Below are 106,149 nucleotides of genomic sequence, written 5' to 3' on the forward strand. Positions count from 1 at the left end.
CTTAGCGAATCAAATTGTGGGGGTCTCTCAAAGCGGCTCTACCGTAAAAGTAAGCGATGTGGCAAGTCTCAAACGTGACTATGCCGAACCACAAAGTATTATTACGGTAAATGGCAATAAAGCAATTTTACTCTCTATCCAAATGCACGAAGGCAATAATATTGTACAGTTTGGAGATGAAGTCAACAAAAAGATAGATGCCGTAAAACAAGTATTACCTTCAGAGGTAAAAATTACGACTATTGTCAACCAGCCTCATTTGGTGGATGAAAACGTATCGCATTTTATTCATGAGTTTTTCCTTGCTATTATTTCAGTTATTGTGGTAGTCGTATTGCTATTGCCCTTGCGTATTGCAGCGGTAGCTGCTACGGCAATTCCGATGACGGTGGCAGTGACGTTTGCGATTATGCATGCCTTAGGAATTGAACTGCATCAGGTATCATTGGCAGCTTTGATTTTGGTACTTGGAATGGTCGTCGACGATGCCATTGTGATTGCAGACAACTACGTAGAATTATTGGATGAAGGCATTGAACGTTGGACAGCAGCATGGCGTAGTGCAAGCGATTTGGTGATTCCAGTTTTGGCAGCTACTATTACCATTATTGCCTCCTTTATGCCCATGATTTTACTAAATGGCTCGGTAGGTGAGTTTATCTTCGCTTTGCCAATTACCGTTGCCGTTGCCTTGGCGTCATCGTTCATCGTAGCTATGTTACTTACGCCAATGTTATGTTTTATGTTTATCAAAAAAGGTTTACATCAACATGGCGAAAATGAGAAGAAAAGCAGAAAAAGCTTGCTCGACTATATGCAAATCGGCTATAATAATCTGTTAGAATGGTGTGTAAAACATCCTATTGCCACGATTATCAGTAGTATTATTCCAATTCTTTTGGCAGGTTTATTATTCAAAGCAGGCGTAAGACAACTATTTTTCCCAGCCGCCGAACGTAACCAATTTGTCGTAGAATTGTGGATGCCAACGGGAACCAAGCTAGAAAAAACCAATCAGGCGATTCTCAAAGCAGAGGCATTAATTAAAGGCGATAAACGAGTGCTTTCTTTTGCCACCTTTACAGGAACAGCCGCACCGAGATTTTACTATAACTTCTCGCCTGAGTTCCCAACAACCAACTATGCGCAGATTTTGATTAATACCACTACCGACAAAACGGCAGAAGAGTTAGCCGAGGAGTTGAGCAATAAAGTGGAAATGGCTATACCTGAAGGAACAACTTTTGTAAAATTAATGCAACAAGGTTCACCTTTAAAAGCTCCCGTTGAAGTACGCATTATCGGTGACGATATTAATCACTTAAAAGAATTATCGAATCAAGTTTCGACAATTCTCAAAAAAGCCTCGGGAAGTAAATTTGTGAGAAGTGATTTCGGAGAGGACTATTATGGTTTTGGGATAAAGCTCAAAGAAGAAGCCAATCGACTAGGTTTTACTACTACCAGTATTTCCCAAACAGTCTATACAGGTTTTAGTGGCGCAGCCATCTCGACTATGTATGAAGGCAACAATGCCGTTGATATTGTACTGAGATTAGATGAAAATAGTCGTAGAAATACCGACGATTTGGCGAATACTTACATGAAATCGCCAGTAACAGGCGCCAATGTGCCTTTGCGTCAAATAGCAGATATTATTCCAGAATGGCAAGCGGGAAAAATCATGCACCGCAATGGCGTAAGAACCTTGACCGTGCAAAGTGAGTTGGCCGAAGGTGTTTTACCAGCAGAATTAGTCAAAACTATTCAACCCGAAATCAATAAGTTACAACTACCAAGTGGCTACCGAATCGAATATGGTGGCGAAGATGCCAACAAGAAAGAGACTTTTTCGCAATTGGTTACTGTATTAATGGTGAGTTTGGTATTAATTTTCTTTATCCTATTGTTCCAGTTCCGTAATTTGAAAGAATCGGCTATTGTGATGCTAACTATACCTCTGAGCTTGTTCGGAGCTATTTTAGGACTATATGTTACTGGCAATAACTTTAGTTTTACAGCTTTCATTGGTCTGATTTCATTGTCGGGTATTGTGGTAAGAAATGCCATCATCCTTGTTGATCATACCAATGAACTTATGAAACATGGTATGGATATTCGTACTGCCGCAATCGAAAGTGGTAAGCGCCGTTTACGTCCGATTTTCCTAACAGCTATGGCTGCTGCTATTGGTGTTGTTCCTATGATTATTTCACACTCGCCTATGTGGGCGCCATTGGCAAGTGTATTGGCCTTTGGGGTTGTGTGGAGTATGCTCATGGCCTTATTGTCTGTGCCAGTGCTATACATAGGTTGGATTAAACCTAGAGATAAAAAAGACATTTTAACACAACAAAACGCATAGAATCGGCATGAAGTCTTTCATTAAAAATATCACTCTTATGGTATTTGCCCTTTCGTTGGAAGGGCAATATGCCACGGCTCAAACACCGACCTATTCGTTGCAACAGCTGAAAGAAACCGCTCTTAAAAGCAATCATATTTTATCGGTAAAACAGTGGCAAATAGCTGAACGTGAAGCCAAAATTAAAGAGGACGAAACCAAGCGTTATCCTACGGCTACGGTCAATGGAAATTACCAATATAATTTCAATTTGGCCAATATCACGATTCCTGCGGGGTCTATTGGGGTTTTGCCAGTAAGCTCTACCGTACAAGTTCCACTGCCCAACGAAGATAAAAGTATTCAGATTGGGAATAAAAATCTGTACAATCTAGGTGTTACAGCCTATCAGCCTATTAGCCAGCAGATTAAAATCAAGACTGGTTTGGAGGTGAACCGTATGGATGTGGCTATTACGGAAAAAGAAAAGCAAAAAATTGCGCTACAAATCAGTCAAGGCGTTGAGCAATTGTATTATGGAACACTCATTGCCCAAAAGCAATTAGAAGAAGCTGAAGCAAAATTAGCAGTAGCAAAAGCCAAACTAGGCGATGTTGAAACGGCTATTGCGGCTGGAAAAACCATTGATGTAAACCAAGCAGGTTTATTAGCCAATATCGCCGATGAAGAACAAAACATGCTGAAATTGAGTATTCAGGCGCAAAATTATAAATCTGATTTAATCAAGCTGACAGGTATTGCTGATGAAGATTTCAACCTCCAAGAATCACCTTTTGTCATGGAACAAGTTGCTGGTATTGAGAATTTCAAAAATGCTAGTTCTTCAAACCCTGATATCCAAATTGCGAGTTTAACTAAGGAAAAAGCCAACCTTGGTATCAAGGCTGCCCAACAAAGTACCTTGCCTGATTTTGGGTTCGTTACTGGATATACGTATCAGTCGGGTAATCCTATTTTACCGAATCATAATCCTTTTGTAGGACTTAACTTAAAATGGAATGTTCAAGATTTGTTTTCAAACAAACACTTACTCAAACAGCGTGAAGCGCAAGTCAAGCAAGCTGAAGAAAACATTTTGAATCTCCAACAACAAGTAACTAGCGATATTGAAAAAGCGTATCGCAAAGTCAACCAAAGCAAGTCTTTGATTGCGGTGGCACAACGTGTTTTGGATTATCGTACCAAGGAATTGAAAATTCAGGAAGATAAACAAGCAGCTGGGTTAAACCTTAAAACGGACATACTCAGTACCAAAGCACAAGTAGCCAAAGCCAATGCGGATATGTACGCTGCCCAATTGGCCTACACACTTGCCGTATCAGAGCTAAAAAGCTTAATCGGAAACTAGCAAATTACTAACACACATCTAAATATCTGCTAGCCCATTGATAGGAGTGCTGAGTTTTGCATGAAGAGTTAGGTCTTTTTTAACAAAACCTAATTTTTCCAATATCTCATTTTACCTATTTTGGGCTAGCACTTTTATTTAACTCGTTTTACTCCAAACTTTCCAACTGTATTGAATCCAGCAATACCCCTGCATCTATCATACGCAATTGAATAATATGCTTTCCTTTGGTCAAAGAAATTTTTCCAACTTCTTTTATTGTTTTATTGGTCAATACATTTTCTTTCCATTCTTCACTGCGATCAAATGTCTCAAAATCAAGCACTTTATCTATCTCTTTATCTAGTTTTACTTCCACTTTTTGACCTACATTTCTATGCAAAGGATGTAAAGGAATCGCTTTGAGTTTTAGGACATAATCTCCTTCTTTTTCGATATTTATCTCATAGTTAACCCAAGCCTGCACCTCTGAATTTTGTGCAATACTTTTTTGTAAAGAAAATGGCTTACTCACCAAAGCATTACCTGTAAACGACGGCTCTGCTATTTTTTCCCAATAAGAGTCTGTCCCTTTACTTTGTTCAGAAAATGCTCCAGCAGGAATAATAATTTTGATTGAAGCTCCTACTTTATCGATCTTTTGAGGGACATTTTTCAACTCCTCAGGCTTTTTAAATACGGGCAAATTACGAGGATTCATGCTCATCATATTCTGCCATTTGCCAGAATTATATTGCTTAGTCAAAGATTGAATTCCTTGATAAGCCTCCAATGATTTTTGAAATTCTGGTTGTTGGTCAGTTCGTGCATTGGGTGTTGTTCTGTAATATAAATCCAAATACAAAAATTTCTGATTCAATTTGGACGCCCCCAAAATGGGATAAGCAACCAACTGAAAATAAGGGGATTTCAATAATTCTGATTGAGGCTCTAGTTGAGCAACTCCTCGCTCCAAACTCTCAAAATCAGCGATTCGCTTTTTGACATCCTCCAAAGAAAAATCAGTAGCTTTTGTTTGGGTAGTCGGTTCAGTGCGACTCCAGCCCATAAATTCTGGTTTACGAATAAAGGCTAATTGATAATTTTTCCATAAAAGGCTACCATATTCTTTTGAACCCAAATTTTTGAAAGTCCAATTTTCTAAATGCTCTTTTCCTGAAATATTTTTCAAAAATGGTTGCATATTGTATGCCATATCCAAAAATAACTGCGTCGGATATTCTTGTGGCTTGATGTCACCCACATTCAATACCCATATTTTTCGACTCCCTAATTCGTAGGCTTTTTGCATTTCAAAACGCATCAACGAAGGGTCGGTCGTACCAATCCATAGATAGTCATGCGGGCGCCCCCAATATGAGGCATGATAATACACCCCAGAACCACCAGCACGTTTTTGTTCGTTGGCATTACTTAGATTTTTGATATAGCCATAGTTATCATCTGGCCAAATCAGCGTAATATCATCAGGTACTTCCAAGCCTTCTTTATAAAGCTCCAACACTTCCTTATACAAAGTCAAAACTTGAGGAATATCTTGTGCTTTTTTCTTGAGATATTTACTCAACAACGCTCTCTGTTCATTGATAATCAGATTTGTAAGTGCTACCGCCTCTTTTTTGGTTTTGATTCCTTCCATCCCACTATCGTGTTTGCCACGCATACCAATAGTGTAAAGATTCTCAAAATTCTGGACTTCCTCTAGTCGTTTTATCCAATAATCAGTTACACGATTTTTGTTGGTTATGTAATTATACTCGCCCATAGTGCTATCTACCCATTCGTCTACATTGTTGCGCATCATGGGTTCAGCATGCGAAGTTCCCACAACGATTCCATATTGGTTTGCCACCTCTTTATTGGCAGGATAATGGTAAAAGGCTTTGGTACTTGGGTGCATAGCTGGCCAAATCATATTGGCTTTTAAACGAAGTAGCAATTCAAATACTTTTGCATAGGTTTTTGGCCCAATATCTTTGGTTTCGGGTTCAAAAGTTTTGGCTGCCCAAGGTTGTAATCCCCAATCTTCATCATTGATAAAAATACCGCGGTATTGAACAGAAGGTTCTGCACTGGTAGAATCCTGAATAACAGTGGCTTGCTCACGAGAAGCAACAGGAATATCTGCCCAAAAATACCAAGGGCTCACACCCAACTTTTCAGATAATGTGAATGTTCCATACGCTAAACCTCTTCTATCAGAGCCTGTTACAATAAGATATTGAAGTTTGTTTCTTTGTAAAGTTTTAAAGCTAAAAACCTCCCATTTACCCTGAAGCGATTGATCAATTGCTTGAATTTCTGAGCTTGGAATTTGTGGTATTGAAGTACCAGCAACTCTTAATATTATAATAGACGAAGCTTTTGAATCCGTATTTTTTCCATACACTTTCTGCACATCTTCTTCCAAAAATTGTTTCATTAAAGTTGCATATTGCTGTTTATCAGCAACCACTTGAATTTTTGTTTTTGAAGAAATGGCAAATTGAGAAAATACTTCTGAACATGGAACTACCATACATAGTACCCATAAAAGTCCTTGAATACACTTTAGCATAAGTTGAGGTATTGATTGTGATTGATAAAACCTATCCTTTCTGATTTTCCCAAAAAAGAAAGGCTGCTAAAGTGTAAAAGAGGATTGTTGGATTTTCTACTTTTCAATCAAGAAGTAATTATTTCTAGAAATCTATTTTTCCCAAATCAATCAATTGATAATGCGTACTTCGTCCGCCTGCGTTTTCTCTCACCAATACCTGCTGACTTTCCAGATTTTGAATATCCCTCAACGCCGTGTCATTCGAAACTTTGGTCATTTTTGCCCATTTTGACGTATTTAGTTTTCCTTCAAAACCATCCATCAATTTGTTTAACATAAAATGCTGGCGTTCATTGAGTATTTTGGTAGAAAAATAGCTCCAATAGCTGGCTTTTTTTAACACAGAATCTAAGGTTTGCTCAGCTTCGGTAAGAGCCCTTTCTAAACAAGACAAAAACCAAAATAACCAGTCTGTAATATCTAAATCGCCCTTTTGAGTTCTTTCTAGCATGGTATAATACGTCTTTCGCTCTTTTTGAATTTGAGCTGACATACTATAAAAACGCTGTGAACTTGCGTCGGAGCGAGCTAATAATAAATCTGTCAAGGCACGAGCGATTCGGCCGTTGCCATCATCAAAAGGGTGAATCGTAACAAACCAAAGATGGGCTATTCCTGCCTTTAAGATTAAATCATAAGATTGACTTTCATTGAACCATGCCAAGAATGCTTGCATTTCGTCAGTCACTTTTTCGGCAATGGGTGCTTCAAAATGTACGATTTCTCTTCCCATAGCGCCTGACACCACCTGCATAGGACCTTCTTGAGCGGTACGCCAATTGCCCACTGTGATTTTGAACATCCCACTTCTACCTGTTGGAAATAAAGCAGCATGCCAACCAAATAATCGTTCATCACTTAGGGATTGTGAAAAATGTTTAGTCGCATCCAAGAGCATTTCGACCACTCCGTCCACATGGCGATCGGAAGGTACTGAGCTTCCAATATCCATCCCTAATTTACGAGCTACCGAAGAGCGAACTTGTTCTGGATTCAAAAACTCCCCTTCAATTTCACTGGTCTTGAGTACGTCTTCGGTGAGCGTTTTAAGCTCGGCTTCTTCTTGCAAAGAAAAACCTAAGCCCATCATTCTACCTGTTAGTTTACCCTGTTTGTAGCGCACTGATGCCAATAAAGGCGTGATTACCTCAGTATCCCACGTAAAATTTGGCCATTTTAAGAGTTGATAGATATACATATTCACTGCATTTTATACTGTGAATATATCCATTATTTACTGCATTAGCAATATTCACTGCATATTTTGCAATGAATATGGGGAATATTTACCGCAAAAGTGGCTAGCTATTGGGTATTTTACAGATTTCAAGCCAAATCGTTTTAGGAAAATAATTTCTTGTCCTATATTTGCAACAATATTGCAAATACGATTTTGCATTTGAGTAAAACTTTCCATTTTCTCAACTTAAACTTTATACTTTTTTCCATGTACTTAAAAAAAATACTCTCGATGGCAGTTGCACTGCTATTGAGCCTGACTGCTTTTACCCAAAATTTGATAAAAGGAAAAGTAATCGACGAAAATCAACAAGCTATTCCACATGCGAGCATAAAGCTCAAATCAGCTAAACAAACTAAATCTACTATTACCAACAATGATGGCACTTTTACAATCGAACAACTTGATTTTAGTTCAGCACAAATCAGCATCAGCTCAATTGGTTACAAACCTTTAAGCCAAAAAATTGAACTTAACACCTCTTCAACACCACTAATATTTGTGTTACTCAATGATAATACAGAGCTTCAGGCGGTTGAAATTGTAGGTCGTACACAAAAAGATTACAACAGTGAGTATAGTTTTTCGGCGACCAAAATTGCGATTAAAAACAAAGAATTGCCACAAGCTATGAGTACGGTTACCAAAGAACTAATTGCTGACCGTCAGGCATTTCAGTTGGCAGATGCGGTCAAAATTGCCAGTGGCGTAATTCCTTCAAGTTTTTACAATCAATATAGCATTCGTGGAATTAGTCAAAACGAGGAAGGACAAATCATCAATGGGATGCGTACTCGTCAGTATTATTTTTTGCAACCTCTTACCACCAACATCGAGCGTGTAGAAGTACTGAAAGGACCTGCTTCGGTTACATTTTCGAGTGTTGACCCAGGAGGAAGTATCAATATGGTGACTAAAAAACCCTTGGCACAAGAACGCCATGAGGTCAGTTTGAGTGCAGGAAGTTTTAGTACCGTTCGCGGAACTTTCGATTTTACAGGACCACTCAATGAGTCAAAAACACTTCTATATCGACTAAATGGTGCTTATCAAGACGCCAAATCTTATCGTGATTTGGTCAACAACAACGCTGTTTTGATTTCTCCTTCTTTTACCTATTTGCCAAGTGACAAAACTGCTATTAATGCCGAATTGATTTACAGCAACCTCAATGGAACGCTCGACCGAGGTCAACCGATTTTTGGAGCAGTAGCAGGCGTAACCAATTTGAACAGTACTCCTATTAATACAAGTTTGAGTGCTTCGGGTGATTTCTTTTCGTCAAAGGATCTGATTTTGATGGGAAATCTTTCGCATAAATTCACGAAGAATTTGATTTTCAATGCGTCCTATATGAAGCAAAACTGGTTGGAAGATTTGCAAGAACACCGCACCACCAATGCCTTTGCGACAGATATTACTGGTGCACAAGTGAGTAGCTTAGTAGGAATGCAGTTTATCCAACGTAAACAATCATGGAGTACCGATAATATCAACTTGTATTTGAACGCCAATTTTGATGTAGGTAAAACCAGTCATAAACTGTTGGTGGGCTACGATGGGCAGTTTTGGCACAAAATTAAAGGTGGCGGACAAAATGCAGCAAGAGGATTTTTGTTGAAAGATGGCAGTGTTGCAGGTAGTTTTTCAGTAGCTAATGCAGCTAATTATCAAACAATTACCTACAATGGTAAAACGTTGCCACGTCCAAATGTAAGTTATTTTGACCTCAACAACCCAAGCTACACCGTCAGAAATCTTAATGATTACACACTCAATGTGCGCACGGCCATTCCTTCGGCGATGACGACAACAGAGGCGATTTATATTCAGGAACAAATCAAATTGGGAAAATGGTCAGCTTTGTTGAGCCTTAGAAATGAATGGTTTGAAGATATTACCAATTACAAAGCGCCTAATGAAGCTTCTTTCAAAAACACAGCACTTATTCCTCGTATTGGCTTGACTTACGAAGTAAACAAGGCTATTAATGTTTACGGAACTTATTTGAAAGGATACCAGCCACAATCCAATACCGTCACCCTGATGCCAAGTACAGGCAACTATTTTTGGACAGCCCAATCCGCGGCGATGTTTAAGCCATTGGAAAGTGATTTGAAAGAGATAGGAGCTAAAGCTACCATTTTAGGAGGAAGATTTACAGTAAATACAGCAATTTATGAAATCAATCAGAAAAATATTCTGATGAATGCCAATGATCCCAGCAATCCAGATTTGTTGGTACAACGTGGTGCCGACCGAAGTAGAGGTTTTGAAGTAGATATCGCAGGTTTCATTTTACCCAATTGGCAAGTAAATGCTTCTTACAGTTATATCGATGCCGTCATCGTTATGGACAGAGATGCTAATTTGATTGGTCAACGAAAGGAAAACACGCCCAAAAATAGTGCAAACTTATGGACTCGCTACAATTTTGATGCCCAATCGAGCCTAACTGATTTAGGAATTGGCTTTGGTGTACAGTATCAAGGAAGCAAAATTCCGTGGTTCACTCGTGGCTTTGAAGTGCCAGCATTTACCACTTTTGATGCAGCTTTGTATTATACACCAAGCAAAAGTAATGTTCAAGTTGCACTCAATATCAATAATCTTTTTGATTCCACTTATTGGTTGGGCGCTCAAAACTACACACGTTTGTTTCCAGGCGCTCCTCGCAATTTGATGCTAACGATGACGTATAAATTCTAATTTTCAGAGAGACGTTGCTGGCAACGTCTCTATTTTCTATAAACCACACAATGATATGAGATTTTGGATTTTAAAAATTCTAGCCAAACAGGTCTGGCAACATACCATCAAGTCTCGAAGTACAAAAGTTTTGATGGTATTATTTAATGCTCTGCTCCTATTTTCAGTTTTTACGGGATATTTTACCATGGAAAACCATCATGAAAACACGGAGCATTACCACACTAAAGTTCGTGAGGGTTGGGAAAAAAGCCCCGACAAACACCCACACCGAATGGCGCATTATGGGTATGTAGCTTTTCGAGAAAATTACCCTTTAAGTTTTTTTGACTTTGGGATGGACAGCTATTTGGGAAATGCTGTATTTCTAGAAGCACACCGACAAAATACCGTGAATTTTTCAGAAGCAAGTTTTTCGGGTGGATTATTACGTTTTGGAGAACTTTCCTGTGCCTTGATTCTCCAACTTTTAATTCCTCTCCTACTCATTTTCTGGGGATTTGATTTGATTACCAAAGAGCGAGAAAATGGAACACTCAAGATTCTTTTGACGCAAGCTATCAGTTGGCAAGAACTTATTTGGGGCAAAACTCTGGGATTATTTATCTTGTCACTCACCATTTTACTTCCCATCATTCTGATTAGCTCGATACTTCTAGTCATGAGTTTAGATAGCCACACAGGATTAGAACCAATCGTAAGATGGGGTTTAATGATACTCAGTTATCTGATTTTTATCGGAATCGTGTGCATATTAACCATTCTTATTTCAGCAAAAAGTCAATCTTCTAAGTCGGCACTTACGCAATTGATTGGCTGTTGGTTGGTTTTTACCTTGGTTTTACCCAAAATATCACAGGTAGCTGGACAAAACATGTATCATTCTCCCTCAAAAATAGAATTCGATACCGCCATCGAAGCCGAATTAATCAAGCTAGGCGATAGTCATAATCCCAACGACCCCCACTTTTCGGCTCTGAAAGACTCCTTGCTCAAAGCTTACGGTGTAGATTCTACCCACAAATTACCTTTCAATTATGGTGGTGTAGTTATGCAAGAAGGCGAACGCTTGAGTGCTGAAGTATTTAATCGCCATCAAAAGCAACTGGTTCAGTCCTACGAACAGCAGCAAGATATAGTCAGAAAAACAGCGATTATCAATCCTTTCATGGCTATCAAAAATATATCGATGGGACTTTCAGGTACAGATTATGCCAATTATCAAGATTTTCAGAAGCAAACAGAAGCCTATCGCTACCAGCTTGCACAACACATGAATCAGCTTCAAATCAAGCTAATCAGTAATCAAAAGCGCAAACCAACCGAAAAAAATTATAGCATCAGTCAAAAATACTGGGCTTCTTTTCCAGATTTTGAATACCGTTTTTTAAGTCTGGAAACAGTCTTGAAAAGCGAAGTTTATTCATTTCTGGCTATGGCAATATGGCTTTTTGGACTGTTTTTTTTGATAAAAAATCAAGAAAGAAAATTTAAAGTATAAAAGCACCACAAAAACTGCAAGCAATTTATGAAAACTCTATTAATCAAGAACTTTGTACGTTCGAAAGGCTTAATGTTGGGGCTTTTACTATTATTTATTTCAGGGCTAATAAGTCTTAATATCGGCAAACAATTTTTAGAAAAAAACGCCCAAATAATAGAAAAAACAGCGCATTATCAACAAGAAAATATTGATAGATATGTACAAAATGTCAATAAAGAAATGGGATTGCTATTGTACTATCTCCGTTTTGGATTGGTCAATCACACGCCTAATTTGGCTGGACTGTCTATTGGTCAAAGAGATATAAATCCCTCAATTATCAGCGTTACGATTCGAAATCTGGAGGAGCAAAAATACACAACAGACCTCATGAACCCCATGTATCAGTTGCTGGGGAACTTGGATTTTAGCTTTGTATTACTCTATTTCTTTCCACTGATTATTATCGCTTTCTGTTTCAATATTATCTCAGAGGAAAAAGAAGAAGGCACTTGGAGTTTGCTTTTAACACAAGCCCAAAACCCTAAAAATGTATTACTCTGGAAACTTGTTATTCGCTATTTCAGTATTTTGACAGTACTTTTTACCCTGTTAATCATTGCCAAATTTTATCTTTCAATTGCTTTCAACATCACTTTCATAGCCTTTTGTTTGGTAGCTATTCTGTATATAACTTTTTGGTTTAGCATAGCTTGGTTAGTAGTTTCTTGGCAAAAGGGTTCTAGTCAAAATGCTCTAATTTTGTTAATCACTTGGGTAATGTTGACCATAATTATTCCTGCCAGTGTAAATGCTACCGTAGCGGCCATTTATCCTGTACCCGAAGCATTCAAAACTACCTTGGATAGTCGTGAGGCCTATCATTCCAAATGGGATAAAGCCAAAGAGCCTACGATTGAAAAATTTTACCAGCATTATCCTCAGTTCCGAAAATACAAACATCCACAAGGGTATGACTACAGCTGGCTATGGTATTATGCAGCCCAGCAAATGGCTGATGATGAATCATTAGTATCATCTCAGCAACTCAAAGAAAAACTTCAGCGGAGAGAACGCCTTGTTCAGATCATTGGATGGGCAGTTCCGAGTATCAATACTCAACTGTCTTTCAATCAATTAAGCCTCACAGACATTCAAAACAATTTGAACTTTTGGGGAGCTTTAGAAAAATTCCATGAGCAGAAGCGCCTGTATTTTTATCCGAAAATATTTGCAGAAGAGCCCGTAAACCAAGAAAACTGGACGCAATTCAAACTAGCTTCATTTCATGACAAAGTGATTATTCAATGGTTTTCAACAATTCTTCCTATGGTATTGATTTCATTGCTTTGTTTCTGGAAAGCCATGAAGAATTTTATTTTCTAATATTCAACCCTTTTGACCATGCTTACAGCTCATAATTTAACCAAACAATACGGTGATTACACCGCTCTCAATAAGCTCAATTTAACGATTCAAGCAGGAGAAATTTTTGCCTTGTTGGGACAAAATGGCGCTGGAAAAACCACAACAATCAACTGTTTTCTAGGATTTATCGAACCTAGTGCTGGCGCTGCTGTCATTGATGGCATTGTGGTCGCACAAAACCCCACAGAAACAAAGAAGCACCTTGCTTATATTCCCGAAACAGTTATGCTGTATCCTAACCTTTCGGGTGTCGAAAACCTTGCTTTTTTCTCCTCACTAGCAGGATTTAACTATTCAGAAAAAGAATTAGAAAATTTGTTAGAAAAAGCTGGTTTACAAGCCATTGCACATCATAATCGTGTGGGAGGCTACTCAAAAGGAATGCGACAAAAAGTGGGCATAGCTATTGCTATTGCCAAAAAAGCGAAAGTACTTTTGCTCGACGAACCCACCAGCGGACTTGACCCAAAGGCGTCCAATGAATTTTCGGAAATACTCAAAGAACTCTCAAAAAACGGTACCGCTATTCTAATGGCAACACATGATATTTTTAGAGCGAAAGAAGTGGCACACCGCATTGGTATTATGAAAGAAGGGAACTTAGTATCTATCATTGACGCTTCTTCTATATCGGCCAACGAGCTCGAAAAGTTATATCTGCAAACGGTTTAGTTGCAATTAGGCTCTCTTGCTATTGGGCAAAATTGCGCTCTTTTCCTTACCATTATCATTAATTCTCATGAATACCATTTTTAAAGCTTTTAGTATTAGCACTTTAGTATTTTTATCTATTCTTCCAATCAAGGCTCAAAAGACCCAAAAGCTATTGGTTATTTATACCGAAGAAGCCTATCTCAAAACAGTAAAAGAAGATGGAGATAAGGCTTTAGTATTGATAAAAAAATATGTTCCAAGTATCAAACTGGACATCAAATATGCTACTTCACAGAATATTTTTTATCAAAAACTTTATCCTAAAGCCGTTGCTTATGTTCGACTGCCAGTTGCCAAAGCGCTAGCAAAAGTTCAGGAAGAACTAAAATCGAAAGGCTTATCCCTCAAAATCTATGATGCTTATCGTCCGTATTCGGTTACCGTTCAAATGTTTGAAATGCTCCCTGATACCTTATATATGGGTTTGCCTTGGACGGGTAGTAAGCACAATAAAGGTATTGCACTAGATTTGACTTTAGTAAGTTTAAAAACGGGAAAAGAACTCAAGATGCCAACCCCATTCGATGCCTTGGTATATGCCTCGCATCCTGAATTTCCTTTGGTTTCGGACGAAGTCAAACAAAATAGAGAGCTATTAAAAGATGTAATGAAAAGACATGGATTTGTGGTAGATCCTATGGAATGGTGGCATTTTAATTATAAAAGTAGTACAAATTTCGAAATCTTGGATTTACCCTTCAAAACCTTCGAATAATAACATTTGGCCTGATTTTAGTAGGAAGAGTATTTGATACTCTTCCTTTTTTATTACAAAATGTATTAGACAATGATTAAACTCAACTATCATTTATTTATCATACCCTTTCAGGTTGTTCATCGGGTATTTTAGCACAATAGTCAACAATATTGACCTTTTTATCGAAAACGATTTTAAAATCGGAACGAAAGCCAAACGATGGGCGTTGTTCAAATACGTTGTACCTCAGCAATACAAATAATCAATTACTAAAACTTAAATTCATGAGTACTAGGCTTCACAGAGGAAAAATGTTGCCGACGCTGTTTCTTACAGCACTGAGTTTACTCAGTTGGTCAGGCAAAACATTTTCCCAAACCACGCAGAATACCACTGCTATTCAGGGTACTAGTGCAGAGAATCTTGCGGCAGAATCTCCAACTTTGGACAAAGCCACACTCGATAATGTGATTCAATATGCACTAAAACATCAACCCTTAATTCAACAATCGGTCATAGACCAGCGCGTTGTTGAAAATACCATCAAGAGCAAATTGGCAGATTGGTATCCACAAATTAATTTCAACTACAATTTACAGCACAACTTTGCTGTTCAAACGAGCATTATTGGAGGCAATCCTGTAAAACTAGGCGTTGACAACACTTCGGCAGCCCAATTTAGTTTGACACAAAGTATTTTTAATCGTGATTTATTATTGGCAAATCGCTCCCAAAACGATGTTCGTCAACAAGCTTCACAAACTATTACCAACAACAAAATCGCCGTTGCGGCAAATGTTGCAAAAGCTTTTTATGCAGTACTTTCGACCAAACAACAAATCAGTGTAGCAGAAGGCGACATTATTCGTTTGAAAAAGAGCTTGAAAGATGCCAAAAGTAACTACGACGCAGGTACAGCCGACAAAATCGACTACAAACGTGTTACCATTACCTTGAATAACACCATGGCGACGAAGGCGAGCAACGAAGAATTATTGAAAGCAAGATTACAAGCGCTCAAATCTTTGATGGGTTACCCTGTCGATAAGCCTTTGGAAATTGCCTACGAACCCACTCAGATGGAGAATGAAATTGCACTAGATACAGCACAAAAAGTAGAGGTACAAAATAGAATTGAGTATCAGCAATTACAAACCCTCAAACGTTTGAGAGAAGCAGATTTGAATTATAGCAAATGGGCATATCTCCCAAGTGTATCTTTGAATGGCTCCTACAACCTCAACTTTTTAAATAATAGTTTTGGTGATTTGTATACCAGAAATTATCCCAACTCTTTTGCCAACTTGACTTTAGCTTTACCTATTTTTCAAGGTGGAAAACGTAAGATTAATACCAATACTGCTGAGTGGCAAATCAAGCGCTTAAATTTGGATATCGTGAACCTGAAAAATACGGTTAACAACGAATATCAGCAAGCATTGGCTACCTACAAAAGCAATTTAGGCGTTTTTCTTTCTCAGAAAGAAAATATGGAGCTAGCCAAAGAGGTATATGATTTGGTGCAAATGCAATACCGTTCGGGTATCAAAACGTATTTGGAGGTAATTACAGCTGAAACAGATTTACGCTCAGCACGAATCAACTACTACAATACTTTGTATTTGGTTCTTTCGAGCAAAATAGACGTGCAAAAGGCACTCGGTCAACTAAATTACTAGTATTTAAAATATTCGCATCGGCCCTGTCCGATTATCTAATAAACATTGAATCCTATGTTAATGCATAAAACAAACACTTTTGCCGCGATGATGGGTATCATTTTACTCAGTGCTTGTGGCGGAAAAAAAACTGATTCAGCTGCACTAACTCCCCCACCAGTTTCGGTGAGCATCGAGCCAGTTGAAACGACTGACGCAGCGTTTTTTGATGAATATCCTGCCACAGTAAATGCGCTGGATATGGTAGAACTTCGTCCTCAAGTAAGTGGCTATGTTTCTGGAGTTCATTTTGCTGATGGTGCTCGTGTTAGAAAAGGGCAATTGTTGTATACTATTGATACTCAATTATATGAAGCAAACTACGACCAAGCAGTTGCCAATCTGAAAGTACAGGAAGCTAATTTAGGAAAAGCTCAAAAAGACGCTAATCGTTATCATGAGTTAGCCAAAAACGATGCCGTAGCAAAACAACTAGTCGACAATGCTGACGCCGCTTTGGAAGCAGCACAAAGACAAGTGGACGCATCCAAAGCAAATATTCGTAGTGTTCAAACCAATGTAAGATATACCAAAATTTTTGCGCCATTCGATGGAACCATTGGTATTTCTTTAGTGAAAAAAGGTACAGCAGTAACAGCAGGTCAGACGATTATGAATACCGTTTCGACTGACCGCCAGTTGGCAGTTGATTTTAATGTAGACCAAAAAGAGATTTTTAAATTCTCAAAAATGCTTCAACAAAAAACTTCTGCTTCTGACTCAACTTTTACTTTAGCATTTAATGGCGAAAAATACCCATACAATGGTAAAATCGCGCTTTTAGACCGTGCAGTTGATGCTCAAACTGGAACGATTAAAACTCGTTTGATTTTTCCAAATCCACAAAATATCCTTCGTGCAGGCATGACAGGAACCGTACGAGTTTTGACTAAAAGTAATGCTGCAGTTGTGATTCCTTACAAAGCTATATCAGAGCAATTAGGCGAGTTTTTCGTGTATGTTCCCGGCGATAGTAGCAAAGTAACGCAACGTCGTGTAGAGCTCGGAACAGCAATTGGCAAAAAAGTTATTGTGAAAAAGGGCTTAACTTCTGGAGAAAAAATCATTGTAGAAGGTATTCAAAATCTTCGTGAAGGTTCTGTATACACTACTGAAGCTCCTGCTCCTGCCGCCCCTGCTAAGAAATAATTTTTGAGCAGGATATCAATTGGAGAGTGTGATTTCAAATCACTCATTCTAAACTATTCATAGATATTTTTTAAGTATCTCTGCTATTGGTGTTTTTGAATAAAAATATTTTTGTTCTGGCAATAAAATTAAGCAATCCATTACCAGCAAAATAGCTTTTTATTTATCTAAGTAATCGTGCAAAATTAAGCAGAAGAAATTAGTGAGATAAAATATTAGTAATCATATAATTATACTCACAATTCAGCACTACTACTTAAAATCACCCATAGCTATTCAACAAATCTGTTACTTATGATAGCTGATGTTTTTATAAAACGCCCCATAACTGCCATCGTTACATCCATTGTGATTGTAATTGTGGGAGCTATTGCCATGGCGACACTGCCTGTTTCCCAATATCCTGATATTACCCCTCCTACCGTTACTGTATCGGGTATATTCACGGGGGCAGATGCTCAAACGGTAGAACAAACCACCACTACTCCTATCGAAACCCAAATTAACGGTACGCCTGGCATGAGTTATATGTCATCAAATAGTACCAGTAGCGGTCAGAGTAGTATCAACGTAACTTTCGATATTGGTACCGACGTTAACATTGCTGCGCTAGACGTACAAAACCGTGTATCAGTAGCACAGCCAACCCTTCCAGATGCGGTAAAACGTTTGGGTTTGACGGTTCGTAAACGTAACCCAAGTATCATGATGGCATTGGCATTGTACTCGCCAAATGGTACTCACGATGCGAAATTTATTGGTAACTATGCCAATATCTATTTGAAGGATGCCCTTCAACGTATCAAAGGTGTAGGGGACATTGTGTCTCGTGCTGATGACTTTGGGATGCGTATTTGGTTGGATCCTGAAAAATTGGCGGCTCTACGCATGACACCATCGGATGTTTCTGCAGCTTTGGCAGAACAAAACCTACAAGTTGCGGCTGGGGTAATTGGTGGTAACCCACAACCACAGAATCAAGCATTTGAATATAGTGTATTGACAAACAGCCGTTTGAATACCAAAGAGCAATTTGAAGATATTGTTGTAAGAAGCTCTCCAACAATCGGAAGTATCGTATATCTCAAAGATGTTGCTCGTGTTGAACTAGGTCGTTTTGACTACGGTGTAAATGCCTTTGTAGGAAAACGTCCAGCGGCGTTTGTGATTATTTATTTGGCACCAGGAGGAAATACCTTGGAAACGTATGAAGGCGTAACGAAAGCTTTGGCAGAAATGAAAAAGACTTTCCCGAAAGACCTTGACTATGTAGTGCCATTAGAATCTGCTTCTGTCGTAAAAGTATCGATCGAAGAAGTAGTTCATACTTTGGTGGAAGCCTTGATTTTGGTAATTATCGTAGTATTCTTATTCTTACAAAGTTGGAGAGCTACTTTGATTCCTATTTTGGCCATTCCCGTATCCTTGATTGGGACATTTATCTTTTTCATTCCGTTTGGATTTACCATCAATACCCTAACATTGTTCGCCTTTGTATTGGCGATTGGTATCGTAGTGGATGACGCTATTGTGGTTGTGGAAGCCGTTCAGCATAATATGGACGAGCATGGTTTAACACCAAAAGAAGCGACACAAAAAGCCATGAAAGAAATTTCTGGGCCTGTAATCGCTATTGCTTTGATTTTGGCAGCGGTATTCGTTCCAGTAAGTTTTGTACCGGGTATTGTAGGTCGTTTGTATCAACAATTTGCCATTACTATTGCGGTTTCAGTGATTCTTTCGGCATTTGTAGCCTTGTCATTGACTCCAGCATTGTGTACCATTATGCTTAAACCAACTCCTAGTGATAGTGAGCGAACAGGTTTATTGGACAAATTTTTTAAATGGTTTAACAATCGTTTCGAAAAACTCTCTTTTGCATACACTCGTGGCGTTGCCAAGTGGATTAAAGCTACGCCTTTGGTATTGGTAATGATGGTTTGTTTGTTTGTAGGTCTTTTCTTCTTATTCAAAAATAAACCAACAGGTTTTATTCCTACCGAAGATGAAGGTCGTATGTACGTGACTTACGAAATGCCTGAAGCTACTTCAACGGCTCGTAACGTAGAGATGTTCCAAAATATCATGAGTCGTTTGGAGCGTATTCCTGAAGTTCGTGTTGTGGGTGGTATTGCTGGTTTGAACGTAGTAAGTTTCTCAAACAAATCAAACGTTGGTACTTTCTTCGTAAACTTAAAACCTTGGTCGGACCGTAAAGGAAAAGAACATCATGTACAAAGTGTGATTGATAATATCAAGAAAATCACTTCTGACATCAAAGAAGCTCGTGTTTTACCAATTGCCCCTCCTGCTATCCCAGGTTTGGGTCAAACGGCAGGTTTTACTTTTGAATTACAACAAACTACAAGTCCTGACAATATTCAGCAATTTGAAAAAGTAGCTCGTACTTTCTTGGCAGAACTGAACAAACGCCCAGAAATTGGTATGGCATACACTTTCTTTAGTGCCAGAACACCTGGTTATCAGATAGATGTAAACCGTGACCAAGCCAAAAAGCAAGGGGTCAATATTAATGATATATTTGGTACACTTTCTACGCTATTGGGTAGTTCGTATGTCAACGATTTTACCTTGTATGGTCGTAACTTCCGTGTAATGGTGCAAGCCGATAGTAGTTTCCGTTCTTCTTTGGACAAAATCCAACAGTATTATGTACGTAACTCTGCTGGTAACATGGTTCCTTTGAAGACGTTGGTAAACGCTAAAGTCATCGAAAATGCGGCATTGATTTCTCACTATAACGTGTATCGTGCTATCGAAATCAACGGGACACCAAAACCTGGTTTTAGTAGTGGACAAGCCATTAAAGCACTAGAAGAAGTTGCAGCTAGAACATTACCTGTGGGATATTCATATGAATTCTCTGGTATGAGCCGCGAGGAAATCAAAGCGGGAGATAGTACAGTACTCATCTTTGCCATTTCGATTGTATTTGTATTCTTGTTCTTGGCAGCCTTGTATGAAAGTTGGTCGATTCCATTCTCGGTACTATTTGCTGTACCAGTTGGTGCATTTGGTTCAATTTTGACATTGACTCTTTTGCCAAACCTTTCAAACAATATCTACGCACAAATTGGTTTGATTACCTTGATTGGTCTTGCGGCCAAAAACGCCATCTTGATTGTAGAGTTTGCCAAAGAACGTGTGGACCATGGTATGGAGCTTATTTCTGCTACTTTGGAGGCTGTTCAATTACGTTTGCGTCCAATTATTATGACTTCGCTAGCCTTTATATTAGGTGTATTACCATTAGCATTTGCAAGTGGTGCCGCAGCCGAATCTCGTAAAACCATTGGTTGGACCGTATTTGGAGGTATGTTGTCAGCAACGTCCTTAGCAATCTTCATTGTGCCTGTTTTATTCGTAGTTATCGAAAAAATCGCTAACCGCAAAAAACACACAAAAGCGTAATTTTTTCAATTTGGAGATTTGGTAATTTGAAGATTTGAAAATGTAGAATCTTCCGATATTTTAGGCTAATAAAAAAGGAATCCCGCGTACAGGATTCCTTTTTTATTAGCCTAATTATCAATAATTTATTGTAAGCTACATTTTTTAACTAACTTGCTATTTATCTCTTTTTTCAAATCTTCAAATCTTCAAATCTTCAAATCTTCAAATCTTCAAATCTTCAAATCTTCAAATCTTCAAATCTCCAAATTGACTAATTCTTCAACGAAGACTTTCTCACAACCAATTTTCCTTGAACAATAATATCCTCTGGTACAAAATTATCTCCGTCAATGATATTGCTAATGAGCGTATTAGCTGCGGTTTCTCCGACTTGAAGAGGAAATTGATGGAAAACGGTCAAAGCTGGCTCTATTAATTCAGCAATTTGATCATCACCAAAACCTGCTACAGCAATTTGCGCTGGAATTTTGATTCCTCTCTTTTTCAACTCTACCATAAGCTCAATCGCATTGCCATGATGAACCGCAAAAATGGCATCTGGTGGCAATTCCAGAGATAACCATTGATTTAGCGCATCAACAGCTTCGTTTTTTCTAAAACCTATATGATAAACCAAATCAGAGTCAAAAGTTAGCCCATATTCTCGCAAAGCAGATTTATAACCTTCAAATCTCTCCTGACTAATCAATAGCTCCTTCGGACCAGCACAAATAGCAATTCGCTTACAACCTTGCTTTATGAGGTGTTCTACCAATAAAAACGAACCCCGAAAATTATCGAGAATCACCTTTGCTGTTGGCAATTCATAAGCAACCCTATCAAAATGAACAATCGGAATCCCTCTATTCAGATGGAGCTTAATATGCTCAAAAGAGGTAGTTTCGACAGAATGGCTAATCAGCAGACCATCCACCTGACTACTCATTAACGCCTGAACATTGAGCGTTTCGGTAGAATGAGATTCGTTTGACTGGCAAATCATTACCCGATAACCCGCATTACTTGCTACTTGTTGAATACCAGCTAATACTCCAGCAAAAAATGGTCTTTGAATATCTGGAATCACCACACCAATGGTATTTGTGGCTCCTCTGTTAAGACTTTGAGCTAACAAATTAGGGCGATAATCAAGTTCTTGAGCCACTCTTAGGATTTCCTGACGGGTATTTTCATTTATCTCCTTGCTATTATTTAAGGCTCTCGAAACAGTAGACGGTGCCACGCCCAAGGCCTTTGCAATATCGACGATGGTCGTTTGGTGGTTTTTCTTAGCTGGCGTAACTGGTGTAGTTTGTACAGTGAAATAACTTTCGCAAGATTTACAAAGAAATCGCTGCTTGCCTCTTACAAAGCCTGCCTTTACCAAATTTTGTGTTTCTTGACAATTAGTACATTGTATCATATAATGTATGCTTGATTGTGTCTGAGCATTTAAGCGAGTTGTGAATAATGGTCTGAATCATTTTTTTTATCACTTGATATGCTCACTCCTAATCTTAAATCTCATTTTTGTATTTTTTTTATATGTCGTTCCTATCTACTTTAATTTCAAATCTACACATTGATTCCTAAGGATAAAAGTAGAACTTTTTATTGAAAATACCGATATATATCGGATTCGTTTTCGAAAACGTTTGCGATATTTTTATAAAAATATATCAAGAAAAACTTTGTTTAATATAAAAATATAGCCTTACATTTAGTTCAAATCTCCCCAAATTAATATCAAGTATCGGAAATGATTTCCGAAAATCTTGAACTTTTTTAAGAAGTATATTTTCCAAAAACTACTCAGTATGATACATACTATGCGTTGGTTTGGCCCTAAAGACCCTGTCTCGCTTATGGATATTCGCCAGGCAGGGTGTACGGGGGTTGTTTCCGCTCTTCATCAGATTCCTGTCGGTGAAATATGGTCAAAGGAGGCCATTCTAGAAAGAATTCAAATCATTGAAGCTGATAATCAACAGTATTCACCGCTGAAATGGCTCGTTGTAGAAAGTCTTCCCGTGCATGAGGATATCAAAAAAGGTCTTCCTTCTCGTGACTTATATATTGAGAACTATAAAACTTCTCTACGCAATTTGGCGGCGTGTGGGGTTACTATTGTTTGCTACAATTTTATGCCTGTGTTAGATTGGTCGCGCACCAAGCTCAATTACACCATGCCAGATGGTTCACAAGCCCTACGCTTTGTTTGGCAAGATTTTGCTTTGTTCGATTTGTACATTCTTCGACGTCCCAAAGCCAAAAATGACTATACACAGGAAGTTCAGGAGGCCGCAAAAGCTAAATTCGAACAAATGACAGCGGATGAACTCAAAGAACTAACCAATACGGTTTTGTTGGGTTTACCCGGTTCTGAAGAAGCATTTAGTCTCACTACTTTTCAAGGATTGTTAGATAATTATTCACACATCGGCGATGCCGAACTTCGTGCCAACCTGTATTATTTTATTCAGCAGATTGCTCCATTAGCCCAAGAACTAGGCGTCAATCTATGTATTCACCCCGATGATCCTCCAAAATCCTTGTTGGGTTTACCACGTGTTGTGAGTACCGAATCAGATTTGGTGCAATTGATGCAAGCTTGTGACGTCACTGCCAACGGAATTACCTTTTGTACTGGTTCTCTGGGAGTTAGAGAAGATAATGACTTAGCAGGAATGATAACTCGTTGGGGACATCGTATTCATTTTCTGCATTTACGCACGACCAAAAGAGAAGAAAATCCATTGAATTTTCACGAAGCTGCCCATCTCACTGGCGATGTCGATATGTATGAGGTCGTAAAAGCAGTTGTTTTGGAAGAAAACAAAAAGGGGGCCGAACGACAAATTCCAATGCGCCCCGATCATGGTCATTTGATGCTTGATGATTTGACAAATGGTAAAAAAACCTACCCTGGCTATTCTGCCATCGGTCGTCTAAAGGGACTTGCTGAGCTTAGAGGACTAGAATTAGGAATCAAAAGGAGCCTATTGTAGTAAAAGGCAATAGGATCCGGGCAAAGAGTTTTAAAATGTTTTTAATAACCACAGCCATGCTTTTTTCCAAAGCCCACCGCCGAAAGCCCTTACCTAAAAGCCCAAAGCACAATCTTAAATTTTATTTTGCGTACTAACTTACCACGTATGAGATATTTTCAAAAACTAATTTTCATCCTACTTTTGAGCATAACTCAATTAGCTCATGCGGATGATGGGTATAGGCTCTGGTTAAAATTTGACCTTGTTGCTAATATTCAACAAAGAAATAGCTATGCTCAAAAATGTCAGTTTATTTATTCTGATAATCAAGAAGTTATCATAAAAACAGCTCAAAAAGAACTGCAAGCTGGTTTGACTGGATTATTAGGGAAAAAGATTTTAATTTTTACTAATCCAGCAGGAAAAAAGGGGGGAATAATTCTTCAAATTATTCAAAATGAGCAAACGAATCAACTTGCGGAAGATGGTTTTATTATTCGTGAAGAAAATCAGAATATCGTTATCCGTTCTCGTTCAGCCTCTGGGGTATTATATGGTTCTTTTGCTTTATTGAGACAGATACAAAGTGGTAACTCAATTGCTCAACTTAATATTACGGATTCGCCCAAAATCAAATATCGCATGCTCAACCACTGGGATAACCCTCTGGGTACAATCGAGCGTGGTTATGCGGGTTCTTCACTTTGGAAATGGTACGAATTGCCAGAAGTAATCGACCAACGATACATTGATTATGCGCGTGCAAATGCCTCAATCGGTATCAATGCGGTAGTTTTAAATAATGTTAATGCCAGCGCTAGATTTTTGACCAAAGAATATATCGTAAAAGTAAAAGCCTTAGCAGATGTTTTTCGTCCTTACGGAATCAAGGTATTTCTTTCCCTAAATTTTGCTGCGCCAAAACTCTTGGGTGGTGCCAAAAACTCAGACCCAATGGCTCCAGAAGTAAGAAATTGGTGGAAAAATGTTACTAAAGATATTTACAGTGCTATTCCAGATTTTGGAGGATACTTGGTAAAAGCTAATTCCGAAGGCGAACCAGGCCCGCAAGACTTCGGTAGAACCCATGCCGATGGTGCTAATATGCTTGCCGAAGCAATAGCTCCTTACAAAGGAATTGTCATTTGGCGTGCTTTTGTCTATGCTGCCGACCCTAAAGGCGACCGTTTCAAAGAGGCATACAAGGATTTTAAACCGCTTGATGGGACTTTTGCTTCAAACGTACTGGTTCAAGTAAAAAATGGACCAATTGATTTTCAATCTCGTGAGCCGTTTCATCCGCTTTTTGGTGCTATGCCCAAAACGCCACTGGCTATGGAATTCCAGCTTACACAAGAATATTTGGGTTTTAGTACTAACCTTGTGTACGAAGCACCTCTTTTCAAAGAATGTCTCGAAAGTGATACTTATTCAAATGGGAAAGGCTCAACCGTCGCTAAAATAGTTGATGGAAGCGTTGATAATCATTCACTTACGGCTATAGCTGGGGTAGCTAATACTGGTTCAGACCGAAACTGGACGGGACATCTGATGTCTCAAGCCAACTGGTATGCCTTTGGTCGATTGGCTTGGAATCATAGTCTTAGCTCTGAACAAATTGCTTCGGAATGGATAAAAATGAGTCTAACTCAAGAGCCTAAAGCAGTTGCGACGATTCAAGATTTGATGATGAAATCACGTGAAATTTATGTGGATTTTACCACTCCTCTCGGCTTGCATCATGTCATGGGACAAAATATTCACTTTGGTCCAGAACCCTGGCTCGAAAAAAGTGCCCGCCCCGACTGGACAGCCATTTATTACCATCGCGCCGATTCTGTTGGACTTGGTTTTGATAGAACCGCACAAGGAAGTAATGCCCTTGGTTTATATAACAAAGAAGTTCAAGCTCTATGGGGAAATCCTGAGACTTGTCCTCTCACCTATTTATTGTGGTTTCACCATGTTTCATGGAATAAAAAACTTAGTTCTGGCAAAACGCTTTGGAATGAGTTCGCTAGTCGCTATTATGAAGGTGTAAAATCAGTAGAATGGATGCAAAAACAATGGAATTCTGTTCAATCCTCTATTGACCCACAAGTCTTTGCCGATGTATCGGGTCGATTAGCCGCACAGCATCGTGAAGCGCTCAACTGGCGTGATGCCTGCGTATTGTACTTTCAACAATACTCAAAGCAGCCAATCCCAACTCCGTATCAAGTGCCAAGCAGAACGCTTGACGAAATGAAGGAAATTGTACGAATTTATCAACTTAAGTAAATTGGGATTCATTTTGTCTTTGTGGAAATAGCTCCACAAAGGGTCATATTCTTACGGCATAATATTCAATTAAAATTTCGAGCTAATAATCTGTCATTTAAACTTTTAAATCAAAATATTAGCTCGATACCAAAACTTAATTACCTTATGAATTTTAGACTTGATAACAAAATTGCCTTAATAACAGGCGGCGGAAGCGGTATTGGTTATGCCATAGCTCAATGTATGATAGAAGCTGGCGCAACAGTAGTCATCACGGGTCGTCGTGAGCATGCACTTCAAGAAGCCGTTCAACAACTAGGCGATAAAGCCAAATATGTAGTAAACGATGTGACTTTACTTGACCAGTTAGAAAACTTAGTTGAGCATATCGAAACACAAATCGGAGCCATTGATATTCTTGTTAATAATGCTGGTATCAATATGAAAAAACCTGCGTTAGAAGTAACAGACGAAGATTTCCAGAGAATTATTCATACGAATCTTAATGCAGTTTTTTCGCTAACACGTACCGTTGCTCAACGAATGGTGGGTCGTAAGTCGGGAAATATTATTATGATTTCGTCTATGGCTGCCTATTATGGTATCGACCGCGTACCTGCTTATTCTGCTTCAAAACATGGCGTTGAAGGATTAGTGAAATCCTTGGCGATGGATTTGTCGCCAAGCCAAGTTAGGGTCAATGCAGTTGCGCCAGGTTTTATCGAAACGGCTATGATGCAAACAGCCATGAGCAGTGACCCTGCGCGTATGAATAAAGCGCTTGATCGTACGCCTATGGGCTTTTTTGGCAAACCTGAAGATATCGGAATGGCAGTGGTGTTTTTAGCTTCAGATGCAGCAAAATATATTACAGGTGCCTCACTTCCAGTTGATGGAGGAAACTCTATTGGATTCTAAATAATTTTAACACTATTTTACATAAATTATTATTAAATAGCGTTTTACAATAATTTCAAGTAAAATTACTTTGTATTATTAATATGAAAAAAAGAAACTTCAGTATATATGCCTCTGCTCTTTTTCTGCTTTCGCAAATCTCTATTGCTCAACAGAAAAAACAGCCAATTTCACAACCACTCGTAAAGCATATCTATACGGCAGATCCTTCGGCTCATGTTTTTGAAGGTAAAATTTATATCTATCCTTCACACGATATTGAAACGAATGTTAGTAGAGATGCCGATGGCGCGAAGTTTGATATGAAAGATTTTCATATCCTTTCAATGGACAAAATCGGTGGAAAAGTTACCGACCATGGTGTTGCACTCGATTTGAAAGATGTACCTTGGGCAAGTAAGCAACTTTGGGCACCAGATGCAGCCTACAAAAATGGCACTTACTATCTATTTTTCCCAGCCAAAGACCAAGAAGGAATTTTTAGAATAGGTGTTGCCACCAGTAAAAAGCCTTCTGGTCCGTTTAAAGCAGAGAAAAAACCCATCGAAGGCAGTTTTAGTATAGACCCTGCTGTTTTTAAAGATTCAGATGGAAGTTATTATATGTATTTTGGCGGTATTTGGGGTGGACAATTGCAACGTTGGAAAACAGGTAAATATGATGCTAATGGCGCTTTGCAAAAAGCGAACGAAAAAGCGCTACTACCCAAGATTGCCAAACTATCTCCTGATTTAAAAAGCTTTTCAGAAAGTCCAAAGGATATTCAAATCTTGGACGAGCAAGGGAACTTACTATTGGAAGGAAATAATGACAAGCGATTTTTTGAGGCAGCTTGGATGCACAAATTCCGTGGAAAATACTATTTTTCCTACTCTACTGGTGATACTCATTTTATCAGTTATGCCACAGGAGATTCTCCTTATGGACCATTTACCTACAAAGGAGTTGTACTAAACCCAGTTGAAGGCTGGACAAACCATCATTCAATAGTTGAAGTTAAAGGCAAATGGTATTTATTCTATCATGATGTGCAAATTTCAGGACAAACACATTTGAGAAATGTAAAAGTCACAGAATTACACCATAATCCAGATGGTACAATTCAGACTATTTCGGCATATAAATAATTACATACTCCGTTTACAGTTTAAAGGGCAAAGTGTCACTCTGATACTTTGCCCTTTATTTTTTTCCCATTATCAATGAGCAAAAGCTCATTGTGATACTTTGCTATCTAGTTCGAGACTGTGTCTCGGACTAGATATTGCTTCAGTTTTTAAAACTGTATAAAGTAGTGAGTTCAAGAATAAGTCTTGAACTAGTGAGAAGGTTTTTTAATTCTAGGCAAAAGCTCATTTTGATACTTTGCCCTAGCTCGATATTTTGTCTCGGACTGGCTATTGTTACAGTTTTAAACTGTATAAAATTACTGGTCCAAGACTAAGTCTTGAACTAGTAAGAAGGTTATTTAATTCTAGGCAAAAGCTCATTTTGATACTTTGCTACCTAGTTCTAAACTTCGTCTCGGACAAGCTATTGCTTCAGTTATAAAACTGTATAAAAAAATAAGTCCAAGACTAAGTCTTGAACTAGTCTGAAGATTTCTTAATTCTAGGCAAAAGCTCATTGTGATACTTTGCCCTTTATCTAAGGATAGAATGTCCTATTATGATTCATACTTTTGTGCATCCAATTAAAATACTATTTAGCTTATGAAATTAACCTTTACTTATCTCTTTGCTTTCATTGCTATGCTTGCAAGTATTCCGCTCTATTCACAGAATAAGGCCACCATTAGCGGGAAAGTGATTGACTCAAAGACTTCAGAAATCATGTCTTACACTAGTATCCGTGTACTCGATGCTAAAACCGAGAAAATAATTACAGGTGGAATCACTAGCGAAAAGGGCATTTTTTCACTCCAAGTTCCATTTGGAATTTATAGAGTGGCTGCTGAATTTATGGGTTACAAAATCTGGAAATCTGATATTTTAACACTCAATAAAGCGAATGCAACCATTGACCTTGGCAATATTCCTCTCCAATCGCAAAGCCAGCAACTTACAGAGGTTGAAGTTCGGGCAGAAAAAAGTACGATGGAAATGGCATTGGATAAAAGAGTATTCAACGTCGGAAAAGATTTGGCCAATGCAGGTGGTACAGCCAGTGACATTCTTACCAATATTCCTTCGGTATCTGTTGAACCAGATGGCGGTATCAAACTCCGAGGAAGCGACAATGTTCGTATCTTAATCGATGGAAAACCGTCAGGATTAGTAAGTTTTAAAGGTGGTGCAGGACTACAATCATTACAGGCAAGCATGATTGAGCGAGTAGAAGTAATTACCAACCCTTCGGCTAGATACGAGGCAGAAGGTATGGCTGGCATTATTAATATCATTCTGAAAAAAGATAAAAAACAAGGTTTCAATGGTTCGTTTGATGTGATTACTGGTTATCCTGTCAACGAAGGTTTGGGTATTAACATGAATTACCGTCACCAAAAACTAAACTTTTTTCTGAATTATGGTATCGCCTATCGTATTACACCCAATATTGCTCATAATTTTCAACGTGTTTTTGACGGAGATACGACACTCATCTCAGATCAAGACCGCAACGGAAATTTGAAGGGTTTTAACAACAACATTCAAGGTGGTTTGGATTATTTCTTTTCAGAAAAAAGCTACTTGACTGCCTCCTATTTATTTCGTCGCTCGGACGCTCGTAGAATTACAGATTTAGTCTACAAGGACTATGTAAACTCATTAAACAATCTTATTAGAACGACCTATCGCCAACAAGACGAAAAAGAAACCGAACCAAACTCTGAATATGCTTTAACGTATCGTCGAGATTTTGATAAGAAAAATCATAACTTTTCTGCCGAAGTACGCTACATCGATAACTGGGAACGCTCTGAGCAATTATTTACACAAAATGCATTTAAACCCAACGGTTCGGTTGATAAAGCCCAAACTTTATTACAAAACTCCTTGAATGACGAATACGAAAAGCAGTGGTTATTTCAGACAGATTATTCAAAACCAATCCGCAAAGAAGGAAAAGTAGAAGTAGGAGCAAGAGCCAATTTTAGAGATATGGTCAACGATTATGTGGTAAATCAGCAAAATGAAAATGGCGTCTTTGTCCCATTGCCTGGATTAAAAAACTATTTTATTTATACCGAAAATATCAACGCTGTGTACGGAATCGTAGGTGACAAATACAAGAAATTATCCTATCAGATTGGCCTGAGAGCTGAATGGACTAATGTAAAAACCACCTTGCGAGAGACCAATGAGGTAAACCCTAGAAATTACTCAAATCTATTTCCTAGCGCCCATATTGCTTGGGAAATGCCCAACGAAAACTCTCTACAACTTAGCTTTAGTCGTCGTGTAAGAAGACCTTTTTACAATGATTTAAGTCCTTTTGCAACCTTCTCAGATAGTCGTAACTTTTTTGGGGGTAATCCAAATCTTAATCCAGAGTTTACAAACGCATTTGAAATTGGTCATATCAAATACTTTAAATTTGGGTCTTTAAGTTCATCTTTGTTTTATAGAGATACCAAAGACAAAATTCAAACGATTAGAAGTGTGAATGATTTGGGATTTGCTACAACAAGACCTGAAAACTTAACAGGAGAAAAATCATTTGGCTTAGACATCGCTTCACAAGTCAATTTTTATCAATGGTGGAAAAGCGATTTTAGTTTTAGCATTTTCAATGCCGATATGGATGGAAGTAATATTGACGAGAATTACAAGCGAAATACCCAAAGCTGGTTTGCAAGACATACCTCAAAATTCAGTTTGCCCAACCGCCTAGATATCCAAGTAAGAGCGAATTATGAAGCCCCGCAAAAAACGGTACAAGGTCGACGACTCTCGATGTATTATATCGACTTTTCGGTAAGCAAGGAGGTTTTTCAAGGCAAAGGAACACTTAACTTGAATATTATGGACATATTCAATACGCGAGTTTCTCGTTTTGTGACAGAAGGAGCCAATTTTATTACCGATGGTAGTTCGCAATTTAGAAGAAGACAAATTAATCTTACGCTCAATTACAGAATCAAAAATGCTAAAAAAGTAAAGAGTATCATCAGTGATGAAACCAATTAGGCAAAAGCTCATTGTGATACTTTGCCCTTAACACTCAATTTTTATATCAACTAAAACAAATCTCAGCTTATGAAAAAAATCCTCGGACTTATCGCAGGCTTGCTTTTGATGCAAGAAGCGTCCTCTCAGACACTCAATGTTGCCACTTATAATTTAAGACTTAACACGTCTGGCGATGGTATCAATGCATGGCCAAATCGCAAGGAGGAAGTAAAAAAATTGATTCGTTATCATGAATTCGATATTTTCGGAACGCAAGAAGGATTTGCTGGCCAATTAAAAGATTTAGTCGAAATGCCTGAATATACCTACACGGGCGTAGGTCGCGACGATGGTAAAGAGGCAGGAGAACACTCTGCGATTGTTTACCGCAAAGACAAATTCAAGTTGTTAGAACATGGCGATTTTTGGTTGAGCCAAACGCCAGATAAACCCTCAAAAGGCTGGGACGCTACCTGTTGTAACCGTATTTGCTCTTGGGGAAAATTTAAAGAAGTAAAATCAGGAAAAACGTTCTACTTCTTTAGTGTTCACTTCGATCACCAAGGTGTTGAGGCTCGTCGTCAATCTGGTTTCTTGATGGTTCAAAAGATTAAAGAAATCGCCAAAAATACGCCAGCAATTTGTGTGGGAGACTTCAATTCTACTCCAGATACAGAACAAATCAAGATCATGCAAGCGTCATTGGGCGATTCGTATTTGGTGACAAAAATGCCTCCTTATGGTCCTGTTGGTACATTTAACGGTTTCAAACATGATGCTCCGCTCAAGGATAGAATCGATTATATTTTTGTCGACAAGCATTTTGAGGTATTAAAATATGCCGTTTTAACGGATGCTTATGACAACAAATATCCCTCGGATCATCAACCTGTCGTGATAAAAACTGTCTTCAAATAAGAAAAAGCGCCCATCAAAGGTCTATTTTGATGGGCGCTTTTTTATCAATTTTTTGTGCAAAAATCTTAAATTATTTATTCATTTTACGCCGTAAAAATCAATGTGATTTTAAAAATCACACTTCAAAAGTTATATTATAAAGGCCTCTAAATATAACTTTTGAAGTGTAAAAGAGGGGCAAAGTATCACTGTGACACTTTGCTTTTCTGGCAAATTTTCATACAAACGCACTTTTTATGAAATACTCTATTTCCTTACTTTTTAAAATTTTCAAAATAGATTATCAATAAAGCTGTTTAAACTTTAGTATAATTTCTTGCGTCAGCAATGAATTTATACTGTTTGAGCGAAGCGAGTTTATAAATTCTTGAATTTTTTGTTACTTTTTGTTTCAAGACAAAAAGTAAGGCTAAGAATAAATCAATAAAACTATTTTTTGAAAAGTTAAAACAGCTTCAATAATTATACTTCATCTTGCCAAGTTTTATTACACACTTCAAAGCATAATTGTTTGAGAACCTATTTGTTAAAAGTAATCCCTCTAAGACTCAGCGTTCAACAGCCAAGTGTGGTATCCTAAAACTCACCGATGAATTCTCTATTGTCTCATAGACTTTCGAATCTTAAACAAACTGTCATTCAAACCAAGTAGAAGGTTACACATTTGAACATCTAAGCAACTCAGCGTTGAGGCTTTCGCTACGACTCATCTTTTCAATTTTACCAAGACACAACTTGGAAGCAAAGTATCACTGTGACACTTTGCTCAAATATCATGCAGATTGAAATTAAGAATATTGAAATTCTCAAAATAATGGTTGAACGCTCTTTCTAGCATTTTTACTCAAGTCAAAAAAGCTCGGCTTCCAAAAACCACGTTTTTTAGCGACATTTTAAGTTTAAGTGAGGTATTTACCCATAGAAGTAATAAAAGTGTCTTAAATCGAAGATTTCGAGGCAAAAAAGCGCCAATTATATCATGACTATACAGATGACACGTAATAGTGTATTTTTAACCATAACTTTTAGAGTGTTGACGGAAGAGAAGCTATTTCGCCAAAATCTCCTAAATATAACTTTTAAAGTGTCGGCGTAAGATTCCTAATTTCATACAAAGTAAAAGTTTTACAAAAAAAAGTGGATTCTGACTTTAAAAGTTTTCTCTATTTTTATCCAATTTTTTTTCTTCAAAAAACAATCAAAAAAATCTCACTTTTTACATTTGAGAGTATTTCTTTTTTATTTCCTTAAGTATTTCCTAATATTTCCTCTTTCGTAACTATTTGATTTTCAATATTTTATATAGTGTTAATATAACTTTTAGAGTGCTTAATATAACTTTTGAAGTGTCAAGTATAACTTTTAGAGTGTGTTAATATAACTTTTAGAGTGTGTTAATATAACTTTTGAAGTGTCAGGTATAACTTTTAGAGTGCCTTTTTTGATATCGGAAAAATACAATTTTTATAGATATTAATAAACGTCAATATTGATACAATTTTGAATCTATTTTGCTTGTAATAATAAAATATTCTTGTAAATTTGATACAAAATTGAATCACTATTAGGGATATATATAAATTTGAAAAGATGATGATGAGAGATTAACTATGAAGCAAGGTATTAAAAAGAGAACTACCCAAGAAAACAAAGAAATAGAAGCATTGGAGCGAATCTCCAGTAGTTCTTATATGGTAGTGTTGGGAAATCCATTGCTCAACGCAAGATTTGACCTAACAGCCTTTCAAATGAAGATTTTTCACTTTTTGGTTTTAAATACAGACCAGACTTCATCAGGTTTTAAGGTGACCAAAGTGAAGGTTTCGGAAGTTTCTCAGTTTCTAAAAACAAAAACTAGTGATTATCTCTACAACCTGTTGGAAAAGGAGTCACGGAAGTTGATGAAGAAAGAAATCTTCTTGGAAGATGAGCGGGGTTGGAAAGTGGCCAACATTTTAGCACAAATTGAATACCACAAAAAAGAAGGCGCATTTAGTTTTTTGTTTCCGCCCATGTTGGATGCCTATTTGTTGCAACTCAAAAAGAATTTTACCTACATCGATGTCCGCAACATTGTGTCGATGGATAGCGTGTATGCCATTCGGTTTTATGGTTTTTGTAAAGAATTTGAGCGTTTCGGTAAGTTCCAATTTACCGTAGAAGAAATGCGTCGGATGTTTAATCTCGAAAACAAATATGAGCTGTACGGTTTGTTCAAACAAAAAGTGGTTGTCAAAGCGCAAGACGAGCTAATTAAAAACTCTGATTTGATCTTTGATTTTAATGAAATCAAGGAAGGGAAAAAAGTGGTAGCCTTACAGTTTGTGATTCGTAAAAATCCTCATAAAACACAAGCTCAACTAGAAATAGAAACTACCCCAACAAGTCAAGAAGCTGAGGATTCGCATTTTGAAGTGCTGGAGTCGAATACCCAGCCCAATTTTGAGTCGAGTACGTTACTGAGACTTTCTAGTATTGTGCAAGTTTGGGGAATAGATTCCTCAACCATTCAAAATTGGCTGGAGCAATATCCAATCGAGCAGGTGATTTTGGGGGTGGAATATGTGCAAGCAGAATTGGAAAAAGAACCCAAGAAAATCAAGAATATTCCTGCGTACCTTAAAACCATCGTTAGTTCATCGCAATTGGTAGAGCGCCAAAAGGCTGTAGAAGAGGAGAAGCGAGTATTGAAAGCTGTATTGAAAAAGTCAGAAAATGAAAAACTTCAACTTGAGCAATTAAAGCAGCAACAGGATGATTTTTTACATGAAGTATACAAGCAAAAGAAAAAATTGGTACTAGAAGTGCTCCAACAAAATCAACAGTTGTATCAAAGAGTGTTGAATTCGCTCAATACCTCAGCTTTTTCAGCCATTTACTATGACAGCTATGTGTCCAAAGTAGGTACAGAAATTAGCCTCGAAAGTTTTTTAGCCTATTTTAACGAAAATACAGGCTTTGAAGCGATAGTCATCACAACGCTCGAACATTACCAAGATTTGAATTTATTTGAGGGTTTGATCAAGCATTACGGCGCCCAAGCCAAAGCATTAGGCTTAAATTATTTCTAAAAAATCAACACATTATTTGAATTGAATTTCAAGTTTACGAAACAATATTTATGAGAAGCAACCTGACTTTAGAGAAAATAGTCTCTTTTTTTCGTCACAATCCATCCCTCAGTGTCAATGGAGTTAATGATGAAGCAGGATTACCCAAACGCAAATTAGATTTAGTGTTCAATTCGAATGGTTCTCGAAAACTAAGCGAAGACGATTTGGCAAAATTAGAGCCTATTTTGCGCAAATATGGCTACAACGAATACCTCTATCAAAGTGCTCGTGTGATTTCGATTGTAAACCATAAAGGTGGTGTCGGAAAAACTACTACGACAGCATGTTTGGGCGAAACATTGGTCAGAAAAGGCTTTAAGGTATTATTAATTGATTTTGACCCACAAGGTAACTTATCTCAAATTTTGGGCATAGAAAATCCCGAATTGCAAATTGCAGATTGCCTATTTACCGATATTCAGTTACCTACCGTACAAATTTTGGAAAACCTTTGGTTGGCACCATCTGATATTACTTTAGCTGAAATCGAGGTTGATTTATTGTCAAAAGTAGGAGGTGATGTTCGATTAAAGCATAAGATTGAACCTCTTTTGGAGGAATACGACTATATCCTTATCGATTGTCCACCAAGTTTGAGTAAGTTGACGGTATCAGCGCTGAATGCATCCAATTCTACTTTGATTGCAATGCTTCCTGAATCGTCATCATTGAAGGGATTAAACTCATTGCTAAACCGTATCAGTGAAGTTAAAACACATACCAATCGTGATTTAACTTTGGATGGAATTGTGTTTACGATGGTTAAAAAGAATACGGTTCATGATGGCTTCAAAGAGGCATTGAGAGCAAACATGGGAAGTGATTTTAGGGTGTTTAATACCGAAATCAGACATTTAATCGATTTCCAAAAATCTCAAGCGTTACAAGCTACTTTAGGAACGTTAAATGCTTCGTCGGAAGCCTACAAGTGTTACAAAGATTTTTGTGATGAATACGTGGAATATTTGCAAGTGATTAATAACTAACAAGTGGTATGAAAGGGATAGATTTTAAAAAACAGGTAGCTATTAATACTGCTAATACACTCAAAAACAATAAGTTAATCTCATCGGAAAATGTAAAAAAGAACCTTTTGGTTTTACCAGAACTCAAAGAATTTATTCCGAGTTTGAGTGCCGAAGAGTATAAGTCTTTAGAAGATAGCATTATTGCAAACGGCTGTCGTACACCTCTTTTGGTTTGGGATACGACTCAAGGAGTAATCAACCCCAGTCATCCTACGCCAAGTGAGCCTGCTTTTGTCTTATTTGATGGACATCACCGTTATGAAATTTGTCAGAAAAATAGAGTTGATTTTCAGATTGACTTGATGACTTTTCCTTCGATTGACGAAGTAAAAGATTTTATGATTGATTTTCAGGTAGGTCGCCGAAATATGACTGTGGAACAATTGTCATATTTTAGAGGCTTGAAATATCAACGCATGAAAAATCGTCAGGGAGGCTTGCGTGGTACCTACACCGACATCGTTGATACCGCATCGGTATTGGCAGAAGAATTTAAAGTAAGTCCTGCTACGATCAAGCGAGATGCTGTTTTTGCACAAGGTATTGACAAAATGCAAGGAGCTTTGAAACAGCAGGTGTTGGAAGGAAGCAAAAAGATTGAGAAAAAACTGATTCAACAACTAGCCAAAGCAACCGTTGAGAAGCCCGTTGAATCGCTAGAAGAGCTCCAGGCAGTAGTCTCAAGTAAATCTGCTGAGATATCTCAGTCGAACTCGATTAAACAAACGGAGGCCTTGAAAAAAGTGAGTGCTAGTTTGAAAAAAGCAAATGCCTCACATTTGAGCCTGATTGTAAGAGGAAGTTTTATTCTAGAAAATGGACTAGAAACCGAATGGAGACACCTACGCGAACTAGGTGAAGGTGTAATCATAGAGCCAGATTTTCAAGATGAAATTTCATTTCCTGAAGCAATAGCATTGGGTTTGATAAAATTGTAACAGAGTGAACAGGGGCAAAGAGCTAGAGGCACAAAGTGAGTTTTATTCACTTTGTGCCTCTAGCTCTTTGTTCGGTTATTGGGTAAAAAATCTGGGCTTTATGCCATAAACTAAAAACTGGAAAGTCTTTCTTGTGGAATATGGAAGCTTTTCAGCATAATACCTACGGCTTACCGCCTAAAGCGAAATCATGAAATATTATTTCTTCAGAAAATCTTTATCCAAAAAGAAATATCTCGCTTCATTTTCCGAACGAACTGCCTTTGTGTTGGCATTGATGATTAATACTTCTGGCTTTTCTTCATTTTTGGCTGCTGGCCAGCTAGGTAATTTCTCACCATTCGGATTTCCTGTTTTGATGAAATTGGCAAAATAATTCATCATTGTATCCGATACTTTGTAGTCGTCTTCTGTCCAAGCATATACCTTGTTGGTCGCTAGATTTCCCATCGCATATTCAATTTCAGCCGAGTGAACGGCTCCTTTTGGTTTAGGAGCTTTTGGTGCATTCTTATCTTTTTTGATAACACCACCTGCTAAACCAGCCTCCAAATCACTTTCACGCATATCTGGACGAGGTTGCGCATAATAATAGCGATAAACAGGCTGATCACTATTTTTGCGGTGCAAATCAAACCATTTCCAAGTACTAAAGCCTATAAAACGGTCACCAGCCAAATCAGTGGCAGATTGTTCAGTTACTTCTGGAGCTCCAGCTGGATATAGTCTTAAAACTTCTTCAGCTTTAGCCCCGTATAACTCTTTTACACGCTGAGCATAATTTTCATTGTTCAACTCTTTGCCAGCCATAATGGCACGATAGTTCATTTCTTCCGAGTTCCAACCTAGCATAAGTGGTACCATTGCTTGTTGTTTTGATTCAAAAATTTCGGTAAAAGTTTTTGGGAAAAAATAACCATCAAGCGTTGTTCTGAACCCTGCATTTTGTGCTCTGTATTTTTGGTAAAGCTCAAAAGTAGATAATGCTCGTAAATCTTTTAGGGATTTTGCACCTGCTTTTGTAGCAAAATCAACCCCTAATTTTTCGGCATCAGCTAGCGGAGTAGCTGTTAGCAAAGAACCACTTTCGCCGATAGCGCCAGCAATTAGATTTTTGGATAGGGGCGAGGCCATTTGAGCACTTACCGAAGCCGAACCTGCTGATTCCCCAGCAATGGTAACACGTTTTGGATCACCTCCAAATTTAGCAATATTCGCTTGTACCCATTTCAAGGCAGCGTTTTGGTCTAACAAGCCATAATTGCCCGAACCTTTATATGAGGTTTCTTTACTTAGCTCAGGGTGAGAGAAAAATCCGAAAATATTCAAACGATAATTGACAGTTACTGTTACAATTCCTTTTTTTGCCATATTTTCGCCGTCATAACGATATTCGGAACCATCGCCAGCCGCAAAACCACCACCGTAGAAATATACCAAAACAGGTAGTTTTTCATCGTTTGACTTGGCAGGAGACCAGACATTGAGGTATAGGCAATCTTCGCTCATGCCATCGCTACGGAAACCCATGTCGCCAAATAAAGCAGGTTGTACTGCTCTTGGACCGAATTTCTTGGTTTGGCGTATTCCAGACCACTTATCTGGTGCTTGAGGAGCTTTCCAACGTAGGTCACCAACGGGTGGTTTGGCAAATGGAATACCTTTAAAACTCTGAATATTTGAGCGAACATCAAATTCGCCTTCGATAATTCCTTGCTCAACATTGACTTGAACAGGAAATGCATAGCTATTCTCGGCATGTTGTGCCATTGAAATGCTCGAAATACATAGTGCAATCGCAGCAATACTAGATTTGAGGGTTTTCATTGGATATTGTTCTGAATGTTTTACTATTGTCTCATTGACTGACAATAGTAGGTTGAAAAACTAAAAAATACAATATTTTCATAGATTTTTTTTATATTCGAAAATGGATAAAGTAGATATTACTCAGGTTGCAACGGCAAAAGAAGCAGGATATTTAGCTCATATTGCCTATGATTCGGTCATTTTTGGATTTGATGGAAAACAGTTAAAGATTTTAATTTCTGAATATCATAATACAAAATTGTTTGCCTTACCTGGCGGTTTTGTCAAAATCAACGAGAGTCTTGACGATGCAGTTCGTCGTGGTCTTCGAGAGCGTACAGGCTTAGACAATATTTATTTGGAGCAGTTTCATGTATTTGGAAGTCTCGAAAGATATATCCCTGAGACGATGGAAATGATTATGAAAGGGGGAGGACATAATCCTGTAGAGGATTGCTGGCTATTAGATAGGTTTATTTCGGTAGGATATTATGCCCTGATAAATTATGAAAGCGTAAATCCACAACCAGATGAATTGTCGGATAGTTGTTGCTGGTATAATATCGACCAACTTCCTACGCTTATGCAAGATCACACTATGATTGTAGCAAAGGCACTTGAGACGCTGAGAGATAATTTAGATAAAAAACTAGTGGGAATGAATCTTTTACCTGAAAGATTTACGATGAAAGAATTACAAACTGTCTATGAATCAATCCTAGGACAAGAAATTAGAAGAACAACTTTTCAGCGTTCTATGTTAGCAAAAGGGATTTTGAATAGACATGAAAAGCAGTTTTCGGGCAAATCCCATAAAGCGCCTTTTGTATATAGTTTCAAAAAGGATGCTTAATAGTTTGTCATACAAGATATTAGTTTTATTATAAATTTTATTTATGATAATGCTGAAAAATATAAATAAAAATATATAAAATAGATTTTCCATCTTTGTACTGTCAAAGATAGGTTTATTAGGATCATGAAGTTCTCAATGAGAACAAATGCCTCAGAGTAATTCGTTAATATCGGGTTAGTAATTCTAGACTTCAAGCGAAGTCGGAAAAAAAGGTGACTTAAGCAATTAGGTCACCTTCTTTTTTTATGATGGTTTTACCCTGTTCAAATATATGCCTCTCACAAGAAGATATAGCATTTAGAAAATTTGTTGGAAAAGTACAGCCGAATAAAGTTGGTTTGAAGTGGGTATAAAAAAAGATGCACTGTTTCGAGCCAAGCGGTCTAACAGTGCTTTTTACCAACAATTTAATATGAATATTTTTAGTTTCGTAATTCTATATTACTTCGAAGGTAAAATCATCATCCATTTTTCACTAAGCTCTTCTTCGAAATATCAGTAGTTTAAATATATTTAAGTAATCGTGCAGAATATGATTTAAGTTTTTTGTTAAAGGCACAAGGCAACAGACACAAGGCAAAGAGTGTTAAATCGTTTTTTAGTAACAATAGATATATTTTTCCCGAATGCTCAACGCTGAAAGCCGTAAGCTCAAAAATTAAATTTTATTTTGCCCACTAACTTATACCTTAGCCTTGATAGGCTGGATATTCGATATACTTTCATGTATTTTAACACTATTTTACCTAAAGTGTTTTAACTGTATTCTGTTTGATTACCCTTGAGTAATGGGGTGTAGGAGATTTTTGAAAAGATAAAAGGTGCAGAGCTAGGAACTGAACAGGTTAATGATGGACAAATCCCACCGATATTGTACTGATTGCTAGTGATTCTAAACGAATTTTAGGAAAAAGGCTTGTCGAAATACTTTTCAGCACCAACAAGCCTTTAAATCAACTAACTCTATACAATGATTTTAGTTTTTATCTACCCTCTCTGCTTTTACCGCAATCTCCTTCTCAACCGAAGCAGAGTTGGTAGTGTTTGTATGTGGCATTTTATAATTTTTGACATTCGCTAATTCTTCTGGTGTTTTACCATATTCCAACAGTAATTTTTTCTCTGTTGCTTCATCAGCGAATTTTTTGTAATCTCTACTAGTTTTTCCAACTACCACAAAAGCTGTATTGTGATTTTTTTCGGCTTGTTTTTTGGCAGCCGCAGCTTTATTTGGGTGTTTGTAGTTGTGTGTACTGTAACCAGGGTCGCTGGTCCAAGTATTTTGTGCTTCTGCTGCTAAGTTGGCAGTTAAAATTAAAGCGAGTGCATATATCCAAGTTTTCATGACGAGATTGTTTAATGGTTCTTTGTTTTTGTTTCTATTACAAAGATGCAACCTCAATATTAGGACAACTTCAGACTCAGCTTAGAACGATATTAGATTTTTGTTTGAGCTTTGTAAGGTAATATCACCGTGAAAGTTGTGCCAATATTTTCGGCAGATTGTACGGTGATTTGACCCTGATGTAGTTCTATTATTTTTTTTACTAAAGACAAACCAACACCATGCCCAGGGGTATTTCTTGAATTAGAGCCTCGTTTGAATGGCTCAAAAATTTCTAAAATCTCATTTTCAGGAATTGGTTTGCCTGAATTATGAATAGTTACACGCGCTCCATTTTCGATACACTCTATTTTCACGCTAACAGTATTATTGTCTGAAAACTTAGCACCGTTTTCAATTAAATTAATTAGTGCAGTGTATAGCAAGGCTTCGTGTGCATAAAGCTCAGGCATGAAATCTTTTTCCTGTTCTAACAATAATAAGACCTCATATTCTGGCTTTTTCTCGCTTAGCTCTTGACGAACGCTCCAAAGTAATTCGGTCAAATTAACCAAATTGTGTTTGAGTGGCGTTTGATTAGAATCCATGCCAGCAATATCTAAAAGACCGTTTGCCAGTTTGTTGAGTTGTTGAACATCTTCCAAAACTGACTGTATCATCACCTTTAATTCCTCAGGAGAGTCATCTGCCAAAAGTGACACTTGAATTTGTCCTGTTATAGCAGTTAAAGGTGTTCGTAATTCGTGTGATGCATGTGCAACAAATGATTTTTGGAGACGAAATGCTTTCTGTAAACGTTCGAGCATTTGGTTGAAACGCAGAGACAACTGTGCTATCTCATCGGTTCTATTTCCCTCATCTAATCTTGAATCTAGATTAGATGCCGTAATCGTGTCAATTTGATTGATAATACGATTGATAGGCTGTAAGGCTCTACCCGCAAAAATCCAACCTGCAATAAATACTACTAACGTGGTAAGTAAACAACCTGCCACTAACATAATGGCAAGGTTGCGTTGTTTACTCAAACCGTAAACATCTACTGCCGAAGAGAAAATTAATACTTGAGCTTTCCCTAGTTGGTAGCGAAAGCCAAAGATTTCACCTTGCCCCACTCGCCAGTATAATTCTCCATTTTTAATTACTTCGTCGAGCCTGCTTTTGGGTATGTCGAAATAATCAGTACCACTTTCGTAGACAATCTTTTTATTCAAATCAAAAATGACAATCTCTTCTTTGTCCAAAACTGTCATTTGGTTTTTGTCTAATAACTTGAGTAGTTGAGGGCTAAACTTTTCGTTTCCCAATAGCGCCTCTGCCGAAGTTATACCCTCATGCTTGAGACGATTGGTAAAAACATTTTGTCTATGCAATGCTTCTTCCCAGTACAATAGAGTGCAAAAAAGCACAAGCAAAGCCACCACGATACTACTGAACATCAAGGTGAGTCGAGTGCGGATTGTCATATGATTACTTTGCTTTTAATACATATCCCATGCCTACGACTGTGTGGATTAACTTATTTTCGAAGCCTTTATCCACTTTATTTCTTAAATAATTGATATAGACTTCAATAAAATTGGTGCCAGTATCAAAATTGATATCCCAAACGTTTTCGGCAATATCAACTTTTGAGATTACACGACCTCGATTACGCATTAGGTATTCAAGTAGACTATATTCCTTGGCAGTGAGTTCAATCTGTCTTCCACCTCTAAAGGCTAATTTTTGAGCTAAGTCAAGTTCTAAATCAGCTACTTTTAAAATTTCGTTGGGCTGAGTGAGGCTTGGTGTACTTCGTTTAAGAAGTGCTTTCACTCGAACCAATAGTTCCATAAAGTCAAATGGTTTTACTAGATAGTCGTCTGTACCAACCTCAAAACCACTAAGTTTGTCTGCCATACTTCCTAAAGCCGTGAGCATCAAAATGGGAACTTGGGTATTAGATTCTCTAATTTTGGCACAAACTTCAAGACCACTTATCCCTGGCAGGCCTATATCAAGTATTACTAAATCAAATGTATGTTTCGAAAAAGTGTCGATGGCAGTTTGACCATCCTCTGCGATTAATGCTTCAAAGGACTGAGTTTCTAATCCTTTTTTGATGAAATTAGCGACCTTCTGCTCATCCTCTACAATCAAAATGTGCTGATTCTCCATGAGATAATTTTAATCAGTAATTGGTTTTGTTTTGTCTGTTTATTTTGGTTTGAGGGTTTAATAATAATGACCAAACCCGTCAAATTTTCGATGCGTAAAAGACTTAAACCTGTATTGTCAAAGAAGTTTAGGAATTAAGCCATGAGTTTGAGACTATAACTGATGCATGAAAATGTACTAATGGCTTAATTTCCTAAATCTTAATCCCAACCCTAATTACTTGAATACAAAAGTAAGGCAGAGGCTTTAATACATTGGTATAAAGTGCATTAGAACGAGATTAGATTATTGTGGATCTTCTTTGCGACGAGTTCGTTTTTTGGTAAAGCCTTGAACCTTAACCCCAGCATGTGCCAAGATTTTGTAAAAAGTACGACGACTTCCAATTTTGAAGAACTTCATAATTTGCGTAGTTGAAAGTTTTTGAGCGTCGTAAAGTTCTTTTACGGCTGGGGCAATATCTTGATATTTAGGCAACAAACCTTTGGGACGACCACCCATGCGTCCACGAGCTCGCGCCGAAGCCAATCCTGCTTTCGTTCTTTGTACAATGATATTTCTTTCGTGTTCTGCTAATGCACAGAAAATTTGGAACACTAAAATTCCACTTGGTGAAGTAGTATCAATAGGGTCATTGAGTGAAACAAGGTTGATTTTACGTCTTTCCAACTCTGCTACCAAATCAATCAAATGCTTGGTCGAGCGTCCTAGTCGATCGAGTTTCCAGATTACAACCGTATCTCCTTCTCGAACAAATTTCATCATTTCTTCAAACTCTGGTTTGTGTGCCTTCAAACCAGAAACTTTGTCTGTAAAAATATTTTCACAGCCATATTTTTTTAATGCATCAATTTGTAGGTCGAGCGTTTGTTCTTGTGTACTTACACGTGCATAACCGATTTTCATATTGTATAAAGTATCTTGATAAAGCTCTGATTGAAAGAGGATAATCTTTCAACAAAAATTTATCCATTGAGTTTTTGTTTGCTAAAGTTTTATGAAGTCAGATTTTTCTACCCAAATCAGGTAAATCATTTTGGTAAATATAGTCAATTTCTGTTCTGAATACTCAGCTTTCCTTTTTTTGTCCTGAACATATACTCACCTACGTTCATATCCGCACAAGGTGTTCGAAATCGCACAGTTTTTACATTCCTGTATTGTCTTAATATGTTGATTTTTAGGTATTTATACTTTGGCATTGTGTTTGAAATCACTATATACAAATAATCATTACAATTATGGACAAAGAAATCTCTAAAGACCTAGTCAAGCGTAAGCAATACAAACGCTGGACTACCGTGGCACTCCTTGCAGGTGGTTTGGGTATTGCGGTGTACTTTTTAAACAATACTTTACAATCATCTATTAAGGCCAATAAAATTCGGATTGCTACTACTGAAATGGGAGATGTTGAGAACACCTTAACCGCTACAGGAGAAGTGATTCCTGCCTTTGAGCAAATCATTACTACACCTATCAAGGCTAGTGTGAAGCAGGTATATTTTACGGTGGGTGCCAAAATTCAGAAAGGGCAACCCATTGTGGAGTTGGATAAATCCTTGACGATGATAGAGCTAGAAAAACTTAAAGACCAGTTGGCGCTCAAACAAAATAGTATTGAGAAATTGAAGATGGATTTGAACAAAAAGATTTTCGATTCTGATATCAACGATAAGGTCAAACAGCTCAATATTAACCGTCTGAAAGCAGAACTTGAAGATACCAAACGACTTCAGAAAGTAGGTGGTCGCACACAAGAAGATGTAACAAAAGCCGAAAATGCCTTGAGAATTGCAGAACTGGAAAAATCTCAATTGGAAAATGAGTTGGGATATAACAAAAAATCGGTTGGTGCCAATCTAAAAGACTACACATTACAAGCCTCTATCGAAGAAAAAAACTTGCAAGAATTGAAGCACAAAATTAAAATGGCAGATATTGTTGCCGATCGTGCGGGTGTATTGACTTGGGTAAATGACAAAATTGGTACGGTTGTCAATGAGGGCGAAATGCTAGCAAAACTTGCAGATTTGGGAAGTTTTAGAGTGGAAGGTTCATGCTCGGATGTCTATGCTGAACAACTCAAAATAGGCTTACCAGTAATCGTGAGAATCAACGATCAAGCTTTGAGAGGAATGGTTGTGCAAATCAAACCAGCTGTTTCGAATGGCGTGATACAATTTGCGATCAGCCTAGATGACAATCGAAGTGCTTTGCTAAGACCCAATATGAAAGTGGAAGTATATGTTATTACTCAAAAGGTATCTCATGTAATCAGAATTGCAAATGGTCCTGCTTTTAACGGAAAAAGAAAATTACCTGTTTTCGTTTTAGAAAATGGTAAAACAGCCAGACGTAGAGAAATCGAAACAGGTTTAAGTAATTTCGATTTTGTGGAAATCAAACAAGGACTAAAGCCTGGCGAAAAAGTGATTATTACCGATATGAGTCAATACAAACACCTAGACCAAATTCAGATTGAACCATGAGAAAGATACTTTTTTTATGGCTGATTAGTTGGCATAGTTGGGCTCAACAACCAGCCTTGAGTTTGGATGGTGCGATTTTATTAGCAAGAGAAAAATCCATTTCTGCGACCCAAGCTCATACGCAAAAAGCCACGAATTACTGGCAATACAAAACATTTTTGGCAGATTATAAGCCACAGTTAAGTCTAGGAGGCACATTACCTAGTTTTACACGTTCGTTTATTCAAGTTCAACAACCCGATGGAGCGATTGCTTTTCAGTCTGTTTCTAACAATAACTCAACGTTGACTTTGTCCTTGAGCCAGAGTATTGCCAAAACGGGCGGTGTGATTTATGTTCAGAATCAATTACAACGATTCGATGATTTTCAAAATAAATTGACACTTTACAATGGTGTTCCTCTGGCTTTTGGTTTGAACCAACCCCTTTTTCGATTTAATTTGATGAAATGGGACAAACTAATAGAACCACTTAAATACGCTGAAAGTGAACAACAGTTAATTGAAAATATGGAGAAAATCTCCTTGGCGACCTCAGAGTATTATTTTGACTTGTTATTGGCGCAGGTAAATTTGCAAATTGCTCACAAGAATCTTGAAAATAATGAGGTGCTCATGAAGATTGCCGAACAAAGGTTGAGTTTAGGAAAAATATCTGAAAACGATTTATTACAAATTCGACTATCCGTACTGAATGCACAGAAGGATTTGGCTTCAGCCAAACAACAAGCAGAGGTAGCTCGGCTGAAACTCAAAACATTTATTGGCTATCGCGACGAAGCAGCGTTTGATTTGTTGATTCCTGCTCAGATTCGTTTGTTTGAGGTAGATGAAAAGAAGGCTTTGTCAGAAGCTTTGGGAAATCGTTCGGATGCTATTGCTTTTAGAAGAAGAATGCTAGAAGCGGAACGAGATATGGAAAAAGCTAAAAAGGAAAATGGTTTGAACGCCAATTTAAATTTAGCCTTAGGCTTATCCAATAGGGGAGATACGCCTTTGGATGTTTACAAAAAACCACAGGATAGACAGTTTGTAGAAATTCAGTTTACCCTCCCTATAATGGACTGGGGACGCTCTAAGGCAAGAGTAGAAACGGCAAAAGCTAACTTGCAATATGCTCAGCAAAGTGTAGAACAAGACAAACTTACATTTCAACAAGAAATTTATACCCAAGTAACTTTGTTCGAAATGCTCCAAAAGCAAGTAACTCTGACCAAGGAAACCGATGATATTGCTACAAATCGTTACCAGATTGCACAAGATCGATTTATCCTTAGTGACTTAAGCATTACAGATTTAGGGATTGCTTTACAAGAAAAAGACCGTGCCAAACGTGACTATATTCAGGCTTTGAGAGACTATTGGCAAGCCTATTTCAAGCTAAGACTTTACACATTATACGACTTTGAACTCAATCAAAAATTATTAGTCAAATAACCGACCTAAGCCTATTTACTCTTAGGACATTAAACAACAATTCCTCTATGATTACTTTAAACAATATCGAGAAAGTGTACCAGACGAGTACCATCGAAACATTAGCCTTAAATAACATCAACATTGATATTAAAAAGGGAGAATTTGTCTCCATTATGGGTCCGTCGGGTTGTGGTAAAAGTACATTGCTCAATATCATGGGTTTATTGGATGAACCTACAAAAGGTGATATTTTGATAGATCAAAAACATGTTGAGCAATACACTGACAAAGCTTTGGCTAGCCTTCGCAATCAAAAAATTGGTTTTATTTTCCAAAGTTTTCATTTGATTAATGATTTGTCTGTGCTTGATAATGTAGAAATTCCGCTTTTATACCGTAATTCTTCTGCCCAATTCAGAAGAGAGTCCGCTCGAGAAGCACTCGAAAAAGTAGGCTTGAGCAATCGTATGAAGCACTTCCCGAATCAACTTTCGGGTGGACAAAAACAGCGTGTGGCTATTGCACGTGCTATCGTGGGAAAACCTGATATTATCTTGGCGGATGAGCCTACGGGTAATTTGGATAGCGCGATGGGTAACGAAATTTTGAATATCCTACTCCAACTCAATGCAGAAGGTTGCACCATTGTGATGGTAACGCACGACGAAAGTATGGCAAAGAAAACCCATCGCCTGATTCGCCTGTTTGATGGAACACAAGTCTATTAAGAGTGTTGAGTTTTGAGTGCTGAATTGTGAGTGTAAAATTTTAATAATCAATACTTTAATTAAGTATTGATATGCTTTTTTTTACCACAATCCCATCCTTTATTCAATAGTTGGGGTTAGATTTTCTATTTAAAAACATAGCAGTTTGTACTCCAATATTCTTTAGACTAAAATCAAGTTATACTTTTTAAAAAACAAAAAATATGTTACTCAACTATATCAAAATTGCATGGAAAGTGTTGTTAAGGCATCCTTTCTATACTTTCATTACCTTGTTTGGGATAAGTATTACCCTTACGGTGTTGATGATGATTACTTCATTTCTTGACCATTTGGTAGGAAGTCATTATCCAGAGCAAAATCGTGATAAATCATTGTATATCATGAATTTGTTCTTACAGGACTCCGCCCGAACTTCTCAGATGGGAGGTCCTATTTCTTATGATTTTTACAAAAAGTATGTTGAAACACTCAAAACTCCAAAACGGACAAGTGTTTCATCAATGATTACCTCTGCCAATTCCTACATCAATGGCAAGCGGATAAAGGTTAGTACAAAATATTGTGATACCAATTTTTGGGAAATCACGGGCTATGAATTTCTGGAAGGAAAACCTTTCAATAAAACTAATATTGCCAATGGCGACCGTGTGGTTGTGATCACTGATGCAATGAGAGAACAATTTTTTGATAATTCATCTGAGTCTGTCATTGGAAAAATGGTTGAGGTAGATAATGAAAAATATAAAGTTATTGGTGTAGTAAAAGCTGGTCCAGTTACTCGTATTCTAACCTTTTCGGATATGTTTTTTCCATACAATTTACCGAAAAGTAATTATCAAAGAACAGGCCTACAGGGTACTTTTGTGGCAATTATTGAAGCAAATAGCGCATCTGATTTTCCAGAAATAAGATCAGAGTTTGATAATAATGTATCCAAAATACCAATACCTATAAATATAGGAAATACTAAGTACACCATTATTGATACTCATGCTCAAACTTATACGGATACAATGTTGTATGGTGTTTTTCAGCAAGAAATAGGTAATAAATTTTATATAGTAGTAGGTTTGGTATTGTTGATGCTCATGGGATTACCTGCTATCAACTTGGTCAATCTCAATGTAAGTAGAATTTTGGAAAGAGCATCCGAAATAGGTGTACGTAAGGCCTTTGGCGCACCAACTCGTACATTGGCGTTTCAGTTTATTGTCGAAAACATCTTTATCACATTTATTGGCGGAGCTATTGCCTTGATTATTACAAGTGTCGGAATTTATTTGTTTAATAGAAGTGATTTGATTCTGTATTCTGATTTAACTATCAATTTGCCAGTTTTTGGGGTAAGTCTCTTAGTGTGTTTGGTGTTTGGTTTACTTTCTGGTGTTGCACCAGCTTTTAGAATGGCCAAAATGAAAGTCATAGATGCACTTAAAAGACAATAGATTTTTAATAAAAACGAAATCATCCTCAAAACCCAATCATTATGATACAGCATTTAATTAAACTAATATGGAATCGAAAAGGAAGTCATCTCCTTTTGATCATAGAAATATGGGCATCTTTTATGGTGCTATTCGGAGTAATGTCTTTGGTAACCTTTAACCTTGATAATTATAGAGAATCCTTAGGTTTTGAATATGAGCAAGTGTGGGCAATAGATTTGTCTCGTAACCAAGATACAGTACAGACTGCGGAAAAACTTTCTCAAGTTTTACAAAGAATAAAAGCTTATCCTGAGGTAGAAAAAGTAAGTCAAATGTCTTCTAATTCGCCTTTTTCTTTTAGTCAAATGAATAGTTCTATTAGTCGTAAAAAGACTAGTACGTTGTCAGATATTTATTATACAGATGAAAATTTTGAAGACGTTTTTGACATAAAAATGAAATCTGGGCGCTGGTATCAATCCTCTGATTCTGTGGCAAAAAATAAGCCTGTGGTGATTAATCAAAAGACTGCTGATGCTCTTTTTGGTACTGAAAATCCCATCGGGAAAACGCTAGATGATAATAAAGTTGTGGTTGGTGTAATCGATAATTTTAAAGCAAAAGGCGAGTTTACCAAAAATGAGCCTGCTTTCTTCCAATTGATGTGGCCACGCTCTGAAGAAGGAAAAATTGTTTTAAAACTCAAATCAGGAACCGATGCCAATTTTGAGGCAAAATTGGTAAAAGACCTCGGAAGTATGTTGGTAGGTTGGACTGTGGAAGTGAGTTATTTAACAGACCAGCGACAAAACCAACATAATCTTGCCTTGGTACCAATGATAGTCTTTGCCATTATTGCAGGCTTTTTGCTGCTCAATGTTGCCATGGGACTTTTTGGAATATTAAAAGTAAATATTGCCAAACGTCGTGAAGAAATCGGTGTGCGCCGTGCTATGGGCGCTACCGAAGCAGATATTCAAAAGCAGTTTGTTGCTGAGATGTGGGTTATTGCTACCTTTGCTGTACTTATAGGATTACTTTTTGCGGTACAATTCCCAATTTTGAAAGTATTTGATTTGGCTTCAGGAGTATATTGGGTGGCGATTGTTTTGGCGATTTTAATTATATACGGATTAGTCACGATTTGTGCTTTTTATCCAAGTCGACAGGCTGCCAAAATCCAACCAGCCATTGTATTACACGAATCGTAACAGCAATAGGCTATCAGCTGTGGGCATTAAGCAAAATATATTACAACTATTTGCCTAATGCCTGACAACTTAAATACTAATTTTTTACCTTTTCAATGAACAAAATACTCATCATCGACGACGACTTTGCTGTTCAAACCTCTTTACAACTCCTTCTACAACAGGCGGGATTTCAGGTAAAAACCTGTGATTCTCCTGCTGTGGCTAGGGAGTTGATTCCTACTTTTAAACCTGTTTTAGTTATTCTTGATCTTAACTTTTCTATCGAAACTTCTGGCGAGGAAGGAATGAAGGCCTTAAAAATGCTTCGTGCCGAATTTCCTGAGGTTTTGATTATTTTGCTCACTGGCTGGGGGACAATCGATTTGGCTGTAGAGGGCATGAAATTAGGAGCAAAAGACTTCTTGACCAAACCTTGGAAAAATGACCATTTACTCCAATCTGTCAGAACGATTTGGGATTTAGAGGAAAAAACGGAAAGTATTTCTACCCGAAAAAAGTTAGACCAAAAATTTGATTTTGAACATATAGTTGGTGATGATCCCCAACTTTTATCTATACTTGAAACCATCGGAAGGGTAGCACCAACTGACGCTCCTGTACTGATAACTGGCGAAAGTGGTACAGGTAAAGAACTTATCGCTGAAGCGATTCACCAAAATAGCAAACGACGGATTCGTCCATTTGTCAAAGTAAATTTGGGAGGAATATCTGCTACTTTATTCGAAAGCGAATTATTTGGTCATGTTCGTGGCGCATTTACCGATGCCAAATCAGATAGAATTGGACGTTTTGAACTAGCTAATCGTGGTACTTTATTTTTAGATGAAATTGGAGATTTAGATTTATCAAGTCAGGTAAAATTGCTGCGGGTATTACAAGATAGAACCTTCGAACCTTTGGGAAGTAGCAAATCCAAAACCGTAGATGTGCGTGTGATTTGTGCAACCAATCGCAATTTGGAAGAAATGGTAGCTCAAGGTACTTTCAGAGAAGACTTATTTTATCGTATCAATCTTATCTCTGTTAAGCTCCCTGCTTTGCGAGAACGTCCTACTGATATTGCTTCTTTGGCTATGTATTTTGCTGATAACCTGAAAGTTATTTACGAAAGACCGCAACTTAAGATTTCATCAAAAGCCCTACAATGGTTACAAACATTGGTGTTGCCAGGGAATATTCGTCAGTTGAAAAATCTGGTTGAAAAAACGATTTTGTTAAGTCCAAATGACCAGTTGGAAATAAGCGATTTTCAGAAAAACATCACACAGGTTAACTCTGCACCCAAAAATGCGTTTCCCGAAGTAGGAACACTGACACTAGAAGAAATGGAGCTTTTGATGATACGAAAAGCGATGTCTTTCCATCAAAATAATATAAGTCGAGTAGCTCGGTCGTTGGGTATTACACGGTTTGCATTGTATCGTAGGTTAGAAAAATTTGGTATTCCTTATTCGGAAGAGTAATTTAAAAAATCTATTACAGCCTTTTCAACTTCTTTAGCTGATGCGTATTTCGTTACGAGTAAGATATTTGCTTTACTTGGGCTTTCTTCATGCCATTATCATGTTGTTAGCCTTTAAGGTTTTATCTGCCAACAAATTGTACTTTATCATTTCGGAAGTGCTTGTGTTACTTTCATTGATAATTTCTGTAGTACTTTACCAAGCTATCGACCGCCCGTTTAAACTACTTTTGATGGGAGCCGAAGCTATGCGTGACCAAGATTTTTCTATTAAACTTCGTCCAGTTGGAACAACTGAGCTTGACCAGCTGATAGAGGTTTATAATCAAATGATAGAACAGCTTCGTACCGAGCGACTACAGTTGACAGAACAGCATTTTTTCCTAGAAAAACTTATTCAAGCGTCACCAATTGCCATATTGGTGTTGGATTTTGATGGAAATTTATTGAAAATCAATCCTAAAGCTCAAGATTTATTTGGTATTTCAGAAGGTCAATTTATTCATCAATCTCTTTCGGTACTTGGTCACCCAATTGTGAATGCCTTACAAGAATTGCAAGATGGTGAATCAAAAACTGTTCAGATTAATGGCTTGTCGACGTTCAAAATTCAGCGTTCATTTTTTATGGATAAAGGATTTTCAAGACCATTTTTGATGATTGAAGAACTTACTTCAGAAATTTTGGCTACAGAAAAGAAGGCTTATGGCAAGGTAATCAGAATGATGGCACATGAGGTAAATAATTCGATAGGAGCAGTAAACTCGATTTTGAATGTGGCGCAACAAATGGTTGAGGAACCTCATTTGCTACATGCTTTAGAAGTAGCGTATGACCGCAACGAGCGACTGTGTGTGTTTATGCGAAGGTTTGCTGATGTTGTTCGTTTGCCACAGCCCCATCTCGAAAGACAATCGTTGAATGAAGTCTTAGAAAATATGGTGGAACTCTGGAGAAGTCGTGCTAGCGAAAAAGGAATAGAGTTGATTTGGAAAGCGCCAGAAAAAGAAAAATGGATGATGATTGACCGTGGGCAAATTGAGCAAGTACTGGTGAATGTATTAAAAAATGCGATTGAAGCTTGTGATACTGGAAATCAGATTATTGTGACTTTGTCAGAAAAGGGAATACGAATAAAAAATAATGGAAAACCCATTCTGCCCGAACAAGCCCATTTATTATTCACGCCATTCTTTAGTAATAAACCTGATGGACAAGGAATTGGACTCATGTTATGTCGTGAAATATTAATGAATCATCATTTTCAATTCTCCTTAAAAACCCAAGAAGACTGCTGGACGTGCTTTAGTATTGAGTGAATTAGTGAGTTGTGATTTAGTGAGTTGTGAATTGGTGAATGGTGAGTGATGATTTTTTCCTTATCAGTAGAAACGCAATACTTTGCGTCTTCATTAGTTAATAATTCAAAATTCACTAACTCACCATTCACTAACTCACTAAATACCTAGAACGAGTATCTCAATGTTACGCCATACGTGCGAGGGTCGCCAAGGATACCTGCGTATTGCCCTGCACTACCTGGTGCTGCTAGTAATTGCTCGTAATAGTCGGTGTTAGCAAGGTTTCTTCCCCAAACATAGATAGAGATACCGTTTGATGCTCTGAAACCTAAACGACCATTCAATAATGAATACCCTTCAATGTTCAAATACTGAGAAGGTGATGGACTTGAAGAGAATTTCGAACGGAAATAAACGTCAGCCGCTACGAAATAGTTACCTTTCAATCCAAAGAATACACCTTTAGTTGTAGCCTCAGCACCAAATGAACCTGTCCATTTTGAAATACCTGGAAGATCTCCTCCCGAAACATCTTTAAATGCCTGAGCACCGCCTACTTCTTCCAAAGGTACTGGAGCATTTGTGAATGATACATATTTACCATCTGTGTAAGCAATCGACCCATTGAAGGTAAAGTGTGTTAATCTCACGTTTCCTTCCACTTCAACACCTCTCACTTGAACTTTCTCCGCATTTGCCAAATAACCTCTGTTTACACCTGGTTCTGGTGTTTGTACTTGAGTTTGGTAATCCTTAATATCGTCATTAAACACAACAATGTTCAAGAATGAATTGGCTGTAGGACGTGTTTTAACACCTAATTCATAGTGAGTTACACCTTCTGGTTTTACTTTTGCTAAATCGATTAATACTTGACCATTTGCAGTTGGTAAGCCTCCGATATTGATACCTACTGGTTTGTAACTGATGGCATAAGTACCATAGGCATTTACATTTTTCGAAGCCTTATATTGCAAAGTCAACTGACCTGATACATTACTTTCACTTACCTCTGTATCAAATGCTTGGTTGGTATATACTGCATTTTTCAAGGCTAACAATGCTGCATCTGTCGTTTGCAAACCACCATAAGTTTCTCTTTTGTAGTTGGCTACTTTTTTGTCATAGTTATAACGCAAACCTGGTAATACGTGAATTTTATCGTTTACAGCCCAGTCTACTTGAGCAAATGCCGCTAAACTTGTGCTTTGGATACGGTTAGTTGTACGGATACCGAAGTTATCAAACAAACCTGGTGTTTTCCAAAGCGCACTTGTTGAGCTTTGAGCAAAACGCCATTGTGCTGAACCAGCTTCCTCAGTTTGTACAGGATCTGATTTCAAATCTTGCCACAAACCAAATACACCAATTACACCGCTCAAATTATCAGCAACTTTTCCTGAATAACGTAATTCTTGTGACCATTGGTCGTGTACTGAATTACCTGATGAAATGGTGAAAATTGGCAAACCTGTATAATCACGGTCATTCAATGGAGTCCATTTCCAAAAACGCCAAGCTGTCGTCGAAGTCAAAGTACCGTTACCAATTTTAATATCTGCATTGGCAGATACACCACCCAAACTGTTGTCTGCTTTTGAAGGCGTATCTAAATCTACTACTCTTTCAAAGGCACTCGAATAAGGTAATTTATAGTTCAAATCAGCTATAATTGCGTTGAATTGACGATAGGCTGCGCGTTTGGTTGTAACAACACCCGCTACAGGCCAGCCATAGCCGTTAGGTTTTTGAGCTGTATAGTCACCAATCAAAGTGATTTTTACTTTTTCTGAAGGCGTATATAACAACTGGCCTCTAGTACCTAAGTTGTTAATATCGTTCATGTTTTGTTGTGTCTTTGTATTGTAAAGAAGACCGTCTCTTTGTGTACCTGAAAAAGATAGTCTTGCTGCCAATTGCTTGTTGATTGGTCCAGAAATAGACCCTTTAGCTTGAATGTAGCCATAGTTACCATAGCTCAATTCAAAACTTGCACTTGGCGTAAAGCTAGCTTCACGAGTAGTAATATTGAATGCACCTGCGGTAGTGTTTTTACCAAACAAGGTTCCTTGTGGTCCACGTAAAACTTCAACACGCTCAATATCAACGAAGTCTAATGCTGTAGCTGCTGGACGTGCATAATATACCCCGTCTACATAAAAACCAACACCTGGGTCGATACCATCGTTCGTTAGACCAAATGTTGAGCCTAACCCTCTGATATTTAATGTTGTGTTACGAGCATTTGAAGCATATAACTGTACTGTTGGTACTAATTCCTTCAAACGGTTTACGTTGAATGCACCTGCATCCTCGGCCGCTGCTCCACGAATTACTGCAATAGGAATTGGAATATCTTGAACAGCCTCTTGGCGACGACGAGACGATACTACAACATCAGCCAATTGACTTACATCTTCATCTAATTTGATTTCAGCTTTATCTGCTGTAATAACTACTTCTTTTTTCAAGTAACCTACAAAGGAAATAATCACTGAAAACGGAAGTTTTTGACCCGTAATCAATGAGAAATCACCGTTCACATCGGTTGTCGAACCGTTGGTAGTTCCTTTAATTTGAACAGCTGCACCAATAAGTGGTTCATTCGTTTTTGAATCTACGATTTTACCAGATACTGTAGCATTGATAATAGGTTTGTTTTGTGCTGTGGCGATATTTGAAATGCTGACCGCCATTACGGCGATAATGACAAATAAAAGTTTTTTCATTAATTTTAATTGTTTAATTGAAAATATCTCGACAGCTCGGTTCCAAGCTCGCTGTCAAAATCTAACGATAGATATTACTTTAGTTGAACGAGACCAATGAGGTTGTTACCTCTTGGTCTTTTTTTATGCTTCAACAGAATAAATACTGTCTTTCTACTAGATTCAAATGGATTGATAGACAAGCATTTGAATGTGATAAATTTGGTTTAGAATACATAGATAATTTAGATTTTATAAGTCTATTTAGTATATGATTTTTATATACTTTTATGGTAAAATAAAAGGAGTATTCTAGTGAACTACTCCTAAGCCTACACCGAGTAAAATTAAATTAGATGAAAGCTTTTAATAATCGTTCTTAAGCTAATAATGATAACTAGCGTTCCAACCAAAATCATCATAGGTTTACGTTTTACTTTGTTGACAAAAATTGCTCCTAGTGGAGAGGCAATTGTACCACCGACAATCAAACCCAATACTACCTGCCAAGAATTTACGCCTTCAAAAAGCAAGAAAGTGATGCCACTAGCAAATGATACGGCAAACTCGGCTGCGTTTACTGAACCAATCGTATAGCGTGGGTCGCGACCTCTACCCAAGAGCGATGAAGTTACGATTGGTCCCCAACCACCACCACCAATAGAATCCATAAAGCCCCCGAAGACAGCCAACAATCCCAAACGCTTGGTACGTTGTTTAACAATATTTTTTTGAAGCGCTTTTCTAATAATAATAATCCCTAAAATAATCATGTAAATAGAAATGTAGGGTTTTATAACATTTCCATCAATAAAATCAGCAAGTAAATAAGCGCCTGTAACAGAGCCTAATACGCCAGGAATTAATAAGTTGCGAAATAACTTTTTGTTGATATTTCCAAACTTAAAATGCGATATAGCAGAAGCACCTGTTGTAAACATTTCGGCCACGTGTACGCTTGTACTACTTACGGCAGGTGGCACTCCCAAACTCAATAGAAATGAAGTAGAAGTTACGCCATATGCCATCCCTAGAGTTCCATCTACTAGTTGTGCTCCCAATCCCACAAGTACATAGAATCCGAAATCACTGTTAAAACCATCTTGAATGGCAGACCATGAAAAATGGACATTTCCACTATATATCAATACAATAAAACTACTGAATAGTAGTGCTGCTGGAGCGATATACCATATGGCGCGATTTGAAAGAATTTTTTGCACGATTGTTTTTGGGGTTAAGTGTTAGAATAATAAACTCCAAAGAATTCAATTTATATGTCGAGAGTCATTTAAACATTTATGAGCTTTAAAGAAAGAGTGAAAGCAGCGCTTTCACCCTTAGCTGCATTAGATTGATTAAATAGACTACCATTAGTTCAAACAACTAACTCCATGTCGGAGTCGATTGAAAAATCTGTTTGGTTCTGCAAAAATAATAATTAATATTAAATCTATATACTTTATAGACTAATAATTATGAAAAATTTTTAGAATTCTTGTAATTGTTCACAAAAACCTCGATTTCTTTATATGACAAGTAAGATTGTAATTCTGTATCGATAAAATGATGGATGATTAGACCGTTTGCAAGTACTAAGAAACTCGCTGGCAAAGGAAGATTTTCTGAAATTCCTGCATAGAATTGTGTACACGGCGATTGTTCTGACAACAATCCAATAGCTTTTGCAATCTCTTGATTAACATCATGATAGATAGAAAAGTTAATCTTTTCACTGCTTTTTAGTTCTTTTATTTTAGGAATACTCAAGTTGGTAATCGTAAGTATTTGAACACCTAGCTCTGATAATCGTCTAACAGATTTTTGTAATAGCCAAAGTTGTTGTTCGGCATATTCCTTCCACTCTGGCACATAATAAGTAATCAAGATTGGCTTGCCTTGAGCAATTTCTTCGAGACTAAATTGATGTTTGTCTTCAGGAAAATCAATACTCCAATCTCCATTTTCTTTGGTAAAATGGAATGATGGAAATTGCTTACCTGCTCCTAATATTTTCGATAGTAGTTTGTTGAGTTGTGTTTTTCGTGTTTTGATGAAATGAATCATGTTAATATTTAGTCTATAGTTTTAATAGACAAATATAAAAGATTTTTATTCGTAAAAACTACACAAATTTGTTTTTCATATGATTTTATATTCTAGGAATTATGCAAAATGAATTTTTGAGTATTATAGTATGATACGAATGTAGCCATTATTATTCTAAGGTTTCAGGAAGGTGAGAAGTCTAAATGAAGAGCAATAGATTGTTGGAGTTGAGTTTGTACTTTTCTAATAGCTGAGCTTAGTAGTTAATAGCTTGTGAATATTAGATATCAACTTCAGAAATAGTTTCCTTTATAGTATTACTAAGTCTTCTAGTCTTTTAAACAAACAAGTACAACTCTACTCTAATAGATGAACATTTCTAAATATTGAATATCAGTGCTGAAAAAAAATTATAATAGATAGCCAGTTGTATGTGGCTTTGATGGTAACATTACTTGCTACATTTTATCTTGTAAGTCGCATATTGTGATGCTTGCCAAACTCTGACCTTTTTGTGTCATTTGGTAGAATTGGGTTATTTTTTTATAGTGTTAAACATTAAGTACACAAAACGAGTAAAATGTGCTAATCTAATTTTTAGTCATCAACTTATTTTACAACCTCAAGCGAAGACCTTTTAACTGAAAATTACATGCCTATAACTATGAAAATAAATAGAGATGATGTCATTGAACATGCCTCCTTGTAAGGGTATAGTCAAGCTTTGTCAATTGTAAAGGATGTAGATGATGCTCGCTTGTTAAAACGTTTTTAATAAAATAACAAATGAAAAAATTAAGCTTCGTTACATTACTCATTGGATTAATTCTTGGTGGAATTACACCTACTTTTTCACAAAATGACAATTCCTTTTATCACGAAGTAAAAACCTATGTCAACCCCGTATTGCCTGGGGATCACCCCGATCCAACACTATTGAAAGTAGGGGATGACTTTTATCACTGCGGTTCAAGCTTTCATTTTACGCCGTATATGCCTATTTATCACTCTAAAGACTTGGTACATTGGCGTGTTATTAGCAGGGTGTTGCCACCACAAAAAGCATACTGGGTAACCGACCGCCCTTCGGCAGGTACTTGGCAAGGGGCTATTACTTATTTCTATGGTTCTTACTGGATTTATTTTTCAGCCAATGGACAATGGTTTAGCAAGGCAGATTCTCCCTTGGGTCCTTGGTCAGAGCCAGTTCAAGTAAAGTCAAATCCAAAAACTGGTCCATTGGGTTATGATAACTCTATTTTTGTAGACGATGATGGAAAGCCATATATGGTTATTAAGAACGGGCAAAAAACAAACCGTTTACAGGAGCTAGGAAAAGATGGACAACTAACCTCTTCTGTAATTGACCTTGATTGGGTTAATGCCAAATTGCAATATAGTTGGGCAGAAGGACCAGTAATGTGTAAGCGCAATGGCTATTACTATTATTTCCCAGCAGGAGATGTTTCGGGAGGACAATATGTACTTAGGGGGAAGTCACTAACTAGTGATTCGACGCAGTGGGAGCGCCTTGGTGAATTTTTTAAGCCTATTACTGATGAGAAAGTTGGTTTTAGAAGACCTAACCATATTGCCGCACCTGTACAACTGGCCGATGGGACTTGGTGGACTATTGGGCAAAGCTATGAAAAATATGGACAAGATGATTGGTCGGGTACAGGTCGCCAAACAGCACTTTATCCTGTTATTTGGGAAGGTGACCGTCCGTGGGGTATGGCACCAACTACCCAGCCTGTAGTTAAGCCTAATTTACCAAAATCGGGTATTGCATGGCGTAGTGTGGCTTCGGATGATTTTGAGTCAAAGGAGCTTTCTCTGAATTGGCATTTTTTGAAAAAGAAGCATGCAGATTTATACAATTTAACTGCTCGAAAAGGCTGGTTGAGACTTTCGCCTGATTCCTTGCGTACAAGTATTGTGCAAAAAGAAACAGATCATTATTACTCGGCGGTCACAAAACTCGATTTTAAATCACAAAACGAAAATGAAAAAGCAGGATTATATTTAAGCAATGGTGCACAAACTGTTGTGGTTAGATTATACAGTGGATATGAGAACGGCAAGAAGATTTTCTTTAGTTTTGAAAACAATACACAGAGTATTCCTAATACCTTTGGCGAGGTAGTTTGGCTAAAAATCGAAAGAAACCTTCATGAATTAAAGGCGTATGCCAGTGGTGATGGAAATAATTGGACAGCCGTGGGGAATGCCATTCAGGTACAGAATTTGGATAAAGTACAACCTAATTACAACTCGTGGGTTGGAACAAGTATAGGATTATTTACTGAACACCAAAGTGCTGATTTTGATTGGTTTATTTGTAAAGATGGTTTTTCAAAATTGCCTACTGTAGGGATGAGTAATTTCTATGGAGTCGAAAAAATCAACCCAAAATCTGTGACTAATACCTCTGAGAACGGTGGTTGGCTAATGATTTCAGGCGTGGATTTGGGCATCCAAAAAAAGAATGCTAAAGGAATTGAAATCCAATACAATGCAAAAACAGATGGTGTCGTAGAGCTTTGGGTAGATGATTTGAAAACTGGTAAATTAGTGGCAAAAATCCCATATTCAGCCAGTAAAAATAGTGTGCGTAAAAGCCTTAAGTCGATAGCTGGACATCATGATATTTTTGTAAAATTCCCTGTAGGTAAATCTCATGATTTGCAGATAAACTCCCTTCAGTTTTTACCTTAGCTCAGTCGATAACTTACTTATTACTAGTTCAAGACCTCGTCTTGAACTTCTTTTTTAAACAGTATTGCAACTGAAGCAATAACTAATAACAACTTATGACTATGAACAAGAAAATTGCTTTTATCTTATTATGTATGGTTTGTGTGTTGGGTAAAACTTTTGCTCAAAACCCTAATTTTCATATTTACCTCAGTTTAGGACAATCAAATATGGAAGGAAATGCCAAGTTTGAGCCACAAGATACCGTTGGAGTCAATCCAAGATTTAAGGTATTGGAAGCTTTGGATTGTCCAAATTTGAACAGAAAAATGGGACAATGGTACACCGCAGTACCACCGCTTTGTCGTTGCAATACAGGGTTGACCCCAGTTGATTATTTTGGAAGAACCATGTTAGAATACTTGCCATCATCTGTCAATGTTGGGGTAATAAATGTATCTATTGGAGGCTGTAAAATAGAACTTTTTGATAAGGATAAAACTGATTCGTACGTTGCAACTGTGGCACCTAATTGGATGAAAAATATGATTAAGGAGTATGACGGAAATCCTTACAGAAGATTGGTAGAAATGGCGAAATTGGCACAAAAAGAAGGTGTTATCAAAGGCATTTTGTTACATCAAGGGGAATCTAATACAAACGATACTACTTGGACAAAGAAAGTTAAAATTGTGTATGATAACCTTCTACAAGATTTGAATTTACCTCCTAATTCTGTTCCATTATTGGCTGGCGAAACGGTTCATGCGGAGCAAGGAGGGATTTGTGCAAGTATGAATACGATTATTGCTACGCTTCCTAAAACGATACCAACGGCTCGTATCATCTCGTCGAAAGGCTGTACAGATGCCGCAGATAATTTACATTTCGACGCAGCGGGCTATCGTGAGCTAGGTAAGAGATACGCTTTTACGATGCTCGATGTGTTGGGATATAAAGTGCCTGTGTCGAAATAATTAGGTAATAATGCAAAATAAAATTGCATTGTTACGCTCTAGGCTGTAAACCTTAGGCAAAAAGCTTTTATCATTTTACTAAAATATAAAGTGGGCAAGAGCAAATGAGTTATTCTTGAGATATTTACCTCTCATAATTAGTGCTGTACGAAAGATTATATCTGAAATAGATAGCTCTTACAACCTTTCGTACAGCACTAATTCATTATTATTACTTACTCTCTTTGAGGCTCATCAAACTTTGATAAGCTTTTTTCGGTTCTAAAGCTCTATCAAATAAGAGAGGATAATTAGTACGATTAGGAATTGGAAAACCATTGAGCCAAGAGTGGCGGTCATCTACTCCCCAAAAAGTGATGCGACTAATTTTGTCTTTATGTTTCAAGAATAACTTGAAAAGCTCAGAATAGCGATTTGCCAACGCATTTTGAACAGAATCAGGTAAAGAATCTTTGTAAGGATTCATTTTTGGATCTTCCTTAAAACGTTGATTTACATCGGCACCTCGCAAATCCCAAGGATTGGGCAGTACAGTCAAATCCAATTCGGTAAAAGCAACTTTTAATCCCATTTGTGAAAACTCTAGAATTGAATCTTCGATATCTTTGAGGTTATTTGAATTGATACTCCAATGCCCTTGAATACCTACACCGTTTATTTTCACTCCATTTTCTTGCAATTTTTTAATCAATGCAATTGCTCCTTTTCGTTTGGCTGGCTGTTCGATGTTATAATCATTGTAGTATAACTCGGCTTTGGGGTCAACTTGAGCGGCCAATTCAAAAGCTTCTTTGATATAGGAATCTCCTAGTTTATTAAAGAAAATAGATTTGCGATAGGTGCCATCCTCGTTGAGTGCTTCGTTCACCACATCCCAGCTATTAATCTTGCCTGCGTAGCGTCCCATTACGGTTTTGATGTGCTCTTTCATAAATATACGTAGCGAATCTGCACTACTTATTTTATGAACAAAACTTGGTAATTGTGAGTGCCATACCAAAGTGTGTCCAACGATATACATTTGGTTTTTGAGTCCATAATCTACAAACTTATCCGACAGACTAAAGTTGTATCTATCGACTTCTGGGTGAATCAACTGAGACTTCATGATATTTTCTGGAGTAATAGCATTAAACTCCTTCTTTATCAATTGATTAGCCTTTTCGTTTCTTTCCAAAATGTGCTCTGTCCCAAGGGCTGTTCCTATGAGGAAATCTTCTTGATAAGCTGATTTTAGAGAGTTACCCTGTGTTTGTGCTTGCACGCTTTGTAGACAGGCTACAGTAGCCCCAAGCGTTAAAAGTGTTTTGATTTTTGTGTTCATCATACGCGTTTGTTGTGTACTACAAGTACATTTTTGTAAGGGATAGGTAAAAGGGGAGACCTAGCAAAGAATTATTCTTTGCCACATCTTTTGACAGAATTTTGTTTATGAATACACTAATTAGCACCTTACATGAGTGCTAATTAGCGTGGAATTTAAACGGCTGTTTTTCGTGTTTGAGTAATATATTCAGTTGGTGAAACATTGTATTTTGCCTTGAATGCTCGTGCAAAATAATTAGGATTAGAAAATCCAACAGCATAGGCGATTTGCGAAATTTTCATGTCATTCTTTTGTAAAAGTGCAATTGATTTTTTCAATTTCACCGAGCGAACATATTCTACTGGGGTTTCACCCGTCAGACTCAGTACGCGATTATAAAGCGTACCACGACTTACAAACATTACTTTACTGAGTTCTTCTACTGTCAAATCAGGATCTTCGATATTTTCTTCCACATATTTGGATAGTTTTAACAAGAACTTCTCATCCTCCGATTCTATCTCTATCTCAGGGGTTTCGAGCTGAATATGTTTACTGTAAGTGCTTTTTAATAAGCTATTTAAGCTAAGCAAATTTTCAATTTTGATACTAAGTAAATGAAAACTAAAAGGCTTACTCAAATAATCACTAGCACCAGATTCTAAGCCTTTGAGTTGGTCTACTTCTTCGGATAATACCGTGAGCATAATCACAGGAATATGTTTGGTGCGGGTATCATTTTTAATTTTCCGAACCATCTCGACTCCGTCAACCACAGGCATATTGACATCACTCACAATCAGTTGCGGATGATATGATAAAGCTTTTTGCCAACCTTGTCGACCGTCAGAAGCTTCGATAACTTTGTATTTTGATTTTAAGCTTTCTACCAAATAAGCTCTCAAATCGTCGTCGTCGTCCACAATCAAAATAATAGGAAGTTCGATTTTGGGAGGTTCTGATTTAGCAAAGTCTGTTATCGGTGTCACTTCAGGCTCTAAGTCTATTGGAGGCGACTGGACTGCCTCAAGGCTATACAAAGGCAATGAAATGATAAAGGCACTTCCAACGCCTTCTTCGCTTTCCACTTTGATGGTTCCACCATGAAGTTTGACAAATTCTTGCGCAATAGACAAGCCAATTCCGCTACCTTGATTAAGAATATCGACGTTATTGTTGATCTGATAAAACCTTTCAAAAATTTTATCGGTACTATCTTTCGACAAACCAATGCCTGTATCTCGCACTATCAATCGAATACCTGATGTGCCCTCTTGAGCTATTTGAAAGCTGACATTACCGCCTTCGTTGGTAAATTTTATCGCATTTGAGAGTAAATTGATGAGAATCCTCTCCATTTTATCTTTGTCAAAAGACGTATGATAATGGCTATAAACACTTACAAAGTGCAAATGGATACTTTTGCGAACAGCGATATACTTGAACGAATCCACGATTTCCTGACAAAAAGATACCAAATCGCCTTCGGTGGCATTCAGATTTAATTCGTTGGCTTCAATTTTTCTCAGGTCTAATAATTGATTAACGAGATTAAGTAATCGTTTGGCATTCCGACTGATTAGGTTAAGCATTTCCAGCTTTTCGGTACTTTTTTCTTGAAACATCAAATTCTCAATTGGGTTGAGTACCAGCGTGAGAGGCGTTTTTAGTTCATGACTCAAATTGGTCAAAAACTTAACTTTGACTTTTTCGAGTTCGGTTTTTTGCTCTGCATCGTGGCGTTCTTTTTCAATCAAATGCTTCATTTCAAGGCGCTCTTGCTCAAGCACAAATTCACGTTTGAGTTTTTGAATTGAACTTCTACGAATACCCCAAACAATGAGCGCAATAACGATGGCATAAAACAAATAGGCGTAAAAAGTCATCCAAAAAGGTGGTTCAACGGTAAGTTCAATCACTTTTTCGGGGGTTTCCCATGAGCCATCTTCACTGTATGCTTTTAGGTGAAAAGTATAACTGCCAGGGTCGAGATTGGTATAAACAGCCGTGGTAGAAGTTCCTACTTGATTCCATTCTTTATCAAATCCTTCGAGTTTGTAAGCATACCTACTTTCGTGAGGTACGGTATAATTGAGCGCCATAAAATCGAGCGAAAAGTTCTGCTTATAACTCAAAACTATTTCTTTAGCGATTGATATGTGCTCTTGTATTTCTGAGTTTTCTATTGGATTTACTTGTTTGTTGTTGATTTTCAGACTAGTAATAACCAAGGGAGGAATATTTTTTTTCTGTAAAATTTCGGCAGGATTGAAATAGTTGAAACCATCCAAGCCACCAAAAAATAACTGTCCATCGGCAGTTTTTAATCCCGAACCTATGTTGAAAGTGCTTTGTAGTACGCCATTGTAATAGCTAAAGTTTCTAAACACTTTTTTCTCAGGGTCAAACGAACTGATACCTTTGTTGGTACTAACCCAAATTTTACCTTTTGAATCTTCTAGTATTTTATAAATCACATCATTTGACAAAGAGAAAGATTCGTCAAATATTTCAAATGTCTGAGATTGAGGTTTATACAGGCAAAGACCCCCACCTTGTGCACCTACCCAAATTCGCCCTGCGTGGTCACAATAAATACTCTGAACTTTATCGATTGGGAGTTTGCTGTTGGCATGATTTAACACGGTAAATCTCTTTTGTTGCTGGTTGAAAATAGCAATACCTGTACCGTTTGAAGCAAACCAGATATTTCCATTTCTATCTTCTTCAATAGCAGTAATGAATCCATTTAAAGGGATTTTTTGAGAAGATTTTAGTCCAAAAATTTTCTCTGTGGTAACGATAGATTGCAGTATTGGGTCAAATAAATAGACCCCACTACCATTGGTTCCGAGCCAGACTTTTCCCTGACTATCCGTTTTGATACAGTTGACGGGTAAATCTCTGGTATCTGTTGGGCTATAAGGCAATAAATAGTATTTTGAATTGCCTGTGGTCATATCAACACTATAAAAACCTCGTTGGTACGTGCCTACCAAAAGTGTTTTTCCTGAAACTCCTAAAGCAATAATGGAAGCTGTATTAGCTTTTCCTTCTTTGAGTTTATATGGATGAATCTGTCCTGTTTTTCTATTCCAGATATTGAGTCCTGTGCCTTCTGTCCCAATAAAAATATCTCCCGTTGGACTTTCTGCAAAAGCCATCACAGAGCTACCTGTTAGACCATTTGGATCAAATATATTATAATGTTTATGATTAAAGAATGTTAAATTTGAGTCATATTTATTGACGCCACCTTGATGGATAGCTACCCAATAAATTCCTGCATCATCAATGTAAATGTCTCTTACCGAGCGACCTCCATTGTTAATAAAAGAGCTATTTGGTTCAACTGGTGAACTTTTTACTCTAATGACTTTGCCTGTTTTTTGTTCTAGGATATTTAATCCCCCTTCCATGCCAACCCACAATTGTCCATTTTTATCAAAAACCAATTTATGGATACTGTTATTGATAAGCGTTGAGTTGTCGTTGGGATTCGAAACATAGTGTCTAAATGTATGTCGTTTTTTGTCTAAAACATTAATGCCTCCTTGGTCAGTCCCAATCCAAAGTTCTCCTTGCTTGCTTTCGGTAATACAGCTAATATTATTTCTACTTAAACTTTCAGGATTATTATTTTCATGTAAAAAGCGTCTAAACACACGAGAGTTACTGTCATATAGATGTAATCCGTTTGCAGTGCCAATCCAGATATGATGTTGGTGGTCCTCATAAATGCAATTGATGACGTTTGCATTTAGCTTAGTGTAATCGTTTGGGTTGGATTTGAACGAGACAGTCTGTTGAGTATTCGGGTCAAAAAGAAATAAGCCAGAGTAAGTTCCCACCCAGATTTTACCTGTATGGTCAGCATACAAACAAGTAATCCAACCATAATTGGTAAAATCATAATTAATAAATGAGTCAAGATTTAGATTATAAACAGATAAGGTAATATTTGTGGCAAGCCAGAGATTGCCCGTTTTATCTTTGATAATATCTATCACTGGTCCTCTACCAATGCTTGTACTATCGGTTTCTTTGTGGCGATATACTTTAAAATTTTGGCCATCAAACTTGTTAAGTCCATCCTCTGTGCCAAACCACATAAAGCCATTATTATCTTTGACTATAGCATTAATCGAATTGGAGGAAAGTCCATTTTTACTACTAAAATTGATAAACTTATATTCCTTCTGTTGCGAAAAGCAACAGAAATGTGTTAGAAGTAAGAATAAAAAAATAATGCTTTTCCTCATAGTAATCATAAAATTTCATCACAGGATTTTGTACTAAATTCACCACTGGGACTACCAATAGTTATTTCTGAAAGTAAAAATACCAATATTATACCTTGAATAAGTACTGTTTTAGGGGTAAAGTATCTAGTAAATAAAAGCTTTGAAACATTGGATTACAAAATCCCGAAGTAACCCAATGTCCAAATGCTTTAGGTGTAAGGTTAAGTGATGGGTTTGCGTGGACGAAAACATTCAAACAATTTCGGATATCGGATGTGGGATTTCGGAAGTCATATTACTGCTTTAGTATTATCGTAAATAAAATACCTTAATCATATCCGAAATCAGAAATCCCAAATCTGAAATAATCTGAACTCCTTACCCAACTAAGCAATTGTGCAAAATAATATTTAATTTTCTGGCTTACGGATTTCAGCTGTGGGCTATCGGCAAAAAACACATTTTAACACTCTGTGCCTTGTGCCTGTTGCCTTGTCCCTAAACACATAACTTAAATCTTATTCTGCACGATTACTTACTAAATTTATTTGCTTGTATTGGCTTTAATGGCGTCTGCTACATACGAATAGGCCAACTTACGAACATATTGCCCATTCCAAAGGCCGATTGGTTCATCAGCTCTCCAACTTGAATTGGCAGGACTATCAAGCGGGCTCCAAATAGTAATACCATATCGCTGAGCCGCTGGAATGAGTTCAAAGTATTTGTCAATTACATACTTATACATTTCGGCTTGTGCTTGATATTGTTCTTTGGTAGCGTTAGCGGTTTTGACACCACCCAAGCCTATATCCAATTCTGAGATTTTAATTAACTTACCACTAGCTGCTAATAGTTTGAACATCTCAGCAATTTTGGTTTTGTCCGAAGTGATACTAATATGCATTTGTGTACCGATACCATCTACTTTTGCACCTTTGCTCTCGATATAATTTGTGTAAGCAATAATTCCTTTACATTTGTCGAGACTATATTCAAGATTATAGTCATTGATAAATAGCTTGTCATCAGGATTGCCGTATTTTCTTGCCAATTGGAATGCTGTTACTGCGTAATCTTTGCCAAGATAATCTTGCCAGAAAAACTCATCTGAAGAAATCGTAGTGCGACCTATGGCAGTTTTTAGCTCATAAGGTTTGCCATCGTCCATAGGCTCATTAACGACATCCCATGCTTTTACATAAGATTTACTTACACCCATAATGCCTGACATCCAAGTGTCTAAAGCAGTGCCTATCAAACTAGTCTTTTCGGTTGCTGTTTTTTCGGCCAACGTAACAGCCCCGCCCGAAGCTTTAGTACTTTTCAGAACTACGTTATCTATATAAACTGTCCCACCAAATTCACCGTAACTAAATACCAATCGTGACTTATCTGTACCCGAAACTGTGGTTGTTAGTTCTATTAGCTTCCATTCTTTTGTAACTGGAACCTGACCATAGCCATTTGAGGTATAAGAAGGACTTTGTAATTCTGGTCGAATGATTCCTTCGGCAGTACCTTTTACCCAAAATGAAAGCACATAAGATTCGCCATTGTTAAGGCTTTTTCCTAAATCATAAAGAGTTTGGACATCCCAGTAGTTAGCTGATTTTGCAGGGTTTGTTACGAAAAAGGCTTTCCCCTTATTGTTATAACCCAAACCATCAGCCGTTACACCTCTCGACGAGCTACCTCCCCAGCCTCCCCAACCTGAGCCTGACTCAAAATCGCCGTTAGCTACAAGGTTGGTTACTACTGGAGTTCCTTGGGTATCGTACACGTAGAGGTTGTTGATGTCGATGTAATAATTCACATTCGGTTTATAGCCCAAATCAAAATTGAGCTTAATGCTATTTCCTGTAAATTCACTGATTTGAAATCTGATTTCTTTCCATGAAATACCTGTCGTAAAAGTTGTTGAAGCTTTTCCAGATTTGGTCCAGTCAATCGAAGGAGTGTTGTTGCTAAGTCCTTCAAAAGAGATACGTCCTTCACCTGCAACATCTGATTTGATATAGCAAACGACTTCGTATTTATGTCCAGGTACAACAGTAATCGAAGGACTTGTCAGTTGTAAAGCGGTCGCCGAGGATGAAGTAGCCGAAGCACTTAACTTGATAGCCTTTGTACCTGCACCCATACCAGCGTTGTTGGCAATAGAAATACCTGCACCGCTATTGACTTGGTTCCAACCAGTAAAAAGGTTGTTGTTTAATGGATTAGTGTTTAGGTCGTTAGGAAAAGATGGCGCTGTTACGAGCATAGGTGCTATAAGGCTATTGAGATAGCTCGCATTTTGATTAGCATGCCAACAAAGGGTATGTCCGTAAACCGTAGTACCTGCTTCTTTGGCGGCTGCCAATAATTTGGATACATTGTCTAACGCCAAAGAGCCATTCGACTGTACTACAGCGCCATGCTTCATTTCATATCCAAGGGCAATTTCATCGAAGTTTTTATTAGCCAGACGATACATTACCCCTTTGTTGACGTAGTCGTTGAGAGAAAGCGCTACCCCAAACTTAAAATTAGGATTAGAGGTGCGGTTGATATAGGATTTGAGCGCGGGATAGGCGTCAATATTTTCTTGCAAAGCAACACTTTCGGGTTTGGTTGTGGCAAACTCCAATGGCTCATATTTGGTACACGAAGCCAATATAATACTCGTGAAACCTAAAGCTATTTGATATAATTTGTTCATAGTAAAACAGTTCTAAAAATGAGTTTACTTAGCTACAGGAGTAAAAGTTTCCATAGTTACAGCACGATCACGCATAACCAAAGTATCCGAAGTGACTACTTTCATACCCGTAAGGTTGACTTCATAGTTGAGATAAAGCGCATCGCGGTCTTTGTTGCCCCAGCTATTTTTTTCACCTTTCTTGACAAAAGCACCTGTGCCCGTAGCCGTGATACCTGAGGTAGCCGATGAAATCGTACATTTTCCGTTATTGTCAAATTTCAAGAGTAAAGATGTACTGATATTTTTTCCGTCTTTATCTTTAAAAACAACTGGAAAAGTAAGCTCGGTCAAAGATTTAGTAGAAAGCATATTCACTTCATCTTTTTCTACATATTGCGCATGTCTCACAATCGTTTGATTGACCGATCCTGAAACGACATCTTTTCCTCTTCTCAAATAGTTACCATGCCAAGAGTTTACAAATTTTAAAGCATAAAGCACAAAATGCTTTCCATAAAGAATCGAATCTGCGTCGGTAACTTTCGTCATGGTCAATGGAATAACATAAGTATTCTTAATTGCTTTAGGATCAGCAAAAAAAGCGTCTGTCAGCTGTACATCTACACTTCCAGCAATAGTCCCCGAAGGAATAACGATTTTGTCAGTGGCCAACTTAAAATAGCTACTTGGCATTGGTAAAATTTCATCTTTGCCTGAGCCAAATCGCATCCCACTTCCTAGTAGTGAGTTATCTACAGCCACCGTTACTGCTACATCTTTTTTGCTGTAATACGCACCACCCAACGCTGCATAAATTTGACATTTATACTGATTATCGAGTTCGTTGTTTACTGTCAAATCTTCTCCTAAAGTGATGGTTCTTACAGGATATTGATAAGCAAAATAGACAGTTTGGTACTTGTAGTCTGGAAACTCCTTTTCGGCATTACACGAAACGAGTCCCATTACGAATATTACTAATATGAAAATCGAATTCTTCATAAGAATAAAGATGTTGTTTGTCAGAATTTCAGCCTAGCTTTATATCTATTCAGCTAGGCTGAAATTCGACTTTTGAAAAAATTTATATACTTAATTGTTCTGCTATTTCAAGAGCTTCTTAATTCCAACCTTGATTTTGCTCTAGTGCCGAGTATTTCAACACTTCCGAATAAGGAATTGGACCGTACTTCATATAGTTTTGGAATACTCTTGATTCTACACTTGGAAGAACGGTGTACGCACCACTACGAATACTAACTCCTTTGGCTGCTTCGGTGAGGTTGGCATCCCAGCGGCGCAAGTCCCAAAATCTAAATCCTTCAAAACATAGTTCCAAACGGCGCTCATTACGAATCAATTGGCGCATTTGTTCCTTATTGTTTTTGATACTTTCGAGATAGGCATCATTGTTGGCTAAGCCAATTCCTGCACGTCGACGAATAGCTCTTAGGATATCAAACGCCGAATAGGCATTTGTTCCTGTACCAGTAGGACCCCAAGCTTCGTTGGCTGCTTCAGCATAACTCAAGGCAATTTCGGTGTAACGAATGTGTGGCTTGTAATGGCGTTGATTAGTCGAAGACGTTGGATTTAGGTTCACATCTTGACGTAATAGCTTACGCATATAATAGCCCGTTCTAGTCGAGGTAGCTACTTTGTTGAGTCCGTCGTTGGTAGTTCCATCGGCAGCTGTATTGATAGCAGTGTTGTTGACACCAGCTGTAGCACCATTGACCAAAATGAACATTTTCAAACGGGGGTCACGATTTGAATAGGGGTCATTGGGATTAAATCCGCTGCTAGGGTCGCTAATAGGGAATCCATTGACTGTCGGAAAAGCATCTACCAAGTTTTGTGTTGGATTGATTCTACCATTTCCAAAAAGTGTTGGTGGAAAATTAGCTTGTTCCAAATCACGGTTTTCGCCCCAGTTGTTACGCCAAAGTATTTCTGGAGGATTAGCACCATCTTTCAACGCCGCAATTTCTGCAGTGTTGGAATACCATGTAAGTCCGCTAGCTACATTACTTGTAATAGCATTGATTCCACCGTTCAGATTTAATACTTGTGCCGAATAGTTTGCTGCATCTACCCATTTGTTAGCATTGTTTGGATTAAATGCTGGACTTGCTGCCAATAGCGCCACTTTTGCACGAATAGCCTTTGCAATACGACCACTCAAAAGACCGCTAAATGTTACCCCGAAAGCACGGTTATATTGTTCTATCGTAACGCTACCATATTTGGTTGGAATTTGTGACTCTTGTCCCGAAACCAAGTTGAGATAATCAAGCGGCAAACGAACATCTGCACTATCTAAATCTGTGTAGATTTGCTTGATACAATCGTCAAAACTGGCTCTTGGCAAATTGAAATTATCGGAGGTTGTTTGAGTTTTTGTCAAAATCGGAACTCCTAACATATTACCTCCTTTACCTACACCTGCGTGAGCTTGCAACAAATTGTACATGAGCAAAGCTCTAATACCAAATGCTTCTCCTTTGATACGCATAGCAAACAACTTGCTGGCAACAGGATCGGCTACCCATTTTACTTTATCCACCTCCCCAAGCATAATGTTCATGTACTGAATCCCAGCGTAACAGTTGGTCCATTGGTTAGCAGGATTGTTATTGGCAGTCCATTGTCCAGTTGCCATTTTCAAATACCCATTATTTTGGTCGTTGGTTACGGCATCGTCGGTGGCTACATCATTAAATGACCATGAGTTACTTGGAATTCGGTTGTATCCATTTAATAAAATACCAAATGGAAATCTAGAATCGCTTGGTAAATAGGCATTTGGGTCTAATTGCCTGTTGTTTTCCTGCGCAGGCTCTATCAAGTCTTGGCAACTTGTGAGCAAGAGGATACAGGCTAAAAATTTTAATATACCCTTATTCATATTCATCATAGTATAAGTTTCTAAGTATTAGTAAAAAACCTAAAACAACGCTTTTACGCCTAGGTTAAAGAATCGTGTTTGTGGTGAGCTAGCTACATTCAACTCAAGGGTTTCTCTGTTTTCGGAGAAAGTCCAAAGGTTAAATCCATTCACATACACGCCCAATTCACGCACAAAAGATTTCATTTTTAGTAAATCCGTTAAGTCATAAGTAATTTGAACCTTTGACAAGTCAAAACGGCTAGTGCTGTACATCCAGAAATCAGATGAACGGAAGTTGTTGTCGCTGCTGAGGGTAGTTAAGCGAGGATAAGTAGCCGTCAACTTTGTAGCTTCAGTCCAGCGATTGCGTACCACTTCCGAATATTTATTTTCACCATATACCCAGAAATAAGAGTTGTTACGCATGGCATTTCCTCCGAAACGTCCCACACCCAAAGCTAAGAATGTCAACTTTTTCCATTGTGCCGAAAGCGTAACACCCATTGTAAACGGCGCACCAAACCAGCCACCTTTTCCTAAAAACACCTCATCACGTGAATCAATAATGCCATCACCATTTTGATCTTTGTACTTAATATCGCCAGGTTTTACCTGACCGAATGTTTGTGATGGTGAGTTTTTGATATCATTGTCATCTTGGAAAAAGCCTAAATTTTGTAAGCCCCAAATACCATCCAGTGCTTTACCTTGTCTGTTTTGGTAAGCATTTTCGTAAAGCTCAGCTCTTTTTATGGCAGTAGTTTGGTAATAAGTACCATTAATGCCCAAGTTCCAGTTTACATCTCCAATTTTCTTGTTCAAATTGGCAGAGAAATCAAATCCTACACGCTTATCTTCATTATAATTTACATAAGGAATAAATGAAGACACTGGCCAGCCTGTTGTGAAATATGAAGGGAACAGTACAGAAGCTTGAATGATATTTCCTGTCATTTTGTTCATAAAGAAAGTACCATTCACATTCAATAGACGATTAAAGAAGGTACCTTCTAAACCAATATTGATTTCTTCTCTTCTTGGAAATTTCATATTAGGGTTATCTCCTCTTCTCGATTCAGTTGCCTGAATACCCGTTCCATCTTTCCAACCATACCATGAACCAGCACCAGTATAAAATCCTTGGTAGAGATAATAATCATTGATATCCAAGTCGGTATGCAGGATGCTTGCCGAAGCAGTAAGTTTTAGGTCATTAACAACAGATGAGTTTTTCAAGAAGTCTTCACGACTCAATCTCCAGCCCAAAGAAACCGATGGTGAGAATGCCTGACGGTTATTGGGTGGCAACTTAGCTGAGTGAATATACGCCGTACTCAAATCCAAGTAATACTTGTGATTGTAATTGTAGCTTGCTAAAAATCCAAGGTTTGCATTACTAGTTCGGTGATAAACCGCTGATTCAGATTGCTGGAAACCATTTGCCAATAAAATCGCTGAGAAGTTGTGGTTAGTACCAAAAGTTCTGTCATAGTTCAATTGACCCGAGAAAGCAATCGTTTGACGGTACCAGTTGCCACTCACGTTTTGTGTTCCAGATTTAGCATCTTGGTTATAAACGGTCAAACTACTAATCAAATCGGTTCCGCTATAATTGTTCCATGTGGGCGAGTACGTAGCATACGAGTAGTTGTATGATAGGGAATAAGCCGTAGCGTAATCCACCGCAAAACCAGTGCGGAACGACAACCCTTTTAATACATTGCGCAAATCAGCCTTCAAACCAGTATTAAACTGAAATTGACGGTTAGAATACTGGTTATTTCCACCTGCATAAATCGTTGCGATAGGATTGGTTTGGTCAAGTTGAGTACCTCCTAGTAAATATTTGCCATCGATTAGGTTATTACTATTCTGAATCCAAATTTGTGATGCAGCATCTTCTTTTTCGATTAAATCTATCGGAATTAAAGGTGCAAAACGGTTGGGACGCACGGTAGCGGCATTGCCCCAGTAATCTGTATTGACGCCTCTTCCAGTATAAAAAATCGCTGTTGCGTCAGCATTCATCGAGATATATTCATTGAGTTGAATATCTAGATTTCCTCTAAAATTAAGACGATCCGAATTGTTGTTATTTTTGGCTTCGCCAAAGTTCAATAAAGAGCCAGTTGTTGAATATCCCAAGTTGGTATAATATCTTACACGCTCGTTTCCTCCCGAAATTTCGGCGGTGGCATCGTAGCGAGTAAACACATTTTTGAGATAATCAGAAGAATAAAAATCTACATTAGGGAAACGGTATTTATTACGTCCTGAACCATAATTATAGATATCTAATTCTGAATATAAATCTGTCAAACCATCATTTCTACGAGCTTCATTATACATCGTCATATATTCTGCCGAACCCAAATATTTTGGATAGCTTTTAGGAATATTGATACCACTGTTTACTCTCAAATCAAAACGACGTTTTCCTGCCTCGCCACGTTTGGTAATAACATTGACTACACCTTTGGCAGCACGACTACCATAAAGTGCTACGGCATTGGCACCTTTCAAGAAAACAATTTCTTCTATCTCTGTAGGAGCCACATTTCCTGTTTCGCGAGGAACACCATCAATCATAAATAGATAGTTACCCATGCCCCAATTGCTATTTCCATTGAATCCAGAGGCAAATGCTTCCATACCATCGAGGGTATTTGTAAAATAGTTTTTGTTTAAAAGCTCTTTTACATTGACCGAAGCAACTCCTCCCAATAAGTCTTGTTTTTCTACCTCTCTAAAAGCAGCGTGAATCAAATCACGTGTTTTTTCTGGGGTAAGACTAATTTGAGAAATCGCTTTTGTAATGGTAATATACTTTGTTTCAAACCCTTTTGCCGAAATAGATAAGACATCATTTTTAGCTACTTCGTACTCAAATGAACCGAAGGCATCTGTGGTAACGGCTTTGCTATTTTCGGCAGCGCTTGTTACAACCGCTCCTTTCAAAGGCTGGTTGTTTACCCCAAATACAGTAGCCTTTATCTGTATGGTTGGGGTGTCTTGTGCCCTCGATTTTACAGGCTGTAACATCATGAGCGTGCACAAGAAGAGGAGTATTTTTATGAACTTCATTTGCTTTACATTAATCTTTTCAAGGTATGATTATAGTATTAGCTCTGATTACCAACCAGGGTTTTGAGCAAATTCTAAATAGAGGTTAGCATCGTTGTTTTTGAGCGGTAACCAATAATGCTTGTCGGTAAACTTACGTTCCAAGATGGTAGTCTCACGAATGTTCAACACTCTGTTTTCTTTAGGATCTTTGTTAGGATCTAGTGTGCTGGCACGGTCAAACTCTAGCGATTTTTTCAACGTATAAGGACTCTGTGTTAGCAACAACCAACGGCGTAAGTCATTGAATCGGTGTCCTTCAAAGGATAACTCAACGGCCCTCTCACGACGAACTTCCTCCATAAATAAATCTAATGACCCCAAGAATTTGCTTGCCACTCGTCCAACACTTGCTCTATCACGAATGACATTGATAGCATCTACAGCGGTTTTACTATAACTAGCCGATTTACCTGTTGGTGAACCATAACCTTGTGCAGCAGCCTCAGCATACATCAAATAAACATCAGCCAAACGCATATAAGGTAGGTGGATATTCAAACTCTTATCGTAGCTATATCCTTGATCATATTTGTTTGCCGTTCTTGGTACAAACTTAAACAATAGATACCCTGTACGACTACCTGTTGCAATATCACGATACGAACCACCTGTATGCAGGTTTGCATAACGGTTGTTAGCTTCGCTGGCATTTGGAATACTTCCTGCCACCATTTTTACCCCATCAAATACAATGTCATTGTAAAAACGTGGATCACGACCTTTCCAAGGATACTCAGGATTATAACCTGATTCGCTATCAGCTTGAGTAACATCTTTGATTGGCATACCATTGGCCATACCGTAATAATTAACATAGTTAGAGGTTGGTAAAAACTTCACATCACCTTCGCTAATAATTAATGGCGAATACTGTTTACTTGTACCCCAGTTAGAGTTGTTGGCTCCATAATAAGGACCTCTAAAAATGGCTTCAGTTCCTCCTGGGATATTCCAGTTTTGACCAGTAGTATAAAAGTTGGTGTAGTATTGTGCAAAAGGAACTAGACTATATGGTGCTTCACCACTTTCACATAAGGATAATAATTCAGCAAAAGCGTCTGCTGCTTTTTTGCAGTATTCGGCATTATAAGTACGGCTACCACCTGACACTGAGTTCATTAATGGACTTCCTGCCCAAAGGTAGTTTTTCCCTAAGTATCCCAATGCCATAATCTTATTGATACGGAGTTGGTTTTTACCCAAGGTTCTTTTTCCTGCTGTGGTATTATCCCAGTTTGCTGGCAAAAGGTTGGCCGCCTCTCTAAAATCCGCTGCTGCTTTGTCAGCACATTCGCTATATTTCAGTCGAGGTAAGGTAAGCTTTTGATCACCCGGAAGTACTTTATCAATATAAGGTAATCCACCAAAGTATTGCATAAACATAAAGTGGTACCATCCTCTGAAGAATAAGAGTTGTCCTTTGATAAGGTTTTTCTCTTCCTGAGTCGCATCGGTCAATTTATCGATATTAGCCAGACCCATATTAGCTTTACGAATCGCATACCAACCTAAACCCCAAAGTGATTTAGCAAAGCGGTCGTCATTGGTTTGGTTATTGTTACGATCCATCCAACCTGCTTGCCAGCCGTCAAAGTTGCGTTGCCATCCCCAAAAATCACCATTGTCGATTTTTACACAAAAGTGAAATGTTTGAGCTGTAGATTGTATTTCATCTTCTCCCCAGTTCCAAGAGTTGGTCCAATAAGCATTAGTAAAGTCTGGAATACAGTGGTATAGCTCTTCAGTAAAGCCTTGAAAGTTAACAAAATTTTTAAAGGCATCTTTGTCTGAAACCAATGACTGAGGGTCACGGTCGAGGAAATCCTTGCAGGAGGTAATTCCAAAAGTCATGGAAAGACCCACCGCCACAAACAAGAGTTTAATTTTCTTAATCATGCTTTTGTTTTAATTAAAAGGTAAGATTTAGACCTAAATTGAATCGTTTAACGGTAGGATATGCTCCTTGTGAAGCCCAGCCTGTACCAGCAAAGTTAGATTCGCGGTCATCTGGCATTTTACTCCAAGCAATGAGGTTGTTACCGTTGAGATAAATTCTGAGTCCTGAAACACCCAATTTTCTACTAAATTCTGGGGTAAAGTTGTAGGCGATTTCAGCATTCTTTAAGCGTACATACGAACCATCATACATGTATTGCGTGCCTCTGTAATACCCTTGTGGGGTAGTCAACCAGCGTGGCATTGGATTAGCATTCGGGTTACTAGGTGACCAATAAGCACCTTCTTGATACACGGTATGACTTTGTGAACTCAAACTTCTAAATTCTACCTGACGCGTTACGTTGTTTACTGCGTAGAATTGTACAAAAGCCGAGAAGCCTTTCCAGTCAATCCCAAAGGTGGCATTGTAAGTATTGGCAGGCCAGCCCGTGTATCCATACGGGATATTGTCACGTGAATCAATCAAACCATCCCCATTATAATCTACTAAATAGTAATTACCTGGGAGTTTTTGGTTATCATTGGCATTCTGAATCGCACTTCCATATAATTGATCCCAAGTGTTGTACATACCACGACTTACATACGAATAAGCTTGGTTGATTTGCATGCCTTCTGATTTTTGATAGTCTGGTAATAATTCAGGATTGGCAGCTTCAATAATCTTATTTTGCGTATGTGTCATGTTGAGGTCTGTCCATAATCTAAAGTTTCTCAAGGATTTATTGAGGTGTAACTCTAGTTCATAACCACTTGATTTTACCGCTCCTAAGTTGGCTACAGGAGGAGTTGCACCAAAATAAGTTGGAACGTCTGAACGGTTTGCTAACAAAATTTTACTTCTATTATCTGTAAAAAAGTCTGCTTTACCCTTAACGAATCCTTTCAAAAATTCGAAATCAACTCCAACATTGTACTTTTCAGATTGTTCCCATTGTACATTTGGGTTACCTACTACTGTTTGACTATACCATGTGTAAGGACTTTGTTCTGCACCCTCACCACTGATTCCTAGTCTTGATTTTCCATTGTAATTCCATTGCTCCAAATATGGCCATCTAACGCCGAGGTTATCAAAACCAGTTTGTCCATAGGAAGCTCTTACTTTAAATTGGTCTACAAATTTTAGAGACTTCATAAAGTTTTCATTCGAAACAATCCAGTTTAAACCACCTGATTGGAAGAAAGCAAAACGATAAGCCGCTGCAAATTGTTCTGAACCATTATAGGCACCGTTGTATTCTACCGTGTATTTGTTGTTGTAGGTATAAGTTGTTCTAAATACCCAGTCTTCACGATAGGATGGAATCATACTACCGTTGGCATAAACGTTGCGGTTCATCAAGCCCATTCCTGTTATATAGTGCTTTCCAGCAATATTTTTCGCATAATTGAGCTGTAACTGATAAAACAATCTTCTTTGACTAGCGCCAATTGTACCAGCCGCAGGATTCCACTTGATACCCTCTTGAAAATCAAATCCTGTGATACCATCAATGGCTTGGCGATAGGTAACAGCTCCAGTTTCTGGATTAATCCATTTACGCTGTGTATCGTTGTAAAGGTCATTAATACCTCTATCACTTTCCACAAAAGTATTGTCGAGTGAGATAGTACCTGTGAATCTCAAGCCTTTGGTAATCATATCCAACTCTTGGTCGAGTGTAAAGTCTGTCGTGATTCTGGCTGTTGTTTGATAAGAAACACCACCAATTGCCAAGCTTCTTGCTGAGTTTTCAGCTCTAGCTTCGTTTGGTGCATAATATCCCCATGAACCATCTGAGTACACTGGCAAAAACAAATCTGGTGCTGCATTGTAGGCATCAATCCATGAGCCATATTCAGAGCCTGTAAAACCCCAAGGGCTTTTGCGTACCCCATACGAACCTGATAAGTTGGTTTTGAATAACGTAGTTGGCGTTAACTGAAAGTCCAAGTTACTTCTCACATTCAAGCGGTCAAAACCAAATCCTTGCTCATATCCACGATTGTTAGGATAGGTTTTAAACAAATCGGCTTCATGCAAAAAGTCGGCACTGGTAAAATACTTTACGGTATTTGTCCCCCCGCTAATATTCAAGTTAGCGTTGTTCGACCAAGCATGTGATTTGAACAAAGTTTCTTCCCAGTTGACATTTGGATAACGCTCAGCTTCAGCTAAGTTCGCTGGATTGCGGTACTTATTCAGAATATCAAATGGCAAATAATCTCTCCAGCCATCAGGCTTCGTAGCAAGTTCATATTCGATAACGTCATTTCTTATACGTAAGGCATCAAATGAGTCATACTTCCCTGGAAGTTTAGACGGAGACTTCAAAATAGTGTTTACCGTTGCACGGATCGAAGCCTTACCAGTTTTACCTCTTTTGGTTGTAATGAGGATTACACCATTGGCACCTCTCGAACCAAATACAGCTGTTGCAGAAGCATCTTTCAATACAGTCACTGTTTCTACCGAACTGATATCGACGCTATTCATAGGTCGTTCCACGCCATCCACTAAAATCAATGGGTCTGAGTTGTTCCAAGTACTTCGTCCGCGAATGATAATTTGTGGGTCTTCGGCTCCTGGCAAACCTGTACTGGCATTGGTAATCAAACCTGGCACGTTACCTGTAAGGGCTGCACCAATACTCGATACCCCACCCGCACGCTCAAGGACTTTTCCTGTGGTTTGGGTTACCGAAGCTACTACGCCTTCTTTCTTTTGTTTACCATACCCAACTACAACAACTTCGTCTAGGGCAGTTTGAAATTCTTCTAAAACGACATCAATTGTGGTTTTTTTCCCGACTAAAATCTCCTGTGGTTTAAAGCCGATTGAACTAATCAGTAATATCTCTTTAGGAGAACAATTGATACTAAAAGCACCATCCTTATTGGCATTGGTTCCTTTGGTAGTTCCCTTCACTGCAATGGTCGCTCCGGGTATCGGTTCACCCGATGAAGACTTTACAGTTCCTCTTACTGTTTGAGCTTTTGAGGTGAAGCTCATAACCCCAATCATAAGCGAGACAAACCAAGCTACTAAGTGAAGTTTATTTCGAATAGTTGAAATAGGTAGGTTAAAGTGTTTCATACATTAGAATAAAATATGATTCATTTAATAATTAATATAAAATTACAATGCAAAGTAAGGTTATGTAGATAGAATATATTAGCACAAATCTTCAAATATGTATTCCTTATGTTTATCCTTCCTGATGAAAGTGTCATTGTGACACTTTCATCAGGAAGGATAAACATAAAGCCCAACCAATGACAGACTCAAATGAGGTTTATCGTAACTTATAAGAAGTGCTTTGAAATGCTCATAAAATGAAGCATACTCCTTAATCAGTATGAAAGACTAGGTGAAGGTTTTCCAACTATAGCAGATTGAGGATTTCTGATTTCGGTCATAAAGTAAAATACCTTTATTCTTTACAAAATATAGAACGGGATACTTCCGAAATCCAACCTGCAATATTCGAAGGAATGGTTTTAATAGTCTTATGTACACTGCTAGCGAGCATTTGTAAATAGCGCTGTGTTTTGATATTATTTTTAGATATTTTTGAATGTTTCAAATTAATAATAACCTAATGAAAAAAATTATCGTAGTAGGTAGCTCAAATACTGACATGGTGATAAAAGCTGAAAGACTGGCAGCACCAGGTGAAACGATTATCGGAGGAAAATTTTTGATGAATGCTGGTGGCAAAGGAGCGAATCAAGCTGTTGCTAGTGCGCGACTCGGATGCCCAACTGTGTTTGTTTGTAGAGTTGGAGATGATATTTTTGGTCGTCAAGCTCTTCAACAATTTGCGCTGGAAGAAATCAATACTGATTATGTGATAGTCGATGCTGAAAATCCTTCAGGGGTTGCGCTGATCAATGTAGACGCCAAGGGTGAAAATTGTATTACGGTAGCACCAGGGGCCAATGCTTATTTATCTATTGAAGATATTGAAAATGCATGGAGTATTTTTGAACAAAACGATATTTTGCTTATTCAGTTAGAGACTCCTATCGAAACGGTCGAATATACTATTCAAAAAGCCCATGAGTCGGGAGTAAAAGTGATTTTGAATCCAGCGCCTGCAGCTCAACTTTCCTCTTCTGTATTTCCTTTCATACATATCATTACACCAAACGAAACAGAAGCCGAACTGCTCACTGGGGTCAAAGTCACGGATTTTGCAAGTGCTCAAAAAGCGGGACAAGTTTTTACTGAACTAGGCGTACAAAACATCCTGATTACTTTAGGCGCGAAGGGCGTATATCTAAAATCAGCAGATTTTGAGGGAATAGTTGAAACGCCTCAAGTCGTTGCTATAGATACAACCGCTGCTGGAGATTGTTTTAGTGGGGCTTTGGCGGTAGCTATTCATGAGGAAAAGACGCTTGTAGAAGCTGCGAAGTTCGCCAGTAAAGCCGCCTCCATTGCTGTGACTCGCATGGGAGCACAAGCTTCTATGCCATCAAGAGCCGAAATGTAGGTAATGGACTTTCGGCAAAAAACATATCCGTTGTTACTAAAACATGTTAAAACTCTTTGCCAAGTGCCTGTTGCCTAGTGCCTGAACACATAACTTAAATCCCTTTTTCTATGAAACTAAAACTCACTATTGTGCTGACGCTCATGTCATTGATGCTATTTGGACAAACTCGACAAAAAGTCATTTTTGATTGTGATTTGGGCGATGACATTGACGATGCCTTTGCCTTGGCAATGCTTCTAACTAACCAAGATAAATTGGATATTTTGGGTATTACTACTTGTTATGGTCGTACTGATGACCGTGCAAAAGTGGCGCTCAAATTATTATATGAGACTGGTCAAGATAAAATTCCTGTGGCCTTGGGACGTAATACTTCCAAAATAGACAATCGTGCCAACTGGTATGCAGAACAGTTTTACTGGGCAAAGGATTTCAACAAATTGAAACCTATTCAACAATCTGCTACAGATTTTATCATTGAAAACCTCAAAAAATACCCCAACGAGGTCATCATTATTTCGGTTGGACCAGTGACCAATATGGCAGATGTCATCGACAAAGATCCTAAGGCCTTGAAGTTGGCTAAGAAAATCTATGCGATGTTTGGCTCATTCTATATTGGCTACAACACCTATCCAAGTATCGATGCCGAATGGAATGTAAAAGTGGATATTCCTGCCGCCAAGAAGTTTGTCAATTCGGGAGCTAATATAGTTTATGCGGGTCTGGACGTAACTGCCATGGTAAAACTTGATAAAGCTAAGCGAGATTTATTATCGATGCGACAGTCTGTTTTGACAAATGCCTTGTCGGGTTTATATGTGCTATGGGGTAATGAAACACCAACACTTTTTGACCCTGTAGCGATAGGTATGATTCTGTATCCAGAACTTTTCAAGACTAAAAAAGTCAATATCGCTGTTGATAATGAAGGCTTTACCCGAATAAACGAAAATCAAGTCCCTAATGCCGAAGTAGGTGTTTCGATTGATTCTAATGAGTTTATCAACCGAATAATGAAAAGCTTTTTATATCAAAACTTAGAACGTTAAGCTGATTACTGGACAAAATTGAATTTACTAGTTCAAGACTTAGTCTTGGACTCATTTTTTTAACAGTTTAAAACTGTTTTTAAAAAAAATCACTGAAAAAGTTGATATACCTGAATCACACTTTCTCGTTTTGTCCAGTAATCAGAACGTTAAGTATTAATGCAAAATAGATATGCATTAATGCGCTGTAAGCCATAGGCAATAGGCGAAAAAGCTTAAATTATTTCATGAAAAATACTTTTCAACTTTTAGCAACACTAATAGCATATCTCCCAGCAGAAAACCAAAGGCAAATGTTACTTTAATTTTCGTAAGAAACACGTTCAACTTTTAGCCCATGGCATAAAGCTTATACCCTAGAGCATTTAAAACTATTTTATCCTTTTATTAATCAACTATTTAACTTTATGAAAAAAACATTTCTATTAATTCTATTCTTGACCAATACATTATTGGCGCAACAAAAAACACTTACCTTAAGCAAAACACAGCTCAAGGATAAAATCAAAGGCGGTTGGGCTGGTCAAACTATTGGGGTAACCTTTGGAGGACCCGTTGAGTTTAAGTACAACGGCACCATCATCAATGAATATCAACCTATACAATGGTATGATGGCTATTTGAAGAACACCATGCTCAACAACCCAGGTTTGTATGACGATTTATATATGGACTTGACTTTTGTGGATGTATTTGAAAAAGAAGGACTTGATGCTCCAGTTGAGTCACATGCCAAGGCTTATGCCAATGCTGGCTATGCACTTTGGCACGCAAATCAAGCGGGAAGATATAATATTTTGCATGGAATGATGCCTCCTGCTTCTGGTCATTGGGTAAATAATCCTCATGCTGATTGTATTGATTATCAGATAGAATGCGATTTTGCGGGACTTATGTCGCCTGCTATGCCAAATGCAGCCTCAAAAATTTCTGATAAAATTGGACATATCATGAACTATGGTGATGGGTATTTTGGAGGCGTGTATTTAGGTGCGTGCTATACTTTGGCATTTACTTCTACTGATATTAAATATATTGTTTCAGAAGCACTCAAGACTATTCCCAAAGAAAGTAATTACTATAAATGTATAGCTGACGTAATCAAATGGCATCAAATGTATCCAAATGATTGGAAAAAAACATGGTATTTACTCCAAGACAAATGGACTCAGGATATAGGTTGCCCAGATGGAGTGTTTGCGCCCTTCAATATCGATGCAACTATCAACTCGGCGTATGTAGTCTTGGGATTACTTTACGGTAATGGCGATTTTTCTCAAACAATGGAAATTACGACCCGATGCGGTCAAGATGCAGACTGTAACCCTTCATCAGCAGGAGGAATACTAGGAACAGTATTGGGTTATGACAAAATTCCAGCTTATTGGAAAATGGGTTTGAAAGAAGCTGAAGATATTGATTTTAAATACACCACCATTTCATTGGCAGATGTGTATGAAATAGGTACCAAACATGCTTTGTTAAATATTGAACGTAATGGAGGGAAAGTCTTAGAAGATAAAGTGATTATTCCGATTCAGATTCCTGTTCCTGTCAAAATGGAGAAAAGCTTTGATGGGACTTATCCAATTGATAAACAGTTTGTTAATAAATATTTGAAAGATGAATACACCTTTGATTTTGAAGGGACAGGTTTTGTAGTAAAGGGAGAAACGGCTAAATGGATGTCAGAAAGCACTTTTAACTTTCAGGTTGAATTGTATTTAGATGGTAACAAAATTGAGACTGTAGCTTTGCCAACAAGTTTCAAAGAACGTCGCCATGAGTTGTTTTGGAAATATTTGCTACCTAAAGGCAAACATACCGTTAAGTTAAAAATGCTTAATCCATCGGAAGAGCATGAATGTCGCATTACGGAGGTTTTGATTTATGGAGATAGTCCAAATAGTGATTCTAATCAGACCATCTATCGTTTTGGACAGAGAAAACCAACGGCAAAAAAGTAATAACCACAAAAAATCAAACTTATGTTTATCATCGAAAACTATACCACTGCGGTGGTTTTTTGTATCGTAACCATGTTATGTTGGGGTTCATGGGCCAATACCCAAAAGTTAGCTTCGTCCAATTGGCGTTTTGAGCTTTTTTATTGGGATTATGTTATTGGTATTTTCATTAGTTCCTTATTATTTGCTTTTACGCTAGGAAGTATGGGCGAAGGAGGAAGAGCTTTTTTAGTTGATATACAACAAGCTGATACTGACAATATTTATTCAGCAATTATCGGAGGTATCGTATTCAATTTGGCAAATATTTTGTTAGGAGCGGCTATCTCTATCGCAGGGATGTCGGTGGCTTTTCCTGTAGGAATAGGTTTGGCATTGGTGGTTGGGGTAATTGTTAATTACATTGATGCACCTATTGGTAATTCAACTTTTATTTTTGTGGGAGTAGCCCTTATTGTAATTGCTATTTTGCTTAATGCCAGTGCTTACCGAAAAATGCTTGCAGGCAATACGGCTTCGGTGTCAACCAAGGGACTTGCGCTGTCAGTTATTAGTGGTTTGTTGATGGGACTATTTTACAAATATGTTGCCAACTCCATGTTTCCCGATTTTACACATCCTGTAGATGGTAAACTGAGTCCTTATACCGCTGTGGTATTTTTTGCGGTAGGTATCTTCCTAAGTAATTTCATTTTCAATACATTTTTAATGAAAAAACCTTTTGTAGGAGCGCCTGTAAGCTATTCAGATTATTTTAAGGGAACAAGCCAGAGCCATCTTATGGGTATTGTTGGTGGGAGTATTTGGTGTATCGGAATGTCATTCAATATCATTGCTTCAGGTACAGCAGGCCCAGCTATTTCGTATGGCTTGGGACAAGGAGCTACCATTGTCGCTGCTATTTGGGGTATTTATATCTGGAAAGAATTCAAGAATGCTCCACAAGGAACTAATACTTTACTCAATATCATGTTGTTGTGTTATATCCTTGGTCTGGGATTATTGATTTCTGCCAAGTGATGATAATAGGGTGCGACTTAAGTCGCACCCTATCAGAAAATAAACCTAGATGTGAACAACTAGTGTTTATTTTTTCTTATTCTCCTGAGCTACATCATACACAGCTTTATAAGATGTATTTAATGTTTTGTCATCTAGTAAAATGTATCTATTCTCCTGATTTTCCAGCTCAATTACACCGTTTAGTACAAATTTTATTTTGGTAAAGTTAAAACCAGTATTGATCTTGAATTGAGCGGTGTAAACAGAATCTTTAATTACCTCTTTCATGACTAAATCGGTATCCCAACTTAGAGGAGTATCGTTGCCTCTCACTCCCATTGTTTTAACACTTGTTTTGTGTGGTAAAGTTACTTGTACAATTACTGTATGGCTTTTTGTATCTTGAACGCCAGCCATTAATAGTACCAAGACGATTGGTAAAAAGCTAAACATTCCAATCTTGAAATTCTGTTTTTGATAAATCAAATGATCTATACCAAAGCGTCCACTTCCTAGAATAAGATGAAACATACTTACCCACAAAATCCCCAAAGCAGGCATCATGGACCATAGCCCATTGTCCCACTGCTGACAGATTGCTGCCACAAGCATAGTACATGCCATCAAAAACGAAAATAGGCGAGTTTGAAAACCAAGTATAAAAGCCATTCCACCGATACCTTCACTAAAGGCTCCCATGTAAGCAAGAAAAACAGAGAATGTTTTGAAAATACCACCATAAGCAGCTACATCGCTCGGAAACCAAAATACAACCTCAAATAAACCAAGATTAATTTCGGCAGGCGTCCAAGGCAAACCAAATTTGGAAGCACCAAAATCTGAAGTGAGCCAATATCCACAAATGATTCTTGGGATACTAATAAATACATCTTGCCACCAGCGAGGCATTGTGATTGGGCGAAATAAGAGGTCGAATAGATTTTTCATAAAGCGTTTTTTTCTTCAAAAGTAGCTCTATATAGACACCTCAATCGCTTCAAATTATGATTTGAAACCTATTTTATTAGCGAAAATGCTCTTGGATGTACTCCACAGGGGTAAAATTGGTAACTTTTTTGAAAGCACGGTTAAAAGTTGCCTTACTATTAAAACCACAATCGAATGCGATACTCAACAACGTTTGTTTTTTATGAAGTCCTTTTCCTATTTCACTTATCACAAAATTGATTCGATACTGGTTAATTAAATCATTAAAATTTTGACCAAAACCTTTATTAATTACTTTACTCAAAATGGAAGCATTGGTATTGAGTTGTTTGGAAAGTTCAACCAAGGTAAGTTCAGGATTCAGAAAAACCTGTTCTTGTTCTAGCTCAGAAAGAAGGGCATCTTTGATTAATAGCAGCTCATCACTTAGTTCTTGAGTTGTGGTATTTTCAATCATCGGAATAGAGACATATTCAGTATCGATGGTATCAGTGGCAGCCCAGTAGGTTTCTTCAGTCGCTAAAAGATTGGTTCGAAACAACAACTTACTTTCGACGGCATTGCTATAACTCAAAATCGCAATGTAATAGCAGCAAATAGCATAGCATAAAAAATACCACCATGTATTAATGTAGTTCATATCCCAAATAAGTCCCAATACTGCTACGACGCCTCTTATGAACAGCAACATAATACAAGCAAAAAAGAATCTAGGCAACCATGGATACAAATAGGCCGTTGTATTACTCAAAACTTGATTAATGCTTTTCAGATACAATTGATGGTATCTAAATCCCATCACTAAATAGATGGACATACTGATAAAGCCTAAAAGCTGATACCAAGTTTCAAAGTCGGGATCCTGTCCGCTGGCAAGAAAACCATAATCATGGAGGATAATTTTATCATAAATCACTATTACAGCACTGAAAATCAAATACAAAATGGCAGGGATAAAATGCAAAAGCATGCTGCGGTTTAGTTTCAGCGCAGGGTTCAGTAGACTTTGTGTGTAAAAAAATAGCACTGGCCCTAATAACAACAGATGTTGGAAAGGAGTATAAAATAGAAAATCTCTATAAGGTTGTGTATCATACCACCCTGCAAATCCCACCATCCAAGGCGTGAAGTAAAGTGTGCTTAAGAATAGAAAGAGGCTCATCCAAAAACTCGAAAGCTGTTGGGTTTTGATATATTTTATCAAAAATAGGAAACTGTATACCAACAAGTGGATAAAAAAAACAAGTAAAAATGAGCTATAAAAGCTGAATGAAAATAACATTATTATTCATTTATGGGGTTGATACCTTTTATTCATACCTAATCATTACGAAGATATTTTATTCTTGCGTCCTCCCCAACTTTCATCCTAGATTCTTCCATAATACTACTTGGTTTTTAGGTTCTTGTAAACACATTTTGTCCATTGGAGTCTGATTATCTGCCAGTTAATGCTCTTTTTTTACTTTTTGTCAAATTTCTTTGGAGAATTCGATTTGATATTCTAATTTTGAATCGTTGATTTTGTCAACTATTTTAAAAATCAACTTTTTTAAAGTCAACGATAATGGAAGTACAACGCAATTCATTTAGATATCTTTTTGCTGATACAGTCAAGGCATTGTTCAAACAATCGGCTCGTGAATTAGCAAATGCAGGTATTCAAATTTTACCAGAGCAGCATTTTTTATTACATCTTATTGCTTCAAAAGAAGAAACAATTCAGTCAGATTTAGCCGAAATGATTCATAAAGATAAGTCGGCCGTAATGCGTCATATAGATCAGTTGGAGTCAATGGGCTATTTGATTCGTGTAAACGACACCACCGACCGTCGCAAAAAACATTTGGTGATTACCGAAGCAGGAAAAGATATCATGAAACAGTGCCAAGAGGTTATCGATGTGGTGACCGAAAGAAATTTGGTAGGTATCACAGAAGAAGAGCTTGAAGTATTTACCAAGGTGCTCATCAAATTAAAACAAAATTCAGAAAAATAATTTTTTTGCCCAAATAGTTGATAAAATCAACTATTGAAATTTCAACAATATTAAAATCAACTACTCTTTTATGAAAACAATACCATATTACCTAGCGCTGTTAGGATGTTGGCTTTCGCTGAGTGCCAAGGCACAGCAACGTTTGACTTTAAAATCGAGTGTAGATTATGCGCTCAAGAATCATGTGAGTAATACAATTTATGAGAACGAAATAGCCCTAGCCAAACAAAAATCGGTAGAAGCATTAGCGGGTTATTTGCCTCAAGTAAATGGTACCATCACATTTGATGACAACCTCAAGCGCCAAATTACGGTGATTCCTGCGGGGGCGTTTTCTCCGACTGAAATCAGGTTACAGTTTGGTAATCAATATAATACTATGGGGACCGCTCAACTCGACCAAGTAATTTATGACAAGTCGATGTTGGTAGGTATCAAAGCTACCGAACCCAACAACCAGCTTTCAGCCTTTAAAAAAGAACAAAACCAAGAGCAACTGATTTACAATACGGTAAGTGCGTATTTTCAAGTATTAGTTATCAAAGAACAAGAGAAACTAACGCTTGAAAACGAAAAGAAATATAAGGACTTGTTAGAGATTTTGGCACTTCGTTTAGAGAAAGGCGTCATCAAAAAAACTGAGTATGATCGTACCAAAGCGAGTTTGAATAACATCGTTGCCCAGAAATCAATCCTACAGGTAAACAAGCAAATCGCTTTAAACCGTCTCAAAAATGCCATCGGTATGCCTGTTACAGAAGATGTAGTGGATGTTGAATCTTTGAATTATGAGGGAATGGCGTTGGGAGAAAAAGATAATGGTTTTGAAATAGGTAACCTACTAGACCTCAAAATTCAGAATGCCAATGCTTCGCTTTTATCTTTTGATGTAAAGCGTAAAGAAGCTGCTTTTTTGCCAACGGTTTCGATGTATGCCCGTTATGGTGGACAAAGTTTTGGAAACGAATTTGGTCCTTCATTTGGTAAATGGTTTGATTTCTCGACAGTGGGTTTAAAAGTAAACATCCCAATGTTTAGCGGATACCGTAAAAGTAGTCAACTCAAGCAAGCCGAAATATCACTATTAAACGCCAAGGCTAATTATAAGCTGATGAGTGATAACCTCTCGATGGTCTATCATAACTCCTCGGCTCAATTGCAAAAGTCTCAATCAGATTTGAGCATCAACCGTGAGAACCTCACTTTTGCTAAAACTGTCTTAGAAAGTACCACTGTAGAATATGAAAAAGGAGTGGCAACATTGTCAGATTTACTCAATTCTGATTACTCGTTCAAAGAAGCACAAAGTAATTACATGACTTCGTTGATCAATGTGCTGAGTTCGAGATTGGAATATGAAAAATCAAAAGGGTCTTTAAAAAGCTATATCAATCAATTTTAATCAAAAATATCAATGAAAAAGTCAGTAATCACACTATCCATTATTGCTCTGGTAGGATTAATTGGATTTACGCTATATAAAAACAAAAAGAAGATTGAAGCAAACAAGGTAGTGGTAGACCGCACGGCATTGCCAGTGGCTGTTTCAACTTACCAAGTAAGCTATCAAGAATTGGCTGGGGATGTGAGTCTTCCTGCCAACATCGAATTGACTAACGAAGCAACTATTACAAGTGCTATTCAAGGTAAAATCGAAAGCTTGGGTATCGAAGTTGGTTCGCGTGTACGCAAAGGACAGGTAATTGGTACTTTGGATTCTAAGGTAAAACAAATCAATTTGAAAGCTAATCAGTTGACACTCGACAAATTAGAAAAGGATTTGAAGCGTAATGCCGATTTGTTTAAAGGAAATGCAGGTACAGAAGTGAGCGTAACCAACTCCAAATATGATGTTGAAAATACACGTATTCAAATCGAATTGACCAAACAACAAATTGCCGATGGTAACATTATTTCACCGATTAGTGGTGTGATTACTTCTCGAAAATTAATGGCTGGTGAATATGCAAACCCTGGCAATGTTATCGCGACAATTGTAGATGATGTGAATTTGAAAGCGGTGGTTTATGTCAACGAAAAAGATGTTTACCAGTTAAAAATTGGTCAATCTGCAAAAATTACAACGGATGTTTTTCCAAATAAAACTTTTGTAGGAAAAGTAAAATTCATTTCTCCTAAAGGCGACGAAAACCACAACTATCGTGTAGAATTGACTTTGACGGGCAATAGCCTTCGTGCAGGTACGTATGTGATGGTCAACTTTGATTTAGGACGCAAAGGAAGCGTATTGCAAATTCCAAAATTGGCTTTGGCAGAAGGTATCAAAAATCCTTATGTATATGTTGTTCAAGATGGAAAGGCTATTGTTCAAAAAGTAACATTGGGTCGTGAAATTGGCGAAAATATCGAGATTATCTCAGGTTTACAACAAGGTCAAGAGGTCGTTACAAGTGGTCAAATCAACTTGACTAACGGGACTAAAATTACCAAAACGTCTAATTAATAACAGCTAACTATCATAAGAATATGTCAGTTACCGAACTATCTATAAAACGACCCTTGTTGATTACCGTAATTTTTGTAACGTTAATTCTATTTGGGTTCGTTAGCTATAAACAGCTTAATTATAACCTTTTGCCCAAATTTGAGGCAAATGTGATTATGGTTCAAACGGTGTACCGTGGGGCATCGTCTGATGAAATACAAAATGTTGTAACCAAACCTATTGAAGAGGCTGTCTCGGCTATCGAAGGTATTGATAAAATGTCTTCGCAGTCAATGGAAGGTCTTTCGTTGATTACGATTCAATTAAAATCTGGTGTAAATACCCTCGATGCGCAACGTGATGCCGAAAGAAAGATTAACCAAATCAAATCTACGCTTCCCGACGATGCCGACGATCCTGTGGTAAACCGTTATAACACAGACGAAATTCCTGTGTTGCGTATCTCTGCATCGGCAAACTTATCAGAGCCAGCTTTATATGATTTGATTGAGCAAAAAATCAAACCGCAAATTGCCAACGTGGCTGGTGTAGGTACGGTTCGTTTGATTGGTGGTAGCGAGAGAGAGATTCAAGTAAACCTAGATAATGACAAGTTACAAGCGTACAGTATCTCTTCGGCACAGGTTAACCAAATGATTGCTAACAGTAATATGTCTTATCCAGCGGGTAGCGTATTAAACAACGATAACCGTACTTCTATTCGTTTGGATGCCAAATTGGTTAAGGTTGAGGAGCTTCGTCGATTGATTATCCGCCAAAATGCTGATGGTAGCAGAGTATTATTGTCTGACTTGGGTACAATTACCGATGCCCAAACAGAGCCAACAACACTCAACCGAAACAATGGGAAAGCGGGTATTGGTATCGAAATCGTAAAACAAGCAGACGCCAATGCTGTAAATGTTAGCAAGTTTGTAAAAGCGAAACTAATTGACATTAAAAAACAATATGCTTCTCAGAAGTTTGATTACGAAATTGCTAATGACCAATCGGTTTATACCTTGGCGTCTGCTGATGCAGTGGTACATGACCTCTTTTTGGCAATTATCATTGTGGGTGGTGTAATGCTATTTTTCTTACATAGTTTCCGTAGTTCATTGTTTGTATTGGTTGCTATTCCGTCGGCAATGATTCCGACATTCATCTTGATGTATGTCTTCGGATTCTCACTCAACTTGATGACTTTGATGGGTCTATCATTAGTAGTAGGTATCTTGGTCGATGATAGTATTGTGGTTTTAGAAAACATTTACCGACACCTCGAAATGGGTAAAGGTAAAATAGAATCAGCTCTTGAAGGTCGTCAGGAAATTGGTTTTACAGCGGTAGCAATTACTTTGGTGGACGTGGTAGTATTTTTACCTCTGTCAATGAGCGGTGGTTTGATTGGTAATATCCTGAGAGAGTTTTCATTAGTGGTAGTATTTTCAACCCTAATGAGTTTGTTTGTATCATTTACATTGACTCCTTTGTTGGCTTCAAGATGGGGAAAAGTAGAAATACTAAGCAAATCAAGCTTATGGGGGCGTATCAATTTAGGATTTGAAAATTTCCTAGATGGCGTTAAGGAAGAATATGGCAAAATTTTAACTTGGTCATTAACTCACAAACGTTGGGTTTTGATAGCCATCTTAATATTGTTTGTAGGTGCATTTTCATTATTACCTGCTGGTTTTATTGGATCATCTTTTGCAGGAAATGGCGACCGTGGCGAACTAACCATTCAATTGGAGTTATCCCCACAAACGCCGTTGTCACAAACCAACTTGGTTACTAAGCAAATCGAACAAATGATTTTGCAAAAACCAGAAGTAGAAAAGGTATTTGCCAACATCGGTACTCAAACGGGTGCTATGGGTTCTGGCGGTAGTAACAGTAATATCTCTGAAATTGCAGTAACCTTAGTCCCCAAAGAGAATCGTAAAGTATCTTCAGAAATTTTTGGTACACAATTGCGTGATGAAATCAATAAAATCCCCGGGGTAAAAGTGGTAATTCGTTTGACAGGTATTACAGGAAACAGTGAAGCTCCTATTCAAATCGCGATTAAGGGGGTTAACATGAACGAGATTCAGCAGGTTGCCAATCAGGTGAAAGAAATTGTTCGCACAACGCCTGGGACAGACTATGTGGAGTTTTCGACCAAAAGTTTGAAATCTGAAATTTCGGTACAACTAGACCGTGAGAAAATTGCTAACCTTGGTTTGAGTGTCCCAGAAGTAGGTGGAGCTATTCAATTAGCATTTAGAGGTAATGATCAGTCTAAGTTCAGACAATCAGGTGAGGAATATCCCATCAATATTACTTTAGATAAAGCCGATAAACGTTCGATTGAAAATGTTCGTGATTTGACTTTACGAAATAGTCGTGGTGCTATCATCAAACTTAAAGATGTAGCTAACGTAACAGAAGTAGTTGGACAATCGGTATTGGAACGTTCTGATAGAATGAACTCGATTAAAGTTACGGCATCGGCTGTGGGTCGTGCAACAGGTACGATTGTAGCAGATATACAGAAGAAAATCGATAAACTCAAATTGCCGCAAGGATTAACAATTGAATATTTAGGCGAAATTCAGCGCCAGAAAGACGCCTTCGGTAGTCTTGGATTTGCTTTCTTGCTGGGTGTCATTTTGGTATACCTCATTATGGTGGCTTTGTACGAAAGTGTGGTGTATCCTTTTGTGGTATTATTTTCGATTCCTGTGGCCTTGATTGGTGCGCTATTGGCTCTTGCTTTGACGATGGAATCGTTGACTATCTTTGCTATCGTAGGTTTGATTATGTTGTTGGGGCTAGTTGCGAAAAATGGTATTTTGATTGTCGACTTTACCAATCACCTGAAAGAAACAGGACTTTCCGTAAAAGAAGCATTGATTGAGGCAGGTAAAGAACGTTTGCGTCCAATTTTGATGACCACAATTGCTATGATTGCAGGTATGCTTCCGATTGCTATTGCAAGTGGTGCAGGTGCAGAAGTAAAAAATGGTATGGCATGGGTTATTATTGGTGGTTTGACAAGTTCACTCTTGTTGACGCTCTTACTTGTACCTTGTATGTATATGATTATAGAATCGTTGAAAAATAGAATTCTTCGTCGTAAAGCAGCAAAAACTGCTTAAGACCATAATTTTTAACTTGGTATTTCGTTTAAACCGCAGAGAAGCTTTTTCTGCGGTTTATTTTTTAACTATAGTTTTCTACCGAAAAATATAATTCCCAAGAATTTCAGCCCATATTATAAGCCTTTCATCCCATTCCTTCCTTACATTTTTTTGATAAAATATATCTTGCACGCAATGCCTAATAGTAAGTTTATTCAGGCTATTAGTGTAATGTCCTAATTAAGTTTTCATGAACCAATGATTTAAACTATTTTTTTAGTTAATTAGCTAAACTTTTAGTTAAAAATTCTTAAATTCATAAAGACTCTTGTGAACTTCCTATAAATTTGAAAAGTCATTGTTGAAATAGGGATAAAGGCAACAGGCACAAAGGCACAAAGTGGTTTTGTTTTTTGTAGGCACAGAGGCAACAGGCACAAAGTGGATTCATGTTCTTGTAGTGATATGTTGTTTGCAAAATACATTTTGCTGAAAGCCGAAAGCTCAGAGCCGAAACCCCCATATATACACCGATCCATAAACCATATACGTAGTCGTGCAGAATTAAGTTAGAGAAATTAATGAGATAAAATATGAGTAATCATAAATTATACTTAAAACTCATCACTCACAATTCAGCACTCTTATTGCCTCCAAAAAATCTAAAATTCAAAATTCTATGAACAAATCTTTAGTTCTATTAATTGCTTTATTTTTTACATGTACCAACCTCTTTGCCCAGAATCCTGCTCGTGTGACCATTCGTGGTGTTGTGCAAGATACAAGTGCTATGACGCTTACGGGTGCAACAGTCATGCTTCTTCAACCCAAAGACTCGTCATTGGTGAACTTTGCTAGAGCAAATGACAAAGGTTCCTTTGAATTCAGAAATGTAAAAAATGCTTCGTATTTGCTTAAAATCTCCTATGTGGGATTTTTGCCTTACCAACAAAAACTCAAAGAGTTTCCAAGTGAGGTCAATGACCTTGGTCCTATCAAAATCAAGCCAATTGCTAAAGAACTTCTTGAAGTAGTAGTAAAAACTGCTAAAGCTCCATTGAGCATCAAAGGTGATACCGTCGAATATAATGCGGCTTCGTTCAAAGTTCCCCCTGGTTCGTCGGTTGAAGACCTCCTTCGCCGTCTCCCTGGTATCGAGGTAGATGCAAGCGGTAATATCAAGGCTCAAGGAAAGGATGTAAAACGGGTATTGGTTGACGGAAAAACTTTCTTTGGTGACGATCCCAAAGCTGCCACCAAAAACTTAGGTGCTGAAACTATTTCTAAAGTTCAGGTCTATAATGGCAAATCTGACCAAGCGCTTTTGACGGGTGCTGACGATGGGAAAAAAGAAAAAACCATTAACCTTGAACTGAAAGACGAATTTAAAAAAGGTGCTTTTGGAAAAATTACAGCCGCAGTTGGTACTTCTGACCGTGGCGTATTAAGAGGAAATTACAACCGTTTCAACAAAAAAGAACAGTTCTCTGTGTTAGGATATGCCAATAATATCAACGAAACGGGTGTAAACTGGAGTGATTATGGCGAATTTAAAGGGAATAACTCCTTTAATTCTAACGATAATGGAGATTTTGGCTTTGGTAATGGCAATAGATTCTATTATATGGAAGGTGATTATCTGAACAATTTTGACGGAAAAGGCTTTACTAACAACTTCGGTACTGGTGTCAACTACAACTACACTCACCAAAAGACAAAATTTAGTTCAAGTTATTTCTATAACCAAACTAAGTTAAACCTCGACCAATATCAGAGTACGAAAACTTTCCTCCAAAACTCCAATTTTACGACGCTTGATACCAACAATACAGTTAGTTTTAGAAACTCACATAGCGTAGCCGCTCGTTTGGAACAAATGTTGGACTCCTCAAATACTATCATTGCAAAAACCAATTTACGTTTTAGTGGTAGTAATAGCAATGTGAATCAAGTTCAGCAGTATTTGAATAATTCAGAAGATGTTCAGAACCGTATTAATATGAATAATGGTTCTAATTTTAATGGTTACAATTTTAATTTTACGGCTATCTACCGTCATAAGTTTAAGAAAAAAGGAAGAACTTTTGCAGCAAGTAGCACTCTAAGTACTTCATCGACTGATGGAACAGATAATATCCGCTCCTTGACACGCTTCTTTAACGCCACCAATGTCAATGATCAAATTCGTGCAATTTCTCAGCTAAACCAAAATGCCAATACCACTACGATGATTAAAGCTGGGGTAAATTACTTAGAGCCCCTTTCCAAAAAAGTCTATTGGGAAAGTTTCTATAACTTCAACAACAGCGGTCAAAATGTAGGACGTGACGCATTCAATGGTAATTTGGAATCACAACGTTATGATAGTTTGAGTACCTATTATCAAAATCAAATTACCTACAACCGTGTTGGTTCAGGTTTGAGATTTTCAAATGATGGAATCAACTTATCATTTGGGCTAGCGGTATTGCAGTATGACTTAGATGGTAAAGTATATCCACAAAAAGGCAAACCTCTTACTGCAAATATCAGTAAGCAATATCAAGCTCTGACGCCAAACTTTTCTGCTAATATCGAATTCAAAAACAATGCGTATATGGGCTTTAACTATACGCTCAACGTAGAAGCTCCAAGTATTACCGACCTACAACCAGTGGTTCAGAATAATAACCCATTCTATATCACTTCGGGTAATCAGGACTTATTGCCAGCCAAAAACCACGAGTTGAGTTTTGATATTTCTAAGTTTGACCCTGCTACTTTTGCTAGTATTGGTATTTGGTCTTCGTATCGCTATTACTTGAGCCAAATTGTGTATAGCCAAACAGTAGATGCCAACTTTGTGACAAGAACTCGCCCTGAAAATATGTCAGGAGGTAAAAACTTTAACCTTGGAATGTATTCAAGTTTCCCAATCATCAAAACTAAATGGACGATGAACTTGTCGGGAAATATTAATACTTCTAACACGCCAACCATTGTGAATACCGTCGTGAATCAAACCAATAATAAGAATTACACGATTAACGCTGGCTTTAGTATTACACCAAGTGAGAAGCTAATCATGAACATCGAAGGAAATCTTGGATTCAACAATATTTCTTACACGATTGAAAATAATCAAAACCAAAATATCCGTACCAAGGGCTTATCAACATCTGTAAAATGGAATTTTGCTAAAAAGACCTTCTTCGAAACTAGCTTTGATTATAACAGCTATCGCAACGACCGTTTTGGATTTGACCAAGAAATACCTATTCTTAATGCCTCGGTTAGAAGATTATTTATGAAAGAAAATCGCATGGAAGTACGTTTGGCCGCATTTGATATTTTCAATAAACGTCAATCTATTGTACAAACAGGATACCTCAATACCGTGAGCAACCAGCAAGCGCTTACGCTAGCTCGTTATTTTATGTTGAGTTTGACTTACAATCTCAAAGGTCATTCTGATAAACTCAAGAAAAACGGCGGGTTCTTTTAATGAAACTTAACAGCAAAGGCAAAAGACTTTGATACGCTTTTGCCTATTGCTCATCTTTAAAGAACCCTATTCTTACATACAGAAAACTATTATTTCGATGAAAAAAATATTCCTTTTAGCATTACTATACATTGCCTATTTTACCTCATTCGGACAAAACAACGAAGGGGTTGTTTATTTTACTAGAACTACCTATTGGACAAAACTCAACTCTACCTTGACTTATTTAAGTAAGCAAGAGAAGGAAAGAATGTCTTATATGTTTGGTGGAAAAGACGACTGGGCCAATTATACCCTTCTCTATTTCAATGATAATGAATCAAAGTATGTCAATTCTGAAGAGAAAAACGAAGAGTCTGAAGGATATGCTTGGCGCAAAGAAGCGTATAGTATTGGCCGAAATTTTACCAAAAATACCATGACTGATGTCATTGAAATGTTAGGTAAAACCTATATCGTAGAAGATAGCCTAAAACTGCCTGAATGGAAAATTTTGAATGATTTGAAAGAGGTAGCTGGACATATTTGTATGAAAGCTCAGGTAGAAGATCCTATCAAAAATCAAAAAATTACGGCTTGGTTTGCACAAGATCTCCCTTCACAAGCAGGACCTGAAAGACTTTGGGGACTCCCAGGCATGATTTTAGAACTCGACATCAACGACGGTGCCGTAACTGTTGTTGCCACTAAAATTGAATTCAAAAAAGTCGACAAAGAACTCGAACCTCCCAAAAAACTCAAGGGTAAAAAAATCACTGACGCTGAGTATCAGGGCATGATTGATAAATTTATTAAGGAAAAAATCAAAGAGGAAATAAATCCGTTTTGGGTGATAAGATATTAGTCTTCGCATCCTTCAAACATCCTGATTAGCGATTCCTTTATCATTTATTAACCTATTATAAACTACTTAAAATTTTTTATTGCTAATAAATAAGCATATCTACGAAAATCTCGTAGATATGCTTATCTTTGTTCTATCAAGAAAACAAAATGCTTTCTTTGCCTCCATTAAATCTAAAATCAGACCTATGAATCGAATTCTAGTCCTATTAAGTGTATTGTTGTTGCTCGCTATTACACAACTTTATGCACAAAACCCTGCTCGTATAAGTATCAAAGGTATTGTTCAAGATACGAACTCTACAGTTTTGGCGGATGCCACGGTAATGTTACTTTCTCCCTCAGATTCATCTCTAGTCAATTTTGGCAACGCCAACGATAAGGGTGTTTTTGAATTTAGAAATGTTAAAAACATCCCCTATCTCCTCAAAATCTCTTATGTTGGTTTTCTACCGTATCAACAGCATCTCATTGCTAGCGCTACGGCTGTAAATGATTTGGGTGTTATCAAAATCAAGCCTATTTCACAAGAATTATTAGAGGTGGTGGTTAGAACGGCTAAAGCGCCTTTGAGTATCAAAGGTGATACTATCGAGTATAATGCTGCTTCATTTAAGGTTCCACCAGGGTCAACTGTCGAAGATTTATTACGTAAACTGCCTGGCATTGAGGTAGATGGTAGTGGAAATATTAAAGCACAAGGAAATGATGTTAAAAAAGTGACCGTTGATGGTAAAACATTTTTTGGCGATGACCCCAAAGCAGCTACTAAAAACTTAGGTGCTGAAACTATTTCAAAAATTCAAGTTTTTAATCGCAAATCTGACCAAGCTACGATTACTGGAGTAGACGATGGAAGTAAGGAAAAAACCATCAATTTGGAGTTAAAGGACAACTTCAAAAAAGGAGAATTTGGTAAAATTACAGGCGCTGTAGGTACTTCTGACCGAGGAGTTTTGAGAGGAAATTACAACCGTTTTAACAAAAAAGAACAGTTTTCAGTCATTGGATATGCCAATAATATCAACGAAACGGGCGTCAATTGGAGCGACTATGGCGAGTTTAAAGGAAATAATACTTTCAGCAGTTTCGACAATGGTGATTTTGGTTTTGGAAGTGGTGGCGATGCCTTTTTTATTGGTGGCGATGATGATTTGTTGAGTAGTTTTAATGGAAAAGGATTTACTAATAATTTGGGAGGTGGTGTCAACTACAATTATACACATGAAAAAACCAAGCTGAGTACCAGTTATGTATATAATCAAACCAAATTGAATTTGGATCAAAATCAGAATAAAAGAACCTTCCTTCAAAATGGTTCTTTCAGTACTTTGGATACCAGTTCAACAGTAAGTTTTAGAGCCAACCACTCCATAAGTGGACGCTGGGAACAAATGCTTGATTCGACAAATACCTTGATTACCAAAGCAAATTTACGTTTTAGTAATTCGAATAGTGCTGTGGGTACTCGTCAAGAATACATCAATAACAATAATGAATTACAAAACCGTATCAATCTCAATAATAGCTCAAACCTGAATGCGTATAATCTAAATGGTACGGCTATTTTTCGTCATAAATTCAAAAAGGTGGGACGAGTATTTGCTGCTAGTAGCTCATTTGTAAGGTCGACTACCGATGGAACAGATAATATTCGTTCATTGACACAGTTCTTCGAAGCTAGCAATCCTAACGACCAAATTCGTGCCATAGCTCAACTTAACCAAAATGCGAACCGAACACTGACGTTAAAAGCAGGTTTGAATTATTTGGAACCACTCTCAAAGCGTTTTTTCTGGGAAAACTTCTATAATTTTTCTAATAACCAACAAAACGTTGGTCGCGATGCCTATAATGGCCTGATAGAAACACAACGATTTGATAGTTTGAGTACTTATTATGAAAACCGAATTACCTATAATCGTATCGGAACAGGTTTACGTTTTAATAAGAAAGGTATTAACCTATCTCTCGGTGTGGCTGCATTGAGATATGACTTGTCAGGAAAGGTTTATCCTACCGAAGGTGGAAATTTGACAACTCAGATTTCTAAACAATACGATGCTATTGTCCCTAATTTTACGGCAACCTTCAATCCTCAACAAAGTACCTACATTCGATTTGGTTATGGAATCAATGTCAATGCACCAAGTATTAGTGCTTTGCAGCCTGTTATTCAAAACACCAACCCTTTTTATATCACAGAAGGAAATCAAAACTTAAATCCAACCAAATCGCATGATGTCAGCTTAAGTCTGTCTCGTTTTAATCAAAGCAACTTTACTAGTATCAATCTTTGGATGAATTACAATTACTATCTTAATCAAGTGGTTTATAATCAAACTGTTGATGCTAATTTGGTAACACGTACTCGTCCTGAAAATATGTCTGGTGCCGAGTCGTTTAGAACTACCTTATATTCTAGTTTCCCTATTATTAAAACAAAATGGACTACCAACCTAAGCGCAAACTACACCTTTTCAACAACACCAACGTTGGTAAACTCTGTATTAAATACTACCAACAGTAATGCTTATGGAGCCAACATCGGTTTTAGTATCACTCCAAGCGACAAGATATTTGTGACTTTAGGCGGAAATTATTCAATTAACAATATTCAATATTCTATCGAAACCCGTCAAAATCAGAATATTATTAGCAAAGGATTGAATATTGATGCCAAATGGAGTTTCATCAAGAAAACTTTCTTAGAAAGTAGTTTCAATTATACTGGCTATGAAAACGATCGATTTAACTTTTCTCAAAACATCCCCATTTTAAATGTTTCAGTACGTCGCTTATTGATGAAAGATAACCGTTTAGAAGCGCGTCTGGCCGCATTTGATGTATTCAACAGACGCCAAGCCATCACCCAAACGGGTTCTCAAAACTTTGTAACTTATCAGCAAGCGTTTACTTTGGCTAGATACTTCATGTTGAGTTTGACTTATAACGTACGAGGACACGATGCTAAATTGAAAAAGAATAACAATATGTTTTAGATAAAATATTTCTCAATCTATTTAGATATTATAGACACAAATTATATGAAAAAAATGACATTGATAATCCTTTTGCTCGCCTTTGGGATTTGGGCAAAGGCACAAAAAAATGAAGGTGAAGTTACCTTTAAGCGAACGACCTCATGGACGAAGATGAATGACCAAATGACCTTTTTGAGTAAGCAACAAAAAGAGAAAAATGCCTATATGTTTGGGAATATCGATGTTAGTACTCAAACATATACGTTATTTTTTAGTCCTAAAGGTTCAAAATACGAGGAAAAGGAAGAAAATACCAATGGATATTCTTGGCGGAAAGAGCAGTTTGTGATTTATAGAGACTTCGAAAATGAGATATTCACAGACGTAATTGATTTTGTTGGGAAAACCTATGTGGTTGAGGATAGTCTAGAACGCCCTCAATGGAAGATTCTGAATGATATTAAGGAAGTAGCTGGTCATATTTGTATGAAGGCGCAAATCAAAGATCCCATCAAAAACCAAGTAATAGTGGCGTGGTTTGCTCAAGATATAAAAGCTAAAGCAGGACCAGAAAGACTTTGGGGTTTGCCTGGGCTAATACTTGAGCTAGATATAAATGATGGTGCTTGTGTGATTGCAGCCTCGAAGATCGAATTCAAAAAGCTTACAACAGAATTAGATTTGCCCAAAAAATTGAAAGGAAGTAAAATCAACGAAGCAAAGTATCAGCAAATGATAGAAAAGCATGTCAAAGATAAATTCAAAGAAGAGGTCAATCCATTTTGGTCAATCAGATACTAAGTATGAGTGCTGAGTTGCGAGTTTTGAATGCTGAATAATTTTTTGATTCGCATAATTCATGAAAATGCTAAAAAGCAAAACGGAGGTGATGGCACCTCCGTTTTTTTATAAGATTACGATTATTGTACTCGGTTTATTAAAAGCATGAGACACTTGTTTACCTACGCATCAACTACTTTCCAACCCTCACGATAGGTACGACCCACAAACTGGTTAGCATCGTCGAAGTTAGTAATCTTCATATCTTCACCGTTCCACAACAACTTGTTACGACCGTAGAAGTCAAATCCACCTTTTTCATTTTTCTTACGTAACATATAGCTACGAATTGCTAAATTACCCATCAATACCGTTTCTGTAAGTGGGCCTGAATAGTCAAATGATGAAGAAAGTTCCTTGTGCTCTTTACTCGCAAAACCAGCTTTACAAGCATTTGTCCAACTTACTTGGTGACCATATTCTGGTAGCTTGAGATCGTTAGTCAATTTTGGCGTATCGATAACTTCACCATTATTCAAGTAGATTTTCGGATTGTTACCATACATACCAATGGTCATGATACCTTTTGTACCAGTCAAAATAATACCATTAGCGCCGCCATCATCACTAATCGGTGTATTGGCAGGAATCAAATCTGGGTGCATAGGACGAATACCACCATCCATCCAAATCATTTTCACAGCAGATTTGTTTTTCTTGGTCGCTGGGAATTTGATTTCTACGTGCGAAGACGGAGGACAACCTTCAGGAATATACTCAGGAGTCCAGTCTTTGATAAATACCGCTCCTACGCTACATTCTACCTCTGTTGGGTAACTCAAGCCCAAAATACGGAATGCCGAATCAATGGTATGGCAACCAATATCTCCCAAAGCGCCAGTACCAAAGTTCCACCAACCTCTCCATTTGAATGGATGATAAAGAGGATGATAATCAACCCACTGAGCTGGTCCAACCCAAACATCCCAATCTGCAGGTGACATTGAGTCGATTAGCGCAGGCTTTTCAGTTGGAACAGGAATACCTTGTGGCCAAACTGGGCGGTTCGTCCAAATATTTACCGTATGAACAGTCCCAATTTTTCCATCATCAAACCATTTGCTAGCTACTTGTTGAAGCGGGTTTGATGAACCTTGGTTACCCATTTGAGTTACTACTTTGTACTTTCTTGCTGCTTTGGTAAGCATACGAGCCTCGGCAATGTTGTGCGTCAAAGGCTTTTGCACATATACGTGCTTGCCCATCTGCATACATGCCATAGCCGCGTAGGCATGGAAGTGGTCTGGTGTTGAGATAGTTACAGCATCAATGTCAGACTTCATTTGGTCTAGCATTACTCTGAAATCTCTAAACTTTTTGGCGTTCGGAAATTTTTCAATAGCAGTTTTAGCTCTTGCCCAGTCCACATCACAAAGTGCTACAACATTGGAAGCACCATTGTTGTAAGCATTAATAATATCTGATTGACCTTTTCCGCCAGCACCAATAGCTGCAATATTGAGTTTGTCACTTGGAGCAATAAATCCCTTACCTAACACATGGCGAGGAACAATAAAGAAACTCCCAACTGCCGCAGCTGCGCCTTTTTTGAGAAAATCTCTCCTTGAATTTTGTAAGTTTTCTGACATAGTAAAATTGAGGATAGTTAAAAGTGCCCCAATATAAACGAATTAATATGCCCTTTTATCCTGATTTGGTAACTTTTTTAATTTATTGTTTTTCTCAAAAAAATAATATTTTGCTAATATTCCAGTTAAATACATACAACACTGAAAAGAGGTAGTTATATTTATGTTAGGGAATTTATTATTTCAATAGCCAGTATGTTTCGCTTTCAATACAGCATAATCCCATATAATTCTTCTATCTTTGTAAGATAGACGTAACACACTAGCTTTTGGAATGAAATATTTTAATATGACCCCCTTATGCAATACTGGTTCTCTATCTTCAGGTATAGTCAATATTGATTGACATCACATTTTAACCCCTCCAATATGAGCAGTTCCCAAATAACGGCAAACAAAAAAGACAGAGAATCCAAAAAACGTAAAAAACGTCAAGAGAAAGATGACAAGAGAGAAGACAGAAAAACTAACTCTAACAAAGGGAAAGACTTTTCTGAGATGTTAGCTTACGTTGATGAATATGGAAATCTAACAACTACGCCTCCAAAACCTGCGGGAAGTGAGGATAATGCCGCTTCGGGAAAAAAATCAGATAGATACGAAAGAGGTCCAGCAGATAAAACTGCGCATCAAGGAATAGTTGAGTTCTTTAATACTCAAAAAAGATTTGGTTTTATCATTGATAGTAAATCTAAGAAAAAAATATTCTTTCACGCAAATGATTTGAAAGAGCCAGTTAAGGAACAAGACCAAGTAGAGTTTTTGGTTGAACCTTCAAGCAAAGGACCTAAAGCTGTTCAAATTGCCAAATTGGCCAACTAATTAATTCCATGAAGAGTGTTTGTTTCAAACACTCTTTTTTTCTGCCCATATATTTTTCTAAATCACTTCTTCTTTGTTAGTCTAAGCAGGATTGAAAATCAATTTATCCCCATATTTCTCCCTCTTTTTTTCCAAAAGAGCACGATCAAATGAAATCGTAAAATCTTTCACAGGGTCTTGAATAAGACATGTGATGTAGCTACTCAAATCTTTTTTCTCTTTTACTTTCTTATCTTTTTTTATCATAGCCTAAGGCTCTATTCGGAGCTGTTAAAATGATGGACGAAATCTTAGAGGAGCATAATAAGAAGGGAAGTCGGTCGGAGACAATAAAAGTAAAATATCTTTAGAGAGAAATTCATCTATTATTTTTGCTTACTCATTAAACCAAAGGTAAGAGTAATATATCACGAAACAAATTAATTGATAGTCATCTTATTAGGACAAAAAAAAAGCACACCTCGAAAGGCGTGCTTAAAAGAAATGATCAGTTATATCTTATATATTAAGCCAACTTTACATTAACGGCATTTAATCCTCTTTTACCTTGAGCTACGTCAAAAA

The 106,149-nt window shown here is 37.6% G+C and carries 65 protein-coding genes (1 of these 65 cut by a window edge); 42 read left to right on the forward strand and 23 right to left on the reverse strand.

The genetic code is table 11. The features are described from left to right. Nucleotides 1-2,365: the 3' portion of an efflux RND transporter permease subunit gene (locus QM524_RS21225; RefSeq protein WP_283346118.1), read on the forward strand. 722 nt of this gene lie to the left of the window's left edge; only the last 2,365 of its 3,087 coding nucleotides appear in the window; the start codon falls outside the window, past its left edge; the stop codon is at nucleotides 2,363-2,365. A 7-nt stretch (nucleotides 2,366-2,372) separates the two neighbouring features. Then, nucleotides 2,373-3,713 carry a TolC family protein gene (locus QM524_RS21230; RefSeq protein ID WP_283346119.1) on the forward strand — a complete coding sequence of 447 codons (1,341 nt, stop codon included), beginning with the start codon at nucleotides 2,373-2,375 and terminating at the stop codon, nucleotides 3,711-3,713. 148 nt (nucleotides 3,714-3,861) lie between these two features. Here the strand turns inward: QM524_RS21230 and QM524_RS21235 are convergent, their stop codons facing one another. Further along, the gene (locus tag QM524_RS21235) at nucleotides 3,862-6,270 is read right to left on the reverse strand and encodes a glycosyl hydrolase 115 family protein (protein ID WP_283346120.1); all 2,409 of its coding nucleotides are present in this window, start codon (nucleotides 6,268-6,270) and stop codon (nucleotides 3,862-3,864) included. A gap of 124 nt (nucleotides 6,271-6,394) precedes the next feature. Next, on the reverse strand, nucleotides 6,395-7,510 hold the full coding sequence (locus QM524_RS21240) for a Fic family protein (protein ID WP_283346121.1): 1,116 nt from the start codon (nucleotides 7,508-7,510) through the stop codon (nucleotides 6,395-6,397). Nucleotides 7,511-7,783: 273 nt separating this feature from the next. Between QM524_RS21240 and QM524_RS21245 the strand changes: the two genes are divergently transcribed. The 8 genes from QM524_RS21245 (at nucleotide 7,784) to QM524_RS21280 (ending at nucleotide 20,882) form a co-directional block, all read left to right on the forward strand. Further along, entirely contained in the window at nucleotides 7,784-10,261 is a 2,478-nt protein-coding gene (locus QM524_RS21245; protein WP_283346122.1) for a TonB-dependent siderophore receptor, read from the forward strand. 55 nt (nucleotides 10,262-10,316) lie between these two features. Beyond that, nucleotides 10,317-11,762: a DUF3526 domain-containing protein gene (locus QM524_RS21250; protein ID WP_283346123.1), complete on the forward strand. Its 1,446-nt coding sequence runs from the start codon at nucleotides 10,317-10,319 to the stop codon at nucleotides 11,760-11,762. A 27-nt stretch (nucleotides 11,763-11,789) separates the two neighbouring features. After that, on the forward strand, nucleotides 11,790-13,130 hold the full coding sequence (locus QM524_RS21255; protein WP_283346124.1) for a DUF3526 domain-containing protein: 1,341 nt from the start codon (nucleotides 11,790-11,792) through the stop codon (nucleotides 13,128-13,130). Between the two features lie 18 nt (nucleotides 13,131-13,148). Then, nucleotides 13,149-13,844 carry an ABC transporter ATP-binding protein gene (locus QM524_RS21260; RefSeq protein ID WP_283346125.1) on the forward strand — a complete coding sequence of 232 codons (696 nt, stop codon included), beginning with the start codon at nucleotides 13,149-13,151 and terminating at the stop codon, nucleotides 13,842-13,844. Between the two features lie 67 nt (nucleotides 13,845-13,911). Further along, the gene (locus tag QM524_RS21265; RefSeq protein WP_283346126.1) at nucleotides 13,912-14,601 is read left to right on the forward strand and encodes a M15 family metallopeptidase; all 690 of its coding nucleotides are present in this window, start codon (nucleotides 13,912-13,914) and stop codon (nucleotides 14,599-14,601) included. Between the two features lie 266 nt (nucleotides 14,602-14,867). Beyond that, complete coding sequence (locus tag QM524_RS21270) at nucleotides 14,868-16,262, forward strand: TolC family protein (RefSeq protein ID WP_283346127.1); 1,395 nt, start codon at nucleotides 14,868-14,870, stop codon at nucleotides 16,260-16,262. 54 nt (nucleotides 16,263-16,316) lie between these two features. Next, nucleotides 16,317-17,450 carry an efflux RND transporter periplasmic adaptor subunit gene (locus tag QM524_RS21275; RefSeq protein WP_283346128.1) on the forward strand — a complete coding sequence of 378 codons (1,134 nt, stop codon included), beginning with the start codon at nucleotides 16,317-16,319 and terminating at the stop codon, nucleotides 17,448-17,450. Between the two features lie 294 nt (nucleotides 17,451-17,744). Beyond that, nucleotides 17,745-20,882, forward strand: coding sequence for an efflux RND transporter permease subunit (locus QM524_RS21280; protein WP_166579988.1), 3,138 nt, complete (start codon nucleotides 17,745-17,747; stop codon nucleotides 20,880-20,882). A gap of 253 nt (nucleotides 20,883-21,135) precedes the next feature. Here the strand turns inward: QM524_RS21280 and QM524_RS21285 are convergent, their stop codons facing one another. Beyond that, nucleotides 21,136-22,287 (reverse strand): LacI family DNA-binding transcriptional regulator, encoded by a 1,152-nt coding sequence (locus QM524_RS21285; protein WP_283346129.1) that lies wholly within the window; start codon nucleotides 22,285-22,287, stop codon nucleotides 21,136-21,138. Nucleotides 22,288-22,681: 394 nt separating this feature from the next. On the opposite strand from QM524_RS21285, the gene uxuA reads away from it, so the two are divergent. The 9 genes from uxuA (at nucleotide 22,682) to QM524_RS21330 (ending at nucleotide 37,143) form a co-directional block, all read left to right on the forward strand. Continuing rightward, complete coding sequence (gene uxuA, locus QM524_RS21290) at nucleotides 22,682-23,872, forward strand: mannonate dehydratase (RefSeq protein ID WP_283346130.1); 1,191 nt, start codon at nucleotides 22,682-22,684, stop codon at nucleotides 23,870-23,872. 147 nt (nucleotides 23,873-24,019) lie between these two features. Further along, nucleotides 24,020-26,134, forward strand: a complete 2,115-nt coding sequence (locus QM524_RS21295; protein ID WP_283346131.1) for an alpha-glucuronidase family glycosyl hydrolase — start codon at nucleotides 24,020-24,022, stop codon at nucleotides 26,132-26,134. 147 nt (nucleotides 26,135-26,281) lie between these two features. Next, the gene (locus QM524_RS21300; protein ID WP_283346132.1) at nucleotides 26,282-27,034 is read left to right on the forward strand and encodes an SDR family NAD(P)-dependent oxidoreductase; all 753 of its coding nucleotides are present in this window, start codon (nucleotides 26,282-26,284) and stop codon (nucleotides 27,032-27,034) included. A gap of 83 nt (nucleotides 27,035-27,117) precedes the next feature. Further along, nucleotides 27,118-28,161 carry a glycoside hydrolase family 43 protein gene (locus tag QM524_RS21305; RefSeq protein ID WP_283346133.1) on the forward strand — a complete coding sequence of 348 codons (1,044 nt, stop codon included), beginning with the start codon at nucleotides 27,118-27,120 and terminating at the stop codon, nucleotides 28,159-28,161. Between the two features lie 585 nt (nucleotides 28,162-28,746). Then, complete coding sequence (locus tag QM524_RS21310; protein WP_283346134.1) at nucleotides 28,747-31,164, forward strand: TonB-dependent receptor domain-containing protein; 2,418 nt, start codon at nucleotides 28,747-28,749, stop codon at nucleotides 31,162-31,164. A gap of 69 nt (nucleotides 31,165-31,233) precedes the next feature. Further along, nucleotides 31,234-32,064 carry an endonuclease/exonuclease/phosphatase family protein gene (locus QM524_RS21315; protein ID WP_166577646.1) on the forward strand — a complete coding sequence of 277 codons (831 nt, stop codon included), beginning with the start codon at nucleotides 31,234-31,236 and terminating at the stop codon, nucleotides 32,062-32,064. A 1,610-nt stretch (nucleotides 32,065-33,674) separates the two neighbouring features. Further along, nucleotides 33,675-35,135 (forward strand): replication initiation protein, encoded by a 1,461-nt coding sequence (locus tag QM524_RS21320; protein ID WP_283346135.1) that lies wholly within the window; start codon nucleotides 33,675-33,677, stop codon nucleotides 35,133-35,135. 50 nt (nucleotides 35,136-35,185) lie between these two features. Beyond that, a complete protein-coding gene (locus QM524_RS21325) occupies nucleotides 35,186-36,163 on the forward strand; it encodes a ParA family protein (RefSeq protein WP_095163861.1) in 978 nt (325 codons plus the stop codon). 8 nt (nucleotides 36,164-36,171) lie between these two features. Beyond that, complete coding sequence (locus tag QM524_RS21330; RefSeq protein ID WP_283346136.1) at nucleotides 36,172-37,143, forward strand: ParB N-terminal domain-containing protein; 972 nt, start codon at nucleotides 36,172-36,174, stop codon at nucleotides 37,141-37,143. A 198-nt stretch (nucleotides 37,144-37,341) separates the two neighbouring features. Here the strand turns inward: QM524_RS21330 and QM524_RS21335 are convergent, their stop codons facing one another. Continuing rightward, nucleotides 37,342-38,970, reverse strand: a complete 1,629-nt coding sequence (locus tag QM524_RS21335; RefSeq protein ID WP_283346137.1) for a carboxylesterase/lipase family protein — start codon at nucleotides 38,968-38,970, stop codon at nucleotides 37,342-37,344. 103 nt (nucleotides 38,971-39,073) lie between these two features. Here QM524_RS21335 and QM524_RS21340 point away from each other — a divergent pair, with 103 nt between their 5' ends. Then, nucleotides 39,074-39,805 (forward strand): NUDIX hydrolase, encoded by a 732-nt coding sequence (locus QM524_RS21340; RefSeq protein WP_095163858.1) that lies wholly within the window; start codon nucleotides 39,074-39,076, stop codon nucleotides 39,803-39,805. Between the two features lie 979 nt (nucleotides 39,806-40,784). Here QM524_RS21340 and QM524_RS21345 read toward each other — a convergent pair. The 4 genes from QM524_RS21345 to QM524_RS21360 form a co-directional block, all read right to left on the reverse strand. After that, a complete protein-coding gene (locus tag QM524_RS21345) occupies nucleotides 40,785-41,153 on the reverse strand; it encodes a hypothetical protein (RefSeq protein WP_283346138.1) in 369 nt (122 codons plus the stop codon). A gap of 92 nt (nucleotides 41,154-41,245) precedes the next feature. Further along, complete coding sequence (locus QM524_RS21350) at nucleotides 41,246-42,619, reverse strand: HAMP domain-containing sensor histidine kinase (RefSeq protein ID WP_283346139.1); 1,374 nt, start codon at nucleotides 42,617-42,619, stop codon at nucleotides 41,246-41,248. A 4-nt stretch (nucleotides 42,620-42,623) separates the two neighbouring features. Further along, nucleotides 42,624-43,313 (reverse strand): response regulator, encoded by a 690-nt coding sequence (locus QM524_RS21355; RefSeq protein ID WP_283346140.1) that lies wholly within the window; start codon nucleotides 43,311-43,313, stop codon nucleotides 42,624-42,626. A 285-nt stretch (nucleotides 43,314-43,598) separates the two neighbouring features. Further along, nucleotides 43,599-44,219 (reverse strand): recombinase family protein, encoded by a 621-nt coding sequence (locus QM524_RS21360; protein WP_095163854.1) that lies wholly within the window; start codon nucleotides 44,217-44,219, stop codon nucleotides 43,599-43,601. Between the two features lie 335 nt (nucleotides 44,220-44,554). Between QM524_RS21360 and QM524_RS21365 the strand changes: the two genes are divergently transcribed. The 7 genes from QM524_RS21365 to QM524_RS21395 all read left to right on the forward strand — a co-directional run bounded on the left by QM524_RS21365 (nucleotide 44,555) and on the right by QM524_RS21395 (nucleotide 53,376). Further along, nucleotides 44,555-45,805, forward strand: coding sequence for an efflux RND transporter periplasmic adaptor subunit (locus QM524_RS21365; protein WP_283346141.1), 1,251 nt, complete (start codon nucleotides 44,555-44,557; stop codon nucleotides 45,803-45,805). Then, entirely contained in the window at nucleotides 45,802-47,241 is a 1,440-nt protein-coding gene (locus QM524_RS21370; protein WP_283346142.1) for a TolC family protein, read from the forward strand. The genes QM524_RS21365 and QM524_RS21370 overlap by 4 nt, the downstream gene beginning before the upstream one ends. Nucleotides 47,242-47,288: 47 nt before the next feature. Further along, entirely contained in the window at nucleotides 47,289-47,951 is a 663-nt protein-coding gene (locus tag QM524_RS21375; protein WP_283346143.1) for an ABC transporter ATP-binding protein, read from the forward strand. Between the two features lie 203 nt (nucleotides 47,952-48,154). Next, nucleotides 48,155-49,399 carry an ABC transporter permease gene (locus QM524_RS21380; RefSeq protein WP_283346144.1) on the forward strand — a complete coding sequence of 415 codons (1,245 nt, stop codon included), beginning with the start codon at nucleotides 48,155-48,157 and terminating at the stop codon, nucleotides 49,397-49,399. A gap of 41 nt (nucleotides 49,400-49,440) precedes the next feature. Beyond that, nucleotides 49,441-50,592 (forward strand): ABC transporter permease, encoded by a 1,152-nt coding sequence (locus QM524_RS21385; protein ID WP_283346145.1) that lies wholly within the window; start codon nucleotides 49,441-49,443, stop codon nucleotides 50,590-50,592. A gap of 95 nt (nucleotides 50,593-50,687) precedes the next feature. After that, on the forward strand, nucleotides 50,688-52,058 hold the full coding sequence (locus QM524_RS21390) for a sigma-54-dependent transcriptional regulator (RefSeq protein WP_283346146.1): 1,371 nt from the start codon (nucleotides 50,688-50,690) through the stop codon (nucleotides 52,056-52,058). 40 nt (nucleotides 52,059-52,098) lie between these two features. Continuing rightward, entirely contained in the window at nucleotides 52,099-53,376 is a 1,278-nt protein-coding gene (locus QM524_RS21395; protein WP_283346147.1) for a sensor histidine kinase, read from the forward strand. 146 nt (nucleotides 53,377-53,522) lie between these two features. Here the strand turns inward: QM524_RS21395 and QM524_RS21400 are convergent, their stop codons facing one another. From QM524_RS21400 to QM524_RS21410, 3 genes are all read right to left on the reverse strand, one after another. Beyond that, the gene (locus tag QM524_RS21400) at nucleotides 53,523-56,087 is read right to left on the reverse strand and encodes a TonB-dependent receptor (protein WP_283346148.1); all 2,565 of its coding nucleotides are present in this window, start codon (nucleotides 56,085-56,087) and stop codon (nucleotides 53,523-53,525) included. A 326-nt stretch (nucleotides 56,088-56,413) separates the two neighbouring features. Continuing rightward, nucleotides 56,414-57,289: a sulfite exporter TauE/SafE family protein gene (locus QM524_RS21405; RefSeq protein WP_283346149.1), complete on the reverse strand. Its 876-nt coding sequence runs from the start codon at nucleotides 57,287-57,289 to the stop codon at nucleotides 56,414-56,416. Between the two features lie 253 nt (nucleotides 57,290-57,542). Then, nucleotides 57,543-58,133 carry a redoxin domain-containing protein gene (locus tag QM524_RS21410; protein ID WP_283346150.1) on the reverse strand — a complete coding sequence of 197 codons (591 nt, stop codon included), beginning with the start codon at nucleotides 58,131-58,133 and terminating at the stop codon, nucleotides 57,543-57,545. 768 nt (nucleotides 58,134-58,901) lie between these two features. Here QM524_RS21410 and QM524_RS21415 point away from each other — a divergent pair. Both QM524_RS21415 and QM524_RS21420 read left to right on the forward strand, forming a co-directional pair. Continuing rightward, the gene (locus QM524_RS21415; protein WP_283346151.1) at nucleotides 58,902-60,833 is read left to right on the forward strand and encodes a family 43 glycosylhydrolase; all 1,932 of its coding nucleotides are present in this window, start codon (nucleotides 58,902-58,904) and stop codon (nucleotides 60,831-60,833) included. Between the two features lie 101 nt (nucleotides 60,834-60,934). After that, nucleotides 60,935-61,789 carry a sialate O-acetylesterase gene (locus tag QM524_RS21420; protein ID WP_166577629.1) on the forward strand — a complete coding sequence of 285 codons (855 nt, stop codon included), beginning with the start codon at nucleotides 60,935-60,937 and terminating at the stop codon, nucleotides 61,787-61,789. Nucleotides 61,790-62,000: 211 nt separating this feature from the next. Here QM524_RS21420 and QM524_RS21425 read toward each other — a convergent pair whose 3' ends face one another. From QM524_RS21425 to QM524_RS21460, 8 genes are all read right to left on the reverse strand, one after another. Next, nucleotides 62,001-63,116 (reverse strand): endo-1,4-beta-xylanase, encoded by a 1,116-nt coding sequence (locus QM524_RS21425; RefSeq protein ID WP_283346152.1) that lies wholly within the window; start codon nucleotides 63,114-63,116, stop codon nucleotides 62,001-62,003. Between the two features lie 152 nt (nucleotides 63,117-63,268). Then, nucleotides 63,269-67,357, reverse strand: coding sequence for a hybrid sensor histidine kinase/response regulator transcription factor (locus tag QM524_RS21430; RefSeq protein WP_283346153.1), 4,089 nt, complete (start codon nucleotides 67,355-67,357; stop codon nucleotides 63,269-63,271). A 526-nt stretch (nucleotides 67,358-67,883) separates the two neighbouring features. Then, the gene (locus tag QM524_RS21435) at nucleotides 67,884-70,043 is read right to left on the reverse strand and encodes an endo-1,4-beta-xylanase (protein ID WP_283346154.1); all 2,160 of its coding nucleotides are present in this window, start codon (nucleotides 70,041-70,043) and stop codon (nucleotides 67,884-67,886) included. A gap of 24 nt (nucleotides 70,044-70,067) precedes the next feature. Next, nucleotides 70,068-71,027, reverse strand: coding sequence for a DUF5627 domain-containing protein (locus QM524_RS21440; RefSeq protein WP_166577626.1), 960 nt, complete (start codon nucleotides 71,025-71,027; stop codon nucleotides 70,068-70,070). 118 nt (nucleotides 71,028-71,145) lie between these two features. Next, the gene (locus QM524_RS21445; protein ID WP_283346155.1) at nucleotides 71,146-72,933 is read right to left on the reverse strand and encodes a RagB/SusD family nutrient uptake outer membrane protein; all 1,788 of its coding nucleotides are present in this window, start codon (nucleotides 72,931-72,933) and stop codon (nucleotides 71,146-71,148) included. A 39-nt stretch (nucleotides 72,934-72,972) separates the two neighbouring features. Beyond that, entirely contained in the window at nucleotides 72,973-75,999 is a 3,027-nt protein-coding gene (locus tag QM524_RS21450) for a SusC/RagA family TonB-linked outer membrane protein (RefSeq protein ID WP_283346156.1), read from the reverse strand. 48 nt (nucleotides 76,000-76,047) lie between these two features. After that, nucleotides 76,048-77,937 (reverse strand): RagB/SusD family nutrient uptake outer membrane protein, encoded by a 1,890-nt coding sequence (locus QM524_RS21455; protein WP_283346157.1) that lies wholly within the window; start codon nucleotides 77,935-77,937, stop codon nucleotides 76,048-76,050. A gap of 13 nt (nucleotides 77,938-77,950) precedes the next feature. Further along, nucleotides 77,951-81,079: a SusC/RagA family TonB-linked outer membrane protein gene (locus QM524_RS21460; protein ID WP_283346158.1), complete on the reverse strand. Its 3,129-nt coding sequence runs from the start codon at nucleotides 81,077-81,079 to the stop codon at nucleotides 77,951-77,953. Nucleotides 81,080-81,584: 505 nt separating this feature from the next. Here QM524_RS21460 and rbsK point away from each other — a divergent pair. The 4 genes from rbsK to QM524_RS21480 all read left to right on the forward strand — a co-directional run bounded on the left by rbsK (nucleotide 81,585) and on the right by QM524_RS21480 (nucleotide 86,523). Continuing rightward, nucleotides 81,585-82,481 (forward strand): ribokinase, encoded by an 897-nt coding sequence (rbsK, locus tag QM524_RS21465; protein WP_283346159.1) that lies wholly within the window; start codon nucleotides 81,585-81,587, stop codon nucleotides 82,479-82,481. A gap of 110 nt (nucleotides 82,482-82,591) precedes the next feature. Next, entirely contained in the window at nucleotides 82,592-83,536 is a 945-nt protein-coding gene (locus tag QM524_RS21470) for a nucleoside hydrolase (protein ID WP_283346160.1), read from the forward strand. Between the two features lie 407 nt (nucleotides 83,537-83,943). Continuing rightward, nucleotides 83,944-85,503, forward strand: a complete 1,560-nt coding sequence (locus QM524_RS21475) for an ADP-ribosylglycohydrolase family protein (RefSeq protein WP_283346161.1) — start codon at nucleotides 83,944-83,946, stop codon at nucleotides 85,501-85,503. 21 nt (nucleotides 85,504-85,524) lie between these two features. Further along, on the forward strand, nucleotides 85,525-86,523 hold the full coding sequence (locus tag QM524_RS21480; protein ID WP_283346162.1) for a GRP family sugar transporter: 999 nt from the start codon (nucleotides 85,525-85,527) through the stop codon (nucleotides 86,521-86,523). 66 nt (nucleotides 86,524-86,589) lie between these two features. On the opposite strand, the gene QM524_RS21485 is transcribed toward QM524_RS21480, so the two are convergent. Further along, nucleotides 86,590-87,453, reverse strand: coding sequence for a DoxX family protein (locus QM524_RS21485; RefSeq protein ID WP_283346163.1), 864 nt, complete (start codon nucleotides 87,451-87,453; stop codon nucleotides 86,590-86,592). 76 nt (nucleotides 87,454-87,529) lie between these two features. After that, nucleotides 87,530-88,615, reverse strand: a complete 1,086-nt coding sequence (locus QM524_RS21490) for a helix-turn-helix domain-containing protein (protein WP_283346164.1) — start codon at nucleotides 88,613-88,615, stop codon at nucleotides 87,530-87,532. Nucleotides 88,616-89,020: 405 nt separating this feature from the next. On the opposite strand from QM524_RS21490, the gene QM524_RS21495 reads away from it, so the two are divergent. The 8 genes from QM524_RS21495 to QM524_RS21530 all read left to right on the forward strand — a co-directional run bounded on the left by QM524_RS21495 (nucleotide 89,021) and on the right by QM524_RS21530 (nucleotide 103,135). Continuing rightward, the gene (locus QM524_RS21495) at nucleotides 89,021-89,452 is read left to right on the forward strand and encodes a MarR family winged helix-turn-helix transcriptional regulator (RefSeq protein WP_095163830.1); all 432 of its coding nucleotides are present in this window, start codon (nucleotides 89,021-89,023) and stop codon (nucleotides 89,450-89,452) included. 70 nt (nucleotides 89,453-89,522) lie between these two features. After that, the gene (locus QM524_RS21500) at nucleotides 89,523-90,854 is read left to right on the forward strand and encodes a TolC family protein (RefSeq protein ID WP_283346165.1); all 1,332 of its coding nucleotides are present in this window, start codon (nucleotides 89,523-89,525) and stop codon (nucleotides 90,852-90,854) included. Between the two features lie 12 nt (nucleotides 90,855-90,866). Continuing rightward, nucleotides 90,867-91,916: an efflux RND transporter periplasmic adaptor subunit gene (locus QM524_RS21505; protein WP_283346166.1), complete on the forward strand. Its 1,050-nt coding sequence runs from the start codon at nucleotides 90,867-90,869 to the stop codon at nucleotides 91,914-91,916. Nucleotides 91,917-91,939: 23 nt separating this feature from the next. Next, complete coding sequence (locus QM524_RS21510; RefSeq protein ID WP_283346167.1) at nucleotides 91,940-95,041, forward strand: efflux RND transporter permease subunit; 3,102 nt, start codon at nucleotides 91,940-91,942, stop codon at nucleotides 95,039-95,041. Between the two features lie 661 nt (nucleotides 95,042-95,702). Continuing rightward, the gene (locus tag QM524_RS21515; RefSeq protein WP_283346168.1) at nucleotides 95,703-98,507 is read left to right on the forward strand and encodes a TonB-dependent receptor; all 2,805 of its coding nucleotides are present in this window, start codon (nucleotides 95,703-95,705) and stop codon (nucleotides 98,505-98,507) included. A gap of 97 nt (nucleotides 98,508-98,604) precedes the next feature. After that, the gene (locus QM524_RS21520; protein ID WP_283346169.1) at nucleotides 98,605-99,351 is read left to right on the forward strand and encodes a GLPGLI family protein; all 747 of its coding nucleotides are present in this window, start codon (nucleotides 98,605-98,607) and stop codon (nucleotides 99,349-99,351) included. A 187-nt stretch (nucleotides 99,352-99,538) separates the two neighbouring features. Then, nucleotides 99,539-102,352, forward strand: coding sequence for a TonB-dependent receptor (locus QM524_RS21525; protein WP_283346170.1), 2,814 nt, complete (start codon nucleotides 99,539-99,541; stop codon nucleotides 102,350-102,352). Nucleotides 102,353-102,406: 54 nt separating this feature from the next. Next, nucleotides 102,407-103,135 carry a GLPGLI family protein gene (locus tag QM524_RS21530; RefSeq protein WP_283346171.1) on the forward strand — a complete coding sequence of 243 codons (729 nt, stop codon included), beginning with the start codon at nucleotides 102,407-102,409 and terminating at the stop codon, nucleotides 103,133-103,135. 161 nt (nucleotides 103,136-103,296) lie between these two features. On the opposite strand, the gene QM524_RS21535 is transcribed toward QM524_RS21530, so the two are convergent. Beyond that, complete coding sequence (locus tag QM524_RS21535) at nucleotides 103,297-104,763, reverse strand: Gfo/Idh/MocA family protein (protein ID WP_095163823.1); 1,467 nt, start codon at nucleotides 104,761-104,763, stop codon at nucleotides 103,297-103,299. Between the two features lie 369 nt (nucleotides 104,764-105,132). Between QM524_RS21535 and QM524_RS21540 the strand changes: the two genes are divergently transcribed. Further along, complete coding sequence (locus QM524_RS21540) at nucleotides 105,133-105,585, forward strand: cold shock domain-containing protein (protein ID WP_283346172.1); 453 nt, start codon at nucleotides 105,133-105,135, stop codon at nucleotides 105,583-105,585. Nucleotides 105,586-105,666: 81 nt separating this feature from the next. Here QM524_RS21540 and QM524_RS21545 read toward each other — a convergent pair whose 3' ends face one another. Beyond that, nucleotides 105,667-105,831 (reverse strand): hypothetical protein, encoded by a 165-nt coding sequence (locus tag QM524_RS21545; RefSeq protein WP_166577609.1) that lies wholly within the window; start codon nucleotides 105,829-105,831, stop codon nucleotides 105,667-105,669. Nucleotides 105,832-106,149 lie beyond the last annotated feature (318 nt).

This window comes from Flectobacillus roseus (genome assembly GCF_030056595.1).
GTDB lineage: Bacteria > Bacteroidota > Bacteroidia > Cytophagales > Spirosomataceae > Flectobacillus > Flectobacillus roseus.

Bases quoted from the DNA above. Each gene is read 5' to 3' on its own strand.
- QM524_RS21230 (WP_283346119.1), top strand. From the start codon at position 2,373: ATGAAGTCTTTCATTAAAAATATCACTCTTATGGTATTTGCCCTTTCG.
- QM524_RS21235 (WP_283346120.1), bottom strand. From the start codon at position 6,270: ATGCTAAAGTGTATTCAAGGACTTTTATGGGTACTATGTATGGTAGTT.
- QM524_RS21240 (WP_283346121.1), bottom strand. From the start codon at position 7,510: ATGTATATCTATCAACTCTTAAAATGGCCAAATTTTACGTGGGATACT.
- QM524_RS21245 (WP_283346122.1), top strand. From the start codon at position 7,784: ATGGCAGTTGCACTGCTATTGAGCCTGACTGCTTTTACCCAAAATTTG.
- QM524_RS21250 (WP_283346123.1), top strand. From the start codon at position 10,317: ATGAGATTTTGGATTTTAAAAATTCTAGCCAAACAGGTCTGGCAACAT.
- QM524_RS21255 (WP_283346124.1), top strand. From the start codon at position 11,790: ATGAAAACTCTATTAATCAAGAACTTTGTACGTTCGAAAGGCTTAATG.
- QM524_RS21260 (WP_283346125.1), top strand. From the start codon at position 13,149: ATGCTTACAGCTCATAATTTAACCAAACAATACGGTGATTACACCGCT.
- QM524_RS21265 (WP_283346126.1), top strand. From the start codon at position 13,912: ATGAATACCATTTTTAAAGCTTTTAGTATTAGCACTTTAGTATTTTTA.
- QM524_RS21270 (WP_283346127.1), top strand. From the start codon at position 14,868: ATGAGTACTAGGCTTCACAGAGGAAAAATGTTGCCGACGCTGTTTCTT.
- QM524_RS21275 (WP_283346128.1), top strand. From the start codon at position 16,317: ATGTTAATGCATAAAACAAACACTTTTGCCGCGATGATGGGTATCATT.
- QM524_RS21280 (WP_166579988.1), top strand. From the start codon at position 17,745: ATGATAGCTGATGTTTTTATAAAACGCCCCATAACTGCCATCGTTACA.
- QM524_RS21285 (WP_283346129.1), bottom strand. From the start codon at position 22,287: ATGATACAATGTACTAATTGTCAAGAAACACAAAATTTGGTAAAGGCA.
- uxuA (WP_283346130.1), top strand. From the start codon at position 22,682: ATGATACATACTATGCGTTGGTTTGGCCCTAAAGACCCTGTCTCGCTT.
- QM524_RS21295 (WP_283346131.1), top strand. From the start codon at position 24,020: ATGAGATATTTTCAAAAACTAATTTTCATCCTACTTTTGAGCATAACT.
- QM524_RS21300 (WP_283346132.1), top strand. From the start codon at position 26,282: ATGAATTTTAGACTTGATAACAAAATTGCCTTAATAACAGGCGGCGGA.
- QM524_RS21305 (WP_283346133.1), top strand. From the start codon at position 27,118: ATGAAAAAAAGAAACTTCAGTATATATGCCTCTGCTCTTTTTCTGCTT.
- QM524_RS21310 (WP_283346134.1), top strand. From the start codon at position 28,747: ATGAAATTAACCTTTACTTATCTCTTTGCTTTCATTGCTATGCTTGCA.
- QM524_RS21315 (WP_166577646.1), top strand. From the start codon at position 31,234: ATGAAAAAAATCCTCGGACTTATCGCAGGCTTGCTTTTGATGCAAGAA.
- QM524_RS21320 (WP_283346135.1), top strand. From the start codon at position 33,675: ATGAAGCAAGGTATTAAAAAGAGAACTACCCAAGAAAACAAAGAAATA.
- QM524_RS21325 (WP_095163861.1), top strand. From the start codon at position 35,186: ATGAGAAGCAACCTGACTTTAGAGAAAATAGTCTCTTTTTTTCGTCAC.
- QM524_RS21330 (WP_283346136.1), top strand. From the start codon at position 36,172: ATGAAAGGGATAGATTTTAAAAAACAGGTAGCTATTAATACTGCTAAT.
- QM524_RS21335 (WP_283346137.1), bottom strand. From the start codon at position 38,970: ATGAAAACCCTCAAATCTAGTATTGCTGCGATTGCACTATGTATTTCG.
- QM524_RS21340 (WP_095163858.1), top strand. From the start codon at position 39,074: ATGGATAAAGTAGATATTACTCAGGTTGCAACGGCAAAAGAAGCAGGA.
- QM524_RS21345 (WP_283346138.1), bottom strand. From the start codon at position 41,153: ATGAAAACTTGGATATATGCACTCGCTTTAATTTTAACTGCCAACTTA.
- QM524_RS21350 (WP_283346139.1), bottom strand. From the start codon at position 42,619: ATGACAATCCGCACTCGACTCACCTTGATGTTCAGTAGTATCGTGGTG.
- QM524_RS21355 (WP_283346140.1), bottom strand. From the start codon at position 43,313: ATGGAGAATCAGCACATTTTGATTGTAGAGGATGAGCAGAAGGTCGCT.
- QM524_RS21360 (WP_095163854.1), bottom strand. From the start codon at position 44,219: ATGAAAATCGGTTATGCACGTGTAAGTACACAAGAACAAACGCTCGAC.
- QM524_RS21365 (WP_283346141.1), top strand. From the start codon at position 44,555: ATGGACAAAGAAATCTCTAAAGACCTAGTCAAGCGTAAGCAATACAAA.
- QM524_RS21370 (WP_283346142.1), top strand. From the start codon at position 45,802: ATGAGAAAGATACTTTTTTTATGGCTGATTAGTTGGCATAGTTGGGCT.
- QM524_RS21375 (WP_283346143.1), top strand. From the start codon at position 47,289: ATGATTACTTTAAACAATATCGAGAAAGTGTACCAGACGAGTACCATC.
- QM524_RS21380 (WP_283346144.1), top strand. From the start codon at position 48,155: ATGTTACTCAACTATATCAAAATTGCATGGAAAGTGTTGTTAAGGCAT.
- QM524_RS21385 (WP_283346145.1), top strand. From the start codon at position 49,441: ATGATACAGCATTTAATTAAACTAATATGGAATCGAAAAGGAAGTCAT.
- QM524_RS21390 (WP_283346146.1), top strand. From the start codon at position 50,688: ATGAACAAAATACTCATCATCGACGACGACTTTGCTGTTCAAACCTCT.
- QM524_RS21395 (WP_283346147.1), top strand. From the start codon at position 52,099: ATGCGTATTTCGTTACGAGTAAGATATTTGCTTTACTTGGGCTTTCTT.
- QM524_RS21400 (WP_283346148.1), bottom strand. From the start codon at position 56,087: ATGAAAAAACTTTTATTTGTCATTATCGCCGTAATGGCGGTCAGCATT.
- QM524_RS21410 (WP_283346150.1), bottom strand. From the start codon at position 58,133: ATGATTCATTTCATCAAAACACGAAAAACACAACTCAACAAACTACTA.
- QM524_RS21415 (WP_283346151.1), top strand. From the start codon at position 58,902: ATGAAAAAATTAAGCTTCGTTACATTACTCATTGGATTAATTCTTGGT.
- QM524_RS21420 (WP_166577629.1), top strand. From the start codon at position 60,935: ATGAACAAGAAAATTGCTTTTATCTTATTATGTATGGTTTGTGTGTTG.
- QM524_RS21425 (WP_283346152.1), bottom strand. From the start codon at position 63,116: ATGATGAACACAAAAATCAAAACACTTTTAACGCTTGGGGCTACTGTA.
- QM524_RS21430 (WP_283346153.1), bottom strand. From the start codon at position 67,357: ATGAGGAAAAGCATTATTTTTTTATTCTTACTTCTAACACATTTCTGT.
- QM524_RS21435 (WP_283346154.1), bottom strand. From the start codon at position 70,043: ATGAACAAATTATATCAAATAGCTTTAGGTTTCACGAGTATTATATTG.
- QM524_RS21440 (WP_166577626.1), bottom strand. From the start codon at position 71,027: ATGAAGAATTCGATTTTCATATTAGTAATATTCGTAATGGGACTCGTT.
- QM524_RS21445 (WP_283346155.1), bottom strand. From the start codon at position 72,933: ATGAATAAGGGTATATTAAAATTTTTAGCCTGTATCCTCTTGCTCACA.
- QM524_RS21450 (WP_283346156.1), bottom strand. From the start codon at position 75,999: ATGAAGTTCATAAAAATACTCCTCTTCTTGTGCACGCTCATGATGTTA.
- QM524_RS21455 (WP_283346157.1), bottom strand. From the start codon at position 77,937: ATGATTAAGAAAATTAAACTCTTGTTTGTGGCGGTGGGTCTTTCCATG.
- QM524_RS21460 (WP_283346158.1), bottom strand. From the start codon at position 81,079: ATGAAACACTTTAACCTACCTATTTCAACTATTCGAAATAAACTTCAC.
- rbsK (WP_283346159.1), top strand. From the start codon at position 81,585: ATGAAAAAAATTATCGTAGTAGGTAGCTCAAATACTGACATGGTGATA.
- QM524_RS21470 (WP_283346160.1), top strand. From the start codon at position 82,592: ATGAAACTAAAACTCACTATTGTGCTGACGCTCATGTCATTGATGCTA.
- QM524_RS21475 (WP_283346161.1), top strand. From the start codon at position 83,944: ATGAAAAAAACATTTCTATTAATTCTATTCTTGACCAATACATTATTG.
- QM524_RS21480 (WP_283346162.1), top strand. From the start codon at position 85,525: ATGTTTATCATCGAAAACTATACCACTGCGGTGGTTTTTTGTATCGTA.
- QM524_RS21485 (WP_283346163.1), bottom strand. From the start codon at position 87,453: ATGAAAAATCTATTCGACCTCTTATTTCGCCCAATCACAATGCCTCGC.
- QM524_RS21490 (WP_283346164.1), bottom strand. From the start codon at position 88,615: ATGAGCCTCTTTCTATTCTTAAGCACACTTTACTTCACGCCTTGGATG.
- QM524_RS21495 (WP_095163830.1), top strand. From the start codon at position 89,021: ATGGAAGTACAACGCAATTCATTTAGATATCTTTTTGCTGATACAGTC.
- QM524_RS21500 (WP_283346165.1), top strand. From the start codon at position 89,523: ATGAAAACAATACCATATTACCTAGCGCTGTTAGGATGTTGGCTTTCG.
- QM524_RS21505 (WP_283346166.1), top strand. From the start codon at position 90,867: ATGAAAAAGTCAGTAATCACACTATCCATTATTGCTCTGGTAGGATTA.
- QM524_RS21510 (WP_283346167.1), top strand. From the start codon at position 91,940: ATGTCAGTTACCGAACTATCTATAAAACGACCCTTGTTGATTACCGTA.
- QM524_RS21515 (WP_283346168.1), top strand. From the start codon at position 95,703: ATGAACAAATCTTTAGTTCTATTAATTGCTTTATTTTTTACATGTACC.
- QM524_RS21520 (WP_283346169.1), top strand. From the start codon at position 98,605: ATGAAAAAAATATTCCTTTTAGCATTACTATACATTGCCTATTTTACC.
- QM524_RS21525 (WP_283346170.1), top strand. From the start codon at position 99,539: ATGAATCGAATTCTAGTCCTATTAAGTGTATTGTTGTTGCTCGCTATT.
- QM524_RS21530 (WP_283346171.1), top strand. From the start codon at position 102,407: ATGACATTGATAATCCTTTTGCTCGCCTTTGGGATTTGGGCAAAGGCA.
- QM524_RS21535 (WP_095163823.1), bottom strand. From the start codon at position 104,763: ATGTCAGAAAACTTACAAAATTCAAGGAGAGATTTTCTCAAAAAAGGC.
- QM524_RS21540 (WP_283346172.1), top strand. From the start codon at position 105,133: ATGAGCAGTTCCCAAATAACGGCAAACAAAAAAGACAGAGAATCCAAA.
- QM524_RS21545 (WP_166577609.1), bottom strand. From the start codon at position 105,831: ATGATAAAAAAAGATAAGAAAGTAAAAGAGAAAAAAGATTTGAGTAGC.